Raw genomic sequence first — 115,343 nt, 5'->3', positions numbered from 1 at the left:
ATGATCGTGATGAAGTCCACCCCCAGCCGGTTCATGATGTCGACGGCGTACGGCTGGAGCGTGGCGGACGGGTCGGGTCCCTTCACGGCGTCGAGCACGGCCGGGTCGAGGGCGATGGTGGTGGAGACGGCGACCATGCGCTCCGCCGCGGCGTCGTTCACGCCCTCCGCCGCATCCGCGTAGAGGATCACCGAGAGGGACGCCGAGAGGACGAGGATGAAGACGAGTTGGGCCAGGAAGAACTGCCGGGCGAGGCTCCATCGACTCACGCGGTGATCCTGCTCCTTCCGGTTTCTGCGGGCCTCGGCCGGCGGCAATCGCGCCGGATTCGCCGGGCCACGACCAGTATGAACTCAATGGTGACCCCGGTCACTCCCGGTGCCATGATGAGGGGGAAACACTCAACAGTACGCTTCCTGGAGAGACCCCCGCGGACGAAGAACGACCTTCGCCGCCGGCGCCACCGGGCGGCCGACACCAAGGGAGAACATCATGGCTATGGCGCCATCGCGGTCCGACAGCGGACCCGAACAACCCCGCAAGCGGGTCGACAAGACCCACTTCCTCTACATCGCGGTCATCGCCGCCGTGGTGCTCGGTGCGATCCTCGGCCTCATGGCCCCCGAATTCGCCAAGTCGCTGAAGCCGCTCGGCACGGGCTTCATCAACCTCATCAAGATGATGATCGCCCCGATCATCTTCTGCACCATCGTGCTGGGCGTCGGCTCCATCGCAAAGGCGGCGACCGTCGGCAAGGTGGGCGGCCTCGCGCTCGGCTACTTCATGATCATGTCGACCTTCGCGCTCGCGATCGGCCTCGTCGTCGGCAACCTCATCCAGCCGGGCGAGGGCCTCGACATCTCATCGTCGACCTACGAGCTGCCCGCAGCCCCCGAGGGTGCGCCCGAGGGCACCGTCGGCTTCCTGCTCAGCATCATCCCGACGACACTCCTGTCGGCGCTGACCGGCCCCAGCATCCTGCAGACACTGTTCGTGGCACTCCTCGTCGGCTTCGCGCTGCAGAAGATGGGCTCGGCCGGCAAGCCGGTTCTCCGGGGCATCGGGCATATCCAGGCGCTCGTCTTCCGCATCCTCGTCATGATCATGTGGCTCGCGCCGATCGGTGCCTTCGGTGCCATCGCCGCCGTCGTGGGCGAAACCGGGGTGCAGGCGATCATCAGCATGGCCACCCTCATGGTCGCGTTCTACATCACCTGCATCCTGTTCATCGTGGTCATCCTGGGCGGCCTGCTGAAGCTCGTCACCGGCGTCAGCATCTTCAAGCTGATGAAGTACCTGGGCCGCGAGTACCTGCTGATCTTCAGCACCTCCTCCTCCGAGGCGGCACTGCCCCGCCTCATCGCGAAGATGGAGCACCTCGGGATCTCCAAGCCCGTGGTCGGCGTGACCGTACCCACCGGCTATTCGTTCAACCTCGACGGCACCGCCATCTACCTGACGATGGCCTCGCTCTTCGTCGCCGAGGCACTGGGCAAGCCGCTGGCCCTCGGTGAGCAGATCTCCCTGCTGGTCTTCATGATCATCGCGTCCAAGGGCGCAGCGGGCGTCACCGGTGCCGGCCTCGCAACTCTTGCCGGCGGCCTGCAGTCGCACCGCCCCGATCTGGTGGACGGCGTCGGCCTGATCGTCGGCATCGATCGGTTCATGTCCGAGGCGCGTGCGCTGACGAACTTCACCGGCAACGCCGTCGCCACCGTCCTCATCGGCACCTGGACGCGGGAGATCGACCGCGGCCGTGTCGACGAGGTCCTCGAGGGACGCCTGCCCTTCGACGAGACCACGATGAGCACCGACCACCGCTTCGAGAACGGCGACGACGTCGACGTCGAGGAAGGTGCTGCCGTTCGGACCGACGCGGCGGTCCGGGGAACCAGCGCTCACTAGACCCTGCGCCCGCCCAGGCGGCGGCGCGAGCCGAGGACTCGGCAGACAGAACGGCGATGGCCCGGAACACGACCGGGCCATCGCCGTCGTCGTGTCCGGGAAGGTAAGCAGCCACGCGGCCACGCAGGCCGACAGGCAGGTGGGGAGGTCGATGGGGAGGCCGGTGAACAGGCCGGTGGACGGGTCCTCGAGCAGGCCGCGGGCCGGCCGAGGAGCCCCTGCGGACGGCGTTGCCGGGGAACGTTCGACCTCAGGTTGAGGCTCAAGGCTCGTAACGGAAGAGCACTCGTCTCCCCGGGCGCTGCCGTAGGCGTTGTACCGTGGACTATAGAAATGCCGCTCGGGAACGATGATCGACCGGCCTGCACCGATTCTGATGGAAGCGTGGAGAAATACGTGAGTAGTGAACAGGGTTCCACAACTCTGCCCAGCGCAGCGGACGCGGGATTCGGCCCGACCGGTCGCCCTGTGACGGAATTCCCTGAGCCACGGGTCCTCGACTCGCACGGCCCGGCGAGGGTCATCGCGATGGTCAACCAGAAGGGCGGCGTCGGCAAGACGACGTCCACCATCAACCTGGGCGCCGCGCTCGCCGAAGCGGGACGCAAGGTGCTGCTCGTCGACTTCGACCCGCAGGGCGCCCTCTCGGCCGGCCTCGGCACCAACCCGCACGAGCTCGACGTGACCGTGTACAACGTGCTCATGGACCGGAAGGTCTCCATCCAGGACGCCATCCAGCACACCGCGATCGACAACATCGACCTGCTGCCCGCCAACATCGACCTGTCGGCGGCCGAGGTGCAGCTCGTCAACGAGGTGGCACGCGAGCAGGTCCTCGACCGGGCCCTGCGCAAGGTGTCCGACGACTACGACGTCATCCTCATCGACTGCCAGCCGTCCCTCGGACTGCTCACGGTCAACGCCCTCACGGCGGCCCACGGCGTGATCATCCCGCTGATCTGCGAGTTCTTCGCCCTGCGCGCCGTGGCCCTGCTGGTCGAGACCATCGAGAAGGTGCAGGACCGCCTGAACCCGCGTCTCCAGATCGACGGCGTGCTCGCGACCATGTACGACGCGCGGACGCTGCACAGCCGCGAGGTCATCGCGCGCCTCGTCGAGGCCTTCGGTGACAAGGTCTTCGAGACGGTCATCAAGCGCACCATCAAGTTCGCGGACGCGACAGTGGCCGCCGAACCGATCACGTCCTACGCAGCCAACCACTCGGGTGCGGATGCCTACCGCAGGCTTGCGAAGGAGCTCATCAGTAGGGGCGGAGCGCCCTAGTGCCCGTCGATCCCGGGTCCGCCCGGTTCCGCTAGATGGCGGGCACAACGTCCGCGCGCGCGGACGGAGAGGCGACGACGGCGGGGGCCGCCCTGCGCGGGGACCCACGATCCGGCGGCGGCGGTCACACCGGCCGTCACACCGGCCGGCGTGCCGGCGGTGGTGCCGTAGACACTGCAGCCGCGGCGCAGGTGCCCGCCCGCCCGCCGGTCTTCGAGGTGCAGCTGACCAACTTCAGCGGTCCCTTCGACCTGCTGCTGAACCTCATCTCGCGGCGCGAACTCGACATCACCGAGATCGCCCTGGCCCAGGTGACCGACGAGTTCATCGCCCACATCCGCCGCATCCAGGCTGCGGAGGGGGAGTGGAAGCTCGACGAGGCGAGTGAGTTCCTCGTCGTCGCCGCCACCCTCCTCGACCTGAAGGCCGCCCGGCTCCTCCCCGCCGGCGCCGTGGAGGACGAGGAGGACATTGCGCTCCTCGAGGCGCGCGACCTGCTCTTCGCCCGCCTCCTGCAGTACAAGGCCTTCAAGGAGATGGCCCGGCACCTTGCGGGGCGGCTCGAGGAGGAGGAGGCGCGGCACTCGCGGAGCGTACCCCTCGAGGCCGAGTTCACCCGGCTCCTGCCCGAACTCATCTGGAAGCATTCGCCCGAGGAATTCGCGGCACTCGCCGCGAAAGTGCTCACGCCGCGGCAGGAGCGGCCGGCCGAGGTCAGCATCGAGCACCTGCACTCCCCGCCCGTGAGTGTGCGCGACCAGGCGGTCGTGCTGCAGGACCTGCTGCGGTCGCGCGGACCGCTGTCCTTCCGGCAGCTGACCGCGGACGCCGAGTCGCGGCTGGTCCTCGTGGTGCGGTTCCTGGCCCTCCTCGAGCTGTTCAGGGACGGAGTCGTCTCCTTCGACCAGGCCGCGCCGCTGGCCGAGCTGGTGGTGCGGTGGAGCGCGGAGGACGAGCGATGGACGGCCGAACTGCTGGCGAGCGACTTCGAGGACCAGGACCAGGACCAGGCAGACAGGAAAGGAGAGCACGATGCATGAATCCGACGAGAGCGCGCCCGACGGACACGGCGTCTCCGTCGAGGACCTCCCGGGCGGGCTCCGCGGGGCAGTGGAGGCGATCCTCATGGTGGCGGACCGCCCTGTGACGGACGAGCAGGTCGCAGCCGTGCTCGATCGGCCGACGGCGCAGGTGCACGCGGTGCTGGTGGACCTGCAGCGGGAGTACGACGGCTATACTGGGTCAGGCCCCCGAAGCACCGAATCATTCGTGCCGCGCGGTTTCGAACTCAGGAACATCGCCGGCGGGTGGCGCATCTTCTCCCGGAAGCACTTCGCCTCCGTTGTTGCCGACTTCGTGCTCGATGGCCAATCTGCCCGGCTTTCACAAGCAGCACTCGAGACTCTGGCGGTCATCGCGTACCGCCAACCCGTGTCCCGTGCCCGGGTTTCTGCAATTCGGGGCGTCAACGTCGATTCCGTGGTCCGCACCCTGCTCCAGCGCGGGCTGGTTGTCGAGATGGAGACCGATCCGGAGACCGGCGCGGTCCTTTATGGGACCACCACCTTCTTTCTGGAAAGATTGGGGCTGGGCAGCGTCGACGAATTGCCCCGGATCGCTCCCCACCTGCCGGGCCTCGAGAGCCTTGGGGAGTATGACGAGACGACGTACTGAGCACGACCTACGAGAAGGACTTTCTACATGACACAGCAGCCAGGATCCGGTTCCGGACGCAATACGCCGCGCCGCGGCGGATCGACCGGACGCCCATCCGACGCTGCCCGGCGGACGTCCTCACCGCGCAGCGGATCGGGACAGGGCGGCGCCGGCCGTTCCGGTGAGGGCCGTCCGTTCCAGGAGCGCAACGAGCGCGGTGGCCGTTCCGGTGAGGGTCGTCCGTTCCAGGAGCGCAACGAGCGCGGTGGCCGTTCCGGTGAGGGTCGTCCGTTCCAGGAGCGCAACGAGCGCGGTGGCCGTTCCGGTGAGGGCCGTCCGTTCCAGGAGCGCTCGTCCGAGGGTCGTCCGGCTGCGAGTGGCGATCGCCGTGCCTCCACCCGTTCGGCCGCGGGCAGGCCGTCCGCAGGGACCCCGTCCAGCCGCTTCGGCGTCAAGGCCGGAGGACGTGCCGGCGGGAAGCCTGGGCGCCCGGGTGCCGCGTCCGGTGCCCGTTCCGGCGGCCCGGAGGGTGCCGGTCGCCAGAAGCCCGCGGGAGCCAAGGCCTTCGGGCGGGAACGCTTCGGGCAGAACCTCGGCCCGGTGCGTCCCTCGAAGCCCAAGCGCGCGAGCCGCCCGGCGGACGAGATCGACGTCCACAATCCGGAGGGCGTGCGCCTGCAGAAAGTGATGGCGCTCGCGGGCGTCGCCTCCCGCCGCGTGTGCGAGGAGATGATCCTCGACGGACGTGTGGAGGTCGACGGTACCGTCGTCACCGAACTCGGCGTGCGCGTCGATCCTGAGCAGGTGGCCATCCATGTGGACGGCATCCGCCTGCAACTCAACGAGCACCTGAAGTACTACGTCTTCAACAAGCCGCGCGGCGTCGTCTCCACCATGGAGGACCCCGAGGGCCGTCCCTGCATCAGTGACTTCCTGAAGAACAAGAACAAGAACGAGCGGCTCTTCCACGTCGGACGTCTCGACGCCGAGACCGAAGGCCTGCTCCTGCTCACCAACGACGGCGAACTCACCAACCGCCTGACCCACCCCTCGTACGAGGTCCCGAAGACCTACCTCGTGCAGGTACGGGGACCCATGGCGCAGGGCATCGGCGCGCAGATGAAGGAGGGCATCGAGCTCGAGGACGGCCTCGCACAGGTGGACTCCTTCAAGCTCGTCGACTCCACACCGGGACACGTCCTCGTCGAGGTCGTACTGCACTCCGGCCGCAACCGCGTGGTCCGCAGGCTCTTCGATGCCGTCGGCCACCCCGTCGAGCGCCTCGTCCGGACCCAGGTCGGCCCCATCCGGGTCGGCGACCAGCGCCAGGGCAGCATCCGCGTGCTCGGACGCCAGGAGGTCGGGCACCTGCTGGCATCGGTGGGCCTCTAACCGATGACCATGCGCACGGAGCAGGGAACGCACCTCGCCGGACCGGTCCTGATCATCGGGGCCGGTCTGCTGGGAGCCAGCATCGGGTTGGGTCTGCGCCTGCGCGGGCTCGACGTCGTCCTGTCCGATAGTTCGCCGTCGACCGAAGCCGTCGCCCGCGACATCGGCGCGGGCCGGCTCCTCGCCGACGCCCAGGGTGCGGCGCAGGTGGTGCCGGAGGTCGTCGTGGTGGCCACGCCGCCCGACGTCACCGCGCGTGTGGTCGCAGCCGCCCTGCTGGCGTACCCCGACGCCGTCGTCGTCGACATCTGCAGCGTGAAGGAGGCGATCCTCCGGGAACTCGCCGCCACCCCCGGCATCGGCGGTCATCTCTCCCGCTACGTCGGGACCCATCCGATGGCCGGCCGCGAGAAGTCCGGGCCCGTCGCTGCGCGTGCGGAGCTCTTCACGGGCGCTCCGTGGGTCCTCTGCCCCCACCCCGACAGTGCCCCCGAGGCCGTGCTGTGCGCCGAGTCTCTTGCCGTCGACCTCGGCGCCGTGCCGGCGCGGATGTCCGTCGAGGAGCACGACGAGGCTGTCGCCCTCATCTCGCACCTGCCCCAGGTGGTGTCATCGCTCGTGGCGAGCAGGCTGCAGGATTCGCCGGTGCAGGCCCTCTCGCTCGCCGGCAACGGACTGCGGGACGTCACCCGCATCGCGGCCAGCGACCCGCGCCTCTGGGTGCAGATCCTCTCCGCCAACGCCGGGCGCCTCGTCGACATCCTCTACGGCGTCCGGGAGGACCTGAACCGCCTGATCGGCACCCTCGAGGACCCGACGGCCGGCGGAGCCCGGCTCGACATGGCGCAGCTCATGTCCGAGGGGAACGCGGGTCAGGCGCGTGTTCCCGGCAAGCACGGCACGCCGCCGAACTCCTTCGCGCGCCTGACCGTGCTCGTCGACGACGTGCCCGGCCAGATCGCGAAGCTCCTCACCGAGATCGGTCACACCGGCATCAACGTCGAGGATTTCCGCCTCGAGCACTCTCCCGGACGGCAGGTGGGCCTTGCGGAGCTCTCGGTCCTGCCGGGCAAGCGACAAGAATTGACGGAGTCCCTGACGCAGCGGGGCTGGAAGGTAGTGCAGTGACCCAGACTTCAGCAGAAACCACACAGGCACTCCGGGCCCAGGGTCCGGCGGGGGAGTCCGCTCCGTCCGGCCCCTATTCGGGGTTCCGCCTCGGCAAGTCCCTCGTGGTCGCCATCGACGGTCCCTCCGGGTCGGGCAAGTCGAGTGTCAGTCGCGAGGTGGCCCGCCGCCTGCGCGCCGCCTACCTCGATACCGGCGCCATGTACCGGGCCGTCACGCTCCACTGCATCGCCACGGGGATCGACCTCCAGGACAGCGCCGCGGTCGAGGCGGCGGCACGGTCCATCGAACTCTTCATCAGCACCAGCCCCGACCGGGAGTCCGTGACCATCGCGGGCGACGACGTCACCTCCGCCATCCGCGAACCCGAGGTCTCCTCGGCGGTCAGCGCCGTCGCCACGACCATGGGGGCGAGGGCCGAGCTGATCCGCCGCCAGCGCGCACTGATCGCCGGCGCCGGTCACCGGATCGTCGCCGAAGGGCGGGACATCACCACCGTCGTCGCTCCCGACGCGGAGGTACGCATCCTCCTGACCGCGAGCGAGGAAGCCCGCCTGCGCCGCCGAGGCGACCAGCTCGGCGGAACGCAGACCGACGCGCAGCTCAAGCGGCAGGTCACCGACCGTGACGCGAAGGACTCCACGGTGGTCAACTTCCAGCAGGCGGCGGACGGCGTCGTCACGCTCGACTCGTCGGACCTCGACTTCGAGCAGACCGTGGCAGCGGTCATCGGCATCGTGCGCACCGTGGCGCACTAGCCGGGCACGACCGCAAGATCTCGGGCGCGAGCCCACCAGGATTACCGTCGGGAGACGGTGAACACCAACCGAAGGAAACAACATGAGCGAGAACCTTTCGCCGAATGCGACGGACCAGGGCGCCGACGAGGACTACGAGCCGAGCGGCGAGGACCATGTCAGCGAAGTGCTCGATACCCTCGACGATGCCGAGGCCGAGCAGCGCGCCGCCTCGCTGCGTGCCGGGCTCGAGGACTACGAGCTCGACGACGAGGATGCCGCGCTCCTCGCCCGGCAGGACGAGGACTACGACGACGAGGCAGAGGGCCGGCTCAACCCCGTCCTGGCCATCGTCGGGCGACCGAACGTCGGCAAGTCCACCCTGGTGAACCGCATCCTCGGCCGCCGTGAGGCCGTCGTCGAGGACACCCCCGGAGTCACCCGCGACCGGGTGTCCTACCCGGCGCAATGGTCGGGCCGCAACTTCACCCTGGTGGACACGGGAGGCTGGGAGCAGGATGCCAAGGGCATCGCTGCCCGCGTCGCCGACCAGGCGGAGATCGCCGTGGACATGGCCGACGCCGTGCTGCTCGTCGTGGACGCGACGGTCGGCGCCACCGCGACCGACGAGGCCGTGGTGCGCATGCTGCGCCGCAAGAAGAAGCCCGTCATCCTCGTGGCCAACAAGGTCGACGACATCCAGAACGAGGCCGACGCCTCGGTGCTGTGGGGACTAGGCTTCGGTCAGCCCTGGCCGGTCTCCGCCCTCCACGGGCGCGGCACGGCCGATATGCTGGACAAGGTCAACGAGATCCTCCCGGAGTTCTCGGAGCACGGCGGCATCGAGCGGTCCGGCGGTCCGCGGCGCATCGCCCTCATCGGGCGCCCCAACGTCGGCAAGTCCTCCCTGCTCAACAAACTCGCCGGTTCGGACCGCGTTGTCGTCGACCCCCTGGCCGGGACCACCCGCGACCCGGTGGACGAGATGATCGAGCTCGGGGGCCGCACATGGCGCTTCGTGGACACCGCGGGCATCCGCCGCCGTGTGCACATGCAGCAGGGCGCCGACTTCTACGCCTCGCTGCGCACACAGTCGGCGCTGGAGAAGGCCGAGGTCGCCGTCGTCCTCCTCGCCGTCGACGAGGTGCTCAGCGAGCAGGACATCCGCATCCTGAACATGGCCATCGAGTCCGGCCGGGCGATCGTGCTGGCCTTCAACAAGTGGGACCTGCTGGACGACGAGCGCCGCCGGTACCTCGAGCGCGAGATCGAGCAGGACCTCGCACACGTGGACTGGGCGCCCCGCGTCAACATCTCGGCCCTGACCGGATGGCACAAGGACCGCCTGGTGCCCGCCCTCGACGTCGCGCTCGAGTCCTGGGACCGGCGCATCCCGACGGGCCGCCTCAACGCGTTCCTGGGTGAGCTCGTCGCGGCGCACCCCCACCCGGTGCGCGGCGGCAAGCAGCCGCGCATCCTGTTCGGGACCCAGGCCTCCAGCCGGCCGCCGAAGTTCGTCCTGTTCACCACGGGGTTCCTGGACCCCGGCTACCGCCGCTTCATCACGCGCCGCCTGCGCGAGACGTTCGGCTTCGAGGGCACGCCCATCGAGGTCAGCATGCGCGTCCGCGAGAAGCGGAGCCGGAAGCGCTGACACCGTCCCGGTGTGCGGATCCACCCGGAGAATGCTGTATTGTTATCCGAGTGGTTTGGCCTGCTGGACAGGCCGATCGGGATGTGGCGCAGCTTGGTAGCGCACTTGACTGGGGGTCAAGGGGTCGCAGGTTCAAATCCTGTCATCCCGACACTGCAGGGCCCGTTTCCACCGGCGATCCGCCGGAGGAGACGGGCCTTCTGCATGTCCGGGATCGTATGTCCGGGGCGGGGCGGCCTGCCGCTACCGGCCGCGTGAGAGGCGCGTCACGTACCCGCCGGATATGCCTATACTCGACCAGTACCCGGCGGCCGTCCGCCGCCGCTGAAGACCGCGCGTCCGAAAGGCAACCATGAGCAACATTCCCGATGGCCTCTACTACACCGCGGAGCACGAGTGGGTCAGCGAGCCCGCCATCGACGGCACGGTGCGCGTGGGCATCACCGATTTCGCCCAGGACGCGCTCGGCGACGTCGTCTACGTACAGATGCCCGAGGAGGGCACCAGCGTGGCGGGCGCCGATGTGATCGGCGAGGTCGAGTCGACCAAGAGTGTCAGCGACATCTATGCGCCGGTCACCGGCCAGGTCGTCTCGCGCAACGAAGCGCTCGACGACGATCCGTCCCTGATCAACTCCGACCCGTACGGCGAGGGTTGGCTGCTGGAGATCAAGGTCTCCGATCCCTCCGTGGTCCAGGACCTCCTGAGTTCAGCCGACTACTCCCAGCAGGTAGGCTAGAACTGCCCGGCGAAGTCAGCGGGGACGGTACGGCCGGCCACAACCGGGCGGATCGCGCAGCAGGGGGAGGAAGACCGATGGTACGCAACGTGAATCGATCCGGAAGAGGAGAAGAGCCGAACATGACGTCTCCTGAAACAACGTCGATCAGTCTGCCGCCGTACTCCGCCGCGGAAGAGATCGAGCGACATCTGACACGGGAGGAGCAGGCCTCCGTTGCCGCACTTCCGGCAGGTTCGGCCCTCCTGATTGCCCATTCCGGACCGAACGCCGGCGCGCGGTTCCTCCTCCACGAGGACATCACCAAAGCCGGACGCCACCCCAACGCCGACATCTTCCTCGACGACGTCACGGTGTCCCGTCAGCACGCCGAGTTCCGGAGGACCGACAGCGGCTTCGTCGTCGTGGACACCCGAAGCCTCAATGGCACGTACGTGAACAACGACCGCGTGGACAGCGTCGCCCTGCGCGACGGCAACGAGGTGCGGATCGGCAAGTTCCGCCTGACCTTCTACGCAGCGCGCAGGGCGCCCGGCCGGGCTCCGCGGCACACGGCAGCGCAGGCCTAGTCCGGTTCATGCCTGTTTCCCGACCCGCCCGCCACCCGGCCGGCATCGCCTCCGGCTCCTCCGGCGCCGGTGTCCTCAACATCGGTGAGGTCCTGCGCGAGCTGGCCGAGGACTTCCCCCAGGTCACGGCCTCCAAGATCCGCTTCCTCGAGGAGAAGGGCCTGATCTCCCCGCAGCGGACACGCGCCGGGTACCGGAAGTATGCAGGCCACGACGTCGAACGGCTGCGTTTCGTCCTGGCCCTGCAGCGCGACCAGTACCTTCCCCTGAAGGTCATCAAGGACTACGTCGACGCGATCGACCGCGGAGAGCGGCCCGAGTCACTGCCCGGCGGCATGACGCTCTCCCCGCGCGTCGTATCGGACCAGTTGTCCCGTGAACTCAGCGCGCACGGCCGTCGGCTCACCGCGGAGACGCTCGCCGCCGAGGCCGGTGCACCCCGCCGGCTCGTCGACGACCTCGTGAGCTTCGGCCTGATCACCGCCGTGGACAACCGCTTCGACGAGCACGCCCTGAAGATCACGAAGGCGTGCCTGCAACTCGAGAGCCACGGGATCGAACCCCGCCACCTGAGGCCCTTCCGCGCCGCAGCGGACCGGGAACTGGGCCTCGTCGAGCGCGTCGTCGCTCCTGTCGCGTCCCGCAAGGACGTCGCATCGAAGGCTCGTGCAGCCGAGACGGCGCGGGAGATCAGCGAGCTCTGCCTCGGTCTGCACAGTGCCCTCGTGCACAGCCATATAGCCCGAATGGACAGTTAGGCGGCTTCCCGTGATCGAAGTAGAAGTGGTGGGCGTGCGGATCGAACTGCCGTCGAACCAGCCCCTGGTCCTTCTGCGTGAGACGGCGGGGGAGCGGCACCTGCCGATCTGGATCGGAGCCCCGGAGGCCAGCGCCATCGCCTTCGTCCAGCAGGGCATCGTACCGCCGCGGCCCATGACCCACGACCTCCTGGTCGACGTGGTCGCAGCGGCAGGCAAGACGATCTCCGAGGTGCGCATCACATCCGTGGAGGATACCGTCTATCACGCGCAACTCGTCTTCAGCGACGGTGTGACCGTCAGTTCCCGGGCTTCCGACGCCCTCGCGATAGCACTGCGGGTACCCTGCCCCATCTACTGCGCGGACGAGGTCCTGGCCCTGGCCGGCGTCGAGATAGCGGACGCCGACACCGAGGAGACGGAGGACGGCGACACGGAGGAGACGGCCGAGAAGGAGGTCCTCCAGTTCCGGGAGTTCCTCGCCGACGTCGAACCCGAGGACTTCGAGCGCTGACGCGGCCCTCCCTCGACGGCACGGTGGCGGGCCGGTGACGCGCCCTCGACGCCGGCGGGACGGGCTGCCGGCGACACGGGCAATCTTGCGGCCCAGCGTCTTTGACCTTGACCCTCCCGGGATCTAACGTCGAAGGATACAGTTCCCATTGCGTGTGTGGGGGACTCGGGGCACACTTGAGTGCACGTCCCGAGGTCCAGCCCAGCCGGCATTTTTCCCCGGGAACCCGACGAGGAGGCAACACGTGAGTCCGAAGGGTGACGCCGGCAAGGCAGCCAGCCCGGCAGGCACGGGTGTCCCGCCCAGCGCCCAGGGCTTACTCTTCACGGAAGACCTCCCCGTCCTCGACGAGGACGCCGGATACCGCGGCCCCACCGCCTGCAAGGCTGCAGGCATCACCTATCGCCAGCTCGACTACTGGGCCCGCACGGGCCTCGTCGAACCCGCCGTGCGCGGCGCGTCCGGTTCCGGCACACAGCGCCTCTATGGCTTCCGCGACATCCTCGTCCTCAAGGTGGTCAAGCGGCTGCTCGACACGGGAGTGTCGCTCCAGCAGATCCGTTCCGCGGTCGAGCACCTGCGGGAGCGCGGCGTCGAGGACCTCGCCCAGATCACCCTCATGAGCGACGGCGCCAGCGTGTACGAGTGCACGTCCGCGGACGAGGTCATCGACCTCGTGCAGGGCGGGCAGGGAGTCTTCGGTATCGCCGTCGGCCGTGTGTGGCGCGAGGTGGAGGGCAGCCTCGCGGCCCTTCCCAGCGAGCACGCGCCCGACCAGGAATTCCCCGGGGACGAACTCAGCAAGCGCCGCGTGACGCGCAAGATCGGCTAGCACCCGCAGGAGCGGGCCCCTCCGCATCCCCCCGGCGCATTGCAATCTCCGGGCGGTCCATCGAGCTCGCGGGATCAGGCCCTCTTGGCGGTACGGCCCCGCATCCTGCCCGAATCCAGGACGCTCCTCAGCAGCTCATCGAAGTAGCCCGCCGACTGCCGGGCGGAATCTCCGGGCCAGTGGTGCACGGAGTGGGCAGCGCCCTGGATCTGCTGCCAGTCGGCCTGCTCCGGGATCGTCGGGCTGAGCAGGAGGTCGCCGAACATCTGCCGCATCTCGCCGAGGCGGAACGCGTGCTCGTTCGACGTCGGTCGCACCCGGTTGGCCACGATGCCCGCCGCGTGCAGGTCGGGTGCGAACTCCCGGCGGAAGAGCTCGAGGGCTCGCATCGTCCGCTCGGTGCCCGCCACGGAGAACAGGGCGGGTTCTGCAACGAGGAGGACCTTGTTGCTCGCGGTCCAGCCGATGCGCGTGAGGCCGTTGAGCGAGGGCGGGCAGTCGATCAGGACAAGGCTGTAGCCCTTCACGCGGGACAGGAGCGTCGCCAGCCTGCGCTGGTCACGCCGGCCGAGGTCCGGGCGGTCGTAGATGCCGGAGTAGGCGGAGCCCATGGCGACGTCGAGCGTGGACCGCCCGGACGCCCTGAGTCTCGCAGCGGTGGTCACCCAGCCGCTCGGAACGGTGTTGGCCGTCAGGTCCCCGCGTCGCGCGTCCTTCAGCAGGCGTCCGACGTCGATCTGGTCGGAGGGCCGGACCGCCAGCCCGGTGGTGGCATCCGCATGGGGATCGAGGTCGACGACGAGTGTGGGGACTCCTGCTGCCAGTGCGGCCGAGGCCAGTCCCAGGGTGACCGACGTCTTTCCCACGCCGCCTTTGAGGCTGCTGATGCTCACTACCTGCACGGAATAACCCTCTACCTGTCTCTGGCGGACGCCGAGGCTCGCGGATCGGCCCCCGACCCATTCTAGGGTGATCGGGATGGGCGCCCGGGACGCCCGTAGCCCGCGGATCCGCGGGCTACGGGCGGTTGTGTAGCAGGATGACACGCACCGTGGACGCGCCGGGCGCGCCGGGTAGGATCGATCCAGCGTGCAGGACCCCACCGGCAAGGATGCAGGAGCGTTATGTTCTCGAAGATTCTGGTAGCTAATCGTGGCGAGATCGCCATTCGTGCGTTTCGGGCCGGGTATGAGGTGGGGGCGAAGACGGTCGCGGTGTTCCCGCAGGAGGACCGCAATTCGATCCACCGGCAGAAGGCCGACGAGGCGTACCTGATCGGGGTGGAGGGGCACCCGGTGCGGGCGTACCTGGACATCGATGAGATCATCCGGGTCGCGAAGGACGCCGGCTGCGATGCGATCTACCCGGGGTATGGGTTCCTGTCGGAGAACCCGGGCCTTGCCCGGGCGGCTGCCGATGCGGGGATCACGTTCGTGGGCCCGCCGGCCGATGTGCTCGAACTCGCCGGGAACAAGGTCAAGGCTCTGGACGCCGCCCGGGCGGCGGGCATCCCGGTGCTGGCGTCCTCGCGTCCGAGCGCCGATGTGACGGAGCTGATCGCCGCGGCGGACGAGATCGGGTTCCCGGTGTTCGCCAAGGCCGTCGCCGGCGGTGGCGGCCGGGGGATGCGCCGGGTCGATACGCGGGAGGCGTTGCCGGAGGCACTGGAGGCGGCGATGCGGGAGGCGCAGTCGGCGTTCGGGGATCCGACGATGTTCCTGGAGCAGGCGGTCCTGCGGCCCCGGCATATCGAGGTGCAGATCCTCGCCGACGCGCACGGGAATGTGATGCACCTGTTCGAGCGGGACTGTTCGCTGCAGCGCCGGCATCAGAAGGTCATCGAGATCGCCCCGGCGCCGAACCTGGACGAGGGGATCCGGCAGGCGCTGCACCGGGACGCGGTGAAGTTCGCCACCGCCCTGGGCTATGTGAACGCGGGCACGGTGGAGTTCCTGGTCGACACGGTCGGCGAACGCGCGGGTCAGCACGTGTTCATCGAGATGAACCCGCGCATTCAGGTCGAGCACACCGTCACGGAGGAAGTCACCGACGTGGACCTGGTCCAGTCGCAGCTGCGGATCGCGGCCGGCGAGAGTCTGGCGGACCTGGGCCTGAGCCAGGAGACGGTGACGCTGCGGGGTGCGGCCCTGCAGTCGCGGATCACGACGGAGGACCCGGCGAACGGGTTCCGCCCCGACGTGGGACGGATCTCGGCGTACCGGTCGGCCGGTGGTGCCGGGGTGCGCCTGGATGGTGGGACGGTGTATGCGGGGGCGGAGATCAGCCCGCACTTCGATTCCATGCTGGTCAAGCTCACCTGCCGAGGCCGGGACTACCCGGCCGCCGTCACGAGGGCCCGGCGCGCCCTGGCGGAGTTCCGGGTCCGCGGCGTGTCGACGAACATCAGCTTCCTGCAGGCGGTGCTGGATGACCCGGACTTCATCGCGGGGAACGTCGCGACGTCGTTCATCGACGAGCGTCCCGAACTGCTCACCGCCCGCATCCCCGCGGACCGGGGCACGAAGCTGCTGACCTGGCTCGCGGACGTGACCGTGAACCAGCCCAACGGGGTCCGGCCGGCGCACCTGGACCCCCGCGAGAAACTCCCCGCACTCCCTGAAGCCGACACCACGACGACCGACACCACGACGACCGACAGTGCCTCCGGCGCTGCGGGCGCTGGTTTTGGTTCTGCTGACAGTGCCGCTGCTGCCTCACCTGTGGTGGGGAGCCGGCAACGCCTCCTGGAACTCGGGCCGGAGGGTTTCGCGCGCGCGTTGCGGGAGCAGACCGCGGTGGCGGTGACGGATACGACGTTCCGGGACGCGCACCAGTCGCTGCTGGCGACCAGGGTGCGGACCCGGGACCTGACCGCGGCCGGGGCGAGCGTGTCGGCGCTGACCCCGGGACTGCTGTCGGTGGAGGCCTGGGGCGGGGCGACCTACGACGTCGCGTTGCGCTTTTTGGGGGAGGATCCGTGGGAGCGCCTGGACGCGCTGCGCCGAGAGATCCCGGACATCTGCCTGCAGATGCTGCTGCGCGGCCGGAACACCGTCGGTTACACCCCGTACCCCGAAGCGGTCACGACCGCGTTCGTGCAGGAGGCCGCCGCGTCGGGGATCGATATCTTCCGGATCTTCGACGCCCTGAATGACGTGTCCCAGATGGAACCGGCCATCCGGGCCGTGCGCGCCACCGGGACCGCGCTCGCCGAAGTCGCCCTGTGCTACACGGCGGACATGCTCGACCCTGCCGAGAAGCTCTACACGCTGGACTATTACCTGGAGCTGGCGCAGCGGATCGTGGACGCGGGCGCGCACATCCTGGCGATCAAGGACATGGCTGGGCTCCTCCGCCCCGCCGCGGCCGCGCGACTCGTGGCCGCCCTGCGGGAACGCTTCGACCTGCCGGTGCACCTGCACACCCACGACACCGCCGGCGGCCAGCTCGCCACCCTCCTCGCGGCGGTCGACGCCGGCGTCGACGCCGTGGACGTGGCCAGTGCGCCCCTGGCCGGGACCACCAGCCAGCCGTCGGCGTCCGCGCTGGTCGCGGCCCTGGCCCACACACCCCGCGACACCGGGCTCGATCTTGGGAACGTGTGCGCGCTGGAACCCTACTGGGAGGCCGTGCGCCGGATGTACTCCCCGTTCGAGTCCGGGCTGCCCGGCCCCACCGGGCGGGTCTACCGGCACGAGATCCCGGGAGGCCAGCTCTCGAACCTCAAACAGCAGGCCATCGCCCTGGGCCTCGGGGAACGCTTCGAGGCCATCGAGGACATGTACACCGCCGCCGACAGGATCCTCGGGCGCCTGGTGAAGGTCACCCCGTCCTCCAAGGTCGTCGGCGACCTGGCCCTGGCCCTCGTCGGCTCCAACGCCGACCCGGCCGAGTTCCAGGAGAACCCGCAGGCCTACGACATCCCGGACTCGGTCATCGGGTTCCTCAACGGCGAACTCGGCAACCCGCCCGGCGGCTGGCCCGAACCCTTCCGCACCAGAGCCCTGAAGGGCCGCGAGGTCAAACCCCGCGACGCGGAGATCACCGCCGACGACGAGAAGAAACTCGCCGGAACCCCGACAGAACGCCGCACTGCGCTGAACACCCTGCTGTTCGCCGGGCCCACCAGGGACTTCACCGCGACCCGCGACACCTACGGGGACGTGTCCCTCCTCGGGACCGCGGACTACCTCTACGGCCTCCAGCCCGGCACCGAGCACGTCATCGAACTCGAGAAGGGCGTCCGGCTCATCGCGACCCTTGAAGCCGTGTCCGACCCGGATGAGAAGGGCATGCGGACCGTCATGTGCACCCTCAACGGGCAGATGCGCCCGGTCACCGTCCGCGACCGGGCCATCACCAGCAACGTGAAGACCGCCGAGAAAGCCGACCCCAGCGTCCCCGGCCACATCCCCGCACCCTTCGCCGGATCCGTCACCATCACCCTCACCGAAGGAACTCCCGTCACCGCCGGGGACACCGTCGCGACCATCGAAGCCATGAAGATGGAAGCCAACATCACCACCCCCATCACCGGCACCATCCACCGCACCACCTTCACCGGCGTCCAACCCGCCCAGGGCGGCGACCTCCTCCTCGTCATCACCCCCGCCTGACGGCCTGCCGCGCCCGCCCTTCCCGCCGAGCAGGGGGCGGGCGCGGCTAGACTGCCTCGTGTGACCCACTACGACCTCGCGATCATCGGCTCCGGCTCAGGGAACACGCTCATCTCGCCTGCGTGGGACGACCGGAAGGTGGTCCTCGTCGAGGGCGGTACCTTCGGCGGTACGTGCCTCAACGTGGGGTGCATCCCGACGAAGATGTACGTCTACCCTGCCCAACTGGCCTCGGCGCCCGCGGAAGCATCGCGACTCGGGGTGGACCTCACCCTCGACGGTGTGCACTGGAGGGAGATCAGGGACAGGATCTTCACCCGGATCGATGCCATCTCGAGCGGCGGAAGGGACTACCGAGCGGACGAGCTCGAGAACGTCACCCTGATCGAGGAGTACGTGCGGCTCACGGGGGAGAAGTCGTTCGAGACTCCCTCGGGCGATGTCATCACCGCGGACCAGCTGGTCATCGCGGCGGGTTCGCGGGCGGTCCTGCCCGAGATCCCCGGCATCGCCCTTCCCCAGGTCCACACCTCGGACACCGTGATGCGCCTGGAGGAACTACCCCGCCGTCTGCTGATCGTCGGCGGCGGGTACGTCTCGGCGGAGTTCGCCCACGTGTTCGGCGCCTTCGGGACCGACGTCACCATCGCCGTCCGTTCCGGCGGCATGCTCCGGCATCTCGACACGACCGTGTCCGAGGCCTTCACCCGCCAGGCCGCCCACCAGTGGGATCTCCGGGTGGACACCGACGTCACACAGATCGTGGCGAACGACGACGGCAGTGTGACGGCCCGGCTCAACGGGCCGGCCGGTCCGACGGAGATCGAGGTCGACGTCGTCCTCATGGCCGTCGGGCGCACGCCCAACACGGACAGGATCGGGGCCGCGGACGCCGGCCTGGACCTGCACGACGACGGCCGCCTGACCGTCGATGAGTACCAGCGCGTCCTCCGCCACGGGGAACCCGTTGAGGGGCTGTGGGCGCTCGGCGACGTGAGCAGCGCCCACCAGCTGAAGCACGTGGCGAACCACGAGGCGAAGGTCGTCGCGCACAACCTGCTGCACCCCGACGCACTGCGCGCCAGCGACCACCGTTTCGTGCCCGCGGCGGTGTTCTCGCACCCGCAGGCAGCCTCCGTCGGCATGACGGAGGAGGAGGCCCTCGCCCAGGCCGAGGCATCGGGAACCCCGATCGTCACCGCCGTCCAGCACTACGGCTCGACGGCGTACGGGTGGGCGATGGAGGACACCCAGGGCTTCGTCAAGCTCATCGCCGAGCAGTCGACAGGGCGCATCCTCGGCGCGCACATCCTCGGCCACGAGGCCTCGATGATCATCCAGCCCGTCATTCAGGCCATGTCCTTCGGACTCGACGCGCACACCATGGCCCGGGGCCAGTACTGGATCCACCCGGCACTCACCGAGGTCGTCGAGAACGCGCTGCTGTCCCTTCGGACCGGCTGACCTCTCCGGTGCCTCGCCCCGGGGGCGAGGCACCGCGTCCCCTAGACCGTGGCCGTCGCGTAGATCGACTCGACGACGTCGGAGTAGTCCGCGAGGACCTGCGCGCGCTTGATCTTGAGGGACGGCGTCAGGTGGCCGGTCGCCTCCGTGAAGTCGGTCGGGACGATCCGGAACACCTTGATGGCTTCCGCCCGGGACACCGTCGTATTGGCGCTGTCCACGAGGTCCTGGATCTCGGCGAGGACCGCGGGATGCCCGGCGGCCTCGGCCGTCGTGGTCCCGGCCGGCAGGTGGTGCCGCTCGAGCCAGCCGGGCAGCGCCTCCTCGTCGAGCGTGATGAGCGCCGAGATGAAGGGGCGCTGGTCGCCGAGCACGACGCACTGGGAGACCAGGGCGTTCGACCGGATGGCGTCCTCCAGCATCGCCGGGACGACGTTCTTCCCGCTGGCCGTCACGATGATCTCCTTCTTGCGTCCCGTGATGCGGAGGAACCCCTCGTCGTCCAGCTCGCCGATGTCACCGGTTCGGAACCACCCGTCGACGAAGGTCTCGTCGGTGAGGTCGGGTCGGTTGAAGTAGCCCTTCATGACGCAGACACCCTTCGTCAGGATCTCGCCGTCGTCGGCGATCCTCACGGCATTGCCGGGGAGCGGAGCACCCACCGTCCCGATCCTGACGCGCTGCGGGGTGTTCACCGTGATGGGGGCGGTCGTCTCCGTCAGGCCGTAGCCCTCCAGCACCAGCAGGCCGATGCCGTGGAAGAAATGGCCGAGCCGGTCTCCCAGGGGCGCGCCGCCCGATACGGCGTACTGCACGCGCCCGCCCATGGCGGTCCGGATCTTGCCATAGAGCAGCCGGTCGAAGACGGCGTGCTTCACCCGAAGGCCCAGCGGGATCCTGCCGGCCTGCTCGGCCTTCGACCAGGCGATGGCGACGTCTGCCCCCGCGTGGAAGATCTTGCCCTTGCCGCCGTCCTCGGCCTTCAGCATCGAGTTGTTGTACACCTTCTCGAAGACGCGCGGCACGGCCAGGATGAACGTCGGCTGGTAGCTCTGGAGGTCCGGGAGCAGGTTCTTGACGTCGGGGGTGTGGGCGACGGTGGCGCCGGCCGCGACGCACAGCACGGAGATGAACCGGGCGAAGACGTGTGCCAGGGGCAGGAACATGATCGTCTGAGCGCCCTCGGCCAGCACCTCGGGAAGCGCGGCGGCGGCGTTCTCGGAGAGCTCCACGAAGTTGCCGTGCGTCAGCTCGCAGCCCTTGGGTTTCCCGGTGGTGCCGGAGGTGTAGATGATCGTCGCGACGTCGTCGAGCCCGGCGTAGGCGCGGCGGTCGGAGAGGGTCTGTTCGTCGGTCCCGGCCCCAGCGGTCCGCAGCGTGTCGAGCCCGTCGCCGTCGAACTGCCAGACGTGCTGCAGGGATCCGATGGTCCCCAGCGCGACTGCCTGGCGGACCACGTCCTCGTGGCGGGCCGATTCGACGAAGGCGCCGACGGCCCCGGAATCACCGAGGATCCACGCGACCTGCGCGGGGGAGGAGGTCTCGTAGACCGGAACCGAGACCGCGCCGGCGAACCAGATGGCGAAGTCGGCCAGCGACCACTCGTACCGCGTGCGGGCCATGATCGCCACGCGGTCACCCGGCTGCACGCCCGACGCGATCAGGCCCTTCGCGACGTCCTCGACCTGCCGGCGGAACTCCGTGGCCGAGATGTCCTGCCACCCGCCCGATGCGCTCTTGACGGCGAACAGGGCCGGATCGGAGGGCTTCGCCGCCTGCCGGACCACCAGGTCCGTCGTATTGGTCCGGCGGGGGACGTCCACGAGGACGGGAACGCTGATGTCGCGCACGATAACTCCTTTGGTATCACCTTGACCGGTTCCTTCAGCCTATCGGGTTACCCGCTCGATTTACTGTCCAGTACTGTACGAATCGGTAACGGCGGCGCGTCGACGCGCAGCACACGACAAGGAAGGGACCGCATGCCGATCATGCCCGAGGCGGCCGGCCCCCATGCCCGTCGGCTGCGAACGGAATACGGTCTCGCGTGGCGCGGCAACGGCCCGCTGACCGCGCGGGCCGCCCGCAGCACCTTCCCCAATCCCGCACGGCGCGGCCTCTCCGTCGGCATCGACATCGGCGGGACGAAGGTCGCAGCGGGCGTGGTCGACGTCCACGGGCAGATCCTCGCCGAAGCGCGCCGCGCGACCCCGGGCCAGGACCCGCGCGCGGTCGAAGCCGTGATCACCGACCTCGTCCGGGAGCTGTCCGCGGACTACAGGGTCCGTTCGATCGGCATCGGAGCGGCCGGGTGGATGGACCTGTCCAACAGCACGGTCCTGTTCAGCCCGCACCTCGCGTGGCGCAACGAGCCGCTGCGGAGGAACCTCGAGAAACTGCTCCGGCGGCGCGTGACCGTGGTGAACGACGCCGACGCCGCCGCCTGGGCCGAGTGGCGGTTCGGCGCGGGCCGGGGGGAGTCCCGTCTCGTCTGCGTCACCCTCGGCACCGGCATCGGGGGCGCGATGATCCTGGGCGGGCGCGTGGAGCGCGGCCGGCACGGCGTCGCGGGGGAGTTCGGACACCAGATCATCGTGCCCCAGGGCCACCGCTGCGAGTGCGGCAACCGCGGGTGCTGGGAGCAGTACGCCTCGGGTAACGCGCTGGGACGCGAGGCACGGGAACTTGCCGCAGCGAACTCCCCGGTGGCCCAGGCGATCATCGCGGCGGCCCAGGGCGACGGCGCGGCCATCACCGGCGCGCTCGTGACCCGCCTCGCGATGGAGGGCGACCCCGCGTCGCGCGAGCTGGTCGACGACGTCGGGCAGTGGCTGGGCCTGGGGCTGGCCAACCTGGCCGCCGCCCTGGATCCCGGGACGTTCGTCATCGGAGGCGGACTGAGCGCGGCCGGCGACCTGCTGCTCGAGCCTGCTCGGCGGGCCTTCGGAAGGAACCTGACCGGCCGCGGATTCCGCCCGGCCGCACGCATCGAACGCGCGGCCCTGGGGCCCGAGGCCGGGCTCATCGGAGCGGCGGACCTTTCCCGCCTGCTCTCCCGCAGCGGAACCTGACCGGTCGCCGTCCCACCGGGGAGGGCAGCGCTAGACTTCCGCGCCGTCGTCCCCGATGTCGCGGTTCTTCGGCAGCTTCGTCACGAGGTAGCCGGCACCTGCGAGGAAGACGGCCAGGACTCCGAGCGTCGCCGCCAGCGGCGCGTTCCGCCAGAACATGGCGAACAGGAGGAGCAGGATGGGCCCGCCCGCCGCGCCGATCCAGGCGAGGACCGTCAGGGGATCGCCCGAGCCGAGGGGCGGGGGCTCCTCCGGTATGAAGCCCTCGTCGTCCTCCGGCTCGATCGGCGCGGAATCCCGCGGACCGCCGAGGTGGAAGGGCTGGTTGCGGAAGATCGCATCGGCGCGCTCGCGGTCGGTCGGTCCGTCGGCACCCGAGGCACCGGATTCACCGCGCGCATCGGTCCGTCCCCGGCCGGCGCCCCCGTCCGGATCCGTCCGTCCGGCGGCGGAGGCACCGGACGCGTTCGGCGCGGGGGGATCCGCGGAGGTTCCTTCCAGGCGCGCCACGAGGTCCTGCCAGACTTCGTCATCCGTGGATTCGTTCGGTTCCTGACCTCGGGGGCCCATACGTTGCTACCTGCCGTCGCGTGCTGCGGCCCGGGTCCGGGGGGTATCCGGCCGGCGTCCTGGAAATCAGAGGGCGTGCTGATTCAATCGTGGACATCCGGCGCCCCCACGTCAACAGGCCGCTCCCCACCCGGTCCGGGCGCCCGGATTGCCGACCCGCGGGGACGGCGTCCGGAAGATCGCCGCCGCCGAAAGGCCCCGGCGCCCTTAGAGTAGGCTTCCACAGGGAAAAGCGGGCGGCATGCCGGATGCCGTACCGTCCATGCAGGGAGGCTGGCAGCGTGTTCTATTGGGTGATGAAGCGGATCATCGTCGGTCCGATCCTCAACCTCCTCTTCCGGCCGTGGGTGAAGGGTCTCGACAACATCCCCTCGTCGGGACCGGCGGTCATCGTCAGCAACCACCTGTCCTTCTCCGATTCGATCTTCCTGCCGATCGTCGTCCCGAGGCCCGTCGTCTTCCTCGCGAAATCCGAGTACTTCACGGGCAAGGGGATCAAGGGCAGGCTGACCGCCCTCTTCTTCCGGTTGTCGAACCAGTTGCCCATGGACCGCTCCGGCGGCGCGGCGTCGTCGTCCTCGCTGACGGCGGGCATGGACATCCTGAACGAGGGCGGCATCCTCGGCATCTATCCGGAGGGGACCCGCAGCCCCGACGGCCGCCTGTACCGCGGCAAGACTGGGGTCGCGAAGCTGGTGCTGGCCACGGGCGTGCCGGTGATCCCCGTGGCGATGATCGGGACGGACAAGGTGCAGCCCATCGGCCGCCGTATCCCCAACATCCGCCGCGTCGGCATCATCATCGGTGAGCCCCTCGACTTCACCCGGTACGAGGGACTGGAGGACGACCGTTTCGTCCAGCGTTCGGTCACCGACGAGATCATGTACGAACTGATGCGCCTGTCCGGGCAGGAGTACGTCGACGCCTACGCGAGCACGGTGAAGGAGCGACTGGCGGCGGAGAAGGCCGCAGGCCGCAAGGCGCCGAAGCCCGGAGCCGACAGCCGCCGGGCCGCCGTGCGCATCTCCAGCGACCCCGCCGGTCCGGCTCCGGGTACCGTCACGGAGATCGGCCGCGCCGCTCCGGCGGACAAGGTGACGCCGGCGGACGACAGGGACGCAGGAACCGAAGCGGTGTGACGCTCCGCCGGACGTCCCGTCCGCCTGTATGACACCGCACTAAGCGGCGATGACAGGCCGAATCGGGGGCCGGGCCCGCAGCCAGTAGAATTTCCGTGTGACCGATTCACTAGCTCCCGTCCTTCCGCGCATCGCGGCTCCTGCCTCGTCCCCCACCGCCGGCCTCGATGCCTGGCGCTCGATGACGGCAGTCCAGCAGCCCTCGTGGCAGGACCCGGATGTCTATACGGCGTCGGTCAAGGAACTCTCGAGCCTCCCGCCGCTGGTCTTCGCCGGTGAGGTGGACGTGCTGCGTGAGCGGCTCGCGGCCGCGGCCCAGGGGAAGGCATTCCTCCTGCAGGGCGGCGACTGCGCTGAGACCTTCGACGGGGCGACCGCCGACAAGATCAGCGCGCGCGTCCGCACCATCCTCCAGATGGCCGTCGTCCTCACCTACGGCGCCTCGCTGCCCGTCATCAAGATGGGGCGCATGGCCGGCCAGTTCGCCAAACCGCGTTCGTCGAACGACGAGACGCGCGACGGCGTCACGCTTCCCGCCTACCGCGGTGACATGGTCAACGGCTACGACTTCACGCCCGAGACCCGCGGGCACGACGCGTCGCGCATGGTGAAGGCCTACCACACCTCCGCATCGACCCTGAACCTCATCCGTGCATTCACGCAGGGCGGGTTCGCGGACCTGCGGCTGGTCCACCACTGGAACAAGGGCTTCATGGCCAACCCCGCGCACTCCCGCTACGAATCGCTGGCGCGGGAGATCGACCGTGCGGTGAAGTTCATGGACGCCTGCGGAGCGGACTTCGAGGCACTGAAGCGCGTGGAGTTCTTCGCCAGCCACGAGGCCCTGCTCCTCGACTACGAACGCGCGCTGACCCGCATCGACTCGCGCACCTCCCTGCCCTACGACACCTCCGCCCACTTCCTGTGGATCGGGGAGCGGACACGGGACATCGACGGCGCGCACGTGGACTTCCTGTCACGCGTGCGGAACCCGATCGGCGTCAAGCTCGGGCCGTCGACGTCCGGTGATGATGCGCTCGCCCTGATCGACAAGCTCGATCCGAACCGTGAGCCCGGCCGGCTCACGTTCATCACGCGCATGGGCGCCCAGAACATCCGGGAGAAGCTGCCCAGGCTCGTCGAGCGCGTGACCGGCTCGGGCGCCCAGGTCCTCTGGGTCACCGATCCGATGCACGGCAACACCGTGACCTCGCCCAACGGCTACAAGACACGCAACTTCGACGACGTCATCAACGAGGTGCGCGGCTTCTTCGAGGTGCACAACTCGCTGGGGACCTTCCCCGGCGGCCTGCACGTGGAGATGACGGGCGACGACGTCGCGGAGTGCCTGGGTGGGTCCGACCCGATCGACCAGGACGCGTTCATCGAGCGTTACGAGTCGGTCTGCGATCCCCGCCTCAACCACATGCAGTCGCTCGAGATGGCGTTCCTCGTCGCCGGAGCGCTGTCCAAGCGCTGACCCACCCGCTCCCGTTCGCGCAGTGCACCGAAGGCGGCTACCCCTGGTAGCCGCCTTCGCTGTCCCGGACGGCTCTGATGGCTTCGGTGTACCGGACGCCTTCGCTGTCCCGAATGGCTTCGGCATCCCTGACCGCGGAGCAGCCTTGGTCAGGTGACGGTGATGCGGATCGTCGTCCCTTCGGGCTGGTCGCCCGTGGGACTCTGTCCGGCCACGAGGCCGAGGACGGCGCTGCCGAAGGTGTAGTCCACCTGCACGGTGAAGCCGGCAGCCTCGAGGGCCGCGACAGCCCGGTCCTCGGGAAGCGAGAAGACGGTGGGGACCCGCACCATGCGTGGACCCTTGGACAGCGTGAGCGTGACGCGCGTTCCCCGCTGCACCTCGCCCGAGGGACTCCGGCCGAGGACGGCGCCGGCAGGCACGGTCCGGCTGTACTCGGCGGCGTCGTCCACGACCGCCTCCAGCCCCGCCTGCTCCACCGCCGCGACGGCATCCTGCTCGGGGAGGCCCGTGACGTCCGGGACGGCGACCGGCTCGGGACCGAGCGAGACGACCAGGTCCACGGCGGAGCCGCGGCGCCGCTCGGCGCCCTGCTCGGGTACCTGCCGGACGATGATCCCTGCTGCCACCGATTCGTTGTACTGCTCCTCGATCGTTCCCACCGCGAAGCCGGCCGCTCTCAGTTCGGCAGCCGCCGTGAGCTGCGTTCGGCCGAGCAGATCGGGAACCCGGAACAGTTCGGGCCCTTCGACACGATCACCCGGACCCGCTCGAACCGTCGGACCTCCGAGGGTGCTGCGGGGTCGGTGCCGACCACCAGGCCCGGCAGCACGTTCTCGTCGAAGACCTCCTCCGTGGACTGGAATGCGATCCCTTCCTCGTCCAGTGCGGCCCGCGCCTTCGCGAGCGGGACGTCAGCGACGTCCGGCAGTGAGACGACGCCCCCCGGTCCGGTCCCGAAGAACCAGCCGGCCGCGGCGGCGATGCCCGCGAGGAGCACCAGGAAGACCACGAGCAGCCGCACCGAGCGCCGGGCGGTCCGGCCATGCAGGGTGTTCTGGGGCCGTTGGGCCTGGCGCGCCTGCTGCCTCCTGGACGACGGGCGGACGGTGCTCCCCGTCCTGCCAGCCGCGGGACGGGCACCGGTGGACACTGCGGACGACCCATGGTGGTGTTGCTCGTCGCCGGGACCGTCCTTGCCGGGACCCCGCTCGCCGAACTCGTCCTCGCCGAAGCCCTCCTCGCCAAAGCCCTCCTCGTCGGAGACGCCGAGGCGATCGCCCCGCGCGGCCCTGTGCGGGACATCGCCGACCGGCCCGGCCGGGCCGGATGCGGCGGGAGGTGAGGACCGCAGCGGCGGCACTGCCGGCACCGCGCCGATCACCCTCGTGACGTTCGAGTCCCGGCGGAGAACACGTGTGGCGTTGTCGTTAGCTGCGAGCGGCAGCACGTCCGCCGATCCCGGCGAGGAGGCGGCGTCCTCGCCGTCGAGGTGAGCTCTGGAGAGCGCGTCTGTCCACCCGTCGTCCGGCAGCCGCGGAACCACCGCCGCCGTGAGCTGGTCCTGGTGGAGCGCAGGGGAGGGGGCGGCTGCGGGCGCGAAGTCGAGTTCCTCGTCGGTCAGGGTCTGCCGGATGTGCCGCAGTTCGCCGAGCAGGGCCGAGCCGTCCACCGGACGGTCCTCCGGGTCCCGCGAGGTACACCACTGGACGAGCTCGTCGATGTCGGGCGCCAGCCCGGGGAGCAGCACGGACGGGGCCGGTACCACCGACTGCGCGTGCTGGATCGCCACCTGGATGGGCGTCTCGCCCGCGAAGGGCTGGTGGCCCGTCAGGAGTTCGAAGAGCAGGACGCCCGTCGAGTAGATGTCGCTCTGGGCTTCCGCCGGCCTGCCGAGCACCAGCTCGGGGGAGAGGTAGGCCACCGTGCCGACGAGCGTCGCGGTCCCTGTGGTCGCCGACACCGCGCGGGCAAGGCCGAAGTCGGCGATCTTCACCTGCCCGGCATCGGACAGGAGGACGTTCTCCGGTTTGACGTCGCGGTGGATCAGGCCGGCCTCGTGTGCCGCCGCGAGCCCTTCGACGACGGCATCGAGCAGGTCCAGCGCACGGCGGGGTGGAAGGCGGCCGTGCTCGCGCAGCACATCCCGCAGCGTCCTGCCGGGGACGTACTCCATCACGAGGTACGCGACCGTCTGACCGCCGATGGTGTCGACGCCCTGGTCGAGCACTCCGACGACACGGGAATGAGACAGGCGGGCGGCGGATTTCGCCTCCTGCTCGAAGCGGTCGACGAAGCCCGGCTCGTCCGCGAGGTGCGGATACAGGACCTTGAGCGCGACGCGGCGGTCCAGCCGGCGGTCCATCGCCAGGTAGACGGTGGACATGCCCCCACGGGCAAGCCGTGACTGCACGACATATCGACCGTCGACGGTCGCCCCCTCGAGCGGGTCCTTCCGTTGCTGGTGCACCCTCCGATACTAAGCGCGCACAGCAGGAGGGGGCGGGACCACCACGCGATCCCGCCCCCGTACCCTGCTCGTATTCACCTGATGCCCAGGGCGTCCGGTACAGGGCGTGCCTGCCGGACTCCCCGGGCCGAGGAGTGGCCGGTCCTACCGGAAGTTCTTCTGGTGGGCCTTGATGGATGCGACGTACTGCTTGGTGTCCTCGAACATCCCCCGGGTCTGGACCGAGTACTGGCCCTGGTAGTACGAGGCGATGGCGATGTCCAGGGACGGACTGGTGCGCACCAGCGAGCGGATGATCGCGATGCCCGCCGTCGCGTTGTCGTACGGATCGAGGAGGTTCAGCTTGCGGCCGACGAGGTCGCTCGCCCACTCTCCGGAGGAAGGGATGACCTGCATGGTGCCGATGGCATTCGCGGGAGAGACGGCCCGCTGGTTGAACCCCGACTCCTGGTAGGCGAAGGCGAGCGCGAGGCTGGGATCGACACCCATGGAACGGGCGGTGTCAGCGACGATCTGCTGCATCTGCGCGGGCGACGGCGCGGGGAGTGAGTTGAGGAGTGCCTTGTTGGCGTTCGCGTCGGCAACGACCCTGTCCGGGTAGGTGTAGCCGAGGAAGGTCGAGGGGACGAGGTCGGAGGGAGCGGGTGCGGGAGCCGGTGTGGCCTTGCCGGGGAGGGCGAGCTTCTGGCCCGGGTAGATGACCGTGGTCGTCGTCATCCTGTTGGCAGCGAGCAGCGCCGAGAGGCTGACGCCGTTGCGGGCTGCGATGGCACCCAGCGTGTCACCGGCCTTCACCGTGTAGGAGCCGGATGCGGGTGCGGGCGCGGGCGCCGGCTGGGTGGCTTTCGGCGGCGTCGACTGGGGGGCGCCGGTGAGCTTCAGCTTCTGCCCGGGGTAGATGGTCGAGCTGAGCGAGAGGTTGTTGGCCGTGAGGACGCTCTGCAGGCTGACGCCGTTGCGGGCTGCGATGGCGCCCAGCGTGTCGCCGGCCCTGACCGTGTAGGTGCCGACAGCGGGCGCGGGTGCGGGCGCGGGTGCCGGCTTGACGGGTGCGGGAGCCGGGCTCGCACCCGAGAGACGGATCTTCTGCCCGGGGTAGATGGTCGAGGTGAGCGAGAGGTTGTTGGCCGTGAGGACGCTCTGCAGGCTGACGCCGTTGCGGGCTGCGATGGCGCCCAGCGTGTCGCCGGGCTTCACGACGTAGGTCGTTCCCGAGGAGGGAGCGGCCGGGGCGGGAGCGGGTGTGGCCGCAGGTACGCTGCCCGTCAGCCGGATCTTCCGGCCCGGGTAGATGATGGTGCGCGCGGTCATGCCGTTGAGCTTGAGGACCGCGTCGGTGGAGAGGCCGTAGCGCTTGGCGATCGCGCCGATCGTGTCGCCCGGCTTGATCGTGTACTCGCTGGGAATGGGCTTCGCTGCGATGGCGATGTTCCGTGCCGGTACCTGGCCGGCGACGAGGGCGGCAGGCACGACCGCACGCGAGGGGAGCGCCACCGCCGCTGCGGCGATGTGCCGGGTGGAGGATGTCTGCGGGGCGGGGGCTGCCGACGCCGGCTGGGCGAGGGCGACGGAAGAGAGAATCACCGCGGGCAGGGCGGCGGTGGTCACGGCGACGTTCAGGGCGCGCGGGCGTGCGCCGGCAACCTTCCGGCGGTTCCCGTTCAGCGGTGCGTTCGATCGCTGGGCAGTCATGTTTCGTTCCTCGTCTGTTGGCGGCTGAGTCCGCGCGGACGCATGTACCCGAAGAGCTGGTCGTGGCCGGGCACCTGCACGTGCTGATGATGCTAATGAGTGCGCTGTTGATACTGTTACTTGTGTGACTCCTGTGAATCTACACGAAAAAGGGAGTAGCACAAGGGGCGCAGAAAGCGCGGGATCCTCCCTCGCGGCGTGTCGCCGGGGGAGTGCTCCGGTGCCGGCTGGATCTCCCGGCCCGGCCGCGCGCGCGGCGCAGCCCTTCGGGTGGAGTTGGCTGCCGGAGCATGGCAGGCTTGGACGGTGACTGAACTCGAACAACTCGTCCCGGCCTGGCTCAACCTTCCGGAGGTGGCCGAGGTCCTTGATCTGCCGATCACCAGGGTGCACTCGCTCATCAGCGACCGGTCCCTGGTGAGCGTGCGGATCGGAGAGCGCAACGTCCGCAGCGTGCCCGCCGATTTCCTGGTCGACGGCGATGTCCTCGACAGCCTGCGGGGGACCGTCGTCGTTCTCGCGGACTCGGGCTACGGCGATGAGGACATCATCCGCTGGCTCTACACCGATGACGACTCCCTTCCGGGTCGTCCGATCGATGCGCTCCGCGAGGGGCGGAAGACCGAGATCCGGCGCCGCGCCCAGGCAGCTGCCTGGTAGGAAGTCCTGCCTCACCCGGTACGGCGGTCCTGCCTCGGGCAAGCCGCCCGCTGCGTCTTTGCAGCGGCGTCTATGCGGTCCGGGTGACCGCCGCTTCCGCCAGCAGGTGCAGTGCGCGCCTCGAGACGGCGTCGATCCCGAGCCCGGCCAGTGCTGAGAAGGCCTCCTCCGACTTGTCCGCGATGAGTCGCTCGGTGTGGGCCAGTGCGCCGCTCTCGACGATCAGGCCGCGCAGCATCCCGACCCCGCCGTCGTCGAGCGAGGTGTCGCCGAGCATCGCATTGATTCCGGCGCGGGCCTTGTTCCCGCTGGACCCCAGGGCGCGGGCGATGAGGAAGGTGCGCTTGCCCTCGCGGAGGTCGTCTCCCGCCGGCTTGCCCGTGACCTCCGGATCGCCGAACACGCCGAGGACGTCGTCCCGGAGCTGGAACGCCTCGCCGAGCGGAAGGGCGAAGGCGGAGTAGGCCCTCAGCACGGCGTCGTCCGCTCCTGCCAGCGCCCCGCCGAGCATGAGCGGACGCTCCATCGAGTACTTGGCGGACTTGAACCGCAGGATGTTGAGGGCGCGCTCCTCGGCGACGGCCGGTTCCTGGTCCGGGCCGACGGCCTCCTCCAGGAGGTCGAGGTACTGTCCGGCCATCACCTCCGTACGCATGCGGTTGAAGATCGTGCGGGCGGCACCGCCCGCGGCATCCGCGCACGAGGCCGTGAAGAGCTCCTCGCTGAAGGCGAGACAGAGGTCTCCGGCCAGGATGGCGGCCGACACTCCGAAGCGCTCGGGGTCGAGGTGCCAGCCCGCGTCCGAGTGCCGGGCCGTGAACTGCCGGTGGACGCTGGGCCGCCCCCGACGGGTGTCCGACCGGTCGATGATGTCGTCATGGATCAGTGCCGCCGCCTGGAAGAACTCCAGCGCCGTCCCGGCGACGACCGGCGCCGGCGCGGACGGTGATCCGCCCGCAGCCCGCCAACCCCAGTAGCACAGGAGCGCACGCATCCTCTTGCCGCCCCTCGTCAGGGTGGCGATGCTCGAGATGAGGGGTAGGGATTCGTCGGAGATTCCCAGCAGCACCTCCTGTTGCTCCGCGAGGAAGTCCTCGATCGTCTGCGTGAGTGAGGACCGGAAGCGGTCCTGCTCGGCGGTGACGGTGTCGGAGAGGGATCCGCCCGTGTCGGGGGTGGCAGGTGCGGACGGCATGGATCTCCCGGGCAGCTCGGCTGGTCGTGGTCCGTCCACTCTATCCGGCGGGCCCGGACGTCCTGCCGCGTACTCCGAGGGCCCGGCCGCAGGTCGGCAGGCGGGGCAGGTCGGGGATGGCCGGGGACGGGGCCGGTGGCCGGCGTGTCAGTGACGCTGCGTACGATATGTCCGTGTCGAACGACGAGGGACCGAGGACCGCTGAGCACGCGGAGTGCTCCATCCTGCACATCGACATGGACGCCTTCTACGTCTCGGTGGAACTCCTCGACCATCCCCACCTGCGCGGTGTGCCCGTCGTCGTCGGTTCCCCGTCGGGGCGCTCCGTCGTCCTGTCCGCGTCCTACGAAGCGCGCCGGTTCGGGGTGCGCTCCGCCATGCCGATGGCCGTGGCGATGCGGCAATGTCCCACGGCGGTCATCCTGCCGCCCCATCACGCGCGGTACTCGGAGGTATCGGGGCAGGTCATGCAGATCTTCCGTGCGGTGACCCCAGAGGTGGAGCAGCTGAGCGTGGACGAGGCCTTTCTCGATGTCTCCGGGTCCATCCGGCGGCTCGGGGGCCCCCGCGTCATCGGCGAGCAGGTCCGGGCCGAGATCCGCTCGTCCCTCGGCATCACGGCGAGCGTGGGAGCCGCGACCACGAAGTTCGTCGCGAAGATCGCGTCGACGCGGGCAAAGCCCGATGGCCTCCTGCTGATTCCGGGGGACCAGACGGTCGCCTATCTGCACACGCTGCCCGTCTCCGCGCTCTGGGGTGTCGGGGTGAAGACCCAGGAAGTGCTCGCCCGGATCGGCATCCGGACCGTCGAGGACGTCGCTCATACTCCCGTGCCCACTCTCAAGAGGCTGCTCGGGGTGTCGGGCGAGCACGTCCATCACCTCGCCTGGGGTAGGGACCCGCGGCGGGTGGTCGTGTCGCGTCCGGAGAAGAGCATCGGCGCGGAGGAGACGTTCTCCCGCGACGTCGACGATTCGGACGTCCTGCGGCGGGAACTGCTGCGGCTCGCCCACCGCACGGCGACCCGGCTCCGGGCCTCCGGGTACCGCGCCGGGGGAGTCTCGCTGAAGCTCCGCTATGCGGACTTCTCCACGCTCACCCGGTCGAAGCGGCTCGACGAGCCGGTGGACAGTGCGAACGCCCTCTACAGTGCAGCGACAGCTCTCCTCGCAGCACTGGGGGAGCGTCCCATGTCGGTCCGGCTGATCGGCCTGCGTGCCGAGTCCCTCGAGAGCGGAGGGGACGGCTCCACGCAGCTGACCATCGACCGGCGGGACGACAACTGGAGGATCGCCGAGCGCGCGCTGGACGACGTGAACCGGAAATTCGGGGACGCGGGGGTCGTCCCTGCGGGCCTCCTGTCTCCCCGTCCGGGCGGACGGCAAACGGGCGGGTCGGCTGAGCGCCCTGCGGAGAGTCGCAGGACCGCTCCCGGGCCCGATCGGGCGAACCGCGCGGGGGTGCCATCGGCGCCGGGAGCGCCGCCGGCACAGCGGGGGGACGATGGACGGAAACCGCGTCATTGAGCCGATCGGGAGGCGAACAGCATCCGCCGGGACGGCCAATCAACCCCGCATTGTGACTTTGCACCTACCCCGTAGCAAACTAGTCTTTAATCCGGTAGCCCAACTGCCGTGGAGTACGCAAATCCGATCTCCGGAGCCCGTGGTCACCGACCCTTCCGACGGGAACCCGGGCCGCGTCCGAAACGTTGGTGGGGTGAAGGAACGTTGGTACCCATATCAAGGAGGCGGTCATGGCACTCTCGGAACACGAGCAGAGGCTGCTTGATCAGCTTGAACAGCAGTTGCATGCCGACGATCCGAAATTCGCGCACTCGATGGCCTCGGACACCCGGAAGTCGATGTCGACCCGGCGTCTCGTCATCGGATCGCTCATCACGATCGCCGGAATCCTCGTCCTTCTCGCGGGCATCGTCTACCAGAACATCTTCATCGGGGTGGTCGGCTTCCTGATCATGGGCGGCGGAGTGTATTTCGCGACCACGAAGTCCAGGCAGGTGGAGGAAGGGCAGCCGATGAGCAAGCCCTCCAAAGCTGCGTCCGGTGGCAAGACCGGATTCATGTCCAGCCTGGAGGACAAGTGGGACGAGCGGAAGCGCGACCAGACCTAGACCGGGGCGGCACCCGCCGCCCGGATTCCAGCTGACGGCCTGTGTTGCCGGAAAGCCCAGAAAGAACCCGCCACGGCGGGTTCTTTCTTTTTTGCGCAGGTTCGACGCAGCTTCACTACAGCATTACTGCGGCTTCACCGCAGGTCCGACGCAGGCTCATGGCAGCTCCGGAAGCCCTCCTGCCGCGCCCTCCACTCTCCTCCCCGGAACCGCCCCCGACGCGGCCCGCGCCGTTGCCGCCATGGCCCTGCCCACAGGGGGGAGCGACACGCGCCCCGCCGCGCCAGGCTGCGTTGACCGTGGAGAGTTGTGGAGTAAAGTGGGGAATATAAGAGCAAGGCAGCACCGGGCTGGGCCTGGCGGACTCAGAACAGGCGGTCAGGGATGTTCCTCGGAACGCACACCCCCCGCCTCGACGAGAAGGGCAGGCTCATCCTTCCCGCAAAGTTCCGGGAGGAACTGAGCGAAGGGCTGGTCCTCACGAGGGGCCAGGAACGGTGCATCTACGTGTTCAGCATGAGTGAGTTCGAAAGGGTTCACGAACAGATGCGTGCGGCACCGATCTCGTCACGCCAGGCGAGGGACTACAACCGCATCTTCCTGTCAGGAGCCTCGGACGAGGTTCCCGACAAGCAGGGGAGGATCACCATCCCGCCGGCACTCAGGAGCTATGCGGGACTGGACCGGGACCTCGCGGTCATCGGTGCAGGAAGCCGCGCAGAGATCTGGGCGGCGGAGGCGTGGGAATCGTATCTCGACGAAAAGGAGGCCGCCTTCTCCGACACGGATGAGGATGCCTTCCCGGGCATCATCTGACTCGGCACCACCAGTACGACCAGGACGACGAGCAGGACCAGCAGGGCACGGACGCAGCAACGACGACGCGGATGGGCGATGTCCCTTGGATGAGATCTCCAGCCGCCGGTGGTTGAACTCCTGGCTTCACTTCCCCGAAGCCAGGCGACGACCTCCCGGCCGGATGGGGATCTGATCTAAGAAGGCGAAGCTTCCTCCCGACAGCCTGCACACACCGAGACGATGTATGACGAGCTGTATGACGAGCTGCAGGGGAGAGAGTGCGCATGGGGGATGACCGGCCGACGGGTGAGCGTCACATCCCCGTCCTCCGCGACCGCTGTGTATCCCTCATCGCTCCAGCCGTCACCTCCGCCGAATCCGCCGGACGCCGGGCTGTGGTGGTCGATGCCACCCTCGGGATGGGCGGACACTCCGAGAGCATGCTGGAGCGTTTCCCCAAGGCCCACCTCGTAGGCATCGACCGTGACACCGAGGCCCTCGGACTCGCCGGCGAGCGGCTCGCCCCGTACGCCGACCGCACGGACCTGGTGCACGCCGTGTACGACGAGCTGCCCGATGTCCTGGCCGACCTCGGCATCGAGGGAGTCGACGGCGTCCTGTTCGACCTCGGCGTCTCGTCCCTGCAGCTGGACGAGCGGGACCGCGGGTTCGCCTACTCCTACGACGCGCCGCTCGACATGCGCATGGACACGAGTCGGGGGATCACCGCGGCCGAGGTCGTCAACACCTACGCTGCGGAGGACCTGCTCCGCATCATCCGGACCTGGGGCGAGGAGAAGTTCGCCGGGCGGATCGCGACGGCGATCGTTCAGGCCCGCCAGGCCGAACCCTTCTGGACCACCGCACAGCTGGTGGACGTCATCCGCGGGGTGGTACCCGCTGCTGCGGCACGCACCGGGGGACACCCCGCGAAGCGCACCTTCCAGGCCCTGCGCATCGAGGTCAACGAGGAGCTGACCGTCCTCGAACGCGCTGTGCCCGCTGCCATCGACTCGATCGTGACCGGCGGCCGTGTCGTCGCGATGTCCTACCACTCCCTCGAGGACCGCATCGTCAAGAGCGCCTTCTCCGCAGGGACGAAGTCCTCCGCGCCCGTCGGTTTCCCGGTGGAGCTCGAGGAACACAAGGCCTATCTCCGTTCCCTGACGCGTGGCACCGAAGCGCCGACGGCGGCGGAGATCGAGGAGAATCCCAGGGCGGCATCTGCCAAGCTGCGGGCAGTTGAACGAATCAAAGCAGGACCCGTCGACAGGAACATCAGATGAGCCAGGCACTGACCGTTGAGAAGCGACACAGCGCTGCGGCCTTCTCGGGACACGGCGCACTCGCCGTAGCCCCCGAGCGGCTCGCGGGACGCTACGCAGGAACGTCCCCGAAGCCCAGGACCCCGCTGTCCGTCGTACCCGCGCGGCCGGCCCGCCGCAAGGTGCCTTTCGCGGTCTTCAGCCTGCTCGTGCTGGCCGCCGCGCTGGCCGCGGTCCTCATGCTCAACATCTCCGTCTCGGGCACCCAGTACGAACTGGTGCAGCTCCGGAACCAGCAGGTCGCCCTGAGCCAGCAGAACGAGGCCCTGGTCCTCGAGATCGAGGGCAAGGAAGCGCCGCAGAACCTGGCGGCCGCCGCCACGAAACTCGGCATGGTCTCCTCCCCGACCTTCGGGACCATCGAGCTGGACTCGAAGAAGGTGACGGGCACCCCGGAACCTGCGACGGACAGCCCCAAGCCCGAAGTGCTGATCGCCGCTCCGAAGCTCGTCACCGAGCAGCCGGCCCCGGTGGCCGTCGAGGCACCTCCGGTCGAAACGCCCGAGGAGGCTGCGCCAGCAGGCGCGGAGAGCGACGCCGGCCTGCCCGGTGCGGACCCCGGCACCGCCGACCCGGACGTCGCAGCGGACAACTCGGCCTCGGGAACCATCCCGGGCCCCCAGCAGCTCGGCTCGGACCAGTAGCAGGCATACCCGCCGCTCTCCGCCCTGCACGTACTGATCGACAAGGATTCCTCCGTGACCCCTGCACGCACCGGCAGCCCTGACAGCCTGCGCCTGGCCCTCGGCTCGACCCGGCTCCGCGTGGGGCTGGCCTTCGTCCTCGTGCTGCTGCTGGTCCTCGGGGTGCGCCTGTTCCAGCTGCAGGCGCTCGACCTGAACGGGATGGCGCAGGCGGGCCTGTCCAAACGGCTCACCAGCACGGCCGTGCAGCCGATCCGCGGGTCCATCGTCGACAGGAACGGCAAGTACTTCGCCCGGAGCGTGGAGCGCTACGACATCGTCGTGGACCAGCGCCTGAGCGCCGTCGAGGAATTCGACCGCAGCGTCCCCGATGGAGACGAGCGCGAGACGGACATCCCGATCGACCAGGGCTTCGCCGAGCTCTCGGCCGTCCTCGGCATCGACGCCGAGACCCTCAAGGGCTCCATCATGGGAGACAAGAGCTTCAACTACGTCGCGAAGTCCGTGACCCCCGAGGTCAAGGACCGCGCCCTGGCCGTCGGCATCCCCGGTGTCTACGCCGACAAGACCAGTGTGCGCACCTACCCGGCGGGCCCGGTCGCAGGGTCCGTCATCGGCTATGTCGGCGCGGACGGTGCCCCCCGGTCCGGGCTCGAGGTCTCCCTCGACGACCAGCTCACGGGAGAGGCCGGCAGCCGCACCTTCGAGATCGGCGGCGACGGCATCCGCATCCCCTACGCGACCAACGAGGACGTGCCGGCCGTGGACGGCGAGAGCGTGCGTCTCACGATCGACCAGGACCTCCAGTGGTTCGCGCAGCAGACGATCGCCTCCCAGGTGAAGGACTACAACGCCGAATGGGGCAACATCGTCGTCGTCGAGACGGGGACCGGCGCCATCCGCGCGATGGCCGAGTCGACGACGCTCGACCCGAACGATCCCGAGGCGACACCGGCCGACAAGCGCAGCCCGAACTCGGTGAGTGCCTCCTTCGAGCCCGGCTCGACGACGAAGGTCATCACGATGGCGGCAGCGCTCGAGGAGGGACTCATCGAGCCGACGTCGAGGTTCGTCCTCGAGAACCGCTACACGGTGGGCGACCAGACGTTCAAGGACGCGTGGGAGCACGGGACGGAGAAGCGGACGGCCGCCGGCGTCCTGGCGAAGTCGATGAACACCGGAACCGTGCAGATCGGCCAGAAGCTGACCAAGCAGGAGCGCTACGACTGGCTCAAGAAGTTCGGCATCGGTGAGCCGCTCGGCACGGGACTCGGCGAGGAGAACCAGGGCCTGCTGACCATACCCGACAGCTGGGACGACCGCCAGCAGTACACGGTCCTCTTCGGGCAGGGCCTCACGCAGACCGCCCTGCACACCGCCATGGTCTACCAGACGATCGCGAACGACGGTGTGCGCCTGCAGCCCCGCCTGATCGATGCCTACATCGACCCGGACGGCACCGAGCACAAGGTTCCCGAGGCGGAGGGCACCAGGGTCGTGTCCGAGGAGACCGCTGCCGAGACGCGGAAGATGCTCGAGACGGTCACCGAGGAGGGCTCCGGCAAGTCCGGCGAGCTCGACCAGTACCGGGTGGGGTCGAAGACCGGCACGGCCGAGGCCCCCGGCGCCACCGGCGGGTACGACGGTTACACTCTGTCCTATGCCGGGATCGCGCCGATCGAGGATCCCCAGTACGTCGTGGTGGTCACGCTCCAGCGCCCCCAGGGTGACCTGTACTACCTGATTCCCGGCCTGTCCTTCCAGAAGGTCATGAAGCAGGTCCTCAACTCGAACAACGTTCCGGCCTCGACGACCAAGCCGGACATCTACCCGGTCGAATACTGACCCGGAGGCCACAGCACCGTGCAACCGAACACCTCCCAGGGGGCCCCCGCTTCCCTGATGCGGCCGCGTGCCCCCCACCCGGTCGAGCTCTCGGCGGCCCTCGCCGCCGCCGGCGTGCCCGCCGGTCCGGCGTTCCAGACCGGGCTTCCCACCGTCACCGGCATCACCCTCGACTCGCGGTCGGTCCTACCCGGCGACGTCTATGCAGCCCTGCCCGGCGCGACCCGGCATGGTGCCGAGTTCGCGGTGCAGGCCGTCCGGGCAGGCGCAGTCGCGATCCTGACGGACGAGCCGGGCGCGCGCCTCGTGGCCGAGGCGGTGCGCGGGGCGGACGGCCTGCGGATGCCGCCGGTCGTCGTCGTCCCCGATCCCCGGCGTGCCGTGGGACCGCTCGCCCGCGAGATCTTCTCCGGTCCCCAGGGCGACCGGGCGGGTGCTCCTCCGGCCCTGTTCGGCATCACCGGAACGAACGGGAAGACCACCTCCACCTATTTCCTCAATGCACTCCTCGAGGCGCTCGGCAGGTCCACCGGACTCATCGGTACCATCGAGATCCGCGCCGGTGCCGACGCCATTCCCAGTGCCCTCACCACGCCGGAATCGCCGCAGGTGCACTCCCTCCTCGCACTGATGCGGGAACGGGGGCTCGACGCGGCATCCATGGAGGTCTCCTCGCACGCACTGGAGTTCGGCCGCGTCGACGGAGTGCGCTTCGACGTCGCCGGCTTCACCAACCTCACGCAGGACCACCTCGACCTGCACGGCACCATGGAGGACTACTTCGCCGTCAAGGCAACACTCTTCACGGCGGAGCGCTGCCGGCGGGCCGTGGTGCTGGTCGACGACGTCTGGGGCCGCAGGCTCGCCGAGGCGGCCGACGTGCCCGTCCTGACGGTGCGGATCGGCGAGGACGGGGGAGGTCCGGCAGCGGACTGGACGGTGACCGGCGTCGGACCGAGCGGCCTCGGCCACGCGTTCGTCCTGGCGGGGCGCGCGGGGGAACACCTCCGCGTCCGCACCGGCCTGCCCGGGACGTTCAACATCTCCAACGCAGCCCTCGCGACGGTCATGGTCCTCGCATCGGGCGTCCCGGTGGAGGACGTCCAGCGCGCGCTGGATGCGCATGATCCCTTCACCACGGAAGTGCCCGGACGTATGCAGCTCGTCGGCGAGGACCCCGCCGCGATCGTCGACTTCGCGCACAACCCCGACGCCCTCGAGCGGACCCTCGCCTCGGTCCGCCGGCCGGGCGGCCGGGTCATCGCCGTGTTCGGGGCCACCGGCCAGCGTGACGAGACGAAGCGCCCCGTCATGGGTGCCGTGGGCGCGCGCCTCTCGGACATCCTGATCGTGACGGACGACGACCCGCACGACGAGGACGACGCCGTCATCCGGGCCGCCGTCCGGTCGGGCGCGGATGCAGCAGTCCGGGAGGAAGGGCTCGACTGCGAGGTGCTGGAGGTCTTCCCGCGGGCCGATGCCATCGACCGTGCCGTCGCCCTCGCGACGCCCTCGGACACCATCATCATCGCCGGGCGCGGGCACGAGGTGTGGCAGGAAGTGAAGGGCGTGAACCTGTCCCTCGACGACCGCGTCGAATTGCGGTCCGCGTTGACAAGGCACGGATTCTCTGTGCTTTCCACCTCCGGGATAGAGTCCTGAACCGTCATGATTGAATTCAGCGCAGCCGAGATCGCGGCACTCACGGGCGGTGTCCTGGTGGGAGCCGGATCCACCTCCATCACCGTCACCTCCGCAGCTACCGACTCGCGGGAGTGTGTGCCCGGGTCCCTGTTCGTCGCCAAGCCCGGCGAGGAGTCCGACGGGCACCTCTTCCTGGGAGCGGCCTTCGAACGCGGCGCCGTCCTGGCGCTGGCCGAGCGCGAGGTCTCCCGGCCCGACGGGACGCCGTTCGCCGCCGTCGTCGTGCCCGACGCCGTCCTCGCGATGGGCGAGCTGGCCGCCGAGACGGTCCGCCGGCTCCGCGGGAACGGAGAGGTGACCGTCATCGGCATCACCGGCTCGGCGGGGAAGACCACCACCAAGGACCTCCTCGCCGGCATCCTGGCGGCGGAGGGGCCCACGGTCGCGCCGCGCGGCTCCTACAACGGCGAGGTCGGGGTCCCCCTGACCGTCTTCGAAGCAGGGTGGGACACGCGGTACCTCGTCATCGAGATGGGCGCGACCAAGCCGGGGCACATCGCGTACCTCGCCTCGCTCGTCCAGCCCGACATCGGCGTCGTGCTCGGCGTCGGATCGGCGCATGCGGGCGAGTTCGGTGGGGTCGAGAACATCGCCCGGGCCAAGGGCGAACTCTTCGAGGCCCTCGCACCGGCCGGCACGGCCGTCATCAACGCGGACGACGAGCGCGTCCTCGCGATGCGGGGGCGTACCCGCGCGCGGACCGCGTTCTTCACGTCCTCCGAGGACTTCCGAGCGGACGCGGACGTCGTCCGGGCGCACAACAGCACCACGACCGCCGACGGCAACCCCTCCTTCCTGCTGGTCTTTCCCGACGGCAGCGAGCACGACGTCGTCTCGCCGCTCCTCGGCCTGCACCACACGGGGAACCTGCTCGCGGCGGCGACCGTCGCCTACGAGCTCGGCTGCGCCCCGGAGCGCATCGCGGCGAGCCTCCGGGTGCAGACCGCGGCGAGCCGCTGGCGCATGGAGCGCACCGAGCGCCCCGATGGCGTGACCGTGATCAACGACGCCTACAACGCCAATCCCGAGTCGATGCGTGCAGCGCTCCGGACGCTCGCCGAGCTCGGCCGCGGACGCCGCAGGACCTGGGCGGTGCTCGGCGAGATGCTCGAGCTCGGGGACCGCTCCATCGAGGAGCACGACCTCCTGGGCCGCGTGGTGGTGCGCCTGAACATCTCGAAGCTCATCTGTGTGGGGCCCAACACCCGGGCGCTGTTCAACGGCGCCGTGCTCGAGGGTTCCTGGGGGAGCGAGGCGGTCCACGTCGACGACGTCGAGGCCGCCGAGCGGCTCCTTGCCGCCGAGCTGGAGCCGGGTGACATCGTCCTGCTCAAGTCCTCGAACGGCGCAGGACTGCGCTTCCTCGGGGATCGTGTGGCCCGGGACCTCCCGGCCCCGCCGGCGCCGGCCGGCAGCCAGGGTGACGCCCCGGACGGCCCGCCGGGGGACACCCCGGACAAGGAGCCCGCCGCCCAGAACGCACCCATCGAAGCCGGCAGTGGACCTGACGCTTCCGGAAAGGCCCAGCAGCCGTGATCGCACTCCTCATAGCCTCGGCCTCGGCACTCTTCTTCGCCCTCGTCGGCACCCCCCTCTTCATCCGGTTCCTCGTGACCAAGGGGTACGGCCAGTTCATCCGCGACGACGGTCCGACAGCCCACCACACCAAGCGCGGCACTCCCACCATGGGTGGGGCGGTGATCGTCGGATCGGTGCTGCTGGCCTACTTCCTGACGCACCTGCTCATGATGGCGACAGGCTCGACGGTGGGAGGCCCCAGCGCGTCGGGAGTGCTGCTGCTGTTCCTGACCGCAGGCATGGGACTGGTGGGCTTCGCCGACGACTTCATCAAGATCTCCAAGCAGCGCAGCCTCGGCCTGAGCGCACCGGCCAAGATCATCGGCCAGACCGCCGTCGGTGTGACCTTCGGCGTCCTGGCCCTGAAGTTCCCCGACGACAACGGACGCACCCCGGCCTCGACCGCGATCTCGTTCATCCGTGACACGCCGATCGACCTGGCCTTCGCCGGGACCCTGGTCGGGGCGATCCTCTTCGTCGTGTGGTCCAACCTGATCATCACGGGGGCGAGCAACGGCGTGAACCTCACCGACGGCCTGGACGGGCTGGCGGCCGGCGCATCGGTCCTCGTCTTCGGCGCCTACCTCCTGATCGGTATCTGGCAGAGCAACCAGAACTGCGGTGCGCCCGGCGCGGGAAGCGTCTGCTACGAAGTGCGGGACCCGCTGGACCTCGCGCTCATCGCCGGCGCCATGTGCGGAGCGCTCATCGGTTTCCTCTGGTGGAACACCTCACCGGCGAAGATCTTCATGGGTGACACCGGCTCGCTGGCCATCGGCGGCGCGATCGCCGGGTTCGCGATCCTGTCCCGCACCGAGCTCCTCCTGGTGATCCTGGCCGGACTGTTCGTGATGATCACGCTGTCCGTGATCATCCAGGTGGGCTACTTCAAACTGTCGGGCGGCAAGCGCGTCTTCAAGATGGCACCCCTGCAGCACCACTTCGAACTCAAGGGCTGGCAGGAGGTCACGGTGGTCGTACGGTTCTGGATCCTCGCCGGGCTGTTCGTGGCCAGCGCACTCGGAATCTTCTACGCGGAATGGGTCGTCGGATGAGGCAAGCGGACGGCACCGCCGGTGCCCCTCCCTGGGAGACGCCGCGCGTCAGGGACCTGACCACCTGGGATGCGGACTGGGCGGGCCTGCGGGTCGTCGTCGCCGGCATCGGAGCGTCGGGCTTCTCCGCAGCCGACACGCTGATCGAGCTCGGCGCCGTCGTCGTCGTGGTGGACGGCGGTGCGACCGAGGAGAACGAGGCGAAGGCCGACACCCTGCGCATCGTGGGAGCGCACGCCGTGTTGCTCGGCCCGGACTCTGCCGCCTCCCTGCCGCTCGTCGACGGCGAGCGGGCCGACCTCGTGGTGACCTCTCCCGGCTGGCGGCCCACCCAGCCGCTCCTCGCCGAGGCAGCAGCCGCCGGCGTGCCCATCTGGGGCGACGTCGAGCTCGCGTGGCGCGTGCGCATCCGTGAGGGCCGCCCCACCGCCGAATGGCTGACCATCACCGGGACCAACGGGAAGACGACCACCGTCGGCCTGACGGAATCCATGCTCCTCGCCGCCGGGAAACGGGCGGTCGCGGCAGGCAATGTCGGCACACCGATCCTCGACGTCATCCGCGACCCCCAGGGCTACGAGTTCCTCGCCGTCGAGCTGTCCAGCTTCCAGCTGCACTGGGCCCACTCCATCTCACCGCTCGCGAGCGTCTGCCTCAACATCGCCGAGGACCACGTGGACTGGCACGGCAGCTACGAGGCCTACCTCGCCGCGAAGGCCTCGGTCTACGAGCGGACGAGGATCGCCTGCATCTACAACGTCGAGCAGCGCGAGACGGAGGAGATGGTCGAGGAGGCCGACGTCGTCGAGGGCTGCCGCGCCGTCGGCTTCACGACCGGCATGCCCTCCATCAGCATGATGGGCGTCGTCGAGGACCTGCTGGTGGACCGCGCCTTCATCGAACAGCGCAAGGATTCGGCCGCGGAGCTCGCCTCCATCAGCGAGCTCGGGGAGGTCGTCCCGCGGCACCTGGTGGCCAACGCCCTGGCCGCTGCGGCCCTCGTCCGCGCTGCGGGCATACCGGCGTCGGCAGTGCGCGACGGCATCCGGGCCTTCCAGCCGGGGGACCACCGCATCCAGGTGGTCGCGAACGAGGGGGGAGTGCTCTGGATCAACGATTCGAAGGCCACCAATCCCCATGCGGCCTCCGCGTCCCTGGCCTCGTTCTCCTCCGTGGTCTGGATCGCCGGCGGGCTGTCCAAGGGCGTCTCGTACGACGACCTCGTGAAGACCCATGCACGGCGTCTCCGGGCCGTCGTGCTCCTCGGCGAGGACCCTGAACCGCTCCTGGGCGCCCTCTCCCGACACGCACCGGATGTTCCGGTCTCCCTCCACCCGAGCCTTCACACTGGACAAGGGGACGGCGGCGGATCGTCCGATCCGGTGACCAGCGATTCCCTGATGCAGTGGGTCGTCGCCGAAGCCGGGCGTCTCGCCCGGGACGGCGACACGGTCCTGATGGCTCCGGCCGCTGCCTCTATGGACCAGTTCTCCTCCTACGCGCACCGGGGGGCCGCCTTCATGGCGGCCGTCGGTGCGCGTGGCGGACAGGGGACAACCGCGAAGGAGTCGTAATGGTGGCCACCCCAACCAGGCCCGGAGGACGCAAGCCCTCCGTCCGGCCGGTCCGGACCAAGGAGGCGGGCAGGACCGCCAGCCCCGGCAACGCCATTCCGGCGGGCAGCACGACCGCCGGGAGTGCCGCCGCCAGGGCGCGGACCATCAAGCCCGGGGGGCCGGCGACGGCGGAGCACCCCACCCACTCCGAGCGGACAGACGGGGGCGTCCGCGCGCTGGTACGGCGCGGCTGGGTCTTCCTCGAGGGCTCCGACCGGGCCCCTTCCGGGTCGAGCTACTACCTGATTCTCGGCTCGGCCCTCGCGCTGACCGCCATCGGGCTGATGATGGTCCTCTCGGCCTCGTCCGTCGAGGCCATCTCCGAGGGCAAGCACACCTTCGACCTCTTCCTCAAGCAGGCCATCTGGGCCGGGGCGGGCCTCGTCCTGATGCTCGTGCTGTCCAGGCTCGGCCCCCGCGCCTACAAGGCACTCGCCTGGCCCAGCCTCGGCATCGCCATCGTGCTGCTGATCCTGGTGCTCCTGATCGGCGTGGAGATCAACGGCAACAAGAACTGGATCCGCATCGGCTCCCAGACCTTCCAGCCGTCCGAACCGACGAAGCTCGCACTGGCACTCTGGTTCGCCGCGGTGCTCGAGCGGAAGAAGGGGCTCATCCGGGACTGGAAACACGCCATGATCCCGGCGCTGCCCCTCGGCGGCCTGCCGATCGGCCTCGTCCTCATCGGCGGGGACCTCGGAACCGGACTCGTCCTCATGATGATCGCCGGGGCGGCGCTGTTCTTCGCGGGCGCGCCCCTCAAGCTGTTCTCCCTCGCCGGGGCCGTCGCGCTGGCGGGCTCCCTCCTGATGGTGGCGACGAGCTCCAACCGCGGCGGGCGCATCAGCGCGTGGCTGGGCCTGAACTGCGACGACGGTGCGGACCTCTGCCTGCAGTCGAACAACGGCCTGTTCGCCATGGCCTCCGGCGGCTGGTTCGGCGTGGGGATCGGACAGAGCCGGCAGAAGTGGAACTGGATCCCGGAAGCGCACAACGACTTCATCTTCGCGATCATCGGCGAGGAGTTCGGGCTGATCGGCACCCTCGTCGTCGTGCTCCTGTTCGGCATCCTCGCCGTGGCCACCATCCGGGTCGCTCTGCGCTACACCGATCCCTTCGTGCGGATCCTCATGGGATCCGTCCTCGTCTGGATCATCGGCCAGGCCTTCGTCAACATCGGCATGGTCACGGGCCTGCTGCCCGTCATCGGCGTACCGCTGCCGTTCATCTCCTACGGCGGCTCCGCGCTGACGTTCACACTCGCCGCCGTCGGCGTCCTGCTGTCCTTCGCGCGGAAGACACCGCACGCGCCCGCCCCTCCCACCTCCGGAAGAAGCCACGTCCTTTCATGACATCCCGCCCTGAACGCACGGTTGAACCCACGGTCGAACGCACGGATGAACGCACGGATGAACGCACGGTGTCGGTCGTCCTCGCGGGTGGCGGGACAGCCGGGCATGTCAGCCCCCTGCTCGCCATCGCCGGAGCGATCCTCAAGCAGCGTCCCGGAACACGCATCACCGCCGTCGGGACCGAGGCAGGCATGGAGACCCGCCTGGTCCCGGCCGCCGGCTTCGAGCTGCGGACGATCGACCGCGTGCCCCTGCCGCGGCGACCGTCGACGGACCTGGTCAAGCTCCCGGCCCGCCTCGTGCGCGCCGTGCGGCAGGCGCGCACGATCCTGTCCGACGCCGCGGCGGACGTCGTCGTCGGCGTGGGCGGCTATGTCTCCACCCCGGTCTACCTCGCGGCGTGGACGCGACGCGTGCCCGTCGTGATCCACGAGGCGAACGCACGTCCCGGCATCGCCAACAGGGTGGGGGCCAGGATCGCGGCACGCGTCGCCGTCGCGTTCGAGGGGACGGGACTCGCCGATGCGGTCCTGGTCGGCATGCCGATGCGCAGGAGCATCGCGGATCTCGACCGCGCGGCGGCCCGGACAGGAGCCCGCGCCTCCCTCGGGCTCGATCCCGACCGCCCGACGCTGATCGTGACCGGCGGATCCTCGGGAGCGGTGAGCCTCAACCGGTCCGTGGCGGCGGCGGTCCCCGAACTGACCGCCGCCGGGGTGCAGGTCCTGCACATCACCGGTCGCGGCAAGCAGGTCCCCGGGAACGACGGCGCCCCGCTCGGCACGCCCGGCTACCATCAAATCGAGTACGTCGACGGCATGGAGCGGGTCTACGCCGCCGCCGACCTGCTCATCGCCCGTGCCGGTGCCGCCACCGTGAGCGAGATCAGCGCTGTGGGCCTGCCCGCCGTGCTCGTCCCCCTGCCGCACGGCAACGGAGAGCAACGGCTCAACGCCGCGGGACTCGTGGAGTCCGGTGGGGCCGTCCTCGTGGACGACGCTGCGTTCACCCCCGCATGGATCCGGGAGAACGTGCTGACCCTCGTCACCGACCCCGTGCGGCTCGGCGGGATGTCGGCGGCCTCCCATGCGCAGGGCGTCCGCGACGCGGACCGGCGGATGGCCGATCTGGTCCTCGCCGCGGCGGGGGCCGGGCGATGAACGCCGGGCACGAGGCGGCAGGGCCGGCGGTTCCGGCCCTCCGGAACCAGGCAACGACGACGGCCCGGAGATCGGGCGGAACGGAAGGCAGCGGTATCGCAACGAGCAGCACCGCGCCGGCACGCGAAGCCGGACTGCAGGAACCCGTGCACTTCATCGGACTCGGCGGCGCAGGGATGTCGGCTGTCGCGCGGGTCCTCCTCGGCCAGGGCCTGCGGGTGTCGGGGTCGGACGCCGCCGAGTCCCGGAGCCTCCGCGCGCTGGCGGCACTCGGCGCGGACGTGACCGTGGGCCACTCCGCCGATGCCGTCCCCGAGGCAGGGACGGTCGTGATCTCCTCCGCGATCCGCGACGCGAACCCGGAACTCCTGGAGGCCCGCCGCCGTGGACTCCCCGTCCTGCACCGCTCACAGGCACTCGCAGCCGCCATGACCGGGCGGCAGGCCATCGCCGTCGCGGGCACGCACGGGAAGACGACGACGACGGCCATGATCACCGTGCTGCTCCGCAGCGCCGGGCTCCGCCCGTCCTTCGCCATCGGCGGGGACGTCGCCGCCCTCGGCGTCAACGCCGAGTGGACCGGCGGGGACGTGTTCGTGGCCGAGGCCGACGAGTCGGACGGGTCCTTCCTGAACTACACGCCGGGGATCGCCGTCGTCACCAACGTCGAAGCGGACCACCTCGACCACTACGGCACCGCCGACGCCGTCCACTCGGCCTTCCGGGAGTTCGCACGGCGCCTTCCCGAGGACGGGCTCCTCGTCGCCTGCGCCGACGACGCCGGGGCTGCAGCACTCGCCGCGGGCGTCCCCGCGGCACGCCGCGTCCGGACGTACGGCTACGCCGCGACGGCGGACATCCGGATCAGCGGGACCAGGGCTGCCGGCAGCGCCACCGACAGCCTGCTCTCCTTCCTCGTCGACGGCCTCGATGCCCAGCAGGAGCTCCGGCTCCGCGTCCCGGGGCGCCACAACATCCTCAATGCCGCCGCGGCGTTCGCCGTCGCGCTGGAACTCGGCGTCGATCCTGCTGTCGCTGCGGCAGGGCTGTCCTCCTTCACCGGCGCAGCGCGCCGCTTCGAGGTGAGGGGGGAGGGCGACGGCGTCCGGGTCTTCGACGACTACGCGCACCACCCGACGGAAGTACAGGCGGCCCTGACCGCGGCCAGGACGGTGGCGGGGGAGCACCGGGTGCACGTCCTCTTCCAGCCGCACCTCTTCTCGCGGACCCGGGAATTCGCGGCAGGCTTCGCCGACGCACTGGCCCTCGCCGACACCGCGACCGTGCTCCCGGTCTATGCGGCGCGTGAGGACCCCGTCGACGACGTCGGAGGCTGGACGATCACGCAGCTCATGCCCGGAGCAGGCGCCGCGTACAGCGAGGACCCTGCCGAGGCCCTGCGCACGGTGACGGGCCACGCGCGGTCCGGCGACATCATCCTCACCATCGGCGCGGGGGACGTCACGCAGTACGGGAACCAGCTCGTCGGCCTGCTGAGGGAGCGCGCCACCGCCCCCGGACCATCGGTGGCCGGGGAGTGACGCCGAGGAAGCCTCCCGTCACGCGTGCCGCGGACCGGGGGAGCGGGAAGGTCTCGCTGCTCGACCGGGCGGACGGCCCGCTGCCGCGGGGCACGATCCTCGACTTCCCGGCTCCGCGGCGGACCCACCGGGTGCGCAACGCGGTGCTCGCGATCACCGCGGTGCTGCTGTGCCTGGGCGGCGTCGTCGCGTACGTGGTCTTTTCGCCGGCACTCGCCCTGCGGACCGTCGTGGTGGAGGGCAACTCGCTGGTTCCCACGGCCGAGGTCGATTCGGCGCTCGCTCCGCTGATGGGGACGTCGCTGACGCGGATCTCGCCGGACCAGGTGCGCGACCTGCTGGCGGACAAGGCGCCCATCGAGGACGTCGAGATCGCGGCCGAGCCGCCGTCGACGCTCGTGGTCATGATCCAGGAGCGCGTGCCGGTCGCGGTGCTGCAGAGCGGACGCGGGTTCGTGCTCATCGACTCCGAGGGGCGCCAGCTGTCGAGTGTCGTAGGGCGCGAGGAGGTCAAGCTGCCGCTGATCGACGGCGGGACCGACGCGGTCAACTCCGAGGTCTTCTCCTCGATCACCGCGGTCCTGGCCGAGCTGCCCGTTCCCGTCCTGTCCCGGCTCAAGAGCGCATCGGCCAGGAGCGTCGACTCGATCCAGCTGTCGCTGTCCGGGGACCAGAGGATCTTCTGGGGGAGCGCCGAGCGCAGCGCCGAGAAGGCGAAGGTACTCGAGGCGCTGCTGGCGATGCGCGCCACGGACCCGCCGGTGAAGGAGTTCGACGTGAGCACTCCCGACCGTCCGGTGACGCGATGAGGCCGGATCGAAGCAGGCCGAGGCCATCCGAAGCCGGGCGGAAGTCTAGCCTTAAGGAGGCGCGCGGCAAGCGACATGCCGACACGCGGCGTTCGGTCATTGCAACGCGGATCGCTTGCACCTAGCGTCAAACATAGAAGTTACTTGACATAACATTAACTCTCAACCTGAACGTTAACGTTTTTCGGGTAAAGGTTGAAGCCGGATCACCGGCAGCCCCCGTACAGCACACAGATTCGAACAAGGGACACAGGACGTGGCAGCACCTCAGAATTACTTGGCCGTCATCAAGGTCGTCGGCATCGGCGGCGGCGGCGTGAACGCCGTCAACCGCATGATCGAGGTGGGACTCCGCGGCGTCGAGTTCATTGCCATCAACACCGATGCACAGGCGCTCCTCATGAGTGACGCCGACGTGAAGCTCGACGTCGGACGCGAACTCACGCGCGGCCTCGGCGCCGGCGCCGACCCGGAGGTGGGCCGCCGCGCCGCGGAGGACCACTCCGAGGAGATCGAGGAAGTCCTGCGCGGGGCGGACATGGTCTTCGTCACGGCAGGAGAGGGCGGCGGTACCGGTACCGGCGGCGCTCCCGTCGTCGCCCGCATCGCGCGATCCCTCGGCGCCCTCACCATCGGCGTGGTCACGCGCCCGTTCACCTTCGAGGGACGGCGCCGCTCCAACCAGGCCGAGAGCGGCATCGACACCCTCCGCGAGGAGGTCGACACTCTCATCGTGATCCCGAACGACCGGCTGCTGTCCATCAGCGACCGCAACGTCTCGATGCTCGACGCCTTCCGCTCGGCGGACCAGGTGCTGCTCTCCGGCGTGCAGGGCATCACCGACCTCATCACCACGCCGGGCCTGATCAACCTCGACTTCGCCGACGTGAAGTCCGTCATGCAGGGCGCCGGCTCGGCGCTCATGGGTATCGGCTCGGCGCGCGGTGAGGACCGCGCCGTCAAGGCCGCGGAGCTCGCCATCGCGTCGCCGCTGCTCGAAGCATCCATCGACGGCGCCCACGGTGTCCTGCTCTCGATCCAGGGTGGCTCCGACCTCGGCCTCTTCGAGATCAACGAGGCCGCACGCCTCGTCCAGGAAGTCGCGCACCCGGAGGCGAACATCATCTTCGGTGCGGTCATCGACGACGCGCTTGGCGACGAAGCGCGCGTCACCGTCATCGCGGCCGGGTTCGACCAGGTCGACGCCACCTCGCAGCCGGTCGCGGCCGCTGCTCCCGCCTCGAGGCCGGCCGTCGCGCCGAGCGTCGGCGGGGACCAGCACCGCATGGCCGGGGCAGCCACCGCCGGCCTCGGCGCCTGGTCGCAGCAGCGTGCGCAGAACATCCAGGCCGTGCCCGCGGACTCGGGCTTCGACGTGGACCTTCCCGCCATCGTGGAGCCCGACCTGTCCGCCGGGCGTTCGGACGACCTCGACGTGCCCGACTTCCTCAAGTAGTCCGGCCGTTCATGCAGGCAGCCGCAGGTCCCGGACGCGCGTCCCCGTTCCACTGGAACGAGGAGGTGCGTCCGGGACTCCGGGTGGCTTTCACCTCCACCGGTGCAGGCAACCTCGCCCTCCATGTGGGGAGCGACCCGGACGGCGTCCGCGGCAACCGGCGCCGCCTCGAGGATGACATGGGGATCGCCGCGGGATCGCTGCGCTTCATGAGCCAGACCCACTCCGACAGGGTCGCCGTTCTGGACGGGACGGCGGGTGCGCCCGACGCGGACGGCATGATCTCCCCGCACGGGACCGAGCCGCTGGCGGTGCTCGTCGCCGACTGCGTGCCGATCGTCCTCGCGGACGTATCGCTCGCCGAGGGCGGCACCGGCGCCACGGCCGTGGTACATGCCGGCCGTGCCGGCGTCGGCAACGGGATCATCGAGGGTGCCGTCCGCTCCCTGCGGGGCCTGGGCGCGAGGGACCTGTCCGCCTGGATCGGCCCGTCCGTCTGCGGTGCCTGCTACGAGGTCCCCGAGGACATGATGCGCGCCATGGCACGCACCCTTCCGGAGGCCGCAGCCAGGACGAGGACCGGGACGCCGGCGCTCGACCTGCCCGCAGCGGTCCGGCGACAGCTCGAGCAGTCCTCCGTCCGGGTCGAACCGGTGCGGGGGGAGTCCTGCACCCTGGAGAACCCCGCCCTGTACTCCCATCGCCGCGAACCGGGGGCCGGCCGCATCGCCGGCCTGGTGTGGCGGGCGTGACCGAGGACGGACGCGTGCAGCACCACGGCACCCGGGCACGGGACCTCGAGGCCCGGCTCGGTGCGGTGCGGAAGCGGATCGCGACGGCGGCAGAGGCTGCGGGGCGGAGCGCACCGGAGCTCATCGTGGTGACCAAGTACTTCCCGTCCTCCGACCTGCGCATCCTCGCCGACCTCGGGGTCCGGGACGTCGGGGAGAACCGCGACCAGGAAGCCGCCGCCAAGGCGGCCGAGCTGGAGGACCTCGCACTGGCGTGGCACTTCATCGGTCAGCTGCAGACCAACAAGGCGAAGTCGGTCGTCCGTTACGCGCACAGCGTGCACTCGGTGGATCGCGCCGCGCTGGTGGCGGCGCTGGGCAAAGCCGTCGCGGCCGAGCAGGAACGGCGGACAGCCGCCGGGCTCGGAGCGCGGGACGACCTCGAGTGCTTCCTCCAGTTCACGCTCGATGCCGAGGCCACCTCGGGCGGCCGGGGAGGAGCCCTTCCCCGCGAGGCCGGTGCACTCGCCGAGGCCGTCACGGCGACCGCGGGCCTGCGCCTCGCAGGCGTAATGGCCGTGGCGCCGCTCGGCACGCCGCCCGCGGCTGCGTTCGAGCGGCTGCTGCGCATCGCCGACTCGGTGAGGGCCGTCGACCCGTCCGCCACGGCCGTTTCGGCGGGTATGAGCGGGGACCTCGAGGAGGCCGTCGCGGCCGGGGCGACACACCTGCGGATTGGTTCTGATGTCCTCGGTCCGCGTCCGGCCGTGGGGTAGCGTCGAGGCTGTAACGGCGGCACGACGGGTAGCCGGGTGCGGCATGCGGCACGCACCGGAGTCCACGATCCACTCTCTCTCAGAACAGGAGTCACCATGGCTGGCGCACTGCGCAAGACAATGATCTACCTTGGGCTCGCCGACGGTGACGAGCACTACGAGCCCGAAGCGAAAAGCGCGCACAGCAGGAACGAGGACTATTCAGTGGATTACGACCGCGACGAACGCCATCTCGAGCCGGCTCCTGCCGCCCGGGTAGCCCCCGCCGAGGAATACCGTGCCCCCGTCACGCCGATCAAGCGCGCGCCGTCGTCCCGCGAGGACTCCGCCGCCCTGCGCCAGATCACCACGATCCACCCCCGCTCCTACAACGACGCCAAGCTTATCGGCGAGAGCTTCCGCGACGGGATCCCGGTCATCATGAATGTCACCGACATGGGGGAGGCCGACGCGAAGCGTCTGGTGGACTTCTCCGCAGGGCTCGTGTTCGGGCTCCACGGCAGCATCGAGCGGGTCACCAATAAGGTGTTCCTGCTGTCGCCGTCGTATATTGAAGTACTCGGCGAGGACCTGAAGGCCAGCGAAGCGCAGACCAGCTTCTTCAACCAGAGCTGAGCCCAGCGGCCGTCACGGTCGCGTCCGACCCATCAAGGCCCGAAGGACTGGAACCGCTCTGTGAGTTTGGTATTTGCCCTGATCTACCTGGTACTGATGCTGTTCCAGCTCGCCCTGATCCTGCGGATCATCTACGACGCCGTCCAGGGGTTCGCGCGTGACTGGCGCCCGCAGAAGCTGGCCCTCGTGCTTGCCTCGGGCGTCTACTCGGTCACTGATCCGCCGGTCAAGGGCCTTCGCCGGCTCATCCCGCCGCTGCGCATGGGCGGCGTACAGCTCGACCTCGCATTCCTGGTGCTCTTCATCCTGGTGCTGATCCTGATGTCCGTGTCGGCGGGCCTCGCAGCCTAGCGTCCCCGTCCGTTTCATGATGAAGTTCCAGAAGATATACGCTGAATTCCAGTTCGACGTGAGTCCAGCGGTTCATGTCCACAGTCCGGTACCGCAGCTCGGCCCCGCCAGCAGGCGAGCCGGCTCCTATCAGTATGAGGTGACCATATGGCTCTGACGCCAGAAGACGTTGTCAACAAGAGATTCCAGCCGACGAAGTTCCGCGAGGGCTACGACCAGGACGAGGTGGACGACTTCCTCGACGAGATCGTCGTCGAGCTCCGCCGCCTGAACGCCGAGAACGAGGAACTGCGCAAGGCCGCGGGAGGCTCCTCGGACGTCTCGCCGACGACCGCTGTACCGTCGCCGGTCGCCGCCAGCACGAAGACCGACGAGGTCCCCGCGGAGGACAATGTGCCGGCGGTCGCCGCCGACGTCGAAGAGCCTACGCCCGCTCCCGCCGCACCCGCCGCGTCGACCACCACCGCCGAGTCCGCTGCCGGTGTCCTCGCCATGGCCCAGCGCCTGCACGACGAGTACGTCACCGCCGGTCTCGAGCAGCGCGACAAGATCATCGCCGAAGCCCAGCTCGAGGCCAATGGCCTGGTCAACGACGCCCAGGACAAGAGCCGCACGATCCTCGGCGAGCTGGAGGACCAGAAGTCCGTGCTCGAGAGCACTGTCGAGCAGCTGCGCGGGTTCGAGCGCGACTACCGCGCCCGCCTCAAGGCCTACATCGAAGGCCAGCTGCGCGATCTGGACGCCCGCGGGTCCCTCGCGACCGACGCGGCGGCTTCCTAGCAGGACGTCCCGCCCGGTTCCGGCCGGGCAGCAGGAGAAGGGCCGGTTGCCGGGGCGCACACCCCGGGGACCGGCCCTTCCGCCGTTTCGGCCGCTGCCGCGGCACACCACCCAGCACCTACACCTTGGACAGATCGTGAACGAGCACCAGCCCGCCGAACCCGCTCCCGAGCCGCAGACCGGATCGTCCGCGGTCCCGGACGCCCAGCCCCCGCACGCCCGGTTCCTCCACGCCCAGTCCCCGGACTCCGCGCCGAGTCCAGGGTTCCCGGGCGCAGCCGGCCAGGGGTCCGCCTCCCCGGAACCTGCGGGTCCGGAACCTGCGAGCCCTGGCCCGGCGGGCGCTGCGACGGCCGCCGGCGCGGCCCCGGGGCGGAGCCATGCCCGCCGGGTCCCGGCCCGGTACGGCGTCGTCATGCTCCTCTGCACGCTCACCGCCTACGTGATCGATCAGCTCACCAAGACCTGGGTGGTGTCCACGATGAGCGAAGGCCAGATCATCCCCGTGCTCCCGCCCCTGCTCAACTGGCGCTTCATCCGGAATCCGGGAGCGGCCTTCTCGATCGGGACGGACTACACCTGGGTCTTCACGATCATCATGGTGGTCGTGGCCGTCGCCATCGCGCTGCAGGTGCGGAACATCGCCTCCTGGGGCTGGTCGGTGGCGCTCGGCCTGGTCCTCGGCGGGGCGCTCGGCAACCTCACGGACCGGCTGCTGAGGGAACCCTCGTTCGGCCAGGGCCACGTCGTGGACTTCATCGCGCTGCCGAACTTCGCCATCTTCAACATCGCGGACTCCGCCGTCGTGAGCGGGGTGGTGCTCATCTGCATCCTGACCCTGCGCGGCATCGGCATGGACGGCCGGCGCAGCTCGGACACGCAGGCGGCCGGACGGGCCGACGCGCCGGAGGGCAGGACCGGGGAGCGTGATGGCGATGGCCGCTGAGCACCAGGAGGTCGTCGTCCCCGAGTCCGACGGCGGCAGCCGCGCCGATGCGGCCCTCGCACGCCTGCTCGGCGTCTCCCGCTCGGCGGTCGCCCAGTGGTGCGCCGACGGCAGGGTGCTGCGCGGTGGGACCCGCCTGGCGAAGTCGGACCGCGTCCACGCCGGCGACCGCCTCGACGTGGACCTGCCGGACCCCGAGGACAAGCACCGCGTGATCCCGGAAGCCGTCGACGGCATGGGCATCCTGCTCGACGACGAGGACTTCGTCGTCGTCGACAAGCCGGTCGGCGTCGCCGCGCACCCGTCCCCGGGCTGGGTGGGACCCACCGTCGTCGGTGCCCTCGCCGCCGCGGGCTACCGGATCTCGACGTCGGGTGCGCCCGAGCGCGTCGGCATCGTGCACCGGCTCGACGTGGGTACCTCGGGCGCGATGGTGGTCGCCAAGACCGAGCCCGCCTACACCGCGCTGAAGCGTGCCTTCAAGGAGCGGACGGTCGAGAAGGTGTACCACGCCGTCGTGCAGGGCCTGCCCGAGCCGCTCACGGGGACCATCGACGCTCCCATCGGACGCCATCCCCACCACGAGTGGCGCTTCGCCGTGATGGAGGGAGGCCGGGACTCGGTGACCCACTACGAGGTGCTCGAGGCGTTCGGCCGGGCGAGCCTCGTGGAGGTGCACCTCGAGACCGGCCGCACCCACCAGATCCGCGTGCACTTCTCCGCGCTCCGGCACCCCTGCGCCGGCGACCTCACCTACGGCGCGGACCCGCGCCTGGCAGCCGAACTGGGCCTCACGCGGCAGTGGCTGCACGCCCACCGGCTCGGTTTCGCCCACCCCCGGACAGGCGAGCCGGTCTCGGTCACGAGCCCCTATCCCGTGGACCTGGCCTACGCCCTGACCGCGCTGTCCAGGGGCCTCGTGTGACACGCCGGGTCGACCTCGGAGGATAGTCCCGCGGCGGTCCCCAGGGCGCCGGCGCACTAGACTTGTCCGGTGGCTACTCCTGCATCGACCGACTCGTTCGTCCATCTCCACAACCACACCGAGTACTCGATGCTCGACGGCGCGGCCCGCCTGACGGACCTGTTCAGCCACACCGAGGAACTCGGGATGAGCGCCCTCGCCACGACGGACCACGGGTTCGTCTTCGGTGCCTTCGACTTCTGGAGCAAGGCCAAGAGCGCCGGCATCAAGCCCATCATCGGGGTCGAGGCGTACCTCACGCCGGGGACCGCCCGGAACGACCGCACCCGCGTCCAGTGGGGCGGCGGCGGGCGCGACGACGTCTCCGGCGCCGGAGCGTACACGCACATGACGCTGTGGTCCGAGACCACCGAGGGCATGCACAACCTGTTCCGGATGTCCTCGCTGGCGTCCCTCGAGGGCTACCTCTACAAGCCCCGCATGGACCGCGACCTCCTCCAGACCTACGGCAAGGGCCTCATCGCGACCACGGGGTGCCCGTCCGGCGAGGTGCAGACGAAGCTCCGCCTCGGCCTGTACAACGAGGCGAAACAGGCGGCCTCGGACTTCCGCGACATCTTCGGCGCCGAGAACTACTTCTGCGAGCTGATGGACCACGGACTCGACATCGAGCGCAACGTCAAGGCGGACCTGATCAAGCTCGCCCGGGAGCTCGGCCTGCCGCTCGTCGCCACCAACGACCTGCACTACACCCACGCCGAGGACTCCAAGGCCCACGCGGCGCTGCTCTGCGTGCAGTCGGGATCCACCCTCGCAGATCCCAAGCGGTTCAAGTTCGACGCGGACGAGTTCTACCTCAAGTCGCCGGCCGAGATGCGGGCGATCTTCCGGGACTACCCGGACGCCTGCGACAACACGCTGCTCATCGCTGAGCGGTGCGACGTCGACTTCAACACCAAGGCCAACTACATGCCGCGGTTCCCGGTCCCCGAGGGCGAGAACGAGCAGTCCTGGTTCGTCAAGGAGGTCGAGACCGGGCTGCAGTACCGCTACCCGGCCGGCGTGCCCGACGACGTCCGCAAGCAGGCGGAGTTCGAGGTCGGCGTCATCACCCAGATGGGCTTCCCGGGGTACTTCCTCGTGGTGGCCGACTTCATCAACTGGGCCAAGAACAACGGCATCCGGGTGGGCCCGGGCCGTGGCTCCGGCGCGGGCTCCATGGTGGCGTACGCCATGCGCATCACCGACCTCGACCCCCTCAAGCACGGCCTCATCTTCGAGCGGTTCCTGAACCCCGAGCGCGTCTCCATGCCCGACTTCGACGTCGACTTCGATGATCGGCGCCGCTCCGAGGTCATCCGCTACGTGACGGAGAAGTACGGCGACGAGCGCGTGGCCATGATCGTCACGTACGGCACCATCAAGGCCAAGCAGGCCCTGAAGGACTCCTCCCGCGTCATGGGCTACCCGTTCTCCACCGGGGAGCGCCTCACCAAGGCCATGCCGCCGGACGTCATGGGCAAGGGCCTCGCCCTCGCGGACGTCCACAACAAGGACGCCAAGCGCTACTCCGAGGCCGAGGAACTGCGGGAGCTCCTCACGACCGACGCCGACTCCGCGAAGGTCTTCGAGACGGCCCTCGGCCTCGAGGGGCTCAAGCGCCAGTGGGGCGTGCACGCGGCGGGCGTCATCATGTCCTCCGACCCCCTGATCGACATCATCCCGATCATGCGCCGTGAGCAGGACGGCCAGATCATCACCCAGTTCGACTACCCCACGTGCGAGGGGCTCGGACTGATCAAGATGGACTTCCTCGGCCTGAGGAACCTCACGATCATCACGGACGCCGTCGAGAACATCACGGCGAACAAGGGCGTGGACCTCGTCCTCGAGGACCTCGAGCTCGATGACAAGGAGTCCTACGAGCTCCTGGCGCGCGGGGACACCCTCGGTGTCTTCCAGCTCGACGGCGGGCCCATGCGCTCCCTGCTGAAGCTCATGCGCCCCGACAACTTCGAGGACATCTCCGCCGTCCTGGCGCTGTACCGGCCGGGGCCCATGGGTGTGAACTCGCACACGAACTACGCCCTGCGCAAGAACGGGCTGCAGGACATCGAGCCGATCCACCCCGAACTCGAGGGACCGCTCGAGGAGATCCTCGGCGGGACGTACGGCCTCATCGTGTACCAGGAGCAGGTCATGTCGGCCGCGCAGAAGCTCGCGAACTTCACGCTCGGCCAGGCGGACATGCTCCGACGGGCCATGGGCAAGAAGAAGAAGTCCGAGCTGGACAAGCAGCAGGCGGACTTCTTCGCGGGCATGAAGGCCAACGGCTACTCCCAGGCGGCCATGGACAAACTGTGGACCGTGCTGGAGTCCTTCTCCGACTACGCGTTCAACAAGGCCCACACCGCGGCCTACGGGCTCGTGTCCTACTGGACCGCGTACCTCAAGGCGCACTACCCCGCGGAGTACATGGCGGCACTGCTCACCAGTGTCGGCGACGACAAGGACAAGCTGGCGATCTACCTGAACGAGTGCCGCCGCATGGGCATCACCGTGCTGCCCCCCGACGTCAACGAGTCGAGCGTCAACTTCACCCCGGTCGGCAAGGACATCCGCTTCGGCATGGGCGCCATCCGCAACGTCGGCGCGAACGTCGTGGGAGCCATGGTGGGCGCACGGGAGGAGAAGGGCGCCTTCACGTCCTTCAGCGACTTCCTGCAGAAGGTCCCCGCCGTGGTCTGCAACAAGCGCACCATCGAATCGCTCATCAAGGCCGGCGCCTTCGATTCGCTCCGGCACCCCCGCCGGGCCCTCGCGATGATCCACGAGGAGGCCGTGGACTCCGTGATCGTGCTCAAGCGCAACGAGGCGGCCAACCAGTTCGACCTCTTCAGCGCGTTCGACGACGGCCCGGACTCGGTCGGCGGCCTGTCCGTGGAGGTCCCCGACCTGCCGGAGTGGGACAAGAAGGACAAGCTGTCCTTCGAGCGGGACATGCTCGGGCTGTACGTCTCGGACCACCCGCTGCAGGGCCTCGAGGGGATCCTCAGCCAGCACGCGGACTCGTCCATCCCCTCGATCATCAGCGAGGAGGGACCGGCCGACGGCGCGATCGTCACGATCGCCGGCATGATCACGTCCCTGCAGCGCAGGATCGCCAAGAACAGCGGCAACGCCTACGCACGGGCCGAGGTCGAGGACCTCGCCGGGTCCATGGAGGTCATGTTCTTCGGGCAGGTGTACGGCCCCATCTCGGCGGTCCTGGCGGAGGACCTGATCGTGGTGGTCCGCGGACGCCTGCAGCGCCGGGACGACGGCGCCGTGATGCTCAACGCGCAGGAACTCACGGTGCCTGACCTCAGCGAGGGACACTCCGGGCCCGTGGTGATCTCGATGCTGCAGCACAAGGCCACCGAGACGGCCGTGACCGCGCTCGGTGACGTCCTGCGGACGCACCCTGGGACGAGCGAGGTGCTGATCCGCCTGAACGGATCCCGCACGGTCGAGGTGATGAAGCTCGGCGTCGACCTGCGGGTGAACCCGACGCCGGGTCTGTTCGGTGACTTGAAGGTGCTGCTCGGTCCCGCCTGCCTCGACGCCTGACGGATGGACGACGCCGTCAGATGACGTAGTCGGTGGCCGTCGGCGTGCCGTAGCTGCCGCCGTGGTAGAGCAGGGGAGCGCCGTCCGGCCCGATGTTCCCCGCGATGACCTCGGCGACGACCACGGCGTTGTTCTCGAAGGACAGGCGCATGCTGATGCGGCCCACGAGCCAGCCGGCGACATCGCGGATGATGGGGACGCCCTCCGGTCCCGGCTCCCAGTGGTCGCCGGTGAAGCGGTCCTTCGTCCGGGCGAAGCGGTTGGCGAGGCCCTCGTTCTCCGTGCTGAGCATGTGGACCCCCACGAAATTGGTGTTCGCGACGGCGGGCCATGAGGACGACGTCCGGGCCATGTTGAACGAGAAGCGGGGCGGCTCGGCGGACAGCGAGGCGACCGAGGTGGCCGTGAAGCCGTAGGGGACGCCGTCGTACACCGCGGTGATGATGGCGACGCCTGCGGCGTGACGGCGGAAGACCTCGCGGAAGGACTCCCCGTGAGGCTCGGACGGGGACGGCAGGCCTGTCGGGGCGGGGCTCGGGTTGTTCACGTGGTTCCTCCGGGATCGACGTCGGCGGACAACGCGGTTGCGGATGACCGGTCCGATGCCGACGGCCATCTACGCTGCCACCACCACACTAGGCGCGCACCGCGCGCCGGGCGCGGTTTGTTAATGTAGAAGTCATGCATGCACGCCAGGAGCCGGACACCGGATCAAGCACGTATCCACCTCCGGTCTACGCCGTGGCCGAGGACCGGAGGTCCGTGCCGCCCCTGGGCGTGATCTGGTGGCTGGGATCCACGATCCTGCTCGGTGCCCTGGTCGGAGCGTCCTGGTGGCTCCTCGCACCCACGGGGCGCCTCTTCGGCGACCCCGTCTCCGCCGACCAGTGGCTGCTCCGCGACCTGACCCTCGCGGGCCTCGAGCTGGTCGCCGGTATCGCCGTCGGGACGGTCGTCGCCCTCCGCCTCGGGCTGCCCGGGGTGGTGGCCCGGATCCTCGCCGCCGTCGGCGGATCGGTCCTCGGTTCCGTTCTCGCCCTGGTGGTCGGCGAGGGCCTCGCCCACCTCCTCGGCCCGCAGGGGCGCGACGACGTGCCCGGCTCCGCGTTCCTGCTGCAGTCCTACGGAGCGCTCGCCGTCTGGCCGGCCGTCGCCGCCGTCATCATCTTCGCCACCGCCCTTCTCGGCCTGTCGCGCCGGCGGAGCTGACCGCGCGGAGCTGCGCGCTCCGCGTCGGCGGAGCCGGGCTGACCGGGACTCTGCGCTCCCTGCCCTCCCGGTAGACTCTCAGGGTGAATCCAGCGCCCACCACCCCGACCGTCGGCTTCCGCACCATCGACCTGCGCGGCCGGACCCTGTCCCCGGGAGAGCTGAAGGGCGCCATGCCCCGGGCAGCCGCCAGCGCCTCCTCCTCCGAAGCGGCTGTCCAGGCCATCATCGACGACGTCCGGTCGCGTGGCCTCGAGGCCCTGCGGGACTTCGCGCAGCGGTTCGACGGCGTCGAGCAGGAGCACCCCCGCGTCCCCGCCGCGATCATCGAAGCGGCTGTCGCCGGGCTCGACGCCCCGGTGCGGGCAGCACTCGAGGAAGCAATCCGGCGCGCGCGGATCTTCGCCCGGGCGCAGGTCCCGGACGACGTCGAGGTGGAGGTCGCCCCCGGAGCCCGCCTCACGCACAAGTGGATCGCGGTGGACCGCGTGGGGCTCTACGTCCCCGGCGGTCTGGCGGTCTATCCGTCCTCCGTGGTGATGAACGTGGTGCCCGCGCAGGCCGCCGGCGTCGGCTCGATCGCCCTCGCATCGCCACCGCAGAAGGAGGTCGGCGGCTGGCCGCACCCGGTCATCCTCGCCGCGGCATCGATGCTGGGCATCACCGAGGTGTACGCGATGGGCGGGGCCCAGGCCATCGCGGCCCTCGCCTACGGCGTCGAGGGGGAGGCCGACGGGTCCGGGCAGCACGCCATCGATCCGGTCAACGTCATCACCGGTCCGGGCAACGTCTTCGTCGCCACCGCCAAGCGTCTGGTCCGCGGGCGGGTCGGCATCGACTCGGAGGCCGGCACCACGGAGATCGCGGTCCTCGCGGATGCCACGGCCGACGCCGACCTCGTCGCCGCCGACCTCGTGAGCCAGGCGGAGCACGATCCCCAGGCCGCGTCGGTCCTGGTGACGGACTCCGAGGACCTCGCGACCGCCGTCGTCCAGGCCCTCCAGCGGCGCGCCGCCGCCACCCGGCACGCCGATCGGGTCCGCACGGCGCTCTCGGGTCCCCAGTCGGGCGTGATCCTCGTCGACGACCTCGACCACGGCATCGCCGTGTGTGATGCCTACGCCGCCGAGCACCTCGAGATCCAGACGGCGGATGCCCGGGCCGTCGCGGGGCGGATCCGCAATGCGGGTGCCGTCTTCGTCGGCAACTACAGCCCCGTCAGCCTGGGCGACTACTGCGCCGGGTCGAACCACGTCCTGCCGACCAGCGGGACGGCGGCCTTCGCCTCGGGCCTGAACGTCACGACCTTCCTGCGTGCCGTCCAGCTCGTCGACTACGACCGCGAGGCGCTGCTCGAGGTGTCGTCCTCGATCGTCGCGCTGTCGGGTGCGGAGAACCTGCCCGCGCACGGCGAGGCCGTCACCGCCCGCTTCGACGGCGCCCTCTGAGCCCCCGACGGACCTCGAGCACCACATCTGGTAATTACAGTGTTGTTGTTTCACCACATGTAGTCCTAAAATGGGCAGGACGATCGCCAGCGACGGGAGGGGAGCCATGTACTGTCCGTACTGCCGCAACCCCGACTCCCGGGTCGTCGACAGCCGCCTGGCCGACGACGGGTCGGCGATCCGCCGCCGTCGCCTCTGCCCGCAGTGCGGCCGCCGCTTCAGCACGGTCGAGACCACGAGCCTGAGTGTCGTCAAGCGGTCGGGCGCCGGAGAGCCGTTCAGCCGGATGAAGATCATCAACGGTGTCCGCAAGGCATGCCAAGGCCGGCCGGTGACGGAGGACGACCTCGCGCTCCTGGCGCAGGAGGTCGAGGAGAACGTCCGTGCCAGCGGGGTCGCCGAGATCGATGCCCACGAGGTGGGGCTCGCCATCCTCGGTCCGCTGCGCAAGCTGGACCAGATCGCGTACCTGCGCTTCGCGAGCGTCTACCAGGGCTTCGAATCGCTCGAGGACTTCGAAGAGGCCATCCAGACCCTCCGCCAGCAGGCGAAGGACAACGAGCGCGTGCCCAGCGGGGCGCGGAGGCCGTTGACGGCGCACTAGCGCCCCGGAACCCCGGTGGTGGCTGCGGAGGGGAAGCCGACGCCACCACCGGCACCACGTCAGCCCGCAGCTGCCGGGCACGACGATCGAGGAGAAACGCGGACGCCCGGTTCGGGACCCAGGGCCCGGCCGGATGCAGGCACGAATAAGCCCGGTACGGCGAGCAGCCGTACCGGGCTTCTCCGTTCGTTCAGCCCAGGTCGTTCAGCCCAGGTCGGGTGGGGTCAGGGCGAGGGCGCCGGCCGGCGTATGGCGCTTGGTGCCCAGGAGCAGCGCCGCCTGCAGGGCGCCGCCCACGATGCCGGCGTGGTTCTTCAACTGTGCCGGGATGATCGGGGTGCGCAGCTGGAGGGACGGCAGGTATTCGCTGCTCCGCTTCGAGATGCCGCCGCCCACGATGAACAGCTCGGGCGAGAAGAGGAACTCGACGTGTGAGAAGTAGCGCTGGAGCCGCACGGCGTACTCGTCCCAGTCGATCCCGTCCCGCTCGCGGGCCACGGCCGATGCCTTCGTCTCGGCATCGTGCCCGTCGATCTCCAGGTGACCGAGTTCGGCGTTGGGAACCAGCCGGCCGTCGAAGATGAAGGCGGAGCCGATGCCCGTACCGAGGGTGATGACCAAGACGGTCCCCAGCTTGCCCTTGCCCGCACCGTAGCGGACCTCCGCGAGCCCTGCCGCGTCGGCGTCGTTGATGACGTGGACGTCCCGTCCGAGGACCTTCGTGAAGAGGGCGTCGACGTCGGTGTTGACCCAGCTCTTGTCGACGTTCGCCGCCGAGCGGGCCACGCCGTGCTGGATGATGGCCGGGAAGGTCACGCCGACGGGCACGTCGGCGGCGGGACCCTCGGGCCGCGAGGAGAGCTCGGCGACGATCTGGGCGACGACCTCGGCGACAGCCTCGGGCGTGGACGGCTTGGGTGTGGGGATGCGGTAGCGCTCCCCGACGATCACGCCCTTCTCGAGGTCGACGATGCCGCCCTTGATGCCCGTGCCGCCGATATCGACTCCGATGACCGTTGCGGGGAGCTTCTTCGATTTCTTCTTGTCCGTGTCCTTGGCCATGATTCTCCGTCGACGAGTGGTTGGGCGGCCGGCGCTAGCCGGACTGGGGGTGGTGCGGTGTGCGGGCAGGTCCGCGGGGCTGCGCTAGGGCAGGGTCAGGATCTCCGCGCCGCGGTCGGTGACGACGAGCGTGTGCTCGAACTGCGCCGTCCTCTTCCGGTCCTTCGTGACGACGGTCCAGTCGTCCGCCCACATGGTCCAGTCGATGGTCCCGAGCGTCAGCATCGGTTCGATGGTGAAGACCATCCCCGGCTCGATGACGCGGTTGTAGGCGGGGGCGGCGTCGTAGTGCGGGATGATCAGGCCCGTGTGGAACGCTTCTCCGACGCCGTGCCCGGTGAAGTCACGGACAACACCATAACCGAAGCGCTTCGCGTAGGACTCGATGGTGCGTCCTATGACGTTGATCTCCCGTCCGGGCGCGACGGCCCGGATCGCGCGGTTGAGGGACTCCTGCGTGCGCTCGACGAGGAGGCGGGACTCCTCGTCCACGTCGCCGATGCAGAAGGTGTAGTTGGTGTCCCCGTGCACGCCGTCCTTGTACGCGGTGATGTCGATGTTGAGGATGTCGCCGTCCTGAAGCTCCGTGGAGTCGGGGATGCCGTGGCAGATGACCTCGTTGAGCGATGAACACAGCGACTTCGGGAAGCCCCGGTACCCGAGGGTCGACGGGTAGGCGCCGTGGTCCAGGAGGAACTCGTGGCCGATGCGGTCCAGGGAGTCCGTGGTGACGCCGGGTTCCGCGTGCTTCCCGACCTCGACGATGGCCTGGGCGGCGATCCTGCCGGCGATGCGGATCTTCTCGATGGTCTCCGGCGTCTTGACCTCGGAGCCCGTGAACGGGGTGGGCGCCGTGCGGCCCACGTATTCGGGGCGCGGGATGCCGGGGGGAACGGGGCGCTGGGGCGAGAGGGTGCCGGGGGTCAGGGTCCCAAGGGGAGCGGTGGGGGAGGACTGGGGCATACCCTTGATCCTATAGCGGCTCGGGTCACCGGCTGAAAGGCGCGTGATCGCCGGATGACACGGCCAGACGCCACGGATCGAGGAGGTCGCCATGACGGAGTACTGGTTCAACGTGCGCACGCACGAGGTCGAAGAGGACCGGCAGTCGGACTGGTCCCAGCTGATCGGGCCGTACGCGACGCGGGCCGAAGCCGAGAAGGCCCTCGAGAAGGTCCAGCAGCGCAACGACGCCTGGGACAAGGACGACGACTAGGGATCGTCCCGGCCCGAGGTCCACCAGGCGCACGAGCCAGGTGTACGGGTCAGGGGTACGGGCCCGGTGCACGGGCCCAGGGTACGGCTAGAAGGTGTGGTCGGGACCGGGGAACGTGCCCGCACGCACGTCGTCGGCATAGGCGCGGGCCGCTTCGGAGAGGACGCTCCGGACGTCGGCGTACTGCTTGACGAACCTCGCCTGCCGGCCGCCGCGCAGCCCGGCCATGTCCTGCCACACCAGCACCTGGCCCGTCGTGCCCGGGCCCGCGCCGATGCCGATCGTCGGGACGCGGACGGCCGCGTCGACCGCGTTCGCGGTCTCGGCGGGCACCATCTCCATCAGCACGCAGAATGCCCCCGCGTCGGCGAGCGCGACGGCGTCGTCGATGATCCGCTGCGACGCCTCTCCGCGACCCTGCACGCGGTAGCCGCCGAGCGCGTGCTCGCTCTGCGGAGTGAACCCGATGTGGGCCATGACCGGGATGCCCGCGCGGACGAGGGCCCGCACCGTATCGGCGTAGGCCGCGCCGCCCTCCATCTTCACGGCGTGGACCAGCCCCTCCTTGAGCAGGCGCACGGAGGACTCGACGGCCTGCTGGGGTGAGACCTCGTAGCTGCCGAAGGGAAGGTCGGCCACGACGAGGGCCCGCGTCGTCGCCCTGCTGACGGCCCGGCTGAAGAGGATCATCTCGTCGAGCGTGATGGGCAGGGTCGTCGCGTGTCCCAGGACGTTGTTGGCCGCCGAGTCACCGACCAGGAGGAGTTCGATGCCGGCCTCGTCGAAGACCTGCGCCGCGTACTGGTCGTAGGCCGTCAGCATGGCGAAGCGCCCCCCTTGGTCCTTGGCCTGTTGCAGGTGGTGGATCCGGATCCGGCCGGCCGGCTTCGTGCCTGCGGGGGCGGGTGCGGTCGCCTCCCGGGCCGGCGTCGTCGTGGCTGCTCCCTCTCCGTAGGGGGCTGGCAATTCCGCGGAAGTCATGCCATGAGACTACTGGACCCTCTGCCTGCGGTCCCCCGGAGGCAGGTCCTCCGCGGGGTGGGCCGTGCACTGCGCGTGGCGTCTGCCACGTATTTCCGGCGCGCCGCAACAGGGTGGGCAGGGTGCACCTCATCAGCGCGCGGGTCAGTAGAGTGTTGACGGCAGGCGCACGCGCGCACGAGGCGCATCGGCGCCGCGGGAACGGTGCAGCCGGACGTGCACGACGTCGGGCATGGACAGCCCGCTGCCCCGACCGGGTGGCCCGGGCGACGAGTCAAGGAATGAGGGTGGTCATGGACCGGCAGCAGGAGTTCGTACTGCGAACGATCGAGGAGCGCGACGTCCGCTACGTGCGTCTGTGGTTCACCGACGTCGTCGGCTCGCTGAAGTCGGTCGCGCTGGCTCCTGCCGAGGTCGAAGGCGCCTTCGAGGAGGGCCTCGGATTCGACGGATCCTCCATCGAGGGACTCGCCCGGGTCTACGAATCGGACATGCTGGCCCAGCCCGATCCGACCACCTTCCAGATCCTGCCGTGGCGCGGTGACAAGGAACAGACGTCGCGCATGTTCTGCGACATCCTGACGCCGGACGGCCAGCCGTCCACGGCCGACCCGCGCGGTGTCCTCAAGAAGACCCTGGCGAAGGCTGCCGACATGGGTTTCACCTGCTACACGCACCCGGAGATCGAGTTCTACCTGCTGAAGTCGGCGGACGTCGGCCCCGACGGCCAGCCCGTGCCCGTGGACTCGGCCGGCTACTTCGACCACGTTCCGGGCGGGGTGGCCCAGGACTTCCGCAGGACGGCGGTCGCGATGCTCGAGTCCGTGGGCATCTCGGTCGAGTTCAGCCACCACGAGGCCGGGCCGGGGCAGAACGAGATCGACCTGCGGTACGCGGATGCGCTCCAGACCGCGGACAACATCATGACGTTCCGGACCATCATCAAGGAGGTCGCGCTCACCTCCGGCAGCTATGCGACGTTCATGCCCAAGCCCTTCTCCGAGCACCCGGGCTCGGGCATGCACACCCACTTCTCCCTGTTCGAGGGTGACACCAACGCCTTCTTCGAGGCGGGCGCCGAGTTCCAGCTGTCGAAGACGGCCCGCCAGTTCATTGCCGGCATCCTGCGGCACGCGCCCGAGTTCACGGCCGTGACCAACCAGTTCGTCAACTCGTTCAAGCGCCTGTGGGGCGGCGGTGAGGCGCCGAGCTACCTGTCCTGGGGCCACAACAACCGCTCGGCCCTGGTCCGCGTGCCGCTCTACAAGCCCAACAAGGGCCAGTCCGCGCGCATCGAGTACCGCGGTATCGACTCCGCGAGCAACCCCTACCTCGCGTACTCCGTGCTGCTGGGTGCCGGGCTGAAGGGGATCGAGGAGGGCTACGAGCTGCCGCCTGCCGCGGAGGACGACATCTGGAGCCTGACCGCCGCGGAGCGCCGGGCGATGGGACACGACCCGCTCCCGGCCAGCCTGCACGACGCCATCCGGGTGATGGAGGAATCAGAGCTTGTCGCGGACATCCTGGGGGAGCAGGTGTTCGAGAACTTCCTCCGCAACAAGCGCGCCGAGTGGCACGACTACCGCATCCAGGTGACGCCGTACGAGCTCCGCAGGAATCTCAACATCCTGTAGGCCTGCGTGCATCTGCGGCGCTTGGCTAGGGTTGGCCCATGAGCCTTACCCGCAAGCTGATCAGTTACGGGTTCACGGACCTGGAGAAGAGCAGGCGCTTCCTGGACGCGCCCGAGCTGCAGGGGCTGAACGACGACGCCCTGTTCGGCGGGATCGCTGCCGCCGCGAACCCGGACCTTGCGCTGCAGTCCCTCGTCCGCCTCCTCGCCGTCAACCGCAAGGCCTCGCTGGCGGCATTCTCCGACGAGGGCCGGCGCGGCCCCCTCTTCCGGCTGCTGGGAGCGTCCGAGGCGCTCGGCGAGTTCCTCATGCGCCACCCGGAGAACCTGGATGTGGTCCGCCCGAGTCCTGCGACCCTCCCGGACGTGGCACCGGACGACCTCCGGGCGCTGCTGCTGCGGTCGGTCGACGCCGAACCCGCCGATGCGAACCCCGTGGCCGGCAGGCTCGGCGTGGACGCGTACCAGAGGCTCCGCGTGACCTATCGGCGCCTCCTGACGGACCTCGCGGTCCGCGACCTCTGCCACCGCGCGCCCGTCGACTACCTGCCCGTCGTGGCCCGCGAACTCGCGGACCTCGCGGCCGCCGCCCTGGAGGCCTCCCTCGCCGTCGCCCGTGCCGAACTGGGGGAGGTGTACGGACCCGACGTCGTGGCCCGGGTGAAGCTCGCCGTCATCGCCATGGGGAAGTGCGGTGCGCGGGAGCTGAACTACATCTCCGACGTCGACGTCGTCTACGTCGTGGAAGGCGATGATCTCGACGACACGCTGCTCACCAGGATCGGGACGGGCCTGGCCTCCGGCATGTCCCGCGGGGTGTACTCGCCCGGGCCGGAACCGGCCCTGTGGGAGGTCGACGCGAACCTGAGGCCCGAGGGCAGGGACGGGCAGCTCGTACGCACGCTGCAGTCCCACGTGTCCTACTACGAGAGGTGGGCCAGGACCTGGGAGTTCCAGGCGCTCCTCAAGGCCCGGGCCGTCGCAGGGGACCCGGACCTCGGCCGGCGCTACGAGGCGGCTATCGCCCCGTTCGTCTGGGCGTCCTCGCAGCGCGAGGGGTTCGTCGAGGCGGTGCGGGCCATGCGCCGCCGCGTCACCGACAACATCCCGCGCGACGAGGAAGCACGCCAGCTCAAGCTCGGCCCCGGAGGCCTGCGGGACGTCGAGTTCACCGTCCAGCTGCTGCAGCTCGTCCACGGCAGGCTCGACGAGTCCCTCCGCGTGAGGGACACCGTGACCGCGATCGGTGCGCTCAGCTCCGGCGGCTACATCGGTCGCTCGGACGCGCTGGACCTCGACGACTCCTACCGCTACCTGCGGGTCCTCGAGCACCGGATCCAGCTCACGCAGATGCGCCGCACGCACCTCATGCCGGAGGACAACTCCGCCCTGCGCGCCCTCGCCCGGTCCTCCGAGGGCTGCATGGTCACGGTGAGGCCGAGCGCGCAGAGCCTCGTCGACAAGTGGCAGCGGACCCGGAGGCTCGTCAAGCGGCTCCACGAGTCGATCTTCTACCGGCCCCTGCTCAACAACGCGGCGACGCTGCAGCCCGAGGACGTCCAGCTCACGGCCGAGGCCGCGCAGGCCCGCCTCGCCGCCCTCGGCTACCAGGACCCGCGCGGGGCCATGCGGCACATCGAGGCACTCACCGGGGGCCTGCGGCGCCGCGCCATGCTGCAGAGGCAGTTGTTGCCCATCCTCCTGGCCTGGTTCGCCGACGGCGTGGACCCCGATGCCGGCCTGCTCGGGTTCCGTCGGCTCAGCGAGTCCCTCGGGGACAGCCACTGGTACCTGGGCATGCTCCGCGACTCCAATGCCGCCGCGGAGAGGCTCTGCGCCGTCCTGTCGAGCAGCCGGTTCATCACCGACCTCCTGGAGGTATCGCCCGAGTCGACACAGTGGCTCGGCTCCGACGCGGCGCTGGTCCCGGAGACCTTCGACGCCCAGTGGCAGGAGATCCAGTCGAAGATGTCGCGGCACCCGGAGCCTGGTGAAGCCATCCGCCTGATCCGCCTGATCCGCCGCAGGGAGCTGCTGCGCATCGCCATCGCCGACAGCTCCAACCTCCTGTCCCAGGCGGAGGTGGGGGAGGCTCTCGCCGACGCGGACCGTGCCGCCGTCCTCGGCGCGCTGCACGTCGCGGAGAGCCAGGTGTTCGGGCAGGAGGAGCAGCTCACCGATGTCGTCGTGATGGCGATGGGACGCCAGGGCGGCCGGGAGATCACCTACGGCTCGGATGCGGACGTGATCTACGTGCACCGGCCGTTCCCCGGGGCCGACGAGGCCGCGGCGCAGAAGCAGGCCGAGGCCGTGGTGTCCCGCCTGGCTGCCCTGCTCACCCAGCCCTGCAGGCCGCCGGTCCTGGCCGAGCGGGTGCTGGAGATCGACGCGGCCCTCCGGCCGGAGGGCAAGCAGGGGGCGATGGTGCGGTCCATCGGCTCCTACCGCGAGTACTACCGGCGCTGGTCCCTCGTCTGGGAGGCGCAGGCTCTCCTGCGCGCCCGTCCCCTCGCGGGCGACGACGGGCTCGCCGCGGAATTCATCGATCTCATCGACCCGGTGCGGTACCCGCGGGAGCTCGGCGAATCGGACGTCCGAGAGATCCGGCGGATCAAGGCACGTGTCGAGTCGGAGCGGCTCCCGCGCGGAGCCGACCCCTCGAGGCACCTCAAGCTGGGGCGGGGAGCACTCAGCGACGTCGAGTGGCTCGTACAGCTGCTCCAGCTGCAGCATGCCTCCGCGGTCCCCGCCCTGCGGGTGCAGTCCACGCTCGCCGCACTGGACGTGATCGAGGCGGAGGGCCTGCTCCCCGCGGAGGACGTCGCCACGCTGCGGGGGAGCTGGAGCCTCGCCACCCGCATCCGCGGGGCGAACGTCATCTGGAGCGGGCGGGGTTCGGACCTGTTGCCGGCTCCGCGCCGGGACCTGGAAGCCGTCGCCCGGTGGTGCGGGTACGGCCCGGGCAGCGGATCGGACCTCGAGGAGGACTACCTCCGGATGACACGCCGGAGCCGTGCCATCTTCGAGCGGCACTTCTACGGCTACTAGGCCCTCCTGGTGATCCTCGCGCCGCTCACCCGTCGGCTTCGGCGAAGCGCTGCGCGAGGACCGGCGTGAGGGACCGCATGTAGGTGCTGGTCACGTGGTTGGAATCGAAGTACACGTGCACTCCGCCGATCACCGAAGAGCAGCGTCCGTCCGGGCAGAACTGGTCCTGCAGGTCGAGGACCTTCACCATCGGCGAGTCCATCGCCAGGGCGGCCTCGGCGAGGGGATCAGCGACGACGGCCTCCTCCGAAGGGAGCGAGCAGGTATGGGGCGAGGAGGCGTTGGCCGCGAGGCAGTCGGGTCCGAGCGTGTCGAGTGTGAGGGGAGTGTCCCGCAGGACGTAGACCCGCACACCGGCGTCGACCCAGGTGCTGATGCGAGCGGCGAAGGCGTCCCTGTACTGGCTGGCCTGGTCCCGTCCCGAGCCGTCGTCGATCACCTCGCGCGCGCCGAATGCCGAGGCGAAGACCAGATCCGGCTTCTCCGCGACGATCCGGTCGGACACCGCCTGGCTCCAGCCGAGGCAGGCGTCCTGCGACGCCCTGTTCGAGGGCTTCCCGTTGAACTCCGTCCGGCGCACGCCGATGTACGGGCACCCGCCGACCAGGCTCTCCTGGAGGTGCCACCGGGACTCCCGGGCCAGCCCGTAGAGCGCGGTCTTCCAGTGTTCAGCGTGCGAGTCGCCGACGAGCCATGCTTCACCCGAGGCATCGTCCGCCCCCGCGAAGTCACACGTACTCAGGCGGGCACCGCCACTCACCATGATGGGGTCGCTCGCTTCGGTGCACTCCTCCCCGGTGAACCAGGGCGCCTCGTCCGGTCCCACCTGCGGGACCGCCGGTGGACCGAAGGGATCCCCGCACTCGGCGTTCGAGAGGCTTCCGGCGCCGAAACACGGGCCGCCCGAGATCGCCTCGAGGGCCGCCTGCTGGCGCTTCCCGGCAGCTCCGGCTGCGACCATCATGGCGGTCGCGAGGAGGACCATGGTCAGCAGAACCGACAGCAACAGGACCAGGCTCCTGCGGACACCGAAGCGGGGCAGGAGCGACGTCCTGCCCGGGTCCTCGATCAGCTTCTTGCTGGCGAAGGCGAGCACGAGGGCCCCCACCAGGAGGAACGCCGTGTCGATCGGCTGGAGCTCCCGCCCGAGACCCGCGGGCACGAGGAGCAGCAGGGGCCAGTGCCACAGGTAGAGCGAGTAGGAGATGTCCCCGACGAACTGCACCGGTCGTGCCGCCAGGAGTGCGTTCGGGGACCAGTAGGGGGATGCCGGGCCGGAGGCGATGACCAGGACCGTGCCCACGACCGGGATCAGAGCGAAATAGCCCGGGAAGAGCGTGCGCTCCGAGAACCCGACGGCGGAGAGCAGGATGAGCGCGTATCCCAGCACCTGCGCCACACCCGCGAGGGAGGGCAGGGCCCTGAGAGTGCTCGGACTCCTCAGGGCCCGCACCGCGATGAGCGATCCTGCCGCGAATTCCCAGGCCCGCACCGGAGTCACGAAGTAGGCGGCGTTCCTGTTCGCGATCGTCATGGAGATGCAGAGGAGGAGGGAGAGGAGGAACACGGCGCCCAGGACCAGCGCGAGCAGGGCGTGGCGGCGGATCCCCTGCCGGCGGGCGAGGGTGACCGTGACGACGAGGAGGACGGGCCAGACGAGGTAGAACTGCTCCTCGACCGACAGCGACCAGTAGTGCTGGACGGTGGACGCGGATTCGGTCTGCGCGGAGTAGTCCACGGATTTCAGCGCCAGGACCCAGTTCTCGACGTAGAGATTCGCCGCCAGGGTCTCCTGCGCGAGACCGGCCCAGCGGCTGAACGGGAGCACGATCCAGGCAGTGGCGAGGGAGACCAGGGACACGACGAGGGCGGCCGGCAGGAGGCGGGCCGCACGCCGGGCGCAGAAGGAACCGAAGCGGATCCGCCCGGTGCGTTCCAGCTCACCCAGGAGGTGCTTGGTGATGAGGAAGCCGGAGATGACGAAGAAGATGTCGACGCCGACATACCCACCGGGCAGCAGATCCGGTGCGGCGTGATTCACCACGACGAAGGAGACGGCGAGCGCTCGCAGGGCCTGGATGTCCCTGCGCGGCGCCGCCCTGTCCGTCCTCCGGGCGGTCGAGGGGGCGCCGGCGAGCGGTCGGGTCGGCGGGGCAGCCGTGTCGAGATAGGTCATCGGTTCTCCTGGGACGCCGCGAGGAACCGCGTCAGGCCTTCGTGATGGTCAGCTGCAGGGCGGGGCACGTGTCAGCGATCCGCACCAGGGCCGCCTTCTCCCGGGAGTCCACGGTCATGCCCCACCGGGACTTCACCGTCACCCATCGCGCCACGTAGGCACACCTGTTGGCCGGGGGCATCCAGTCCTCCGGGCCCTTCGCCTGCTTCTGCTGGTTCAGGAGAGTGGTCTGGGCTGCGAGGGAGCCGGCGTAGCCGATGTCGTTGTAGAACGCCACGCGACGGGTCTGCGTCCAGTTCCTCGCCCCGGATCCCCAGGCCTCGGCCACGGGCACCGTGTGGTCGATCTGCACGGTGGTCGCGGAGGTGTGGATCTTGTTGTCGAACGTCGTCACCCAGCGCCCGGTCGCAACCGTGCAGCGACGGGTCGTCGTGTAGGTCATCGCGGCCTTGGTCTCCGCGACGAGTACTTCGGCGCGGGTGTTCTGGCAGTCGCCGTCGGCGTCTTTCCAGTCGCCGAAATAGCGGGCCCGGTCATAGCCGGCGTTGTTCTCGGCCGCGAGGGGCAGGGCGCGCGCGGCTGCACGGAAAGTGGTTCCATAGGTGACTCCTGCCTCCGCAGGAGCGGCAAGGCCGGTGAACAGGAGTCCGGCTGTCAGGACGGCAATGAGCCCGGATGAGATCTTCATGTGTTCCCTCGAAATGATGGCGTCCCCTTTGAACGCCAGGAGAACTTTTGCACGATGTGTCACACATCGGCGCGTGCCATGCCGGGCCTCGACCGAAATTCGGCCGATCCTGCGTCGACCGGGGATGGACCCGCACCCCTTCTCGCCGACGGGTGGGGGCAGAACGACGAACGGAGGGTCCCTCGGATGTCATCCGAGGAACCCTCCGCGTACACCCGGTCCGGAGGCGGCTACCCGCGCTTCCGACCCGTTCTGCTGCTAGACGCCGTAGTAGAGCTCGAACTCGTAGGGGTTCGGGCGCAGCGAGAGCGGCTTGATCTCCATCTCGCGCTTGTACTCGATCCAGGTGTCGATCAGGTCCTGGGTGAAGACGTCGCCGGCCTGCAGGAACTCGTTGTCGGCCTCGAGCGCCAGCAGGGCCTCCTCGAGCGACCCGGGAGCCTTCTGGATGTCCTTGGCTTCCTCGGCAGGGAGCTCGTAGAGGTCCTTGTCGATGGGCTCCGCGGGTTCGATGCGGTTCTTGATCCCGTCGAGGCCCGCCATGAGCTGGGCAGCGAAGGCCAGGTACGGGTTCGACGACGGGTCCGGCGCGCGGAACTCGATGCGCTTGGCCTTGGGGTTCGATCCGGTGATCGGGATACGGATACCGGCGGAGCGGTTGCCCTGCGAGTAGACCATGTTGACCGGGGCTTCGAAGCCCTTGACCAGGCGACGGTAGGAGTTCACCGTCGGGTTGGTGAAGGCCAGGACGGCGGAGGCGTGCTTCAGCAGGCCGCCGATGTACCAGCGGGCGGTGTCCGACAGGCCGGCGTAGCCGCGCTCGTCGTAGAACAGCGGCTGTCCGTCGCTCCACAGAGACTGGTGGCAGTGCATGCCGGAGCCGTTCTCGCCGAAGACGGGCTTCGGCATGAAGGTCGCGGACTTGCCCCAGGCGTCGGAGACGTTCTTCACGATGTACTTGAACTTCTGCAGGTCGTCCGCAGCGTGCGTCATGGTCGTGAACTTGTAGTTGATCTCGGCCTGGCCGGCACCGCCGACCTCGTGGTGCGAACGCTCGACCTCGAGGCCGGCCTTGTCCAGCTCGACGCAGATCGCGTCGCGCAGGTCGGCCTGCTTGTCCACGGGGGACACCGGGAAGTAGCCGCCCTTGAACGGGGTCTTGTTGCCGAGGTTGCCGCCGACTTCCTCGCGCCCGCTGTTCCAGGGAGCCTCGATCGAGTCGACCTTGTAGAAGCTCCCCTGCGGGGAGGACTCGTACTGCACGTTGTCGAAGATGAAGAATTCCGCCTCGGGGGCGAAGAACGCCGTGTCCGCGATGCCGGTGGAGGACAGGTACGCCTCGGCGCGCTCTGCGACGCTGCGGGGATCGCGGTGGTAGGGATCGCCCGTGCGGGGGTTGACGATGGAGAAGTTCAGCGCGAGGGTCTTCTCCGTCCGGAACGGGTCGATGAACGCCGTCGTCACATCCGGGATGAGCTGCATGTCCGATTCCGCGATGCCCTGGAAGCCGCGGATGGAGGATCCATCGAAGAGCTGGCCGTGCACGAAGAAGTCCGCGTCGACCGACTTGGCGGGAACGTTGAAGTGCTGCTGCACTCCCGGGAGGTCGGTGAACCGGACATCGACAAACCTGATGTCTTCGTCGGCGATGAACTTGAGGACCTCGTCCGCATTCTTAAACATCGATTCATGCTCCTAACGCATGGCTGGGGGAAAACCGGCGCCAGCGCGTGTCCCTGCGCCGCACGGGATATCACGGGCTCTGGCAGGCTGGTACGCTACCGCCGACTCGTCCCAACTGTATGAGCGGGCAGTTTCTCGCTGGTGTCGTCTTTGTTTCCGGGACGTTACATGACGTGCCCTGCGCCTCCCACCCTAGCGGCCCCGGGAACGCGAAGGCATAATACGGCCGGGCCGGACCCTCGCGGCGCGCGGGTAGGCTGGGGGCGTGGTGAACAGGAAGAACATCGGGTCGTGGATGGAAGGCCCGCCGCCGTCGGGCGATCAGCAATGGCCGGGACAGCGACTCGGCCGGCCCGAGTCGGGGCCCGGGTCCATCGCCCGTTTCCCGCCCAGGGCCGGTGCGCTGCTGATCGACTGGGTTCTCTGCTCGCTGATCTCCGCCGCCTTCTTCGACTACGACGGTTTCGCGACGCTGTACATCTTCCTCGTCGAGCAGATCCTGTTCGTGGGTTTCTTCGGCTACAGCATCGGGCACCGTCTCCTGCGGATGCAGGTGCAGACGCTCGACGGCAGGCCGGCCGGTTACCTGACGGCCATCGTCCGCAGTGTGCTCGTCTGCCTCGTCATCCCGGCCTTCATCATCGACGCCGACCAGCGCGGTCTCCATGACCGGGCCCGGAACACCGGCCTGTTCCGTATCTAGCGCTGCTCTCCTCCCAGGGGATCCGATGCCGGGAAGCGAAGAGCCCCTCCCGTCATCGGGAGGGGCTCTTGCGGTCAGCGCGGTCAGCGCCCGCGCATCGCCTTGCGGTCGGGGCGGGCCTTGAAGGGATCCACGCCCTTGGGGATCGGAAGCTTGGTGCCCAGTGCGGCCAGGCGCTTGTCGACCGCGTGCACCTCCTGCTTGGTCAGCGTCTTCTTCAGCTTCTGCACGGTCTTCGGGACCTTGGAGAGGGGCACCTGACGGTCCCCGCGGCCCGTCTCGATCACGTGGACCGGCACGTTCGGGATGATCCTCGCCATCTTGCGCTTCTCACCGTCGAGGAGCTGCTTGACCCGTGTGGAGGGGCCCTCGGACACTAGGACGACACCTGGCCGGCCGATGATCCGGAACACGGCGTCCTGCGTCCGCGGGTTGACCGCGACCGGCTGCTCCTGCAGGATCCACCCGCGGCGGAGGACGCTCAGCGCGGCGCCGGCAGCGCCGGGCTTCCCCTCGATCTGGGAGAACGCCGCGCGTTCGGCCCGGCGGGACAAAATGAAGATGGCCGCCAGCACGGCCAGCGGGACCGCGATGATCATCAGCGTGATGACGTTGTTGATCAGGAGTCCGACGAGCAGGCCGAGCGCGATGATCCCGACGAACGCCAGCAGCATGAACCAGACGGCGCTCGGATCGTTGCGCCGGGTCATTTTGAAGACTTCGACAACCTGCTTCATCCGCCCGGCCTGCTTCGGCGCAGCCCCGGCTTTCGGCTTGCGCGAGAAAAGGCGGCGTTTGGGCGTGGGGGAGCCTGAAGGATCGATTGCGTGCGACATAGTAGTTCGATTCTACGGGATGAGATCAGGATGACCGCCGGTTCACCGACGACGTGCTGGGGTTCCGCGGGCGGAGGCAGCCGCCGAGAGTACCTGCGTCAGCCGGCGAGGAGCGAGGTCGCTTCCTGGGAAGCTGAGCCGGATTCGTCGAGGTGCGCGAGTGCGGGGGGCAGTTCGAGGCCCTTCTTCCGCATGGCGCGCGCCCAGAGGCGGCCGGCACGGTAGGACGAGCGCACGAGCGGGCCGCTCATGACGCCGAGGAAGCCGATCTCCTCCGCCTCTTCGCTCAGTTCGACGAACTCGCCGGGCTTCACCCAGCGGTCGACGGGGAGGTGCCGTTCGCTGGGGCGCAGGTACTGGGTGATCGTGATGAGGTCGCACCCTGCGGCGTGCAGGTCCCGGAGGGCCTCGGAGATCTCCTCGCGCGTCTCGCCCATGCCGAGGATGAGGTTGGACTTCGTGACCATGCCACGGTCCCGCCCCTGGGTGATGACGTCGAGCGAGCGCTCGTAGCGGAAGGCCGGACGGATGCGCTTGAAGATGCGCGGCACCGTCTCCACATTGTGCGCGAACACCTCCGGGGCGGCATCGCAGATCGCGGCGATGTGCTCGGGACGCCCGGAGAAGTCGGGGATCAGGATCTCGACGCCGGTGCCGGGGTTCATGCTGTGGATCTGCCGGATGGTCTCGGCGTAGAGCCAGACACCCTCGTCGGCGAGGTCGTCACGGGCGACGCCGGTGACCGTCGCGTAGCGCAGGTTCATGGACTTCACCGACTGGGCGACCTTGAAGGGCTCGCTGCGGTCCAGCGGCTGCGGCTTGCCCGTGTCGATCTGGCAGAAGTCGCACCGGCGGGTGCACTCGGAGCCGCCGATGAGGAAGGTGGCCTCACGGTCTTCCCAGCACTCGAAGATGTTGGGGCACCCCGCCTCTTCGCAGACGGTGTGCAGGCCCTCCTTCTTCACCAGGTTCTTCATCGCGACGAACTCGGGTCCGATGTTGACCTTGGCCTTGATCCAGTCCGGCTTGCGCTCGACCGGCGTCTCGGCATTGCGCGCCTCGATGCGCAGCAGGCGGCGGCCCTCGGGGGCAAGGCTCACAGTAAAGCTCCTTCTGGCTGGATGCCATGGGTGGCGCCGGAGGCGGCAGTGCCGGCGGTGCCGATCTGGGCGGCGTCGTCCTCGGCCACCAGCAATGCCTCATTCTTGCGCAGTTCGGCCTCGATAAGCGAAACGACGTCCGAGGGAGGCACGGTCCGGCCGCACTCGGCGGAGATGGACGTGACTCCGGCATCACTGATGCCGCAGGGAACGATCTGCTGGAACGGCGCGAGGTCGTTGCTGCAGTTGACGGCGAAACCGTGCATCGTGACCCGATTCTTCACGCGGACGCCGATCGCGGCGATCTTCCGCGCGGGCCGGTCATCCGTCGCCGCCAGCCAGACGCCGGACCGGCCGTCGATCCGGATGCCGTCGATCCCGAAGTGGCGGAGGGCGATGATGATGACCTCCTCGAGGGTGGAGACGTAGTCCGCGACGCGTGCAGGATTCCGCAGGGCGAGGATCGGGTATCCCACCAGCTGTCCGGGCCCGTGCCATGTGAGCTTCCCGCCGCGGTCCACGGGGACGACGGGCGTGCCGTCGAAGGGGCGCTCGTGGTCCTCGGTGCGCTTGCCCGCGGTGTACACGGGTGTGTGCTCGAGCAGGAGGACCGTACTGGGCGCGGCGCCCCCGACCACCTTCGCATGCAGGTCTTTCTGCATCTCCCACCCCTGCGTGTACCCGATGTAATCCGGAGCGAGGCCGACGCGCGACAGCACAAGAGTCATGGAGCAATCGTAGTCCCGTCCGCGACGTTCCTTCCCACCGGTTCCGCCCAGCCCGGGGGCCTAGCCGTACTGCTCAGGGACGTACTGCTCAGGGACGTACTGCTCAGGGACGTACTGCTCAGGGGCGTCGAACTGCCCAGGGGCGTCGAGCGCCGCGTCGCGCCGGACCAGGCGCCACCCCCGGTCGGCCCGCCGTACTTCGAAGCACGCCAGGGGCGAGACCGGATCGACCCGTGCCCGGAACCGCCAGAAGTCGGCCCTCAAGCATCGCGTCGTCGGCGCCTCCCCGGCGTGGAGGGGCACCACGGGCAGTGCGTGCCAGGTGGACCAGTGACGGCTACGCCCGACGACGCGCCAGAGCGACCCGCGCCAGCGCAGGCAGGAGGGCTCGGGCGAGCCGCCGGTCTCGTCGAAAGAGAGCACGACCGCTTCGTCGCACGGTCGCCAGGGGCCGGTCGTGTCGGGGAGGGGCTTCATGACGGTGCCTGTCTCGTAGGTGACTGAGGATTAAAAATAGAACGTATGTTCGACGAAAGCAATGGCAGCAACAGTTGCGGGAAACCCTGTGGATGACGCAGACCGCCCTGCTCCGGTGGTCTAGAACTGATGCATGAGCGAGGCCGCGCCGTCACTGCCTGCAGGGGATCACCGGGGGACTGGCCCGGGCGGAGTCCTGCCGGATGCCCCGCCCGGTCCACTACCGTCCCGTTCCTCCGCCGAGGACGGGCCACCGCCTGTGGTCCAGGGGCTGCGCGTGGGAAGGCTGCTCGGCAGGGGCGGATGCTCCGCCGTCTGGCTGGTGACGGACGACGCCGGCCGGCGGTTCGCCCTCAAGGTGGCGGGTCCGTCCCGGACCGGCGAGGGTGCATCCAACCATCCCGTAAGTGCACCACCCGTCCGGCGCGGCCGTCGTGTCGCGCAGGCCCTCACCGGATCATCCGCGTCGGAACCCCCTGCCGTCGCGTCGACGGAGGAACAGCTCCAGAAGGCGGACGGGGAGCGGCCGGAGCCGGGAGTCGGGGCTGAGGACATGGTCCGGGAGCTCCGGCTCCTCCAGCGGCTCTCCCACGAACACCTTCTCAGGGTGCACCGCATGGTCCGGACCGATCAGGGGCCGGGCATGCTGATGGATCTCGCCCCGGGTGGTTCCCTGCTGGGCCTCGTCAGCAGCAGGGGACCCCTTCCCATTCCGGAAGTCGTGACGGCCCTCGTGCCCATTGCGCAGGTGCTCAGCCACCTCCACGGCGCCGGAGCGCTGCATGGTGACGTGACGCCCGGAAATATCCTGTTCACGGCCGAGGGCAAGCCGCTGCTCGGAGACTTCGGAACGGCGCGGCTCCTCGGATCCGACGGGGGCGCCACTGCGGGCACGCCGGGTTTTCTCGATCCGACGCAGCGTGGTCCGTTCGATTCCGGTGCGGACGTCTTCGCGCTCGCGGCCGTGTCCTGGTTCGCCCTGACGGGCAGGGTTCCCGGTCCGACGGAGCAGCGGCCGCCCCTCGTCCTGATCGTTCCAGAGGTCCCCCAGCAGCTCATGCAACTCATCGAGGACGCACTGAGTTCCACCCGCGACCGCAGGCCCACGGCCGACCACTTCGCCCGCATCCTGCTGTCCAGTGCAGCGCCGGACCCCGTGAACCTCGTACCGGCAGTCCACACCAGCGTGCTTCCCGAACTGGTGACGAGGCGCGCCGGCCCGCGTCCTGCCGTCCGCCGGCCGTGGTGGAGGCGGATCATGGGGGGCCGTGCAACTACCACGAAGGGAACGTCGGGAGACGCACCCCGACCGTCCCTGCGCGGGCACACGGTTCCCTTCCGCGGCGCGGCTGCGGTCGCCTCTGCCCGTCGCGGGACAGGCCGACCCGGCGACAGGGGCAGGAACCGCGGTGCTGTCGCGGCAGCACTGGCAGCCGGCGTGCTCCTGGTCGCGGGGATCGCCGTGACACCGGGCGGCTCCGGCGCGCCGCACGCTGGCTCTCTCGGCCTGCTGCCCGGTTCCGGTTCGAGCGCGGGCCCCGGTTCGAGCGCGGGCCCCGGTTCGTCAGCAGGGCAGGGGCCGGGCCGGGAGGGAGCCGACCCCGGACCGGAAGGACAGGAGGGGACTGAAGGGTCCGGGGGAGCGGGTGTACCGTCCGAGCCGCCGTCCGGGGCACTGCTGACCGGTGATCCTGTCACCGCGCTCAGGAGCCTCGCGGATCTTCGGGCATCAGCCTTTCGAACGGCGGACACGGCCGTCCTGGCAACCGTCGACGTCGAAGGATCCCCTGCACTGTCAGCCGACCGGAAGGCCGTGACGGCGCTCGCGGACTCGGGCCGGAGGCTTGAGGACCTCTCGATCGACATCCGGGATCCCGTGGTGCTGGGCGAGGCCGACCTCCAAGCGACGCCGGCGGTCGGCAGCCTCCCGGGCGTCACCGGAGCGCCCGGTGGCACGCTGGTGTCCCTCATCCGGGCGACGGCGGCGCTCTCGTCGTACACGGAGAGGGCGGCGTCGACACCTCCGGCGGACGCCGAGCCGGACCCGCTGATGGCTGCGGGCCAGCAGGAGCTCATCTTCATCCTGTGGAAGTCGGGCCCCGCCTGGCGGATCCACTCCGTCGTCTCCCCTCCGGGGTGAGACGGTGCGCAACCGGGCCCGAGTGCACGACGCGTGCCGATCCGAAGGCCGATCGGGTTTCGCCGCGCGTCCGGTCGGCCTACCGTTCGGTCGACCCGGCGGTCCGGCGCACCCACTCGGCGAGTGCCTCGGGCGTGGGCTCGTCGAACGCGAAACCGGCGCCGGTCAGGGCTCGGGGCTCCATGCGCTGACTCACGAGCAGGAGTTCGTACGCGAGCTGGCCGACGACCGACGTCAGGATGGCGGCTGGAACGCGGAACCACACGGGCCGATGGAACGCCCTGCCGAGCTGCAGCGTGATGGTGTCCAGGGTGGCCGGTGCCGGAGCACTCACGTTGACCGGACCGCGCAGGGGCGCGGTGAGGAGGAATTCGAGGGCCCGGACCTCGTCGTTCAGGCTGATCCAGGGCCACCACTGCCGGCCGGAGCCGAGGGACGTCCCGGCGAAGAATCGGATGGGAACCAGGAGGTTCGGTAGCGCCCCGCCGTCCCTGGCCATCACGATGCCCGTGCGGGGCAGCACGACGCGGACGGAATCGGGAGCGCGCAGCGCTTCAGCCTCCCACCGGCGGCAGATGTCGGCGAGGAGCGTCCCGCCCGACCCCGAGCCCTCCGTGAGGACCTCGTCGCCCCGGTCCCCGTAGTAGCCGGAGGCCGACTGGCTGATGAAGACCTCCGGCGGGTTGCCGGCCCTGCGCATCGCCTGGACCAGGGTGCGGGTCGCCAGGATCCTCGAGGAGTACAGCGTCTCCTTGTAGCTCCTGGTCCAGAGACCGCCCGCGATGCCGGCTCCGGACAGGTTGATGACGGCGTCGGCGCGCTCGACGGCCGCGACATCCAGTTCACCCGCCGACGGATTCCAGCGGACCTCCCTCGGGCCCTTCGGCACCCTGCGGACGAGGCGCGTGACCTCGTGGTTCTTCTCGAGCTGGCGGGTGAGGGCTGTTCCGATGGTCCCGGACGCGCCGGCGAGGAGGATGCGCATGGATCCATCGAACCACTTGTTCCGGGCGAAGGGTACTGGGGCATGCTCCTCGCAGGCTGCACCGGGCACTCCTGGATCCCGGACGCCGTCGCGGTCGCGGCGGCCCATTGCCGGGCGGCCGGCGTGCATCGCGATATGCAGAAGGACTCCGGACAGTGTCCGGAGTCCTTCCCTGTCGTGCAGTGGGGCGGGTCAGCCGTGGAGCGTCGCCGTCAGGGAGATGTCCTTGACAGCGGCCAGGGCCTGCGACACGGGGCAGCCCTCCTTGGCGGCCTGCGCCACGCGCTGGAAGTCCTCCTCGGACAGGCCCGGCACCGTGGCATCGAGCGTGAGGCGGATGGCGGTGATGCCCGTCCCCGGCTGGAAGTCGACTTCCGCCTTCGTCTCGACGCGTTCGGGGGTCTTGTCCTCCTCGCCCAGGGCGTGGCTGAAGGCCATCGAGAAGCAGGCGGAGTGTGCGGCGGCGATGAGCTCCTCGGGGCTCGTCTTGCCCTCGGACTGCTCGGCGCGTGCCTTCCATGTGACGTCATAGGTCCCGAGACCGGACGAATCAAGCGTTACCTGGCCTGAACCGGAGGGGAGGTCCCCGCTCCAGACGGTGTGGGCTGTGCGAACGGTAGCCATGGTTCTCCTTGCTGTAGAACGGGCGCGGGTGTCGCGTCCGGTACTTCACCCCATCCTAGGGAGCCCCAGGACGTAGTTCCATCGCCCGAGACCCTCGCCCTGGACGTGGTAGGGGATCGGCCGGGCTCAACCAGGCCGCGACAGGTGGGCTGACGCGGAGGAGCCGCCTCCCTGGCGGGAAGCGGCTCCTGTGCAGCCGGCTGAAGCCGGGGCGAACTACAGGCCGAGGTCGGCCTCGAAGGCGCCACCTTCGAGGCGTGCCTTCAGCGTCTGCAGGAAGCGGCCTGCATCGGCGCCGTCCACGAGGCGGTGATCGTACGTGAGGCTCAGGTACATCATGGAGCGGATGGCGATGGTGTCGTCACCGTCGACCCCCGTGATGACCACGGGGCGCTTCACGATGATGCCGGTTCCGAGAATGCCGACCTGCGGCTGGTTGATGATCGGGGTGTCGAAGAGAGCGCCGGCCGATCCGATGTTCGTGATCGTGAAGGTACCGCCCGAGAGCTCGTCCGGACCGATCTGCCCGTTGCGGGTACGTGCACCGACGTCGGCGATCTTCTTGGCGAGCCCACCGAGGTTGAGGTTGCCCGCATCCTTGATGACCGGAACGAGCAGGCCCTTCTCGGTGTCGACGGCGATCGCGAGGTGCTCGGCGTCGTGGTAGGTGACTTCCTTCTTCTCCTCGTCGAAGGAGGCGTTCAGCTTCGGGTGCTGCTTGAGCGCCTCGGTGACGGCCTTCGAAATGAAGGGGAGGAAGGTGAGCTTCGCGCCGTTCTGCGCCTGGAAGGTGTCCTTGGATGCCGCACGGAGCTTCGCGACGCGGGTCATGTCGACCTCGATCACCTGGGTGAGCTGTGCGGAGACCTCGAGCGACTCGCGCATGCGCTTGGCGATGGTCTGGCGGATCCGCGGAGCCTTCTCGACCGTACCGCGGAGCTTGGACGGCTCGACGGCGGGAGCCGCGGGCTTCGACGGCGCGGCGGGTGCCGACGGGGCCTGGGGCGCGGCTGCGGGCTGTGCTGCGCTCTGGGCCTTCCGGGCTTCAGCGGCCTCGAGGACGTCCTGCTTGCGGATACGGCCACCGACACCGGTCCCCTTGACGGTCGAGAGATCGACGTCGTTCTGGTTCGCCAGACGGCGGACGAGGGGCGTGACGTAGGCGGAGGCGTCGGAGTCTTCCGACGTCGAGGACTTCTCGGCAGGAGCGGACGGCTTCTCCTCCGCAGCGGCGGGCTGCGGGGCCGGGGCGCCGCTGGCATCGTCGTCGGGCTCGGAGGTGCCGGAGGCCCGCCCGGCTTCCTGGCCGGCGCCGGGCTTCTCCGTGGGGGCGTCGTTGCGCTCCTCGGACGGTGCGGCGACGAGGGGCTCACCCGAGGCTGCTTCGACCTTCTTCGGTGCGGCTGCACCGGACCCGATCACGGCGAGCACCGCGCCGACCTCTGCGGTCTCGTCCTCGTTGACGCGGATCTGCTGCAGCTTGCCCGCGACGGGCGAGGGGATCTCGGTGTCGACCTTGTCCGTGGAGACCTCGAGAAGGGGCTCGTCGACCTCGACGTCGTCGCCGACGGCCTTCAGCCAGCGGGTGACGGTGCCCTCGGTGACACTCTCGCCCAACGCGGGGAGTGTCACCTCCGTGCCCTCGCCGGACGCGTCGGAATCACTGCTTGCTGCGGGTGCTGCCTCGGCCTGCGGCGCTTCCTCGGCGGGCGCGGCCGGCTGCTCGGGCTCTGCCGGCGCGGGGGCCTCGCTGCCCGCATCACCGCTGCCCGCATCGCCGCTGCCTGAGCCGTCACCGATGCGCACGAGCGGGGCGCCGACCTCTGCGGTCTCGTCCTCCGCGACGAGGATCTCCTCGATGACGCCCGCGATGGGCGAGGGGATCTCGGTGTCGACCTTGTCGGTGGAGACCTCGAGGAGGGGCTCGTCGACCTCGACACGGTCACCGACCTGCTTGAGCCAGCGGGTGACGGTGCCTTCGGTGACGCTTTCACCGAGAGCGGGCAAGTTCACGGATTCAGACATAATGCGCCCGTTTCTCCTTCGTAGATCGTTCCTGGCAGCTGGTCGGCGAGCGGCGCCGGTCCAGCTGGAAATGCTTGACGTTCCTGCGACCGAGCTTAGTCCACGCCCTCAGGGCGTGGACCAGGCCGGTGGTGTGCTGGTGCCCGGCCTCAGCCGTGCAGCGGCTTGCCGGCGAGCGCGAGGTGCGCCTCGCCGAGGGCCTCGTTCTGCGTGGGGTGCGCGTGGATGAGGGGGGCGACGTCCTCGGGGTACGCCTCCCAGTTCACGATGAGCTGTGCCTCGCCGATCTGCTCGCCCATGCGGCTGCCGAGCATGTGCACTCCGACGATCGGGCCGTCCTTCTCGCGGACGAGCTTCACGATGCCGCCGGTGCCGATGATCGAGCTCTTGCCGTTGCCGGCGAGGTTGTACTCGTGCGTCTCGACGCGGTCGTCACCGAACTTCTCACGGGCGGCCTTCTCCGTGTAGCCGACGGAGGCGATCTCGGGATCGCTGTAGGTGACCTTGGGAATGTTCAGGTCGGCCACGACGACGGGCTTCAGACCGGCGATCTCCTCGGCGACGAAGATGCCCTGCTGGAAGCCGCGGTGGGCCAGCTGGAGGCCGGGGACGATGTCGCCGATCGCGTAGATGCTGCCGACGCCGGTGTGGAGGCGCTCATTGGTGATGACGAAGCCGCGGTCCAGGGTGAGGCCGGCTTCCTCGTATCCGAGGTTCTGGGTGACGGGCCCGCGGCCGACGGCGACGAGCATGAGGTCGGCTTCGAAGGTCTTGCCGTCCTCGAGGGACACGACGACGCCGTTGTCGTTCTGCTGGACGGACTTGAACCGGGTGCCGGTGTTGAACTTGATACCGCGCTTCTTGAACGCGCGCTCGAAGTTCTTCACGATCGAGGCGTCCTCGTTCGGCACGAGCGAGGGGAGGGCCTCGATGATCGTGACGTCGACGCCGAAGGACTTCCAGACGGACGCGAATTCGCACCCGATGACGCCGCCGCCGAGGATGATGGCGGTCTTCGGCACGAAGTCCATCGTGAGGGCCTGGTCGGACGTGATGACCTTGCCGCCGATCTCGAGACCGGGGAGGCTGCGGGAGAAGGAACCGGTCGCCAGGATGATGTGCTTGCCCGTGTAGACCGTGCCGTCGACGTCGATGGTGTTCTGCGAGGCGAGCTTGCCGGCACCCTCGATGACGGTGATGCCCTTGGACTTGATGAGTCCCTGGAGTCCGCGGTACTTCCCGGCGATGATGCCGTCCTTGTACGCGTTCACGGCGGCCATGTCGATGGACTCGAAGCTGGCCTTGACGCCGTACTTCTCGGAGTCGCGGGCGCCGTCGGCGATCTCGGCCGAGTGCAGGAGTGCCTTGGTGGGGATGCAGCCGTTGTGGAGGCAGGTTCCGCCGAGCTTGCCCTTCTCGATGAGCCCGACGGTGAAGCCCAGCTGCACCGCCCGGAGTGCCGCGGCGTAACCGCCGCTCCCTCCACCGAGTACCAGGATGTCGAATTCTTGCGCAGTTGCCGATCCGGCCACTTGAACGCTCCCTCGCGTGGTCTGTTGACGCGCAGGGCGCGTCGGTTGATAAATCGATTGCTGATGCGGTCGCGGTGCGGTCGCAGGTGCTTGCTGGAATCTCGTTTTTCACCCTATCCCCAGAAGAAGCCTGCATCCACTTGAAGTGCATGTGGGACGCGCCATAGCGGCAGGATGTGCTCAGTCTCACGCGGCGCCCCTGCGGGCCGCGGAACGGCCGGGGGGAGGCAGCGGGGAGGGGCGGAGTCGCGGGCGAGCTGCGGGACGAAGGGGCGGGCGAAGGGGCGGGACGAAGGGGCGGGAAGGGCGCAGTGCCGGGTGGCACGGCGCCCTTCCCGCGGGGAACCTAGGCCGTGCGGGCCAGGACGTCCTCGACGTAGGCCAGCAGCGTGCGGACGCCGACACCGGTTCCGGCCTTCGGCGTGTACCCGTAGGGACCGCCCTCGTTGAAGGCCGGTCCGGCGATGTCGAGGTGGGCCCATGGGATCTTCTCGCCGTCGACCTGGCCGACGAATTCGCGGAGGAACACGGCAGCGGTCATCATGCCGCCGTGCCGTTCGCCGATGTTCGCGATGTCGGCGACCTGGGAGTCGAGGCTCGGACGGAGCTCCTCCGGCAGGGGCATGGGCCAGAACTGCTCACCCGCGCGGTCGGCTGCGGCCTTGACCGCGTCACGCACCCCGTCGTCGCCCATGACACCCGAGACGCGCGTGCCCAGGGCGACCATCTGGGCGCCCGTGAGGGTCGCGATGTCGATGATGGCGTCCGGCGCTTCCTCGCTTGCGGCGGCGAGGCCGTCCGCCATCACCAGGCGGCCCTCGGCGTCGGTGTTGAGGACCTCGACCGTGCGTCCGCCGTAGATGGTGAGGACGTCCTCGGGGCGCTGCGCGGTGCCCGACGGCATGTTCTCGGCGAGGCAGAGCCACGCCGTGACCCGAGCGGGAAGGCCGAGTTCGGCGACGGCGAGGAGCGTGGTCAGGACGACGGCGGCGCCCGCCATGTCGAGCTTCATGGTCTGCATGCCGGCGGCGGGCTTGAGGGAGAGGCCGCCGGAGTCGAAGGTGATGCCCTTGCCCACGAGGGCGAGGTGGACGGCGGACCTGGCGGGCGTGTACTCGACCTTCACCATGCGCGGGGGCCGGGAGGATCCTTTGCCGACGCCGAGGATGCCGCCGTAGCCGTCACGCTCGAGGCGCTTCTCGTCCATCACCGTCACCTTGACGGGGAGCCCGCGGGAGAGATCCTTCGCGGCCTGCGCGAAGGTCTCCGGGTACAGGTGGCTGGGCGGCTGGTTCACGAGCGAGCGCGTGGCGTTGACGTTCTTGCCCAGGATGACGGCGCGCCGGAAGGCCGGTGCGAGGTCGGCGTCGTCGGCCGCGGACGTGTGGACGACGACGTTGCGGACGGCGGCCTTGTCCTTGGCGGGTGCGACGGTGCCGTCGGCCCGAATGCCCGACTTGTGGCCCTCGTAGCTGTAGGCACCGAAGGCGGCACCCTCGGCGACCGCCGTGGCCGAGGCGACCGAGGCGGCGGGGAAGGCGAGCACGACGGTCTCGAGGCCGGTCAGCTGGCGCACTGCGGCACCCGCAGCGCGGCGCAGGGTCTCCGGGTCGAGGACGTCCCCGGCCGGCGCCGCTCCCACACCGGAGAGCACGAGGGAGTCGGCTCCGGTCTCGGGCAGTCCCGGCAGGCGGCGGACCTCGTCGGCGGCACCGGTGATGCCGAGCACCTGGAGCGAATCACCCAGGGCGCGCGCGGCCTTCGCCGGCAGCGGACTGTCGAGGAGGACCGGTCCGTCCGTCCCCTTGGCGACCGCGATCACGAGCGCGTCGCTCGGAATCTTCTTGAGGTCCTTCGCGGAAGCTGTCAGGTGTAGTTCGGTCGTCTTGATCACAGAATCTGTCTCCTCGTGTCCGGATGGGTTGTCCAGGTGCAGCGGTACTCGTGGTTCCGGTAGCTGGTGGCCCGGGAACCGTCCTGACGATCGTAGTCTCTGGCATGCCGCCGGCGGCGCGCGGCCCGGCAGCGGTGGGAGCCCGCCGGAACAGGGCCGGCGCTCCACCCGGGCAGTGCCGGTGCCGCGCGGAGCAGGGCCGGCGCCGGACCCGCAGGGGCCGGGACAGGGCTGCCGAACGGCGGGAGCCCCCGGAATGAAGCGGGCCCGGGCGGTGTTGACACCAGCAGGACCCGACCGCGAGGAGAGAGCCATGCTGGATCCACGAACCCTGTACAACACGGACGCCGAGGTCTTCGGCGACCCGGAGACCAAGGGGCTTCCCCTGCTCGTGAGCCTCACCGGCTTCATGGACGCCGGGCACGTCGTCTCCCAGGTGAGCGAGGAGCTGCTGGAGATCCTCGACCACGACCTGGTTGCCGAGTTCGACGCCGACCAGCTCATGGACTACCGCGGGCGGCGACCGAAGATCACCTTCGCCGAGGACCACCTCACGGACTACCAGCCGCACCGGCTCGAACTGCACCGGCTGTACGACGGCCTGGGCGAGCCCTTCCTGCTCCTGACCGGCGTCGAGCCCGACCTGCAGTGGGAACGGTTCGCGAGCGCCGTCGTCGGACTCGTGGAGGACCTCGAGGTGCCCCTCATCTCCTGGATCCATGCCATCCCGATGCCGGTGCCGCACACCCGTCCGATCGGTGTGACGCTCCACGGCAACCGCTCCGACCTGATCGACGGCATGAACGCCTGGCGGCCGACCGCCGAACTGCAGGCGTCCATCGGCCATGTGCTGGAGCTCCGGCTCATCGAGGCCGGGCACGACGTCGTGGGCCACGTCATCCACGTTCCCCATTACCTCTCGGAGGCCGAGTACCCGCCCGCCGCGGTGGCCGGGCTCGAGTACCTGGGGGCCACAGCACGCCTGGTGCTGCCGACGGACCGGCTGCGCGAGACGGGACGCGACGTCGAGCGCCAGATCGCACGGCAGGTCGGCAACTCGGCGGAAGTGCAGTCCGTCGTCGCCTCGCTGGAGAAGCGGTACGACGAGTACGCGGAGGGAGCCGAGCGTCGCTCACTGCTGGTCAAGGAGAACAGCGAGCTGGCGAGCGCCGAGGAGCTGGGCGCCGCGGTCGAGGCGTACCTGGCGAGCCCGCAGGCGGAGGAGGAGTCCACCCTGCTGTGGGACACGGAGTTCCTCGGCACGAGCCCCATCGACTACGGCAGCCGCGGCGACCGCGAGGAGCCGACGACGCCAGAGGGACACGACGACGACGGACCGTCCGGACCGGAGCCGCGCTCCCTGGCCTAGGGCACCCGGACCCGGAGCCGGGACGCATGACCGGGGCGCACTCCCGCCGCGAGCACCGAGCCCGCCCACCACACCGGTGGGCGGGCTTTCCCGTAACCGGGCTTCGACGTAACCGGGCTTTGACGTAACGGGGCTTCGACGTAACCGGGCGAAGCGGGAGCGGAGCGTCCGACGCGCCGCGCAATAATGGGGACGTGAATTCTTCGAGGGCGCTTCTGGTCTGGGCAGCAGGTGTGGCGGCCTACCTCGTCGCAGTCACCCAGCGCACCACCTTCGGGGTGGCCGGACTCGAAGCGACAGATCGTTTCGAAGCCTCCGCGTCGCAGTTGTCGGTCTTCACCGTGGTGCAGCTGCTCGTCTACGCGGGCCTGCAGGTGCCCGTCGGTGTCCTCGTGGACCGGTGGGGCCCCCGTCTCCTCATCGTCACGGGCGGGGTGCTCATGGCCCTGGGCCAGGCACAGCTGGCCTTCGCGGACTCCGTGGCTGCCGGCATCGTCGGGCGCCTCTTCGTGGGCGCCGGGGACGCCACCACCTTCATCAGTGTCATTCGGCTGCTGCCCGCCTGGTTCGAGCCCCGGCGGATCCCGGTCCTCACCCAGTGGACGGGCATCATCGGCCAGCTGGGCCAGGTGGTCTCCGTCCTGCCATTCGTGGCACTGCTGTCGACGTTCGGGTGGCAGACGGCCTTCCTCTCGGCCGCCGCCTTCTCCGCGCTCGCCGTCGTCCTCTCCGTCACCGTGATCCGCGACTCGCCGCACGCCAGCGAGCGGTCCCCGCAGACGCTTCGGCAGACCGGGATCTCGCTCGCGGAGGCCTGGAGGCAACCGGGTACGCGCCTGGGACTGTGGTCGCACTTCACCGTCCAGTTCCCCGGCACCGTCTTCGTCCTCATGTGGGGATACCCCTACCTGGTGCGCGCCGAGAAGGTCGGGGAGGGCGTGGCCTCCGCCCTCATGACGCTGTTCGTCGCCGTGGGTATCGCCTGCGGGCCGCTCCTCGGACGCTACGTGGGCCGGCACCCCCTGCGGCGGTCCACCATGGTGCTCGCGATCGTGGCCCTGATGGCCGGAGCCTGGCTCGCGGTGCTGCTGCACCCCGGACCTGCGCCCCTGCCTCTCCTGGCGCTGCTGGTGATCGCCCTGGCGATCGGCGGTCCCGGCTCCATGATCGCCTTCGACTTCGCCCGCACCTTCAACCCCGCAGGCAGGATGGGAACGGCGACGGGCATCGTCAACATCGGCGGGTTCATGGCGTCACTCCTGTCCATGTTCGTCATCGGGATCATCCTCGACGTCCTCCTCGGAACCGGGTTCTCGCAGGGCGACCTCTACGCCCTCCCGTCCTTCCGGCTGGCGATGTCCGTGCAACTCGTCATCCTCGCGGCCGGGACCGTCGCCCTGCTCATCGCGCGGCGGCGGGTGCGGCGGCAGATGGCCCAGCAGGGGGTGGTCGTCCCGCCCATCCGCGACGCCCTCGCCCGCGAGCGCCGGCGCCGCCGCGACCAGAAGGCCGGAAGAAAGCCCCAGGGCAGCTGAGCTCGGCCCTGGCCGCCTGCTCGGGACCACTTGTCCACATAGGGTCCGAAGGACGACCGCGCGCGGCGCAGGACCAGCAGGCTGGCGGCATGTCATCTCCCATGAGCCCCGCGCCGGACCACTCCCCGTCCTTCGCCGTCACCTCGCCGGCGGACATCCTGTCCTATATACCCCATGCGCTCGGCTTCATGCCCGACGAGAGCCTCGTGGTGCTCACGAGCACGGCCAGGAGACTGGGCGCGACCCTGCGGGTGGACCTGCCCGCCGACGAGGCGGATTCCTTCGCGTTCGCGGAGGGGGTGCTGTCCTTCCTGCAGGGTGACACCGGGGCCGACGGAACACTCCTGGTGATCTATACGAAGGAAAGCTGGCGGCGCCTGGAGCCACCACCGCGCAACGGACTCGTGGGGACCCTCGACGCCGTGCTCCTGGCCGCCGGCTTGCCGGTCCAGGCAGGATGGCTCGTCTCGCCGACCGGGTGGCGCGACCTCTTCTGTACCGACGAGGAATGCTGTCCGTGGCCGGGGCAGCCGCTGGACGCCGTCCTTTCCAGCCCTCTCGGCGCCGAGTTGATCTTCGGCGGAAGCGCGTTCGACGCATCGCCCTCCGAGGCCGTCCTCCGGGTGGCGCCCGCCGTCGGGGGAGAGGATACCGCACCGGGGCTACCGGCCGTCGAGGATGCCCAGGCACACTACGCCGCGTGCTGCGCCGGCCGGTGGACCGCACCGGCTCAGTTCCGGGCGACGTCCGCCGTGTGGGATGCCGTGATCCTGCGACCGGAGGTGTTCGAGGCGCGGGCCGAGCCCGGGATCGCGGGGTTCCTCCTGGCCAGTATCGAGTCCCGGGCGGTCCGCGACTTCCTCCTGGTGAGTGCGTGCCTCGGGTCCGGTGCAGCGCTGGAGGGAGCGGCCGTCTGTGGTCTCCTGGGATCGGCTGATGCCGCTGCCGACACGTCGGATGGTGCGGCCCCACCCGACGGATGGATCCTCCCCGACGCGCGGTGCGCAGGGGGACTCCGCAGTGCGCTGGCAGAGGTGGCAGCGTCGATGGCGGAGCCGGCCGCGGTGCCCGCGACGGCGGCGACCACGACGGCGGCGACCACGACGGCGGCGACGCGGTCGCCGGCGACAGGGGGAGGTGCAGCAGTGCTCTACGCGGACGTCCTCGCCGGCCGGCACACGGGTGCCATAGCGTGGAATCGTGTCGACGCGATGACCTGCGTCCTGGCGCGGCTCGCCGCGGTGTCCGACGGCGAATCCCTTGCGGCTGCCCTCACCATGTCCGCCTGGTTCGAATACGCGCGAGGACGCGGTTCCAGGGCGGCGGTCTACCTGGAGGCGGCTGAGCGTGCGGTACCCGGCTACCGGCTGGCCCGCCTGCTAAATGAACTCCTCCGCCGTGGAGGCCTGCCCGCCTGGGCCCGGAAGCGGTCGACCGCCTGGACGCCCGGTCCGCCCCCTGCACCGCCGGGCGCGGCGTGACCGGCGATTCGGGCCTTCCCCTCGGCGCGGAGGACGTGCACCGAAGTCCATCGCGCATTTCCGGCGTGCGCCCTCCACGTGAGACAATGAAGGTTGAGACCCGGTGGGGTCCGTGCATCAGAAAATCACCGAGCATTCCAGAACGGGCGTCGTGCACGAGCGATTTCCGGGGGAATAGCGAGGGCGGCAGGACCGTTCCCTAGGGAGTCGGTTCGGCCGGATTCGTCTGGAGATCAGCGCGGACTTGACAGGGTCATAGTGGTGTTGTCCCTCTGATTGCACCACACACCGCCGTACGAAAGGTTCTCTGTGCCGGTCAAGAAGACAGCAGTACCCGCGTCGACAGACGCTGGTACCACCACTACCAAGCGCCGGGTAGCGGCCAAGAAGCCTGCCACCAAGGCCGCTTCAGCCGCTGCGGCAGCAAAGGCTTCGACCTCGGACGCACAGGCCGCAGTGGACACGCTCGATGGAGCGGACCCCGCCCTGGACGTCGCCGCCGACGTCGACCCCGAGGACCTCAAGCCCGAAGCGGCGGAGGTCGGCACGACCACAGGCTTCGTCTACTCGGATGCCGATGACGACGACGCCCCCGCGCAGCAGGTCGTCTCGGCAGGCGCCACCGCCGACCCCGTCAAGGACTACCTCAAGCAGATCGGCAAGGTCGCACTGCTCAACGCCGAGCAGGAAGTGGATCTGGCCCTCCGCATCGAGGCCGGTCTCTTCGCTGAAGAGAAGATCGCCGCCGACCCGGACATGGATCCGAAACTGAAGCGTGAGCTCGAATTCGTCATCCACGACGGCAAGCGGGCGAAGAACCACCTGCTCGAGGCGAACCTTCGCCTCGTGGTGTCGCTCGCCAAGCGGTACACCGGGCGCGGCATGCTCTTCCTAGACCTGATCCAGGAAGGCAACCTCGGCCTCATCCGTGCCGTCGAGAAGTTCGACTACACCAAGGGCTTCAAGTTCTCGACCTACGCCACCTGGTGGATCCGCCAGGCCATCACCCGCGCCATGGCGGACCAGGCCCGGACCATCCGTATCCCGGTCCACATGGTGGAGGTGATCAACAAGCTGGCCCGCGTGCAGCGCCAGATGCTGCAGGACCTCGGCCGCGAGCCCACCCCCGAGGAGCTCGCCCTCGAACTCGACATGACCCCCGAGAAGGTCGTCGAGGTGCAGAAGTACGGCCGCGAGCCCATCTCCCTCCACACCCCCCTGGGCGAGGACGGCGACTCGGAGTTCGGTGACCTCATCGAGGACTCCGAGGCGGTCGTGCCGGCGGATGCCGTGAGCTTCACGCTCCTGCAGGAGCAGCTGCACTCGGTCCTGGACACCCTGTCGGAGCGCGAGGCGGGCGTCGTGGCCATGCGCTTCGGACTGACCGACGGCCAGCCGAAGACGCTGGACGAGATCGGCAAGGTGTACGGCGTGACCCGTGAGCGCATCCGCCAGATCGAATCGAAGACGATGTCCAAGCTGCGCCACCCGTCGCGGTCGCAGGTGCTGCGGGACTACCTCGACTGATCCGGCAGGATCCGTGAGAAGGGCCCTTCCTCCGGGAAGGGCCCTTTTTCGTGGCCGGAGCGGCCCGGGCAGTGTCGGCGCGGAGCGCGACGCCGCGGCAGGAGCGGCCCCGGACGCAGGAAGGGCCCCCTCCTGCTGGAGGGGGCCCTTCCTTGTATCTCAGCGCCTGTACACGGAGCGCTTGTTCGTCAGGTAGTGGGTGCGTCGATCGACGGTCAGTCGCCGACGACGGCCGGCTTCTCGTGAAGCCGCTTCGTCTCGTCCTGCCACTCGGAAGTGAGCGGCTTCAGGTTTGCTTCGACGGCGCGCGCGTGGTGGCCGCAGAACAGAAGCTCTCCACCGGAGGACTGAAGGACTGCTCGAACGTAGGCCTGGGCGCCGCATCGGTCACAGCGGTCCAGGGCAGTGAGTTCGCGAGTTGCTACTGCAGTGGTCATGAATGCCTCCTCATGTGGATCGTGTACTCATATAACCACTATTCGTTGCCGGGCCCTCGCAGGTTGGGCCTCCTTTCGCTCCCGGCGTACCAGGGGTATGCGGTCTTCTCGGAGTACCGGGAATACGCGCCAGGACGCGCCGTCCGCTCCATGTCGGTGCTGCGTAATAAACTGAAGGCACTCTTTCCCCGCTATCACCCTCCTGACGCCTGTCCTGGATCGTGCCGTTCCGCCAAGGAGACTCTCCCACCGTGACACCCCCCACTTCGGACTACACAGCCCGGCACCTCTCCGTCCTCGAGGGCCTCGAAGCAGTCCGTAAGCGTCCCGGAATGTACATCGGGTCCACGGATTCACGCGGCCTGATGCACTGCCTCTGGGAGATCATCGACAACTCGGTCGACGAGGCGCTCGCGGGATACGGCCAGAGCATCACGGTGATCCTGCACGCCGACGGATCCGTGGAGATCCACGACGACGGCCGCGGCATCCCGGTGGACATCGAACCCAAGACGGGCCTGAGCGGGGTCGAGGTCGTCTTCACGAAGCTCCATGCGGGAGGGAAGTTCGGCGGCGGGTCGTACACGGCATCCGGCGGCCTCCACGGCGTCGGAGCGAGTGTCGTCAACGCGCTGTCCTCCCGGCTGGACGTCTTCGTCGACCGCGGCAGCAAGACTTACGCGATGTCCTTCCGGCGCGGTGAACCCGGGATCTTCAAGGATGCGCGGACGCCGTCGCCCACGTCCGTCTTCGAGCCCTTCCTCGACGGTTCGCGCCTCGAGGTCGTGGGAACGGCCAAGCGCGGCGTCACGGGCACGCGCATCCGCTACTGGGCCGACCGCCAGATCTTCACCCCCGACGCGACCTTCTCCTACGAGGAGCTGCAGACGCGCGCGCGGCAGACCTCGTTCCTGGTGCCGGGCCTCCGCATCGCGCTGAGGGACGAGCGGAGGCTCCCGGGCACGCCAGGCGAGTCGGGTCCGGTGGAGGAGGTCTTCCAGCACGACGGCGGCATCTCCGAATACGCCGAATTCCTGGCACTCGACGCGCCGGTCACGGACGTCTGGCGCTTCCAGGGATCGGGCCGCTTCAAGGAGTCCGTGCCCGTGCTCGACGAGCGTGGACACAGCCAGATGGCGGAGGTGGAGCGTGACTGCGACGTCGACATCGCCCTGCGCTGGGGCATCGGCTACGAGACCACGGTCCGGAGCTATGTGAACATCATCGCCACGCCCAAGGGCGGCACGCACCAGAGTGGCTTCGAGCAGGCGCTGCTGAAGACCTTCCGCAAGGTCATCGAGGCCAACGCGCGCAAGTTGAAGGCCGGCACCGACAAGATCGAGAAGGACGACGTCTTCGCCGGCCTGACCGCTGTCCTGACGGTGCGCCTCGCCGAGCCCCAGTTCGAGGGCCAGACCAAGGAGATCCTCGGGACCTCCGCCGTCAAGGCCATCGTGGCGCGCGTGGTCGAGAAGGAACTGCAGGCGCGCCTGTCCTCCTCGGCGCGCAACGACAAGGCACAGTCGGCGCTGCTGCTCGAGAAGGTCGTCGCCGAGATGAAGTCCCGGATCTCGGCACGGGTGCACAAGGAGACCCAGCGGCGCAAGAACGCCCTCGAGACCTCGACCATGCCGGCCAAGCTCGCGGACTGCAGGATCGACGACCAGGAGCGGTCCGAGCTCTTCATCGTCGAGGGTGACAGCGCGCTCGGCACCGCGAAGCTCGCGCGGTCCTCCGACTACCAGGCGCTGCTTCCCATCCGGGGGAAGATCCTCAACGTCCAGAAGGCATCGGTGGGGGACATGCTGTCCAACGCGGAGTGTGCCGCCCTCATCCAGGTCGTCGGCGCCGGGTCGGGCCGGAGCTTCCAGCTCGATGCGCGGCGGTACGGCAAGGTGATCCTGATGACGGACGCGGATGTCGACGGCGCCCACATCCGCACACTGCTCCTGACGCTGTTCTTCCGGTACATGCGTCCCCTGGTCGAGGCCGGGCGGGTCTACGCCGCCGTCCCGCCCCTGCACCGTGTGGAGGTGATCAACGGTGGGTCGAAGGCCAACGAGATGATCTACACGTATTCGGAAGCGGAACTCACACGCCTCCTGGCCGCCATGGAGAAGAAGGGCAAGCGGTACAAGTCACCCATCCAGCGCTACAAGGGCCTCGGCGAGATGGATGCGGGCCAGCTCGCGGAGACCACCATGGATCCGCGGCATCGCACCCTGCGGCGCGTGCGGATCCAGGAAGCCGAATCGGCCGAGCGGGTGTTCAACCTGCTGATGGGGAGCGATGTCGCCCCCCGCAAGGACTTCATCGTCGCGGGCGCCTCGTCCCTCGACCGGGACCGCATCGACGCCTGATCTCCCACGACTTCTGGGCGGCCGAGCCGCTTCGGTGCTGTGGGGCGGAACCGGACCGTCCCGCGGGTGTCTCCCGTCCGGGCGCGGTACGGCGTGCATCGCCGGCGCCGGCCCCGAGACCGGAGGGGCGGCGCCGGCGATCCGCTACGGAGCCTCCGGGCCGAACCCCTCGGGGTAGGGGAACTTGTGTCCGTTGCAGAATTCGCCCGGGCTCGGGAACTCGGCCTTGAGCCCTTGCCTCACCAGCTGTCCGTAGGACTGGACGCGGCCACCCTCCGGGAAGGCCTGCTCAGGATTATCATTCAGGCCCGAGAACGAACAGATGGAGTTGGCGTGCTCGGTGCCTCTCTCCACCTGGCCCGCTGCGAATGCCGGGGACGTGCTCAGGCCCGCCAGTGCCAGGGCGCAGACTGCGGCGCCGAGTAGTGATGTCTTGCGCATGAAAGTGCCTCGATCTCTAGAAGTGCTCCTGCTTCCAGGTCGCTGACGCACGCGCGCGGTAGTGGTTGCAAACCACGACACTGCCCAGCGCAGGTCTGCTCCCTACGAGCCCACCGAGGCCCGTGCCGGGAAGTTTACGCAGGACCAGAACCGGGCGGAAGAGGGGTGAGGAGGACGTTTTCCGCCCCCTCTGCCCACCCGATGCCCACGATCGACGCGGAAAGGGCGGCGCCTGGCCTTCGAAAGGGAGGGCGGGTCAGCCGAGGAGTTCGGGAGCCACCAGCAGGACAGGTGGAACCACCAGCAGCAGGCCCGCGGCGGACAGGGCTGCGGCCTGCTGGATCCTACTAAGAGGCGGCAGGGGAGTGAGCAGCCGTCGCAGCCGGTGGGCGGTCGACTGCGCATCCGTGGTGCCGCCGGTCACGGCCGCCGTCCCGTGCGCAGGACTCGGCCGGCCCTCCTCGCCGAGGGGATCCTCGAGCGCGTCCTGCGGCGAGGAGGACGACGGCAGGGCACCGGAGCCGACGATGGCGATGGCCCGTACGAGCGTCGGCTCGTCCACGGTACGGAGGGCCGCGTCGTCGGCCAGCATCTCGATGAGTTCGCTCACCGCCCGCTGTGCCAGCTGCGACGTCGGCAGCCACGGCAGGGCCGACCGCCACGCGGCGAAGGCCCACAGCAGCAGGTGGTGGCGTTGGTGCAGGTGCGCGCTCTCGTGCAGGAGGACCGCGTCGAGCTCGGCACGGGACAGGAGGCCCATGAGGCCGTCGGACATGACCGTGACGGACCGGGCCCCGCCGGGGAGGCAGTAGGCCACCGGCGCGGGATGACTGATCACGAGCGTCGCGGGCTGATCGGCCGCGGGAGAACTCAGCAGGGTGAGCATGTCCCGGTGGCGACTGCGCTGTCGCCGGATCCGGATGAAGGTCAGGACCAGGGTGAAGACGAGATGCCCGAACAACAGGGTGGCAGCGCTGATCGCGAAGACGTGGATCACGCCGAGTGTCTGGGCCGACTCGTCATCGATCAGGATGTTGAAGAACCCCGCCGATGCCGACACGAGGTTGTCGCCCAGTGGCTGGAGGCCCCAGACGAGCATCGCCCCGATCATGGACAGACCACCGGCGAGCGCGATCGACTGCCAGAGCACCATGGCGGTGAAGGGTGCGCGTGCGGGCCAGGAAGCGCGTGACAGTGCGATCGGGGCGGGCCACGCGAGGATGATCGCGAGTGCCGCGAGCAGGTACGAGGCCCAGAACACGGACGGGTCAGCTGCCGCCGAGCAGCTTGCGGAGGGTTTCTGCTTCCGCCTCGGAGACGCTGCCGATGAAGCGGGCCAGGACGGCTTCGCGGTCCGGCGCCGTCACGAGTACCTCGTGCATGAGTTCGGCCGTATGGTCCTCGCGGCTCGTGACGGACCTGTACCGGTGCGGGCGGCTGTCGCGCTCCCGCTCCACAAGACCCTTCTTCTCCAGGCGCGACAGCACCGTGAGCACCGTGGTGACGGCGAGTTCCCGTCCCACTTCTCCCATCGGCGCCTCGGCGATGGCGTCGCGCAGTTCATTCGCCGTCAATGCCTCCGGCGCAGCCCACAGCAGGTCCATCACTGTGCGTTCGAGGTCTCCGAGCGTTGCCATGTTCTTCCTTCAATCAAAACGCGATCCCGATCCGCCTCGGATCCGGACCCGCTCCCACCGGGAGCCAGAAGCGTAGTGCATCCAACGTACAACGTCGCGGCCAACATTTCTACTCCACGTAGAAATGAAGGGGAATTTGTTCTACGATGTGTAGAAGAAGTTCTTCTACGGCATGTAGAAGTCCCGCCGTCGCCGACGCCCGGCGCTGCTGAAAGGGCCCGATGGAAGCCTTGGAAATTGCCAGGTGGCAATTCGGAATCACCACTGTCTACCACTTCCTCATGGTCCCCCTGACCATCGGGCTGGGGCTCCTGGTCGCCGGGATGCAGACTCTGTGGCACCGCACCGGCAAGGAGGCCTACCTCCGCATGACGAAGTTCTGGGGAAAGCTCTTCCTCATCAACTTCATCATGGGCGTGGCCACGGGTCTGGTGCAGGAGTTCCAGTTCGGTATGGCGTGGAGCGAATACAGCCGCTTCGTGGGCGACGTCTTCGGGGCGCCCCTGGCCATGGAGGCGCTGCTCGCCTTCTTCGTCGAGTCGACCTTCCTGGGCCTCTGGATCTTCGGGTGGGGCCGGTTGCCCCGGCTCGTCCACCTGCTGTGCCTCTGGGCCGCCGTCCTGGCCTCGGTCCTCTCCGCCTACTTCATCCTCGTGGCCAACTCCTGGATGCAGCATCCCGTGGGCGTCGAGATGGTCGACGGCCGGCCGGTGATGGTGGATGCGTGGGCGGTCTTCACCAACAACACGGCCCTCGTCGCCTTCCCGCACACCGTCTTCGGCGCCCTCGCGGTCGCGGGGGCCTTCCTTCTCGGCATCAGTTGGTACCACCTGTGGAAGCGGCGCCGCGACGGCCTCGACACCCTCGGCGAGGACGGGACCGTCGTCGTCGGCGACCCGGGCGGTGCCCGGGACGCGGTGGATCACGGGGTATGGCTGCGCTCGGCCCGGGCCGGCGCCGTCGTCGCCATGATCGCCTTCGCGGGCACCGGGATCACGGGCGACCTGCAGGGCAAGCTCATGTTCGACCAGCAGCCCATGAAGATGGCCGCCGCGGAGGCCGCCTGCCACGACGGGACGGCCTTCTCGATCCTGTCCGTGGGCAACCTCGGTGCGCAGAGCTGCGATGACATCACCGCGGTCATCGAGGTACCCGGCGTGCTGTCCTTTCTCGCCAATGGAGACTTCACCACGGAGGTCAAGGGCGTCAACACCCTCCTGCCCGAGTACCAGGAGAAGTACGGCACCACGCTCCCCGACGACCCGATGTACGGCGAGCGTGCCGGTACCGCGATCGACTACCTGCCCGTCATGGAGGTGACCTACTGGGGCTTCCGCATCATGATCGGCTTCGGTGCGATCGCAGCAGCAGCCGCCGCCGCGGCCCTCTGGGTCCTCCGCCGGGGGACCGTGCCGGAGTCCCGGTGGCTCATGAGGCTCGCGGTGTTCGGCATCCTCGCTCCCTTCGGCGCGAACTCCGCGGGCTGGATCTTCACCGAGATGGGACGGCAGCCGTTCGTCGTCGCGCCCAACCCGGATCCCTCCGGTATCGACGGTGTCTTCATGTTCACCGCGGCGGCCGTCTCACCCGGCGTGTCGCTGGCCGAACTCGTCACCTCACTCGTCGCCCTGACGGCCGTGTACGCCGTCCTCCTCGTGGTCGAGGTCCGGCTCCTCTTCACCTACGTACGCGGCGGCACGGCGTCGGCCATGCCCGAGCTGGCGCACGCCGCCGGCCCGCACGACGACGCGGACCCCGACAGGAAGGACGACGGCGATGTGCTGGCCTTCGCCTACTGACCCGGCCGCCGGCCCGGCCGCTGCACCCGTCCCCGCACCCGTATCCCCGACCTCCCCGAACGCCTGGAAGGTTCTCCGATGACCGAGGCACTGCCTACCGTCTGGTTCGTCCTGATCGCCGTGCTGTGGGCCGGCTATCTCTTCCTCGAGGGTTTCGACCTCGGGGTGGGGATGCTGATGAAGCTGATGGCCCGCAGCGACACCCAGCGCCGCGTTCTCCTCAACACTGTCGGCCCCGTGTGGGACGGCAACGAGGTGTGGCTCGTGACGGCCATCGGCGCGATGTTCGCCGCCTTCCCGCACTGGTACGCCTCCCTCCTGTCGGCGCTCTACCTGCCCTTCCTGCTCGTGCTGCTCGGCCTGATCTTCCGGGCCGTCGCCTTCGAATACCGCGGCAAGCGGGACAGCGACGCCTGGCGGAACCGCTGGGACTGGGCGATCGCCCTCGGTTCCTTCACAGCTGCCGCAGGCATCGGCGCGGCCCTCGCACTGACGACCACGGGACTGCCGCTCGACGCCGACGGCAACCGCGTGGGCGGGGCCTTCGCCTGGGCCACCGGCTCCGCGCTCCTGGGAGCGGCCGGCGTCGTCCTGTTCTGCCTCGTCCATGCTGCGGCCTTCGTCGCGCTCAAGACCGAGGGGGGAGTACGGGTGCAGGCTGACCGCCTGTTCCGCCGCCTGTTGCCGGTCGCGATGATCCCGTTCCTCGGGTGGGCGCTCCTCGTCCAGCTCGACACCGGGTCGGTGGTGACCTGGCTCGCCGCCGTCCTCGCCGTCGGAGCCCTCGCTGCAGCCTACCGCTCCTCCGTCGCGGGCCGCGACGGGCGCGCGTTCGCCGCCCTGGGAGTCGGGATGCTCGCGCTCGTGGGATCGATCTTCGGTGCGGCATTCCCCGTGATCCTGCCCTCGACCCTCGACCCGGCGTTCGACCTGACGGTGCAGAACGCCTCCTCCTCGCCCTACACACTCGGCCTGATGAGCGTGGTCGCATGCTTCGGAGTTCCGCTCGTCCTCGCCTACCAGGCCTGGACGTACTGGGTCTTCCGGCAGCGTGTCTCCGAGGCCAGCATTCCCGCGGCGCACGCCGTGACAGCCCTGTGAGCGGAGCCACCAGGACGCCCATGCCCGATCTCCCCAGCCCTGCCCCGGCCGTCGCCGGGACCAGCGGGCCGTTCGCCGCGACCAGCCGACAGGAGGCCGGACACGAGGTTGGACACGAGGCCGCACAGGAGGCCCGGGCCGAGGCTCGCCGGGTGTCGCCGATGGCCGTGCTGAGGTCCGGGGGGCCGGCGGGAGCCGCCGGCTCGGCGTCGGCGGTCTATCTTCTCGGAGTCCTCGCCGCCGCCCGCGCCGGAGGGCTGGTGCTCCTGGCCCAGGCCCTCGCACTCGGTATCGCGTCCGTAGCCGCCGGATCCCTCGACGCCCGTGCCGTCCTGCTGCAGGGAGTCCTCGGCGCCGCGCTGCGGACCCTCGCCGCGTGGGGCCAGGACGCCACCGCCGCCCGCCTCGCGCTCGGAGTCAAGGAGCGGCTGCGCGAGGCCGTCTTGCTGCGCGTGCTCGACGACGGCGGCACCACGCAGGCAGCGCCGGCCGGCAGCGGGCAGGGCTCCCTCGCCGTGCTCCTCACCCGGGGGATCGACGGCCTCGACAAGTACTACACGCAGTACCTCCCTGCGCTCATCACCTGCGCGGTGGTCCCGCTCCTCGTGGGTGCGCGGATCCTGGCAGCCGACTGGGTCAGCGCCCTCATCATCGTCCTCACGGTGCCGCTCGTGCCCGTCTTCATGGCGCTGATCGGCCTCCACACGCAGGAGCGCACGCAGGAGGCCGCAGCCGCCCTGGGGCGTCTGTCCGACCACCTGCTCGAACTCGCGAAGGGCCTGCCCGTCCTCGTGGGACTGGGCCGCGCCGCCGAGCAGACGCGCGCCCTGCGTGACATCGCCGGCACCTACACCTCGCGCACCATGACGACGCTCCGCACCGTCTTCCTCTCATCGCTCGCGCTCGAACTCATCAGTACGATCTCGGTCGCCGTCGTCGCCGTGTTCGCGGGCGTGCGCCTCATCCACGGGGACCTCGGTCTGGAGACGGCCCTCGTCGCGCTGATCCTGGCGCCCGAGTGCTACGGGCCCCTGCGCGACGTCGGTGCCGCCCACCACGCCAGCGAGGACGGCGAGGAGGCCGGCGGCCGGGTCCGCGCGGTGATCGACGCCCCCGCCCGCCCGGCGGTCCCTCCGGCGGAACAGCGTCCGGCCGGGCCGGGCAGCATCCGCGTCGAGCGGCTCTCGGCCCGCTACGACGGCGTACTCGCGCCCGTCTTCGAGGACGCCTCGTTCGTGCTCGAGCCCGGCTCCGTCACCGCCCTCCGGGGCCCGAGCGGTTCCGGCAAGTCCACCCTCGTGCGGGCGCTCGCCGGGGCAGCGGCCGTCCCGGCAGGGCTCCGCCTGGAGGGGCGCGTCTCCGGGCTCGACGGTGGCATCGCCTGGGTCCCGCAGCACCCGCAACTCCTGATGGGGACGGTCCATGACGAGCTCGCCCTGTACGGCGGGCTGCCCGCGGATTCCCCGGCCATCGAGGAACATCTGGCTGCCGTCGGCGGTGCGGGACTCGCAGTGCGGCGCAGCGCGGAGCTGAGCCCCGGCGAGGTGCGGCGGGTCGCCGTCGCACGCGCATTGCTCAGCGCCCAGGACCCGTCGGTCCGGCTCCTGCTGCTGGATGAGCCGACGGCGCACGTGGACGCGGAGGCATCCCGTGCCATCCGCGAGGCCATCCGGTCGCGCCGGCCCGGCCTGACCGTCCTCCTGATCGCGCACGACGACGAAACGGCGGACGTCGCGTCGGCCGAGATCCGCCTCGGGCACGGTCCCGCCGGACAGGCGGCCCCGGGCCGCCCTGACCCGCAGGCATCCCCGGCGATCGTCGCCGGACAGCCGGTTTCACCCGACGGGCTCGCGCCGCAGCGGCGGTCCCACGACACGACCTCCTGGTTCCGCCGAGCCAGGGAGGTGCTGGCCCTCGTCCGACCCTGGGACCGGCGGTTCCTCGCGGCGGCCGCCCTGGGCCTCGGTGCCTCGGTGTTCGCCGTCGCGCTCACCGCGCTGAGCGGGTGGCTGATCGTCCGGGCCGCCGAGCAGCCGCCGATCCTGTACCTCCTCACCGCCATCGTCGGGGTGCGCTTCTTCGGCATCGGGCGTTCCCTCCTGCGGTATGCGGAGCGCCTCTGGCTGCATCGAGCCGTGTTCTCCCGGGCCGACGACACCCGGCTACGGCTCTGGACCGGACTCCTCCAGGCCGGCCGCTCCTGGCGCACGATCGCCCGCGGTTCCGGGGGGATCGAGCGGCTCGTCGGAGATGTCGACGAACTGCGTGACCTGTCGTCGCGCGCCGTCCTGCCGGTCGTCACGGCCGTCCTCACGGGAGGAGCCGCGCTGGTCACCACCGCCGTGCTGCACCCCGCGTCCCTCGGCTGGCAACTCGTGTCCGTCGGCGGTGCCCTCCTGCTCGCCCCGGCGATCGCCGTGGCGCGTGAGCAGGCCGCCGGTGCTGCCGGCGTGCAGGTGCGCGCGGAGGCGCTCGAACGCGTCGCCGGCCTGCTGAGGGCAGCGCCCGACCTGAGGGTGAACGGCGCCCACCGGGCCGCCCTCGACGCGACGCGGCGCCTGGACGGCCGTGCCGCGGCGGCTTCCCGCCGTTCGGCGGCCGCTGCCGGGGCCTCGACCGCGGTCATCGTCGCTGTCTGCTGCGCGGCGTCGCTCGGGATCCTGCTCGGTGCTCCGGGCCTGCCCGCCGATCTCACGGCTGTGCTGGTGCTGATGCAGCTCGCCCTGATCGAACCGTTCGTCGCGGGGGCGTCGGCTGTCCAGCACTGGGGTCCGCTGTCGGCCGTGGCCCGTCGCATCACGCCCTGGCTCGGCACGCCCGACGAGGGGCAGTCGGACGGGCAGTCGGGCGGGCAGGCGGGCGGCAGGAGCCGCGCGGGGCACACCGCCCCGCCGGTGCGGACGGTCTCCCTCGAGCACGCCGGAGTCGGCTACGAGCCGGGCCACCCCGTAGTGAGCGACGTCGCCCTCGAACTCCGCCCGGGACGCTGGACCGGGCTCACCGGGCCCTCGGGCAGCGGCAAGTCGACCCTGATCGGGGCCCTGCTGGGGTTCCTGCCGCTCGACAGCGGGAGGCTCGTCGTCGACGGACGGCCTGCCACCCCTGGCGAGGCGCCGCGCATCGCCTGGTGTCCCCAGGAAAGCCATCTCTTCAATTCCAGCCTGCGCTCGAACCTGCAGCTCGCGCGCCCGTCCGGTGACCCTGCGACGGACGAGGAGCTCCACGCGGCGATCCGTGCCGTCGGGCTGGCGGACATGGTGGCGGGCCTCACGGAGGGGCTGGACGCGCAGGCGGGAGCAGGCGGTTCGCGTCTCTCCGGCGGCCAGCGCCAGCGGCTCGCGGTGGCCCGGGCCCTGCTGACCCGGTCCGGCGTCGTCCTCCTCGATGAGCCGACGGCCCACCTCGACGCCGACGGCGCCCGCTCGCTGCTGGCCGACCTCCGGAGTGGACTCCCCGGCACGGCGGTCCTCCTCGTGACCCACGACCGGGACGAGGCGGCGCTGTGCGACGAGGTGGTGGCGCTGGGCGCCCGAACGTCCGCGCCCCTGGCGAGCGCAGCAGTGCGCCGGCCCTGAGCGGGGCACGCCGTCCGACCCGCGGACGGGTTCACGCCCCTGCGCGCGCCCTGCCCTACGCTGGCGTCATGAATACGCGCGAGATCCCCGGACAGGACGCCGATGCCGGCATGCAGCCACCCGCGGCGCCGGCCCTTCCCGACCTCCTGGAGTGGCGGCCGCTGGGTTACCCGGACATCGAACCCTGGCTGGCGCTGATCCGGCGCATCGCCGCAGTGGATGAGCCGGACTGGGTGGAGCAGCGCGCCGACCTCGAGCAGGCCCTGGGGGCGTCGAAGAACGACCCGCGCCGCGACACCATCGCCGGCTTCGACGGCGACGGCGTGCCGCGCGCCTTCGGGCGGCTCTCCATGAACCGCGGGTCCTCGCTCGTGCACGGTGCCGGCGGTGTGGACCCGGCGTGGCGAGGTCGTGGCCTCGGCCGGGCCGTCCTCGCCTGGCAGACCTGGCGCGCCGGGATGCGCCTGTGGGAGACGGGCCAGGCGACGGGCGTCTTCCGGAACTACGTCGAGGAACGCAACGCCTCGCACCTGGCATTGCTCCGGGCAAGCGGCAGCACGATCGTCCGGTACTTCACCGAGATGACGAGGCCGCTCGACCAGCCGATCCCCGACCTGCCGTTCCCTGCGGAACTGGAACTCGTGAGCTTCGCGGAAGGCGCCGACCGGAATATCGCCGAACTGGTCCGGCTCGCGCACAATGACGCCTTTCAGGACCACTGGGGGAGCGAGCCCCGCGACCAGGAGTCATGGCAGTTCACGGTCAGCCATCCCGAGTTCCGGCCGGACTGGAGCCTCGCGCTCGTCGACCCGGCGAAGGGCGAGGTGGCGGCGTACCAGCTGGCGAGCTACGACCCGCACTCGAAGGAACTGCTCGGCCACTCCGAGGGGTACACGGACCTGTTGGGCGTGCGGCGGGCCTGGCGCGGCCGCGGACTGGCGCCGGCCCTGCTCGCCGAGGCGATGAGGCGCTACCGCTCCGCGGGTATGGACAACGCGGGGCTCGGCGTCGACACGGAGAATCCTTCCGGCGCGCTCGGGCTCTACGAGCGGATGGGCTACGAGCCCACCCAGCGGTCCATCGTCTTCGACCTCCCGCTCGCCGGCTGATCCAACCACTGAGGCTTTTCCGCCCGCGGGCTGATCTCGCCGCTGGAGCGGGACCTACGAGGCCAGCCGCTCGGGCGCACCGGGGTTCGACGCAGTCGGCTCGGCATCCCGTCGAGGCTGGTTGATCTCGGCCCACACCGCATCGAGGGAGAGGCCCAGCACGTCGGCGATCGCGGCGATGGTCGGGAAGGCGGGGGTCGCCACGCGCCCCGACTCGATCTTCCGGAGAGTCTCCGGCGACACCCGGGCGTCGAGCGCGGTCCCGAGCATCGAGCGCTCCCCGCGGGCTCGCCGCAGCAGGGCGCCGAGGCGCTGCCCGCGCTCGACCTCGTCCGGAGTGAGCGGCAATCTGACCATGGCTCCGATTCTAGTACCGGGATAATATGGCCGGTATAGTTATTGGTCGCGTACGAAGGGCGCCGCACATGATCGAGATCCTGAACCCCTCCGAGCTGGCCCGGGCTCGGGATGCCGGTGCCCTGGTCGCCGACATCCTGCAGACCGTGAAGAGCCGCACCACGGTGGGTACGAACCTCCTGGACATCGACGCGTGGGCCGGGACCGTGATCGTGGAGGCCGGAGCGCAGTCCTGCTACGTCGACTACGAGCCGTCCTTCGGACGCGGGCCGTTCGGCCACTACATCTGCACGTCCGTCAACGACGCCGTGCTCCACGGCCTGCCGCACGACTACCCGCTCGCGGACGGCGACCTGCTGACGCTCGACCTCGCCGTCTCGCTCCGCGGGATCGCTGCGGACTCCGCCATCAGCTTCCTGGTCGGTGCGTCGAAGCCCGCGGAGAGCATGGCGATGATCGGCGCGACCGAGCGGGCGCTGGCCGCAGGAATAGCCGCTGCGCGACCCGGAGCCCGCATCGGCGACCTCTCCGCCGCCATCGGCGCGGTCCTCGGCGAGGCGGGGTACCCGATCAACACCGACTTCGGGGGTCATGGCATCGGATCGACGATGCACCAGGACCCGCACATCCCCAATACCGGACGGCCCGGCCGGGGCTACGTCCTGCGCCCCGGGCTGCTGCTCGCACTGGAACCGTGGATCATGGCGGACACGGCGAAACTGGTCACCGACGCCGACGGGTGGACGCTGCGCAGCGCGACCGGCAGCCGGTCCGCCCACAGCGAGCACACCATCGCCATCACCGACGAGGGAGCCGAGATCCTCACCCTGCCGCGACCGTGACGCAGGCCTGGTCCGGTTAGAGCAGCGTTCCCTGCGCGTCGTCGTCCCCGGCGCCCTGCGCCGGCGCAGAAGCCGGCGCGACGGCCTGTGCATCGGACAGCGGACCGCCCGCCGCGGGAACCGACGGGCGGGACGCCTCGATGAGGCCGAGCAGGCTGGGGCCGACGGCGTCGATCTGCTGCGTCAGGGCAACGCCGGAACCGTCGCGCCGGCCGTGCTCCGTGGGCAACGCCCGGGCCACCCCGTTCGCGGAAGCAGCCCGCGCGGGACCGTGACCGGCCCATGCCAGCGACAGCGTCTCCTCGCCGCGGAGGAAGCGGTGCGCCCGCACGCCGGCCGTGGCGCGTCCCTTCGCCGGGTACTCGGAGAATTCCGTGACCTTCGCCGATCCCGCCGTCGTACCGGGCAGTGCGTCACCGGCTGCGGCCACCGTCACCACCACGCCCTGGTCGTCGTTCCGCGCGACGGCACCGAAGTGCAGGACGGCATCCCCGGCGGCGAGCTTGATGCCGGCCATGCCGCCCGCGGTGCGGCCCTGGGGCCGTACCGCCGACGCCGGGAAGCGCAGCAGCTGTGCGAGGCGCGTGATGAAGACGAGGTCGTCCTCGTCCGCGGCGGCCGCGATGCCCACCACCGTGTCCTTCGGCTTGAGCGAGATGACCTCCCAGTCGTCCCGGTTGAGCGGATAGTCCGGCTGGATGCGCTTGACCACGCCCTGCGCGGTTCCCACCGCGACCACGCCGCTGAGCGGCGCCAGCCCCACGAGGGATTCGCCGCGTTCCAGCGTGATGAACTCCGACGAGGGCACCCCGCCCGCGAGGTTCGGCACACCGGCGGTGGGCGGCAGAGCGGGCATGTCCATCACCTGGAGCCGGATCATCCGGCCCGCGGAGGTCACGGCCCCGACCTCGCCGCGCGCCGTCGAGGGCAGCACGGAGCGGAACGCGTCGTGCTTGATGCGCTGCCCGTCGCCGAACGGCTGGCGGTCCGAGGTACGCGCGAGCTGTCCGGACGCGGAGAGCAGCACCCAGCAGGGGTCGTCGGCGATCTCGAGCGGCACGATCGCCTTGGCGCCCTTGCCGGCCGGAGCGGGGAGGACGGATCCCTTGAGCGGCGCCGCGGCCTCCGACTCGAGCAGCACCGTGCGCCGGGGTGTGGCGAACTGCTCGGACAGTTCGGCGAGCTCGTCGGACACCAGGGTGCGGAGTCGCTCCTCGGACCCGAGGATCGCCTCGAGCTCCGCGATGTCGAGACGGAGCTGCTCCTGCTCCTTCTCCAGCTCGATCCGCGAGAACCGGGTGAGCTGGCGCAGCCTCAGTTCGAGGATGTGGTTGGCCTGGATCTCGGACAGGTCGTAGATGGACATGAGGCGCTCGCGTGCCGCGGACGCCTCGTCCGAGGACCGGATGATCTGGATGACCTCGTCGATGTCGACGATCGCGATGAGCAGGCCCTCCACGAGGTGCAGGCGGTCCCGCTTGCGCTGCAGCCGGAAGGAGGTGCGGCGGCGCACCACCAGGATGCGGTGGGTGATGTAGACCTGCAGCAGCTCCACGAGCCCGAGGGTCCGGGGCTGTCCGTCCACGAGGGCCACGTTGTTGATGCCGAAGGAGTCCTCCATCGGCGTGAAGCGATACAGCTGCGCGAGGACCGCGTTGGGGTTGAAGCCGTTCTTCAGCTCGATCACGAGCCGCAGGCCGTGCGTGCGGTCGGTCAGGTCGACGATGTCGGAGATGCCCTGCAGCTTCTTGGAGGTGACGGCATCCTTGATCCGCTCGATGACCTTCTCGGGTCCCACGGTGTAGGGGAGTTCGGTGACCACAAGGCCCGTGCGCCGCGCCGACAGCTGCTCGACCGTCACGGTGGCACGGGTCTTGAAGGACCCGCGGCCCGTGGCGTAGGCATCGCGGACGCCCTCGAGCCCCACGATCTTGCCGCCGCTGGGAAGGTCCGGCCCGGGAACGAAGCGCATCAGGTCCTCGAGCGACGCGTCGGGGTTCGCGATCAGGTGCCGCGCTGCGGCGACGACCTCGCCCAGGTTGTGCGGAGCCATGTTCGTCGCCATGCCGACGGCGATCCCGCTGGCACCGTTGACGAGCAGGTTCGGGAAGGCGGCCGGCAGCACTTCCGGCTGCGTGAGCTGGTTGTCGTAGTTGGGGACGAAGTCGACGACGTCCTCGTCGAGGTGGTTCGTCATCGTCAGGGCAGCCGCGGCCAGGCGGGCCTCGGTGTAACGCGCGGCCGCCGGTCCGTCGTCGAGCGATCCGAAGTTGCCGTGGCCGTCGATCAGGGGGAGCCGCAGGGAGAAGTCCTGGGCCATGCGCACCATGGCGTCGTAGATGGCGCTGTCCCCGTGCGGGTGCAGCTTGCCCATGACCTCGCCGACGACGCGCGCCGACTTCACGTGGCCGCGATCGGGGCGCAGGCCCATGTCCGTCATCATGTACAGGATGCGGCGCTGGACGGGTTTGAGTCCGTCGCGTGCGTCGGGCAGCGCCCGCGAGTAGATCACGGAGTACGCGTACTCCAGGAAGGACTCCTCCATCTCGGTCTCGACATCGATGTCGATGATCTTCTCGGTGAAATCCTCCGGCGGGGCGGAGCTCTGGCGCCTGGCCATGTGCGTGGCGGTTCCTCAACAACTCGGGTGTGCGAAATCGGTGGTCGGCGGGCATCCGTGGTCCGGGGAGGCGGTTCCGGCAGCGGTCCGGCCCACGCCCGGGGGATGCCGACTACCCTGAGTCTATGGTGGCGGACGGACAATACCCGGAATATTGGGAAGCTGATGTCGTCCTGCGCGACGGCGGGACGGCGCACCTGCGGCCCATCATGCCGTCCGACGCGGACGCGGTGCAGGCGTTCCACGTCCGCCAGTCCAAGAATTCGATCTACCTCCGGTTCTTCACGTACAAGGCCTCGCTGAGCGACAAGGAGCTCAAGCGCTTCACCGAGGTGGACCACCGGGATCGCGTGGCCTTCGTCATCACCCGCGGCGCCGACATCATCGGCATCGGCCGGTACGACCGCCTCGACGACCCGCTCGAGGCGGAGGTGGCCTTCAACGTCTCGGACTACCACCAGGGCCGCGGGGTCGGTTCCATCCTGCTCGAGCACCTGGCGGCCGCCGCCCGCGAGAACGGCATCCGGCGCTTCGCGGCGGAGGTCCTCCCTGAGAACCGCAAGATGATCACCGTGTTCGCCGAAGCGGGGTACGAGGTGCAGCGGCATTTCGACGACGGCGTCGTCATGCTCAGCTTCGACATCGACCCCACCCGGAAGTCGCAGGCCGTCATGGAGGCCCGCGAGCACCGCGCCGAGGCGAGGAGCATGGCTGAGCTCCTGACGCCGTCGTCGGTCGCGGTGATCGGCGCGAGCCGCGAGGAGGGCACGGTCGGGTATGCCCTGCTCGAGCACGTGATCGACGGCGGGTTCACCGGGAGGGTCTACGCGGTCAATCCCGAAGCCTTCGAGTTGCACGGCATGGTCTCCCACGCCTCGGTCGCCGAGGTGCCGGAGCCCGTGGACCTGGCGGTCATCGCCGTGCCGCACGAGCAGGTGGACGCCGTCGTGGACGAATGCGCCCGCGCCGGGGTCCGTGGCCTGCTCGTGGCGACGGCCGGTTATGCGGACGACGACGACGGGCTCACCCGCCAGCGCGCTCTCGTGCACAAGGCCAGGGCCCACGGCATGCGCGTGGTCGGCCCGGCCTCCCTGGGGCTCGTCAACACCGATCCCGAGGTTCAGCTCAACGCCTCGATGGCCCCTGACCTCCCGCAGCGCGGCGCCCTCTCGCTGTTCAGCCAGTCCGCGGGCCTCGGCGTCCTCCTGTACGCCAGCGCGCGGCGACGGGGGCTCGGGGTGTCCTCGGTGATCTCCGCGGGGAACCGCGCCGATGTGTCCGGCAACGACGCCATGCAGTTCTGGGAGGACGATCCGAGCACGCGCGCCGTCGGTCTGTACTTCGAGTCGATCGGCAACCCGAGGAAGTTCTCCCGCATCGCCCGCCGCCTCGCGAGGACCAAACCCGTCATCGTGGCGAAGTCGGACGTCACGGGACTGCAGCTTCCGCCGGGACACGCCGTGCGGACCTCCCAGGCCCCGGCGGGCGCGCTCGACTCGATGCTGCGGCAGTCGGGGGTGATGCGGGTCGAGACGACGGAACAGCTGATGGACATCGCACAGATCGTCGCGAGCCAGCCGCTGCCCCGGGGATCCGGCGTAGCCGTCTTCAGCAACTCCTCGGCCCTCGGCAAGGTGGTCGCGGACGGCGTCGTGTCGCAGGGGATGACGGTCGCGCGGCTGGAGGCCGGACTGCAGCTCGACACCGGGCAGTCCGTCGCGCTGCCCGCCCTGGCCTCGGCGGTGGCCGAGGCCCTGCGTGAGGAGTCCGTCCACGCGGCGATCGTCACCACGCTCCCTGCCCGCGGCCTCACCGCGGACGCCGTCGCGGCCCGGCTGCAGCAGTGCGCCGAGGACGCCGGGAAACCGGTCATCGCCTCCTTCACCGGCATCCTCGACGCGCGCCTGCAGCTCGACGGATTGGTTCCGGCGGCACCGTTGGCCTCGCAGGCACTCGCGGACCGGGCGGCGGACGACGGAGCCGAGCCGGTTCGGGTACCCCTCGAGGGCGCCGGATCCCCGCCCGCGCAGGGTCCCGGCGCCGCCGCTGCGGTGGAGGCCGCTCCGCTGCCCCTGCAGCGCGGACTGCCGTGCTTCCCCAGCCCCGGGGCCGCCCTGGCCGCGCTCGGCGCCGTCGTGCGGTACTCGCTGTGGCGCTCCCGCGACCACGGCGAGTTCCTGGACCCGGACGGCGTCGACGTCGACGAGGCCACGAGCGTCCTGGCCGGCGTCCGGGCCCGGGTCGCCGACGTCGAGCTCACGCGCCTTTCCCCCGACGAGTGCGCAGCCCTCCTGGGTGCCTACGGCATCGGGCTGCTGCCGTCGGCACGGTTCGCATCCGCCGACGAAGCGGTGGAGGCAGCGGACCGCCTCGGCTGGCCAGTGGCACTCAAGACGATGGACGAGCACCTCAGGCACCGACTCGACCTCGGAGGGGTGCGGCTTGCCATCGACGACGCCGAGTCCCTGCGGCGCACCATCACCCAGATGGAGAGGGCCCTCGCGCCCTTCGGCCGGTTCGGTATGGAGGTGCAGTCGATGGCGCCTTCCGGCCAGGCATGCAGCCTCCGCGCCATCGAGGACCCGCTCATGGGTCCGGTGGTGTCCTTCGGGCTGGCCGGCGACGCCGTCAACCTGCTGGACGACTGGGCCCACGCCGTGCCTCCGCTCAGCACGGGGGACATCGCGGATCTCGTCCGGGCACCCCGGGCGTCCCGCAAGCTCTTCGGCTACCAGGGGCTGCCGCCCGCCGACGTCGCCGCGATCGAGGACCTCGTGGCGCGCGTCGCCCTGATGAAGGACAACCACCCCGAGATCGCGCTGCTCGACCTCAACCCGGTCCTCGTCGCGACGACGGGCCTCTCGGTACTGAGCGCCACGATCGACGTCGGCAACCCCCAGCGGCGCACCGACAGCGCACGCCGCGCCATGCGCGACTGACGTCCGCGGGTTAGGCACAACACGGCCCGGTGGGGGAAACTGGGGGCATGACCCCATCGCTTTCCGCCCCATGGCGTGACCTCGATGCATCGCTCGAGCGGGCAGGATTCTACCCACGGCTCGTCGCCGACGTCGTCCACGACGCCCTCGACGGGCGCGAGCCGCTGTCCCACGTCGCCCACCTGGAGACGCACTTCGAACGCACCGAGGTGCACCGGCACATCACCGTGCTCGTACTCACCGAGGACATGCTGGTCATCACGCACGTGGACGACCAGCAGCTCGACGACGCGGGCGAGCAGGTCATGGCGCAGGTCTCGACCGAGTCCGTTCCCGTCAGCCAGATCCGCTCGGTCGTGCTCAGCTACCTGTACGCACAGCCGCAGGACTACAAGCCCAGCGACCAGGTCCGCGAGATGACGCTCGCCATCGCCTGGTCGGGCGGGCAACGCCTCGACATCGGTCCTGCCAGCTGCGGCGACCCCCAGTGCGACGCCGACCACGGGTTCACCGGGACGGTCGCCCAGGAGGACATCGTCCTGCGCGTCAGCGCCGAAGCCGACGGCGTCCAGGCGGTGCAGAACGCCAAGGGGTTCGCGCGGGCGCTGCGGAAGGTCAACACGGCGAGCCCGGTCGCCGGAGGGTATATCGCGGCGCCCGACGCCGTGCGGCGCCAGCCCGGCTTCGGCGGCCGGTTCAACCGGGCTCACCAGCGGTAGCGGTTGATGCCTCTCCCGCATCGAGAGCCCCTGCCCTCGCCCCCCGCCTACGGCGCCTCCACCCTGGCCGAGGTCATGACCAGTGCCGCCGCGGCACTCGGCGTCGACGGTTTTCGCAACGCGCTCGCGCTGCCCCCCTCGAAGCGGATCGCCGTCGTCATGGTGGACGGTCTCGGCATGGCGCTGCTCAGGAAGTACGCGGCCCACGCGCCCTTCCTGCGCGAGAGCCTGGACTCCGCGCGCGTGCTCTCCTCCGCGTTCCCGTCCACCACGGCCGCGTCGCTCGCCAGCCTGGGCACGGGCCTGCCCCCGGGGCAGCACGGCCTGGTGGGGTACGACGTCCTCGACCCCGCGCAGGGGAGGGTGGTCAACATGCTCGGGGGCTGGGACGACGGCGTCGACCCCCGTGTCTGGCAACCCCACGCCACCGTCTTCGAACGGGTGTCGGCGCACCTGCCGGTCGTGACGGTCAGCCAGCCCCGCTTCGCCGACTCACCCATGACGCGGGCGGCACTGCGTGGCGGGACGTTCGTCGGAGCCGACACCATCCACGCACGGATCGACGCGGCCGCGGAACACCTGGCGAAGGCGCCGAGCACGCTCATGTACTTCTACCTGAACGACCTGGACAAGGCTGGCCACCGGCACGGCGTGGACTCCCGGGAGTGGCTGCGGAGGCTGGAGGACCTGGATGCCGCGCTGAAGCTCCTCGCCCGCCGGGTGCCGCCCGACACGCTGCTGCTCCTGACCGCCGACCACGGGATGGTGGACGTCCCTCCGTCCCAGCGCATCGATTATTCGGAGCGTCCGGAGCTGGTCGAGGGCGTGGCCCACACGGGCGGCGAGGCCCGCATGCTCCACCTCTACCTCGACCCCGCGCTCACCGGCAGGAACCGCGCCGCGATGGCACTGCGGTGGCACGAGGCCTTCGGTTCCCGCGCGTGGGTGCTGACCCGGGACGAGGCCATCGAAGGGGGATACTTCGGCGCCGTGGCGAAGTCCGTGGTGCCGCGCATCGGGGATCTCCTCGTCCTGGCACGCGAGGGCATCGCCCTCATCGACGGGCGACGCGTGCAGCCTGCGGCGTTCGAGATGGTGGGGCAGCACGGCTCGCTGACGCGGGCGGAGCGCGAGATCCCGCTGGTGACACTGAAGAAACCTGCCGGCGGCGGTTCGCGCCGGGGGAGTAGCAAGGGGGCCGGCCGTGGCTGAGCTGTTGTTCTTCTCGGGCACCATGGACTGCGGGAAATCGACGCTCGCGCTCCAGATGGACCACAACCACAAGGCGCGCGGACGGCGGGGGGTGCTGTTCAGTTCCCATGACCGTGCCGGCGAATCGATGATCTCGAGCCGCCTCGGCCTGCAGGTGCCGGCCGTGGAGGTCTTCCCGGAGACCGACTTCTGGGTCGAGCTGACCCTGCGGCAGAC

The 115,343-nt window shown here is 69.8% G+C and carries 93 protein-coding genes, 1 tRNA gene and 1 pseudogene (2 of these 95 only partly in view); 65 read left to right on the top strand and 30 right to left on the bottom strand.

Going from position 1 to position 115,343, the window contains the following annotated elements; translation table 11 throughout:
- Window positions 1-269, bottom strand: the start of a protein-coding gene (locus ACX80J_RS10490; RefSeq protein ID WP_459347709.1) for a sensor histidine kinase. 1,474 nt of this gene lie to the left of the window's left edge; only the first 269 of its 1,743 coding nucleotides appear in the window; the start codon lies at window positions 267-269; its stop codon lies beyond the left edge, outside the window.
- A 229-nt stretch (window positions 270-498) separates the two neighbouring features.
- Between ACX80J_RS10490 and ACX80J_RS10485 the strand changes: the two genes are divergently transcribed.
- From ACX80J_RS10485 to ACX80J_RS10420, 14 genes are all read left to right on the top strand, one after another.
- Complete coding sequence (locus tag ACX80J_RS10485) at window positions 499-1,905, top strand: cation:dicarboxylate symporter family transporter (RefSeq protein ID WP_459347740.1); 1,407 nt, start codon at window positions 499-501, stop codon at window positions 1,903-1,905.
- A 396-nt stretch (window positions 1,906-2,301) separates the two neighbouring features.
- Window positions 2,302-3,189 carry a ParA family protein gene (locus tag ACX80J_RS10480; protein WP_459314308.1) on the top strand — a complete coding sequence of 296 codons (888 nt, stop codon included), beginning with the start codon at window positions 2,302-2,304 and terminating at the stop codon, window positions 3,187-3,189.
- 35 nt (window positions 3,190-3,224) lie between these two features.
- Window positions 3,225-4,229 carry a segregation and condensation protein A gene (locus ACX80J_RS10475; protein ID WP_459347708.1) on the top strand — a complete coding sequence of 335 codons (1,005 nt, stop codon included), beginning with the start codon at window positions 3,225-3,227 and terminating at the stop codon, window positions 4,227-4,229.
- Window positions 4,222-4,863 (top strand): SMC-Scp complex subunit ScpB, encoded by a 642-nt coding sequence (gene scpB, locus ACX80J_RS10470; protein WP_459347707.1) that lies wholly within the window; start codon window positions 4,222-4,224, stop codon window positions 4,861-4,863. Before ACX80J_RS10475 ends, scpB begins: the two co-directional genes overlap by 8 nt.
- A 27-nt stretch (window positions 4,864-4,890) precedes the next feature.
- On the top strand, window positions 4,891-6,237 hold the full coding sequence (locus ACX80J_RS10465; protein WP_459347706.1) for a pseudouridine synthase: 1,347 nt from the start codon (window positions 4,891-4,893) through the stop codon (window positions 6,235-6,237).
- Window positions 6,238-6,246: 9 nt separating this feature from the next.
- A complete protein-coding gene (locus tag ACX80J_RS10460) occupies window positions 6,247-7,365 on the top strand; it encodes a prephenate dehydrogenase (protein WP_459347705.1) in 1,119 nt (372 codons plus the stop codon).
- Between the two features lie 104 nt (window positions 7,366-7,469).
- On the top strand, window positions 7,470-8,123 hold the full coding sequence (cmk, locus tag ACX80J_RS10455; RefSeq protein ID WP_459346264.1) for a (d)CMP kinase: 654 nt from the start codon (window positions 7,470-7,472) through the stop codon (window positions 8,121-8,123).
- 82 nt (window positions 8,124-8,205) lie between these two features.
- Window positions 8,206-9,756, top strand: coding sequence for a ribosome biogenesis GTPase Der (gene der / locus ACX80J_RS10450; protein WP_459346244.1), 1,551 nt, complete (start codon window positions 8,206-8,208; stop codon window positions 9,754-9,756).
- Between the two features lie 77 nt (window positions 9,757-9,833).
- Window positions 9,834-9,907 (top strand) — tRNA-Pro (locus ACX80J_RS10445).
- A 201-nt stretch (window positions 9,908-10,108) separates the two neighbouring features.
- The gene (gene gcvH, locus ACX80J_RS10440; protein WP_087073750.1) at window positions 10,109-10,495 is read left to right on the top strand and encodes a glycine cleavage system protein GcvH; all 387 of its coding nucleotides are present in this window, start codon (window positions 10,109-10,111) and stop codon (window positions 10,493-10,495) included.
- Between the two features lie 77 nt (window positions 10,496-10,572).
- Window positions 10,573-11,064: an FHA domain-containing protein gene (locus ACX80J_RS10435; protein WP_459346243.1), complete on the top strand. Its 492-nt coding sequence runs from the start codon at window positions 10,573-10,575 to the stop codon at window positions 11,062-11,064.
- Window positions 11,065-11,072: 8 nt separating this feature from the next.
- Entirely contained in the window at window positions 11,073-11,822 is a 750-nt protein-coding gene (gene ftsR, locus ACX80J_RS10430; protein ID WP_459346242.1) for a transcriptional regulator FtsR, read from the top strand.
- A gap of 10 nt (window positions 11,823-11,832) precedes the next feature.
- A complete protein-coding gene (locus ACX80J_RS10425; protein WP_459346241.1) occupies window positions 11,833-12,336 on the top strand; it encodes a bifunctional nuclease family protein in 504 nt (167 codons plus the stop codon).
- Between the two features lie 244 nt (window positions 12,337-12,580).
- Window positions 12,581-13,168: a MerR family transcriptional regulator gene (locus ACX80J_RS10420; RefSeq protein WP_459346240.1), complete on the top strand. Its 588-nt coding sequence runs from the start codon at window positions 12,581-12,583 to the stop codon at window positions 13,166-13,168.
- Window positions 13,169-13,242: 74 nt separating this feature from the next.
- On the opposite strand, the gene ACX80J_RS10415 is transcribed toward ACX80J_RS10420, so the two are convergent.
- Window positions 13,243-14,070 (bottom strand): ParA family protein, encoded by an 828-nt coding sequence (locus ACX80J_RS10415; protein WP_459346239.1) that lies wholly within the window; start codon window positions 14,068-14,070, stop codon window positions 13,243-13,245.
- Window positions 14,071-14,292: 222 nt separating this feature from the next.
- On the opposite strand from ACX80J_RS10415, the gene ACX80J_RS10410 reads away from it, so the two are divergent.
- Complete coding sequence (locus ACX80J_RS10410; protein WP_459347704.1) at window positions 14,293-17,784, top strand: pyruvate carboxylase; 3,492 nt, start codon at window positions 14,293-14,295, stop codon at window positions 17,782-17,784.
- Between the two features lie 60 nt (window positions 17,785-17,844).
- Window positions 17,845-19,248 (top strand): mycothione reductase, encoded by a 1,404-nt coding sequence (locus ACX80J_RS10405; RefSeq protein WP_459347703.1) that lies wholly within the window; start codon window positions 17,845-17,847, stop codon window positions 19,246-19,248.
- Between the two features lie 41 nt (window positions 19,249-19,289).
- Here the strand turns inward: ACX80J_RS10405 and ACX80J_RS10400 are convergent, their stop codons facing one another.
- Window positions 19,290-21,098, bottom strand: a complete 1,809-nt coding sequence (locus ACX80J_RS10400; protein WP_459347702.1) for an AMP-dependent synthetase/ligase — start codon at window positions 21,096-21,098, stop codon at window positions 19,290-19,292.
- Window positions 21,099-21,230: 132 nt separating this feature from the next.
- On the opposite strand from ACX80J_RS10400, the gene ACX80J_RS10395 reads away from it, so the two are divergent.
- Window positions 21,231-22,319: an ROK family glucokinase gene (locus ACX80J_RS10395; RefSeq protein WP_459346235.1), complete on the top strand. Its 1,089-nt coding sequence runs from the start codon at window positions 21,231-21,233 to the stop codon at window positions 22,317-22,319.
- A 30-nt stretch (window positions 22,320-22,349) separates the two neighbouring features.
- Here ACX80J_RS10395 and ACX80J_RS10390 read toward each other — a convergent pair whose 3' ends face one another.
- The gene (locus tag ACX80J_RS10390) at window positions 22,350-22,889 is read right to left on the bottom strand and encodes a hypothetical protein (protein WP_459347701.1); all 540 of its coding nucleotides are present in this window, start codon (window positions 22,887-22,889) and stop codon (window positions 22,350-22,352) included.
- Window positions 22,890-23,170: 281 nt separating this feature from the next.
- Here ACX80J_RS10390 and ACX80J_RS10385 point away from each other — a divergent pair, with 281 nt between their 5' ends.
- Together ACX80J_RS10385 and ACX80J_RS10380 are read left to right on the top strand one after the other, a co-directional pair.
- Window positions 23,171-24,028, top strand: a complete 858-nt coding sequence (locus tag ACX80J_RS10385; RefSeq protein ID WP_459347700.1) for a lysophospholipid acyltransferase family protein — start codon at window positions 23,171-23,173, stop codon at window positions 24,026-24,028.
- A 130-nt stretch (window positions 24,029-24,158) separates the two neighbouring features.
- Window positions 24,159-25,508 (top strand): class II 3-deoxy-7-phosphoheptulonate synthase, encoded by a 1,350-nt coding sequence (locus tag ACX80J_RS10380; protein WP_459347739.1) that lies wholly within the window; start codon window positions 24,159-24,161, stop codon window positions 25,506-25,508.
- Between the two features lie 149 nt (window positions 25,509-25,657).
- Here the strand turns inward: ACX80J_RS10380 and ACX80J_RS10375 are convergent, their stop codons facing one another.
- The 3 genes from ACX80J_RS10375 to ACX80J_RS10365 form a co-directional block, all read right to left on the bottom strand.
- Complete coding sequence (locus tag ACX80J_RS10375) at window positions 25,658-26,191, bottom strand: PASTA domain-containing protein (protein ID WP_459347738.1); 534 nt, start codon at window positions 26,189-26,191, stop codon at window positions 25,658-25,660.
- On the bottom strand, window positions 26,188-27,978 hold the full coding sequence (locus tag ACX80J_RS10370) for a protein kinase domain-containing protein (RefSeq protein WP_459347699.1): 1,791 nt from the start codon (window positions 27,976-27,978) through the stop codon (window positions 26,188-26,190). Before ACX80J_RS10370 ends, ACX80J_RS10375 begins: the two co-directional genes overlap by 4 nt.
- 144 nt (window positions 27,979-28,122) lie before the next feature.
- The gene (locus ACX80J_RS10365) at window positions 28,123-29,670 is read right to left on the bottom strand and encodes a LysM peptidoglycan-binding domain-containing protein (RefSeq protein ID WP_459347698.1); all 1,548 of its coding nucleotides are present in this window, start codon (window positions 29,668-29,670) and stop codon (window positions 28,123-28,125) included.
- A gap of 306 nt (window positions 29,671-29,976) precedes the next feature.
- Here ACX80J_RS10365 and ACX80J_RS10360 point away from each other — a divergent pair, with 306 nt between their 5' ends.
- Window positions 29,977-30,330, top strand: a complete 354-nt coding sequence (locus ACX80J_RS10360; RefSeq protein WP_459347697.1) for an Rv2175c family DNA-binding protein — start codon at window positions 29,977-29,979, stop codon at window positions 30,328-30,330.
- Between the two features lie 70 nt (window positions 30,331-30,400).
- On the opposite strand, the gene ACX80J_RS10355 is transcribed toward ACX80J_RS10360, so the two are convergent.
- Window positions 30,401-31,525, bottom strand: a complete 1,125-nt coding sequence (locus ACX80J_RS10355) for a polyprenyl synthetase family protein (protein ID WP_459347696.1) — start codon at window positions 31,523-31,525, stop codon at window positions 30,401-30,403.
- A 167-nt stretch (window positions 31,526-31,692) separates the two neighbouring features.
- On the opposite strand from ACX80J_RS10355, the gene dinB reads away from it, so the two are divergent.
- From dinB to dnaE, 23 genes and pseudogenes are all read left to right on the top strand, one after another.
- Window positions 31,693-33,051 carry a DNA polymerase IV gene (gene dinB, locus ACX80J_RS10350; protein WP_459347695.1) on the top strand — a complete coding sequence of 453 codons (1,359 nt, stop codon included), beginning with the start codon at window positions 31,693-31,695 and terminating at the stop codon, window positions 33,049-33,051.
- 230 nt (window positions 33,052-33,281) lie between these two features.
- Window positions 33,282-33,659, top strand: coding sequence for a DUF3040 domain-containing protein (locus tag ACX80J_RS10345; protein ID WP_459347694.1), 378 nt, complete (start codon window positions 33,282-33,284; stop codon window positions 33,657-33,659).
- A gap of 384 nt (window positions 33,660-34,043) precedes the next feature.
- Complete coding sequence (gene mraZ, locus ACX80J_RS10340) at window positions 34,044-34,475, top strand: division/cell wall cluster transcriptional repressor MraZ (protein ID WP_301228487.1); 432 nt, start codon at window positions 34,044-34,046, stop codon at window positions 34,473-34,475.
- 266 nt (window positions 34,476-34,741) lie between these two features.
- Window positions 34,742-35,743, top strand: a complete 1,002-nt coding sequence (gene rsmH, locus ACX80J_RS10335; RefSeq protein WP_459347693.1) for a 16S rRNA (cytosine(1402)-N(4))-methyltransferase RsmH — start codon at window positions 34,742-34,744, stop codon at window positions 35,741-35,743.
- Window positions 35,740-36,426, top strand: a complete 687-nt coding sequence (locus ACX80J_RS10330) for a hypothetical protein (protein ID WP_459347692.1) — start codon at window positions 35,740-35,742, stop codon at window positions 36,424-36,426. Before rsmH ends, ACX80J_RS10330 begins: the two co-directional genes overlap by 4 nt.
- 54 nt (window positions 36,427-36,480) lie before the next feature.
- Entirely contained in the window at window positions 36,481-38,271 is a 1,791-nt protein-coding gene (locus ACX80J_RS10325; RefSeq protein WP_459347691.1) for a peptidoglycan D,D-transpeptidase FtsI family protein, read from the top strand.
- 57 nt (window positions 38,272-38,328) lie between these two features.
- The gene (locus ACX80J_RS10320) at window positions 38,329-39,933 is read left to right on the top strand and encodes a UDP-N-acetylmuramoyl-L-alanyl-D-glutamate--2,6-diaminopimelate ligase (RefSeq protein ID WP_459347690.1); all 1,605 of its coding nucleotides are present in this window, start codon (window positions 38,329-38,331) and stop codon (window positions 39,931-39,933) included.
- A 6-nt stretch (window positions 39,934-39,939) separates the two neighbouring features.
- Window positions 39,940-41,511, top strand: a complete 1,572-nt coding sequence (locus tag ACX80J_RS10315; protein ID WP_459347689.1) for a UDP-N-acetylmuramoyl-tripeptide--D-alanyl-D-alanine ligase — start codon at window positions 39,940-39,942, stop codon at window positions 41,509-41,511.
- Entirely contained in the window at window positions 41,508-42,608 is a 1,101-nt protein-coding gene (mraY, locus tag ACX80J_RS10310) for a phospho-N-acetylmuramoyl-pentapeptide-transferase (protein WP_459347688.1), read from the top strand. Before ACX80J_RS10315 ends, mraY begins: the two co-directional genes overlap by 4 nt.
- Window positions 42,605-44,182, top strand: a complete 1,578-nt coding sequence (gene murD / locus ACX80J_RS10305; RefSeq protein ID WP_459347687.1) for a UDP-N-acetylmuramoyl-L-alanine--D-glutamate ligase — start codon at window positions 42,605-42,607, stop codon at window positions 44,180-44,182. Before mraY ends, murD begins: the two co-directional genes overlap by 4 nt.
- Window positions 44,182-45,576 carry a putative lipid II flippase FtsW gene (gene ftsW / locus ACX80J_RS10300; RefSeq protein WP_459347686.1) on the top strand — a complete coding sequence of 465 codons (1,395 nt, stop codon included), beginning with the start codon at window positions 44,182-44,184 and terminating at the stop codon, window positions 45,574-45,576. Before murD ends, ftsW begins: the two co-directional genes overlap by 1 nt.
- Window positions 45,573-46,736, top strand: a complete 1,164-nt coding sequence (gene murG / locus ACX80J_RS10295; RefSeq protein WP_459347685.1) for an undecaprenyldiphospho-muramoylpentapeptide beta-N-acetylglucosaminyltransferase — start codon at window positions 45,573-45,575, stop codon at window positions 46,734-46,736. The genes ftsW and murG overlap by 4 nt, the downstream gene beginning before the upstream one ends.
- A gap of 176 nt (window positions 46,737-46,912) precedes the next feature.
- Window positions 46,913-48,277, top strand: a complete 1,365-nt coding sequence (gene murC / locus ACX80J_RS10290) for a UDP-N-acetylmuramate--L-alanine ligase (RefSeq protein ID WP_459347737.1) — start codon at window positions 46,913-46,915, stop codon at window positions 48,275-48,277.
- Window positions 48,274-49,086, top strand: a complete 813-nt coding sequence (locus ACX80J_RS10285) for a cell division protein FtsQ/DivIB (protein ID WP_459347684.1) — start codon at window positions 48,274-48,276, stop codon at window positions 49,084-49,086. Before murC ends, ACX80J_RS10285 begins: the two co-directional genes overlap by 4 nt.
- Before the next feature lie 256 nt (window positions 49,087-49,342).
- Window positions 49,343-50,542, top strand: coding sequence for a cell division protein FtsZ (ftsZ, locus tag ACX80J_RS10280; protein WP_459344721.1), 1,200 nt, complete (start codon window positions 49,343-49,345; stop codon window positions 50,540-50,542).
- An 11-nt stretch (window positions 50,543-50,553) separates the two neighbouring features.
- Window positions 50,554-51,294: a polyphenol oxidase family protein gene (locus tag ACX80J_RS10275; RefSeq protein WP_459344720.1), complete on the top strand. Its 741-nt coding sequence runs from the start codon at window positions 50,554-50,556 to the stop codon at window positions 51,292-51,294.
- Window positions 51,282-52,049, top strand: coding sequence for a YggS family pyridoxal phosphate-dependent enzyme (locus tag ACX80J_RS10270; protein WP_459344719.1), 768 nt, complete (start codon window positions 51,282-51,284; stop codon window positions 52,047-52,049). Before ACX80J_RS10275 ends, ACX80J_RS10270 begins: the two co-directional genes overlap by 13 nt.
- 96 nt (window positions 52,050-52,145) lie before the next feature.
- Complete coding sequence (locus tag ACX80J_RS10265; protein ID WP_301228464.1) at window positions 52,146-52,664, top strand: cell division protein SepF; 519 nt, start codon at window positions 52,146-52,148, stop codon at window positions 52,662-52,664.
- 60 nt (window positions 52,665-52,724) lie between these two features.
- Entirely contained in the window at window positions 52,725-53,015 is a 291-nt protein-coding gene (locus tag ACX80J_RS10260; RefSeq protein ID WP_087073684.1) for a YggT family protein, read from the top strand.
- Between the two features lie 147 nt (window positions 53,016-53,162).
- The gene (locus ACX80J_RS10255; RefSeq protein ID WP_459347683.1) at window positions 53,163-53,795 is read left to right on the top strand and encodes a DivIVA domain-containing protein; all 633 of its coding nucleotides are present in this window, start codon (window positions 53,163-53,165) and stop codon (window positions 53,793-53,795) included.
- Window positions 53,796-54,231: 436 nt separating this feature from the next.
- A pseudogene (gene lspA, locus ACX80J_RS10250) lies at window positions 54,232-54,741 on the top strand (signal peptidase II); the annotation flags it as partial.
- Window positions 54,725-55,666, top strand: a complete 942-nt coding sequence (locus tag ACX80J_RS10245; protein ID WP_459347682.1) for an RluA family pseudouridine synthase — start codon at window positions 54,725-54,727, stop codon at window positions 55,664-55,666. The pseudogene lspA and the gene ACX80J_RS10245, both read left to right, overlap by 17 nt.
- A 69-nt stretch (window positions 55,667-55,735) precedes the next feature.
- Complete coding sequence (gene dnaE, locus ACX80J_RS10240) at window positions 55,736-59,275, top strand: DNA polymerase III subunit alpha (RefSeq protein ID WP_459347681.1); 3,540 nt, start codon at window positions 55,736-55,738, stop codon at window positions 59,273-59,275.
- A gap of 16 nt (window positions 59,276-59,291) precedes the next feature.
- On the opposite strand, the gene ACX80J_RS10235 is transcribed toward dnaE, so the two are convergent.
- Window positions 59,292-59,822, bottom strand: coding sequence for a flavin reductase family protein (locus tag ACX80J_RS10235; protein ID WP_459347680.1), 531 nt, complete (start codon window positions 59,820-59,822; stop codon window positions 59,292-59,294).
- Window positions 59,823-59,956: 134 nt separating this feature from the next.
- Between ACX80J_RS10235 and ACX80J_RS10230 the strand changes: the two genes are divergently transcribed.
- The 3 genes from ACX80J_RS10230 to nrdR all read left to right on the top strand — a co-directional run bounded on the left by ACX80J_RS10230 (window position 59,957) and on the right by nrdR (window position 62,536).
- Complete coding sequence (locus ACX80J_RS10230; RefSeq protein WP_459347679.1) at window positions 59,957-60,484, top strand: hypothetical protein; 528 nt, start codon at window positions 59,957-59,959, stop codon at window positions 60,482-60,484.
- Window positions 60,485-60,567: 83 nt separating this feature from the next.
- On the top strand, window positions 60,568-61,932 hold the full coding sequence (gene hisD / locus ACX80J_RS10225) for a histidinol dehydrogenase (RefSeq protein WP_459347678.1): 1,365 nt from the start codon (window positions 60,568-60,570) through the stop codon (window positions 61,930-61,932).
- Window positions 61,933-62,038: 106 nt separating this feature from the next.
- Window positions 62,039-62,536, top strand: coding sequence for a transcriptional regulator NrdR (gene nrdR, locus ACX80J_RS10220; protein WP_459347736.1), 498 nt, complete (start codon window positions 62,039-62,041; stop codon window positions 62,534-62,536).
- 204 nt (window positions 62,537-62,740) lie between these two features.
- Here the strand turns inward: nrdR and ppgK are convergent, their stop codons facing one another.
- Entirely contained in the window at window positions 62,741-63,598 is an 858-nt protein-coding gene (gene ppgK, locus ACX80J_RS10215) for a polyphosphate--glucose phosphotransferase (RefSeq protein WP_459347677.1), read from the bottom strand.
- Window positions 63,599-63,682: 84 nt separating this feature from the next.
- Window positions 63,683-64,561 (bottom strand): type I methionyl aminopeptidase, encoded by an 879-nt coding sequence (gene map, locus ACX80J_RS10210; protein WP_459347676.1) that lies wholly within the window; start codon window positions 64,559-64,561, stop codon window positions 63,683-63,685.
- Window positions 64,562-64,652: 91 nt separating this feature from the next.
- Between map (ACX80J_RS10210) and ACX80J_RS10205 the strand changes: the two genes are divergently transcribed.
- The gene (locus ACX80J_RS10205; RefSeq protein ID WP_140395032.1) at window positions 64,653-64,814 is read left to right on the top strand and encodes an SPOR domain-containing protein; all 162 of its coding nucleotides are present in this window, start codon (window positions 64,653-64,655) and stop codon (window positions 64,812-64,814) included.
- 87 nt (window positions 64,815-64,901) lie between these two features.
- On the opposite strand, the gene panB is transcribed toward ACX80J_RS10205, so the two are convergent.
- A complete protein-coding gene (gene panB / locus ACX80J_RS10200; protein WP_459347675.1) occupies window positions 64,902-65,795 on the bottom strand; it encodes a 3-methyl-2-oxobutanoate hydroxymethyltransferase in 894 nt (297 codons plus the stop codon).
- A 293-nt stretch (window positions 65,796-66,088) separates the two neighbouring features.
- On the opposite strand from panB, the gene glnA (ACX80J_RS10195) reads away from it, so the two are divergent.
- The gene (gene glnA / locus ACX80J_RS10195; protein ID WP_459344709.1) at window positions 66,089-67,429 is read left to right on the top strand and encodes a type I glutamate--ammonia ligase; all 1,341 of its coding nucleotides are present in this window, start codon (window positions 66,089-66,091) and stop codon (window positions 67,427-67,429) included.
- A gap of 38 nt (window positions 67,430-67,467) precedes the next feature.
- Window positions 67,468-70,476, top strand: coding sequence for a bifunctional [glutamine synthetase] adenylyltransferase/[glutamine synthetase]-adenylyl-L-tyrosine phosphorylase (locus ACX80J_RS10190; RefSeq protein WP_459347674.1), 3,009 nt, complete (start codon window positions 67,468-67,470; stop codon window positions 70,474-70,476).
- 25 nt (window positions 70,477-70,501) lie between these two features.
- Here ACX80J_RS10190 and ACX80J_RS10185 read toward each other — a convergent pair whose 3' ends face one another.
- From ACX80J_RS10185 to glnA (ACX80J_RS10175), 3 genes are all read right to left on the bottom strand, one after another.
- The gene (locus ACX80J_RS10185) at window positions 70,502-72,652 is read right to left on the bottom strand and encodes an acyltransferase family protein (protein ID WP_459347673.1); all 2,151 of its coding nucleotides are present in this window, start codon (window positions 72,650-72,652) and stop codon (window positions 70,502-70,504) included.
- A 31-nt stretch (window positions 72,653-72,683) separates the two neighbouring features.
- Window positions 72,684-73,340, bottom strand: coding sequence for an HNH endonuclease family protein (locus tag ACX80J_RS10180; RefSeq protein WP_459347672.1), 657 nt, complete (start codon window positions 73,338-73,340; stop codon window positions 72,684-72,686).
- A gap of 258 nt (window positions 73,341-73,598) precedes the next feature.
- Window positions 73,599-75,023: a type I glutamate--ammonia ligase gene (gene glnA, locus ACX80J_RS10175; RefSeq protein WP_459347671.1), complete on the bottom strand. Its 1,425-nt coding sequence runs from the start codon at window positions 75,021-75,023 to the stop codon at window positions 73,599-73,601.
- A gap of 265 nt (window positions 75,024-75,288) precedes the next feature.
- On the opposite strand from glnA (ACX80J_RS10175), the gene ACX80J_RS10170 reads away from it, so the two are divergent.
- A complete protein-coding gene (locus tag ACX80J_RS10170) occupies window positions 75,289-75,726 on the top strand; it encodes an RDD family protein (protein ID WP_459344705.1) in 438 nt (145 codons plus the stop codon).
- An 83-nt stretch (window positions 75,727-75,809) separates the two neighbouring features.
- On the opposite strand, the gene ACX80J_RS10165 is transcribed toward ACX80J_RS10170, so the two are convergent.
- The 4 genes from ACX80J_RS10165 to ACX80J_RS10150 all read right to left on the bottom strand — a co-directional run bounded on the left by ACX80J_RS10165 (window position 75,810) and on the right by ACX80J_RS10150 (window position 78,813).
- Window positions 75,810-76,562 (bottom strand): DUF4191 domain-containing protein, encoded by a 753-nt coding sequence (locus ACX80J_RS10165; RefSeq protein WP_459347670.1) that lies wholly within the window; start codon window positions 76,560-76,562, stop codon window positions 75,810-75,812.
- A gap of 98 nt (window positions 76,563-76,660) precedes the next feature.
- A complete protein-coding gene (lipA, locus tag ACX80J_RS10160; protein WP_459347669.1) occupies window positions 76,661-77,662 on the bottom strand; it encodes a lipoyl synthase in 1,002 nt (333 codons plus the stop codon).
- Window positions 77,659-78,390, bottom strand: a complete 732-nt coding sequence (lipB, locus tag ACX80J_RS10155) for a lipoyl(octanoyl) transferase LipB (protein ID WP_459347668.1) — start codon at window positions 78,388-78,390, stop codon at window positions 77,659-77,661. Before lipB ends, lipA begins: the two co-directional genes overlap by 4 nt.
- A 60-nt stretch (window positions 78,391-78,450) precedes the next feature.
- Window positions 78,451-78,813, bottom strand: coding sequence for a hypothetical protein (locus tag ACX80J_RS10150; RefSeq protein ID WP_459347667.1), 363 nt, complete (start codon window positions 78,811-78,813; stop codon window positions 78,451-78,453).
- A 331-nt stretch (window positions 78,814-79,144) separates the two neighbouring features.
- Between ACX80J_RS10150 and ACX80J_RS10145 the strand changes: the two genes are divergently transcribed.
- Window positions 79,145-81,007: a serine/threonine-protein kinase gene (locus tag ACX80J_RS10145; RefSeq protein ID WP_459347666.1), complete on the top strand. Its 1,863-nt coding sequence runs from the start codon at window positions 79,145-79,147 to the stop codon at window positions 81,005-81,007.
- Between the two features lie 79 nt (window positions 81,008-81,086).
- Here the strand turns inward: ACX80J_RS10145 and ACX80J_RS10140 are convergent, their stop codons facing one another.
- The 5 genes from ACX80J_RS10140 to ACX80J_RS10120 form a co-directional block, all read right to left on the bottom strand.
- Complete coding sequence (locus ACX80J_RS10140) at window positions 81,087-81,992, bottom strand: TIGR01777 family oxidoreductase (protein ID WP_459347665.1); 906 nt, start codon at window positions 81,990-81,992, stop codon at window positions 81,087-81,089.
- Window positions 81,993-82,184: 192 nt separating this feature from the next.
- Window positions 82,185-82,616, bottom strand: a complete 432-nt coding sequence (locus tag ACX80J_RS10135) for an OsmC family protein (protein WP_459344698.1) — start codon at window positions 82,614-82,616, stop codon at window positions 82,185-82,187.
- Between the two features lie 216 nt (window positions 82,617-82,832).
- Window positions 82,833-84,641 carry a 2-oxoglutarate dehydrogenase, E2 component, dihydrolipoamide succinyltransferase gene (gene sucB / locus ACX80J_RS10130; protein ID WP_459347664.1) on the bottom strand — a complete coding sequence of 603 codons (1,809 nt, stop codon included), beginning with the start codon at window positions 84,639-84,641 and terminating at the stop codon, window positions 82,833-82,835.
- A gap of 149 nt (window positions 84,642-84,790) precedes the next feature.
- A complete protein-coding gene (lpdA, locus tag ACX80J_RS10125) occupies window positions 84,791-86,173 on the bottom strand; it encodes a dihydrolipoyl dehydrogenase (RefSeq protein WP_301228420.1) in 1,383 nt (460 codons plus the stop codon).
- A 346-nt stretch (window positions 86,174-86,519) separates the two neighbouring features.
- The gene (locus tag ACX80J_RS10120; protein WP_459344696.1) at window positions 86,520-88,067 is read right to left on the bottom strand and encodes a leucyl aminopeptidase; all 1,548 of its coding nucleotides are present in this window, start codon (window positions 88,065-88,067) and stop codon (window positions 86,520-86,522) included.
- Window positions 88,068-88,380: 313 nt separating this feature from the next.
- On the opposite strand from ACX80J_RS10120, the gene ACX80J_RS10115 reads away from it, so the two are divergent.
- The 4 genes from ACX80J_RS10115 to ACX80J_RS10100 all read left to right on the top strand — a co-directional run bounded on the left by ACX80J_RS10115 (window position 88,381) and on the right by ACX80J_RS10100 (window position 93,979).
- Entirely contained in the window at window positions 88,381-89,436 is a 1,056-nt protein-coding gene (locus ACX80J_RS10115) for a proteasome assembly chaperone family protein (protein ID WP_459344695.1), read from the top strand.
- A 194-nt stretch (window positions 89,437-89,630) separates the two neighbouring features.
- The gene (locus ACX80J_RS10110; protein WP_459347663.1) at window positions 89,631-90,971 is read left to right on the top strand and encodes an MFS transporter; all 1,341 of its coding nucleotides are present in this window, start codon (window positions 89,631-89,633) and stop codon (window positions 90,969-90,971) included.
- Window positions 90,972-91,060: 89 nt separating this feature from the next.
- Window positions 91,061-92,452 (top strand): DUF4192 family protein, encoded by a 1,392-nt coding sequence (locus ACX80J_RS10105; RefSeq protein ID WP_459347662.1) that lies wholly within the window; start codon window positions 91,061-91,063, stop codon window positions 92,450-92,452.
- 309 nt (window positions 92,453-92,761) lie between these two features.
- Complete coding sequence (locus tag ACX80J_RS10100; protein WP_459344692.1) at window positions 92,762-93,979, top strand: RNA polymerase sigma factor; 1,218 nt, start codon at window positions 92,762-92,764, stop codon at window positions 93,977-93,979.
- A 215-nt stretch (window positions 93,980-94,194) separates the two neighbouring features.
- Here the strand turns inward: ACX80J_RS10100 and ACX80J_RS10095 are convergent, their stop codons facing one another.
- A complete protein-coding gene (locus tag ACX80J_RS10095; RefSeq protein WP_087073639.1) occupies window positions 94,195-94,416 on the bottom strand; it encodes a DUF7455 domain-containing protein in 222 nt (73 codons plus the stop codon).
- 251 nt (window positions 94,417-94,667) lie between these two features.
- On the opposite strand from ACX80J_RS10095, the gene ACX80J_RS10090 reads away from it, so the two are divergent.
- Window positions 94,668-96,776 carry a DNA gyrase/topoisomerase IV subunit B gene (locus ACX80J_RS10090; protein ID WP_459344691.1) on the top strand — a complete coding sequence of 703 codons (2,109 nt, stop codon included), beginning with the start codon at window positions 94,668-94,670 and terminating at the stop codon, window positions 96,774-96,776.
- A 144-nt stretch (window positions 96,777-96,920) separates the two neighbouring features.
- On the opposite strand, the gene ACX80J_RS10085 is transcribed toward ACX80J_RS10090, so the two are convergent.
- From ACX80J_RS10085 to ACX80J_RS10075, 3 genes are all read right to left on the bottom strand, one after another.
- Complete coding sequence (locus ACX80J_RS10085) at window positions 96,921-97,217, bottom strand: hypothetical protein (protein WP_459344690.1); 297 nt, start codon at window positions 97,215-97,217, stop codon at window positions 96,921-96,923.
- Window positions 97,218-97,473: 256 nt separating this feature from the next.
- A complete protein-coding gene (locus ACX80J_RS10080; protein ID WP_459347661.1) occupies window positions 97,474-98,478 on the bottom strand; it encodes a M56 family metallopeptidase in 1,005 nt (334 codons plus the stop codon).
- A 7-nt stretch (window positions 98,479-98,485) separates the two neighbouring features.
- Window positions 98,486-98,854 carry a BlaI/MecI/CopY family transcriptional regulator gene (locus ACX80J_RS10075; RefSeq protein WP_459344688.1) on the bottom strand — a complete coding sequence of 123 codons (369 nt, stop codon included), beginning with the start codon at window positions 98,852-98,854 and terminating at the stop codon, window positions 98,486-98,488.
- 221 nt (window positions 98,855-99,075) lie between these two features.
- Here ACX80J_RS10075 and ACX80J_RS10070 point away from each other — a divergent pair, with 221 nt between their 5' ends.
- From ACX80J_RS10070 to ACX80J_RS10055, 4 genes are all read left to right on the top strand, one after another.
- A complete protein-coding gene (locus tag ACX80J_RS10070) occupies window positions 99,076-100,653 on the top strand; it encodes a cytochrome ubiquinol oxidase subunit I (protein ID WP_459347660.1) in 1,578 nt (525 codons plus the stop codon).
- Between the two features lie 78 nt (window positions 100,654-100,731).
- Window positions 100,732-101,754 carry a cytochrome d ubiquinol oxidase subunit II gene (gene cydB / locus ACX80J_RS10065; RefSeq protein WP_459347659.1) on the top strand — a complete coding sequence of 341 codons (1,023 nt, stop codon included), beginning with the start codon at window positions 100,732-100,734 and terminating at the stop codon, window positions 101,752-101,754.
- A 20-nt stretch (window positions 101,755-101,774) separates the two neighbouring features.
- Window positions 101,775-105,329, top strand: a complete 3,555-nt coding sequence (gene cydD, locus ACX80J_RS10060; protein ID WP_459347658.1) for a thiol reductant ABC exporter subunit CydD — start codon at window positions 101,775-101,777, stop codon at window positions 105,327-105,329.
- A gap of 68 nt (window positions 105,330-105,397) precedes the next feature.
- Window positions 105,398-106,438, top strand: coding sequence for a GNAT family N-acetyltransferase (locus ACX80J_RS10055; protein ID WP_459347657.1), 1,041 nt, complete (start codon window positions 105,398-105,400; stop codon window positions 106,436-106,438).
- A 54-nt stretch (window positions 106,439-106,492) separates the two neighbouring features.
- Here the strand turns inward: ACX80J_RS10055 and ACX80J_RS10050 are convergent, their stop codons facing one another.
- Window positions 106,493-106,795, bottom strand: coding sequence for a helix-turn-helix domain-containing protein (locus ACX80J_RS10050; RefSeq protein WP_459344683.1), 303 nt, complete (start codon window positions 106,793-106,795; stop codon window positions 106,493-106,495).
- 68 nt (window positions 106,796-106,863) lie between these two features.
- Between ACX80J_RS10050 and map (ACX80J_RS10045) the strand changes: the two genes are divergently transcribed.
- Window positions 106,864-107,637, top strand: a complete 774-nt coding sequence (gene map, locus ACX80J_RS10045; RefSeq protein ID WP_459347656.1) for a type I methionyl aminopeptidase — start codon at window positions 106,864-106,866, stop codon at window positions 107,635-107,637.
- A gap of 16 nt (window positions 107,638-107,653) precedes the next feature.
- Here map (ACX80J_RS10045) and ACX80J_RS10040 read toward each other — a convergent pair whose 3' ends face one another.
- Window positions 107,654-110,257, bottom strand: coding sequence for a DNA gyrase/topoisomerase IV subunit A (locus ACX80J_RS10040; protein WP_459347655.1), 2,604 nt, complete (start codon window positions 110,255-110,257; stop codon window positions 107,654-107,656).
- Between the two features lie 125 nt (window positions 110,258-110,382).
- On the opposite strand from ACX80J_RS10040, the gene ACX80J_RS10035 reads away from it, so the two are divergent.
- The 4 genes in view from ACX80J_RS10035 to ACX80J_RS10020 are tightly spaced (at most 47 nt apart) and all read left to right on the top strand, a layout consistent with a single transcriptional unit that may run on beyond the window.
- On the top strand, window positions 110,383-113,196 hold the full coding sequence (locus tag ACX80J_RS10035) for a bifunctional acetate--CoA ligase family protein/GNAT family N-acetyltransferase (protein ID WP_459347654.1): 2,814 nt from the start codon (window positions 110,383-110,385) through the stop codon (window positions 113,194-113,196).
- A gap of 47 nt (window positions 113,197-113,243) precedes the next feature.
- The gene (locus ACX80J_RS10030) at window positions 113,244-113,915 is read left to right on the top strand and encodes a DUF5998 family protein (RefSeq protein ID WP_301228376.1); all 672 of its coding nucleotides are present in this window, start codon (window positions 113,244-113,246) and stop codon (window positions 113,913-113,915) included.
- 6 nt (window positions 113,916-113,921) lie between these two features.
- Window positions 113,922-115,127, top strand: a complete 1,206-nt coding sequence (locus ACX80J_RS10025; RefSeq protein ID WP_459347653.1) for an alkaline phosphatase family protein — start codon at window positions 113,922-113,924, stop codon at window positions 115,125-115,127.
- Window positions 115,120-115,343, top strand: the 5' end (the start) of a protein-coding gene (locus ACX80J_RS10020) for a thymidine kinase (protein WP_459344678.1). It continues 562 nt past the right edge of the window; 224 of the gene's 786 nt are visible here — the first part of the coding sequence; the start codon lies at window positions 115,120-115,122; the stop codon falls past the right edge of the window. Before ACX80J_RS10025 ends, ACX80J_RS10020 begins: the two co-directional genes overlap by 8 nt.

It is taken from the genome of Arthrobacter rhamnosi (genome assembly GCF_054510975.1).
Note: the sequence above shows the minus strand (reverse complement) of the source record. Positions and strands in the feature narration are given on the sequence as shown.

Bases quoted from the DNA above. Each gene is read 5' to 3' on its own strand.
- rsmH (WP_459347693.1), top strand. From the start codon at position 34,742: ATGGGGGATGACCGGCCGACGGGTGAGCGTCACATCCCCGTCCTCCGC.
- murD (WP_459347687.1), top strand. From the start codon at position 42,605: ATGAGGCAAGCGGACGGCACCGCCGGTGCCCCTCCCTGGGAGACGCCG.
- ACX80J_RS10410 (WP_459347704.1), top strand. From the start codon at position 14,293: ATGTTCTCGAAGATTCTGGTAGCTAATCGTGGCGAGATCGCCATTCGT.
- ACX80J_RS10265 (WP_301228464.1), top strand. From the start codon at position 52,146: ATGGCTGGCGCACTGCGCAAGACAATGATCTACCTTGGGCTCGCCGAC.
- lipB (WP_459347668.1), bottom strand. From the start codon at position 78,390: ATGACTCTTGTGCTGTCGCGCGTCGGCCTCGCTCCGGATTACATCGGG.
- ftsR (WP_459346242.1), top strand. From the start codon at position 11,073: ATGCCTGTTTCCCGACCCGCCCGCCACCCGGCCGGCATCGCCTCCGGC.
- nrdR (WP_459347736.1), top strand. From the start codon at position 62,039: ATGTACTGTCCGTACTGCCGCAACCCCGACTCCCGGGTCGTCGACAGC.
- ACX80J_RS10330 (WP_459347692.1), top strand. From the start codon at position 35,740: ATGAGCCAGGCACTGACCGTTGAGAAGCGACACAGCGCTGCGGCCTTC.
- ACX80J_RS10460 (WP_459347705.1), top strand. From the start codon at position 6,247: ATGCGCACGGAGCAGGGAACGCACCTCGCCGGACCGGTCCTGATCATC.
- ACX80J_RS10055 (WP_459347657.1), top strand. From the start codon at position 105,398: ATGAATACGCGCGAGATCCCCGGACAGGACGCCGATGCCGGCATGCAG.
- ACX80J_RS10140 (WP_459347665.1), bottom strand. From the start codon at position 81,992: ATGCGCATCCTCCTCGCCGGCGCGTCCGGGACCATCGGAACAGCCCTC.
- ACX80J_RS10365 (WP_459347698.1), bottom strand. From the start codon at position 29,670: ATGACTGCCCAGCGATCGAACGCACCGCTGAACGGGAACCGCCGGAAG.
- ACX80J_RS10050 (WP_459344683.1), bottom strand. From the start codon at position 106,795: ATGGTCAGATTGCCGCTCACTCCGGACGAGGTCGAGCGCGGGCAGCGC.
- ACX80J_RS10230 (WP_459347679.1), top strand. From the start codon at position 59,957: ATGCATGCACGCCAGGAGCCGGACACCGGATCAAGCACGTATCCACCT.
- ACX80J_RS10245 (WP_459347682.1), top strand. From the start codon at position 54,725: ATGGCGATGGCCGCTGAGCACCAGGAGGTCGTCGTCCCCGAGTCCGAC.
- ACX80J_RS10345 (WP_459347694.1), top strand. From the start codon at position 33,282: ATGGCACTCTCGGAACACGAGCAGAGGCTGCTTGATCAGCTTGAACAG.
- ACX80J_RS10025 (WP_459347653.1), top strand. From the start codon at position 113,922: ATGCCTCTCCCGCATCGAGAGCCCCTGCCCTCGCCCCCCGCCTACGGC.
- ACX80J_RS10395 (WP_459346235.1), top strand. From the start codon at position 21,231: ATGCCGATCATGCCCGAGGCGGCCGGCCCCCATGCCCGTCGGCTGCGA.
- ACX80J_RS10105 (WP_459347662.1), top strand. From the start codon at position 91,061: ATGTCATCTCCCATGAGCCCCGCGCCGGACCACTCCCCGTCCTTCGCC.
- ACX80J_RS10485 (WP_459347740.1), top strand. From the start codon at position 499: ATGGCGCCATCGCGGTCCGACAGCGGACCCGAACAACCCCGCAAGCGG.
- murC (WP_459347737.1), top strand. From the start codon at position 46,913: ATGTCGGCTGTCGCGCGGGTCCTCCTCGGCCAGGGCCTGCGGGTGTCG.
- ftsW (WP_459347686.1), top strand. From the start codon at position 44,182: ATGGTGGCCACCCCAACCAGGCCCGGAGGACGCAAGCCCTCCGTCCGG.
- cydB (WP_459347659.1), top strand. From the start codon at position 100,732: ATGACCGAGGCACTGCCTACCGTCTGGTTCGTCCTGATCGCCGTGCTG.
- ACX80J_RS10040 (WP_459347655.1), bottom strand. From the start codon at position 110,257: ATGGCCAGGCGCCAGAGCTCCGCCCCGCCGGAGGATTTCACCGAGAAG.
- glnA (WP_459347671.1), bottom strand. From the start codon at position 75,023: ATGTTTAAGAATGCGGACGAGGTCCTCAAGTTCATCGCCGACGAAGAC.
- ACX80J_RS10190 (WP_459347674.1), top strand. From the start codon at position 67,468: ATGAGCCTTACCCGCAAGCTGATCAGTTACGGGTTCACGGACCTGGAG.
- ACX80J_RS10355 (WP_459347696.1), bottom strand. From the start codon at position 31,525: ATGCCGTCCGCACCTGCCACCCCCGACACGGGCGGATCCCTCTCCGAC.
- ACX80J_RS10475 (WP_459347708.1), top strand. From the start codon at position 3,225: ATGGCGGGCACAACGTCCGCGCGCGCGGACGGAGAGGCGACGACGGCG.
- ACX80J_RS10275 (WP_459344720.1), top strand. From the start codon at position 50,554: ATGCAGGCAGCCGCAGGTCCCGGACGCGCGTCCCCGTTCCACTGGAAC.
- mraZ (WP_301228487.1), top strand. From the start codon at position 34,044: ATGTTCCTCGGAACGCACACCCCCCGCCTCGACGAGAAGGGCAGGCTC.
- ACX80J_RS10035 (WP_459347654.1), top strand. From the start codon at position 110,383: ATGGTGGCGGACGGACAATACCCGGAATATTGGGAAGCTGATGTCGTC.
- murG (WP_459347685.1), top strand. From the start codon at position 45,573: ATGACATCCCGCCCTGAACGCACGGTTGAACCCACGGTCGAACGCACG.
- panB (WP_459347675.1), bottom strand. From the start codon at position 65,795: ATGACTTCCGCGGAATTGCCAGCCCCCTACGGAGAGGGAGCAGCCACG.
- ACX80J_RS10135 (WP_459344698.1), bottom strand. From the start codon at position 82,616: ATGGCTACCGTTCGCACAGCCCACACCGTCTGGAGCGGGGACCTCCCC.
- ACX80J_RS10180 (WP_459347672.1), bottom strand. From the start codon at position 73,340: ATGAAGATCTCATCCGGGCTCATTGCCGTCCTGACAGCCGGACTCCTG.
- ppgK (WP_459347677.1), bottom strand. From the start codon at position 63,598: ATGGCCAAGGACACGGACAAGAAGAAATCGAAGAAGCTCCCCGCAACG.
- dinB (WP_459347695.1), top strand. From the start codon at position 31,693: ATGTCCGTGTCGAACGACGAGGGACCGAGGACCGCTGAGCACGCGGAG.
- scpB (WP_459347707.1), top strand. From the start codon at position 4,222: ATGCATGAATCCGACGAGAGCGCGCCCGACGGACACGGCGTCTCCGTC.
- der (WP_459346244.1), top strand. From the start codon at position 8,206: ATGAGCGAGAACCTTTCGCCGAATGCGACGGACCAGGGCGCCGACGAG.
- cydD (WP_459347658.1), top strand. From the start codon at position 101,775: ATGCCCGATCTCCCCAGCCCTGCCCCGGCCGTCGCCGGGACCAGCGGG.
- ACX80J_RS10070 (WP_459347660.1), top strand. From the start codon at position 99,076: ATGGAAGCCTTGGAAATTGCCAGGTGGCAATTCGGAATCACCACTGTC.
- ACX80J_RS10085 (WP_459344690.1), bottom strand. From the start codon at position 97,217: ATGCGCAAGACATCACTACTCGGCGCCGCAGTCTGCGCCCTGGCACTG.
- ACX80J_RS10255 (WP_459347683.1), top strand. From the start codon at position 53,163: ATGGCTCTGACGCCAGAAGACGTTGTCAACAAGAGATTCCAGCCGACG.
- ACX80J_RS10075 (WP_459344688.1), bottom strand. From the start codon at position 98,854: ATGGCAACGCTCGGAGACCTCGAACGCACAGTGATGGACCTGCTGTGG.
- ACX80J_RS10165 (WP_459347670.1), bottom strand. From the start codon at position 76,562: ATGTCGCACGCAATCGATCCTTCAGGCTCCCCCACGCCCAAACGCCGC.
- ACX80J_RS10320 (WP_459347690.1), top strand. From the start codon at position 38,329: ATGCGGCCGCGTGCCCCCCACCCGGTCGAGCTCTCGGCGGCCCTCGCC.
- sucB (WP_459347664.1), bottom strand. From the start codon at position 84,641: ATGTCTGAATCCGTGAACTTGCCCGCTCTCGGTGAAAGCGTCACCGAA.
- ACX80J_RS10390 (WP_459347701.1), bottom strand. From the start codon at position 22,889: ATGGGCCCCCGAGGTCAGGAACCGAACGAATCCACGGATGACGAAGTC.
- map (WP_459347676.1), bottom strand. From the start codon at position 64,561: ATGCCCCAGTCCTCCCCCACCGCTCCCCTTGGGACCCTGACCCCCGGC.
- ACX80J_RS10435 (WP_459346243.1), top strand. From the start codon at position 10,573: ATGGTACGCAACGTGAATCGATCCGGAAGAGGAGAAGAGCCGAACATG.
- ACX80J_RS10185 (WP_459347673.1), bottom strand. From the start codon at position 72,652: ATGACCTATCTCGACACGGCTGCCCCGCCGACCCGACCGCTCGCCGGC.
- map (WP_459347656.1), top strand. From the start codon at position 106,864: ATGATCGAGATCCTGAACCCCTCCGAGCTGGCCCGGGCTCGGGATGCC.
- ACX80J_RS10095 (WP_087073639.1), bottom strand. From the start codon at position 94,416: ATGACCACTGCAGTAGCAACTCGCGAACTCACTGCCCTGGACCGCTGT.
- ACX80J_RS10465 (WP_459347706.1), top strand. From the start codon at position 4,891: ATGACACAGCAGCCAGGATCCGGTTCCGGACGCAATACGCCGCGCCGC.
- ACX80J_RS10315 (WP_459347689.1), top strand. From the start codon at position 39,940: ATGATTGAATTCAGCGCAGCCGAGATCGCGGCACTCACGGGCGGTGTC.
- glnA (WP_459344709.1), top strand. From the start codon at position 66,089: ATGGACCGGCAGCAGGAGTTCGTACTGCGAACGATCGAGGAGCGCGAC.
- ACX80J_RS10115 (WP_459344695.1), top strand. From the start codon at position 88,381: ATGCTGGATCCACGAACCCTGTACAACACGGACGCCGAGGTCTTCGGC.
- ACX80J_RS10205 (WP_140395032.1), top strand. From the start codon at position 64,653: ATGACGGAGTACTGGTTCAACGTGCGCACGCACGAGGTCGAAGAGGAC.
- gcvH (WP_087073750.1), top strand. From the start codon at position 10,109: ATGAGCAACATTCCCGATGGCCTCTACTACACCGCGGAGCACGAGTGG.
- ACX80J_RS10030 (WP_301228376.1), top strand. From the start codon at position 113,244: ATGACCCCATCGCTTTCCGCCCCATGGCGTGACCTCGATGCATCGCTC.